The following is a 115,343-nucleotide window of genomic DNA, read 5'->3' as shown; positions in this document are numbered from 1 at the left end:
GAGTTCCATGACGGGCGCTACTACGACCACGACACCGTGCCCCGTCGGGGCCTGATGCTGGCACGGATGGTCGGGCACATCACATACCTGTCCGACGCTTCGATGGGCGAGAAATTCGGCCGGGAGCTTCGGGACCAGGCCTACAAGTTCGGCTATGACGCGGAATTTCAGGTTGAGAGCTATCTCAGGTATCAGGGCGAGCGATTCTCGGAATCCTTCGATGCCAACACCTATCTGTTGATGACCCGGGCACTGGACTATTTCGACCCCGCCTACGAATTTGGCGGCGACCTTTCAAAGGCGCTGGCATCAGCCCGATGCGAATACCTGGTGCTGTCGTTCAGCACCGACTGGCGCTTCACCCCCGCCCGCTCGGAGGAAATGGTCAACGCCATGATTGCGGCCCGCAGAAAAGTCAGCTATGCCGAAGTCGATGCCCCCTGGGGCCATGATGCCTTCTTGATTCCGACTCCACGGTACACCGATATCTTTACCGCCTACATGGATCGGGTGGCCAGGGAGGTGGGCGCATGAGACCCGACCTTGAAATAATCCAGCAGTGGGTGCAGCCCGGCGAGCACGTGCTCGACCTCGGGTGCGGCGATGGCACCCTGCTCGACTTCCTGCAGCGGGAAAGGGGCGCCAGTGGCTTTGGCCTTGAAATCAATCCGGACCACATCACCACCTGCATGGGCCGGGGCGTTGCCGTGATCGAACAGAACCTGGACACACAGGGCCTTGGCAACTTTGACGATGGCAGCTTCGATATTGTCCTGATGACCCAGGCGCTCCAGGCGGTCCGGCGGCCCGACAAGGTCCTGGACGAAATGCTGCGGGTGGGCCGCGAGGGCATTGTCACTTTCCCCAACTTTGCCCACTGGCGTCTACGCTGGGGGTTGACCCTGAGCGGTCGCATGCCCGAATCCGAGGCACTGCCGTATAAATGGTACAACACACCCAACATCCGGCTGTGTACCTTCAAGGACTTCGAGGCGCTGTGCCGCCAGAAAGGCATCCGGATCAAGAGCCGGCGGGTAGTAGACGGCCAGCACCAGAACAGTTGGCTGGCGCGACTCTGGCCAAACCTGCTGGGTGAGATTGCCATTTACCGCATAACACGGGAGAACAAGCAATGACGGCAAAACGCTTTACAACCGTATGCACGCTTCTGGCGACCCTGATTCTGGCGTCTGTGAGCCTTCATGCCCGGGCAGGCTCCAAGGATTTTGGCGACTACACCGTGCTCTGGAGCGTGCTGCCAAGCACCTTTCTGGCTCCCGAAGTGGCCAGGGCCAACAATCTGCAGCGCAGCAAGGGCATCGGCATCGTCAATATCTCCATTATGAAGGAGAACGGCAACGGCGGCATGACACCGGTGACCGGCCAGGTTGAAGGCCGGGTTTCCAACGATGTACAGCAGGTGAATTTCCTGGCATTCCGCCGCATCCAGGAGGGCGAATCGGTGTACTTCATTGCCGAGTACCAGTACAGCTCGGGCGAGCTGATGACCTTCAACATCACCGCGCGACCGACCGGCTATCAGGAAGACCTGGCCGTTCGCTTTGCCCACACCCTGTTCAGCGACTGAGCCAATATGACGGAAAAACTGGTCATTGCCAGCAACAACAAGGGCAAGATTGCGGAGCTTTCAGAGTTACTGGCACCCCTGGGCATGACCCCGGTGGCTCAGGGCGAGCTGGGCGTCGACGAGGCCGATGAGCCCGCGGTGACCTTTGTCGAGAACGCCATCCTGAAAGCGCGGCATGCGGCACGCGCTACCGGTCTGCCAGCCCTGGCCGACGACAGCGGTCTGGCGGTGGATGCCCTCGGCGGGCGGCCGGGCGTCCGCTCGGCCCGTTTCGCCGGGGATGATGCCTCCGACGAGGACAACGTGCAGGCCCTGCTCGAGGCCCTGGCCGACGTGGAGGACGCACGCCGGGGCGCACAGTTCCACTGTGTCCTGGTGTACCTGCGCCACGCCGACGACCCGACCCCGATCATCTGTCACGGCCGCTGGCCCGGCACCATTCTCCGGGCGCCCCGGGGCGACGGTGGGTTTGGCTACGATCCGGTGTTCCTGGCGCCGGAACATAATTGCAGCGCTGCCGAACTGTCCCGGGCGGAAAAAGGACGTATCAGCCATCGTGGTCGTGCCCTGAGCTTGCTGCTGGAACAGCTCCGTGCGGGATTCCCTGCCGGTGGCTGACATGCCGGTGCAGGCCGTGCGGCCACCTTTGAGTCTTTACATCCACGTTCCCTGGTGCGTTCGCAAGTGTCCCTACTGCGACTTCAATTCTCACGCCCTGCAGGGGGAGCTTCCGGAATCTGCCTACCTCGACGCGCTGCTGGAAGACCTGGACCAGGACCTGGCGCTGGTTTCCGGACGGAAGATCTCCACGGTGTTTATCGGCGGCGGCACGCCGTCGCTGTTGAGTGGCGCCTTTTACCAGGCGCTGTTTGGCCGCCTGCGCGAGAAACTGGCTCTGGCCGTGGACGCCGAAATTACCCTGGAAGCCAACCCCGGCACGCTGGAGGCAGGGCGTTTCGAGGCCTTTCGCAAGGCCGGCATCAACCGGCTCTCGATTGGCGTCCAGAGCTTCGACCCGGACCACCTGACCGTGCTGGGGCGAATCCATGACAGCGACTCCGCCCATCGGGCGATCCAGACCGCCCGGCAGGCCGGATTCGATAACTTCAACATTGACCTGATGCACGGTTTGCCAGGCCAGACGCCGGAGCAGGCGGTCCGCGATCTTGAGGCCGCCCTGGCCTACGAGCCGCCTCATCTGTCCTGGTACCAGCTGACGCTCGAGCCGAACACCGAGTTCTACAGCCGACCTCCAAGTCTGCCCGACGACGATCGCCTTTGGGATATCTACCAGCAGGGTGCCCGTTTCCTCCGGGCGCATGGCTATCGCGACTACGAAGTTTCCGCCTGGTGCCGTAACAATCGCGCCTCACGTCACAATCTTAATTACTGGACCTTCGGCGACTACCTGGCGCTCGGTGCCGGCGCCCACGGCAAGGTCAGTTTTGCGGACGGTCGCATCCAGCGCTACTGGAAAACCCGGCAACCCGAGGCTTACCTGAACCGCATTGGCAGCCGCACCGCTGGCACTGCCGAGATTGAGCCCGACGAGCGACCGCTGGAGTTTCTGATGAACGCCCTGCGGCTGAGTGAAGGTGTGGATGAGACGCTTTTTTTACAGCGCACGGGTTTACCCCTGGCAACAGTTGGGGTAAAACTTGATCAATTGAGAAAGGAAGGATTGCTGGAAAAAGGTCGGCTGCAGGCCACCGACCTTGGCCAGAGATATCTGAACAGCCTGTTGGAGCGTTTTCTGTAATGGACCCCGCACACGCCGCGCCAGCCCTGCCTACAGGCCTGAAAGCCAGCCTGTGCGTTTCCGCTGTACTCCTGCTGGCACTGCTGCTGATCAACCAGCCCCTGCAAACGCCTTCAGCACCCCAGGGCATCGTCAGCTTTCAGCTCGCTGGCAGTGCCGATCACGCCGAGGCCATTCTTACCAGTTGGCAAACCGACGGGATCGGCTGGGCGAGGATCTCCCTGTGGGTGGATTTCCTCTTTATTCCCGTCTACATGCTGGCGCTGATTCACCTCACCCGGCACTTTACCCGGGACCGCCCGGGTATTCGCGAGCGGATGAGTGCCCGTTGGGTGCGGGCGCTGTTCACCACCGCTGGCCTGAGTGATGTAACGGAAAACATCCTGCTTCTGAACAACCTGAACCCGCCCACGGATGCCATGACCCTGTCGGCGACGCTCTGCGCCCTGATCAAGTTTACCGCCCTGACCCTGGGTATCGCCGGCCTGGTGATCATCCGGGCGTCCCGGCGACACCCCCTCGCCCACCACTGACCAGCACACCAATGGGGACCAGCACACCAATGGGGCGTACTCCCGCCAGGGCGTGCTGCCAAAACAAGAATCAGTTGGTGCGATAGAACAGCAGATCCCAGACCCCGTGGCCCAGGTTTTCACCACGCTTCTCGAACTTGGTCATGGGGCGGTCGTCCGGGCGAGGTGAATAGCCACCAGATTCCTGGGTGTTGGCGAATCCCTCCGACTCGTTCATCACCTCCATCATGTGTTCGGCATAGTTCTCCCAGTCCGTTGCCAGGTGCAGTATGCCCCCAACCCGAAGCTTGTGACGGACGCGCTGTACGAACTCATGCTGGATCAGCCGGCGCTTGTGATGACGCTTCTTGTGCCAGGGGTCCGGGAAGAACACCATCACCCTGTCGAGGCAGGCGTCGGGCAGGCACAGGTCAATAACGTCGTTGGCGTCGATGCTGTAGATCCGGACATTCTCCAGGCCCCGGTCCTCGATCTCCTTGAGCAGTGCCCCGACGCCGGGCTGGTGTACCTCAACGCCGATAAAGTCCTGCTCGGGGGAGGCTTCGGCCATGTCCGCCAGTGATTTCCCCATGCCAAACCCGATTTCGAGGTTCAGCATGTTATCGCGGCCGAATACCTCGCGAGGGTCGATCATGCCGTGCTCACGGGTCAGGCCATATTTGGGCCAGCTACGCTCAAAAGCCTTTTTCTGACCTTCAGTCATCCGGCCCTGGCGCAACACAAAGCTGCGCACACCGCGACGCGTGGTAACCGGCGATTCCGCGGCCGTGTCTTTCGGATCTTGCGGGTTGTTCTGGTCAGTCATCTGCAATCCTTAACCGCAGGCAGCGGGAGTTGTTCATCGAGATTTGCCACCAGTTTACCAGAGTGGTGCGCGTCAGGCGGAGACCAAGGACTGCCCGCCCTGTTGCCGATCCAGATTGCGATAGCCAAGGGCCTCGACCAGGTGGCTGTGCGCCAACTGGTCACAGCCCTCCAGATCGGCGAGCGTTCTGGCTACCCGGAGGATGCGGTGCAGGGCCCTGGCCGAGAGCCCCAACCGCTCCATGGCACCTGACAACAGCTGCTCCCCTCTGGTATCAAGCCGACAGGCTGCCTGGAGATCGCGGCCTGCGAGATTTGCGTTCAGGCAACGCCGCTGCCCCTGGCGCTGTCGCGCCGCAATCACGCGCTCGCGCACGGAGGCACTGCTCTCTCCGTCGCATCCCTCCGCCATCAGCACACTGCCACCCTGCACTGGTACTTCGATATGCAGGTCGAAGCGATCCAGGAGCGGGCCGGAAATCTTCGAGCGATAGCGCATCACCTGCTGAGGCGTACACTGACACTCGATGCTGGGGTGGCCGCTGTAGCCACAGGGGCAGGGATTCATGGCGCCCACCACCTGGAACCGGGCGGGGAACCGGACCTGCCGCGCCGCGCGACTGATGGCAATCTCGCCGGTCTCCATCGGCTCCCGAAGCACCTCCAGCACCCGGCGCTCAAACTCAGGCAGCTCGTCGAGGAACAATACGCCCTGATGGGCCAGTGAGATTTCTCCCGGTCGCGGGCTGCTGCCACCTCCCACCAGGGCAACGGCAGACGCGGTGTGATGGGGCGCCCGGAAGGGTGGCTCGCGCCAACGTCCCTCACGCACCGGCAAGCCGGCTACAGAGTGAACGCTGGCCACTTCCATGGCCGCGGCGTCTTCCAGCGCCGGCAGTATGCCCGGCAGTCGACTGGCAAGCATGCTCTTACCGGTGCCCGGTGGCCCGAAAAACAGCAGGTTGTGGCCTCCGGCTGCCGCCACTTCCAGTGCACGCCGGGGTACCCGCTGGCCCCGGACTTCCGACAGGTCCGGACCGTCCGACGGCGCGTCCCGGGCCAGCGAGCAACGAGCCACCGGCACCAGCCGGGCCCGACTACTGAGATGTTCACACACCGCCAGCAGATGTCCGGCGGCCAGCACATCATCCCGGCTTGCAAGGGACGCTTCACCGGCGTTGGCTTTCGGCACCAGCAGCGCCCGCTCATCATCCCGTGCCGCCAACACCGCAGGCAGCACCCCCTTGACCGGTCGCAGGGCACCATCCAGGGACAGTTCACCAAGAAACTCGCAGCCGGTCAGGCTGTCGGCCGGTATCTGGCCGGAGGCCGCCAGAATGCCCAGGGCGATAGGCAGGTCGAAACGGCCGCCCTCCTTGGGCAGATCAGCGGGAGCCAGGTTGATGGTGATGCGTCGCGCCGGAAACTCAAAGCCGGCGTTGAGCAGGGCGCTTCGCACCCGCTCCTTGCTTTCCCGGACGCCGGTTTCCGGCAGTCCGACTATAGACAGTGCAGGAAGTCCTCCGGAGAGGTGGACTTCTACGGTAACCGCAGGCGCGGACACGCCGATGATGGCGCGCGCATGGACAATCGCTAGCATGACAACCTTCCCTGGTCGGTAATTCAATAACTGACCCGGCGTCCTGCCGGGCCCTGTAACTCAGTTCGCGGCCCGGGACTTCTCCAGCTCCGCCACCCGCTTCTCAAGAGCTTCGACCTTTTCGCGGGTTTTCATCAGCACCGCCTGCTGGGCATCGAATTCTTCGCGGGTTACCAGCTCCAGACGGGAAAGCACGGCCATAACCGCCGCCCGGGCCTGGGTTTCAAAATCTTCCCGGGCGGCGCGGGCCATGTCGGGAACAAACTGGCCGAACTGGCCCTGCAGCTGGGCAAAAATATCTTGTGGACCTTTCACTTGTCACCTCCCTTGATTCCCGTAGTGCCGTTCCAATAAAGCCCGGATATCACCAGACGGGACGACTATTGACCGAACGGTGGGAGTGTATCACACCGCAGCTACTGCCATACTGTAGCCGGTCAGCGGTATACTGCGCACCGACCGGGCGAGCCCTGCTCTAATTTGGCTCACACTCGGGAGGCGCGCTTCATTTTGGTGCACATCTTTGCTCCATTCTGGGACGGCCGCAAACCATATTGTTGTTTTTAATGAATTTTTTTGCGTTGGCATACCCGATGCTAAAGCTCTCGTACGCAATCCGCACAATTGGTGTGCGAGGTGGCAGCATCCCGAACTCAACAAACGGCCGACGGGCCCTCAATGTTGGGACGGCTTTACCAAGGAGAAAGCAATGAAACTTGTGACAGCGATCATCAAGCCTTTCAAATTGGATGATGTCCGTGAGGCACTATCCGAGATTGGCGTGCAAGGCGTAACCGTCACTGAAGTCAAAGGCTTCGGTCGGCAGAAAGGCCACACAGAACTCTATCGTGGCGCGGAATACGTGGTGGACTTCCTGCCCAAGGTCAAGGTGGAGGTTGCCATCGGCGACAACCTGCTCGACCAGGTCATCGAATCCATTACCAAGGCAGCCAACACCGGCAAGATCGGTGACGGCAAGATCTTTGTAACCGAACTGGAACAGGCCATCCGGATCCGGACGGGCGAAACCGGCGAAGAAGCGGTGTGAACCAGTTCTGACGCAGAACAGCCAACGCAAAAAATTCTAAACCTGAAAAGCCTCGTGCGGAGGGCTTCAAATGGAAAGCAACATCTTTCACCTGCAGTACGCTATAGATACCTTTTATTTTCTGGTGTGCGGCGCATTAGTCATGTGGATGGCAGCTGGCTTTGCCATGCTCGAATCCGGCCTGGTGCGTGCCAAGAACACCACGGAAATCCTGACCAAGAACGTGGCCCTGTTTGCCATTTCCTGCATCATGTACCTGGTGTGCGGCTACGCCATCATGTACGGCGGCAACATCTTCCTGTCCGGCATTGCCGACGTAGATACCGCTGCGGTGCTCGGCGATTTTGCCGGCCGTGAAGACGGCTTCGAGGGTGGTTCCATCTACTCCGGCGCTTCTGACTTCTTCTTCCAGGTCGTGTTCGTTGCCACCGCCATGTCCATCGTGTCCGGTGCCGTGGCCGAGCGTATGAAGCTGTGGGCCTTCCTGGTATTCGCCGTGTTCATGACCGGCTTTATCTACCCGCTGGAAGGTGCCTGGACCTGGGGCGGTGCCTCCGTGTTTGGCATGTACACCCTGGGCGACCTTGGCTTCAGTGACTTTGCCGGTTCCGGTATCGTGCACATGGCCGGTGCGGCTGCCGCTCTTGCCGGTGTACTCCTGCTCGGCGCCCGTAAGGGCAAGTACGGCCCCAACGGCGAAATCCGCGCCTTCCCGGGCGCCAACCTGCCGCTGGCTACCCTGGGTACCTTCATCCTGTGGATGGGCTGGTTTGGCTTCAACGGCGGTTCCGTCCTGAAACTGGGCGACATCGCCAGCGCCAACTCCGTGGCCATGGTGTTCCTGAACACCAACACGGCAGCTGCCGGTGGCGCCGTCGCGGCCCTGATCACCGCTCGCCTGATGTTCGGTAAGGCCGACCTGACCATGCTGCTGAACGGTGCCCTGGCCGGTCTGGTGACCATCACCGCCGAGCCGTCCACCCCGAGCGCGCTGACTGCCACTCTGTTCGGCGCCATCGGCGGCGTACTCGTAGTCCTGAGCATCGTGACCATGGACAAGCTGCGGATCGACGACCCGGTCGGTGCCATCTCGGTACACGGTGTCTGTGGTCTGCTGGGCCTGCTGCTGGTGCCGCTCACCAACGGCGACGTCACCTTCACCGGCCAGATTGTTGGCGCCATTACCATCTTCGTCTGGGTGTTCGTTGCCAGCCTCGTGGTCTGGGGCATCCTGAAGGCTGTCATGGGCCTGCGGGTCAGCGAAGAAGACGAGTACGAAGGTGTGGATCTGTCCGAGTGTGGTATGGAAGCCTATCCGGAGTTTGTCAGCGGCAAGCAGTAAGCGCTGACTCCATAACGAAGAAGGGGCGCCATCCGGCGCCCCTTTTTTTGCCTTCACGGAACTGGCTGGCCAGTTCCGGTTGGTCATTCTCTGCGCGTTTGATCAGCCCTCTTCCGGGCGAACCTCGTCTTCCAGTGCATCCACCATGAACTGCGGCATGGCCAGTGCGCCCCGATGTACACCTGCGTTGTAGTAACGGGTCACGAAAGGTCGGTTGTTGGCGTCCTCCTCCCGGAAATAGCGCAGCGGATTCTCCTTGCTGGCCATGGTGCAGCTCCACCAGCCGGTGGGATAGACCGGCTGCGGGAACGGCAGGGTCTGTACGTGTTCGAACCCGGCCTTGCGCATGTCCTTGTGGATATCCCTGATGATGCTGTCGGTGTGCAGCAGCGGCGATTCGCTCTGCTGCACAATAATGCCGCCCTCGCGCAGGGCCAGCATGGCATCCCGATAGAAATCCAGGGCGAACAGGCCTTCGGCCGGCCCTACCGGATCGGTGCTGTCGATGATGATCAGGTCGACACTGTTCGGCTCGATATCCCGCATCCACTGGATGCCGTCACCGAAGAAGAAATTGGCCCGGGGATCGCCGTTGGCCTCGCAAAGCTCGGGAAAGTACTTCTCCGACATGCGGGTGACCCTTTCGTCGATTTCCACCTGCCAGGCTTCCTCAACACCGGGATGTTTGAGTACCTCTTTCAGGGTGCCGCAATCACCGCCGCCGACAATCACCACCTTTTTCGGGTTCCGATGGGTGAACAGCGCCGGATGGGTCATCATCTCGTGGTAGAGGAAATTGTCACGGGTGGTGAGCATCACACAGCCGTCGAGCACCATCAGGTTGCCAAACGTCTCGGTTTCGTAGATCTCCAGTTTCTGGAACGGGGTCTGCTCCTCGTGCAGTTTCCGTTTCACCTGCAGGGAAAATGCCGTGCCCTGGTCCTGGAATACCTCGGTAAACCAGCCATCGTTCAATGCTGCCATGTTTTGCCTCCCGCTGTCGGCCTTGGGCTGAGTCAAAAGGGCGTATTGTAGGGCCGGCCCGAGCTGAGCTAAAGCGCAAATCGTCGGAGCGTCCGGATATTTTCCGGGCCCGGTTCTTTTAGCCCGGGGCCGGAATCCATACAATGACCGCCAAAGGCCGCCGGCTGCAACGCCCCGCCGGCCAGTGTTTCCAGACAGGATAGCAAGCATGAGCAAAGCCAGCGCTACCCCGGCCCACCAGGTCTACAACATTGCCCACTGGAGCGACGGCTACATCGACGTCAACGCCCGTGGGGAAGTCCTGATCCGCCCCGACCGGGGCCAGACCCCCGCGGGCATCAACCTTCCAGAGCTGACCCGCACACTCACAGGCTCCGGCGTCCAGTTACCGGTACTGGTGCGCTTTGTCGATATCCTGCACGACCGGGTCAACAAGCTCTGCAACGCCTTCAACCGCGTTGCCAGTGAACAGGCCTACCAGGGCCGATATACCGCGGTTTACCCCATCAAGGTCAACCAACAGCGACGGGTCGTGGAGGAACTGCTGGCAACCGAGCCGGCGGCATCCAATGGCCAGATCGGCCTTGAGGCCGGCAGCAAGCCGGAGTTGATGGCGGTACTGGCGATGTCGCAGCAAAAGGGCTCGGTGATTGTCTGCAACGGTTACAAGGACCGGGAGTACGTTCGCCTGGCGCTGATCGGCCAGGCCCTGGGCCACCAGGTGTTCATTGTGGTCGAAAAGAAATCCGAGCTGCCGCTGATCCTGGAGGAATCCCGGGCCCTGGGCGTAACACCACTGATTGGCGTGCGCGCGCGCCTGGCAACCATTGGCAAGGGCAACTGGCAGAACACCGGCGGCGAAAAATCCAAGTTCGGTCTCTCGGCCAGCCAGGTGCTGGACGTAGTGGATACCCTCAAAGAGGCCGGAGCCCTGGACACGCTGCAACTGCTGCATTTCCACCTGGGCTCCCAGATTGCCAATATCCGCGATATCCAGACCGGCCTGCGCGAATGCGCCCGGTTCTACAGCGAGCTTCGCCAGATGGGCGCGCCCATCGGCACGGTCGACATTGGTGGGGGGCTTGGTGTCGATTACGAGGGCACCCGCTCCCGCAGCAGTTGCTCCATGAATTACAGCGTCTATGAATACGCCTACAATGTGATCCACGTTCTGCAGGCCGAATGCGACCGGCAGGGTATCCCGCATCCGGACCTGATCAGCGAATCCGGCCGGGCCCTCACCGCCCACCATTCCGTACTGGTGACCAATGTCATCGACCGCGAAGCGCCCGAGAACCGCCAAGCGCTGCAGCCCAATGATAACGCGCCGGCACCCCTGCATGATCTTTGGCGCGACCTGGAAAGCCTGCAGGACGCTCACACACCACGCTCCCTGGCGGAGATCTACCACGACGTCCTGCACGCCATGGCCGATGTCCACGCCCAGTTTGCCCACGGGGTTCTGAGCCTTCGGGAGCGGGCCGACGCCGAAATCCTGTATACCGGTTGCTGCCGGCTGCTGCGCGAGCAGTTGAACGGCAGCAATCGCGCCCATCGGGAAATCATCGACGAGCTCAATGAAAAGCTGGCGGAGAAGCTGTTCGTGAACTTCTCGCTGTTTCAGTCGCTCCCCGACGTCTGGGGCATTGACCAGATCTTCCCGGTCATGCCCGTCAACGGCCTGGACCGACCCCTCAACCGCCGCGCGGTGATTCAGGACATCACCTGCGACTCCGATGGCCGGATTGACCGGTATGTGGATGGCCAGGGCACAGAAACCACGCTGCCCCTGCCCGAGGAGAAAGCCGGCGAACCGCTGCTCATGGGCTTTTTCATGACCGGCGCCTACCAGGAAATCCTGGGCGACATGCATAACCTGTTCGGCGACACCCATTCGGTTGATGTCCGCCTGACCACGGACGGCGGCTATCAGATCAGCGAGCCGATAACCGGCGACACTGTGGCCAAGGTACTCCGGTACGTGAACTTTGAACCCCAGACCCTTCTGGAGGCTTACCGTCGCAAGTTTTCGGCTTCCGGACTGCCGGCCGACACCCAGTCGGCGCTGCTCGGGGAACTGGCGGCAGGGCTGGATGGCTACACCTACCTGGAAGAGTAGCCAGCCTCAGGGCTTGCCGTGCGTCCGGCGCCAGGCGCTGGGCGCAACCCGCTCCCACTTGCGGAACGCCCGTCCGAAATTGGAGGGATCACTGTAGCCGAGCAGGTCGGCGATCTCGTCGATGGACAGCTCCGGGCGACGTAGCAGCTCCATTGCCCGCCGGTGACGCAGTGCCTCCTGGAGCTGCTGAAAGCGCACCCCCTCAGCCGCCAGTTGCCTGCGCAGGGTTCGAGCCGATACCTGCAGACGCCCGGCGACCTCTTCCAGGGTAGGCAATTGCGGGCTGCGCCCGGCCTCAAGCAAGCGGGTCACCCGATCCGCCACCGATGTGGCCCCCTCAATGAAACGCATCTCCTCCCGACACTGGGCTTCGGCAATGCGGCGCGTTACCGGATTGGACAGCGACATGGGCGACGTGAGGAAATCCCGCCGGAACCGCAGCTGGTTGGCACCTCCGCCGAACCGGATCTGATCGCCGAACAGCTGGCGGTAGGGTGCGACATCCTCGGGTTCGGGCAGATCGAGCCGGCAGTGGCCACCCTCAAACAGGCGGCGGCCAAACAGCAGCAGGTTGACGTCCATCAGCGACGCCATCACCACATCCACATTGAAGCGGTAAAGCGCCTCCACCGAGTGATTGAGATCCAACTGGATCACCGCCTCGGCGTCTTCCACAAAGAACGACAGACGCATGTAGACGAACCGGATCTGGAAATACTTGATCAGCACTGACAGCGCCTGCTCCAGTGTGTCGCAGCTGATGGCGGCCTGGGCCAGGGAGCCGTGGGTGGTGAATTTCAGGCGTTTGCCGTATTCCAGCCCCAGCGCGGGATCGTCACTGCGTTGAAGCACCTCAAGACAGAGCTGGCTGAACTGATCCACGGTAATGAAGTTGTCCGGGTGGCCGAGCATGGAGGGACGAATGCCCGCCGCCGCCAGCAGCCCCGGGCGCGGCAGCCCGCGATCCTCGGCCAGCTGGCAGAGAATATCCGCATAATGCGCCCGGATAACGGGCAGGTGTCCGGTAAAGCCGGGAGCATTCATGGGTCAGGCGTTCTTCCGGTCTGGTTGGTCTTCCGGTCTTGTTATTACGCTCAGACTAGACCGCCGTGAGGCTTCCGGCAATTACCCTGGGGCCGCGTTGCGGGCGGCTCTGCTGCCAGACCAGAATTTTTTCCCGAGAGACTGATCCGCCCATCCGGGCAAACCGTAAACCATAACACTGACAAACCCGGGACGAGTGCATAGAATGATGACCAGAACAAGCTCAAATCATGCGACTGTCAAGGAGCGTCCGGTGACCACACTGGATCAGAAGCCAGCAAGTTCCGAGGGCCGGAAAGACCCCTGGAGCCAGATGCTGCAGAAAGTGGGCAAAAATCAGGATCGCGAAGCGTATCGCGCGCTGTTCGAGCATTTTGGCCCACAGATCAAGTATTACGCCATGGCGAACGGCCTGGCCAGCCATGCAGAGGAGCTGGTTCAGGAAGTGTTTGTCTCCATCTGGCGTCGCTCCTGTTTGTACGATTGGCGGAAAGCGGCCGCTTCCACCTGGATCTTCACCATTGCCCGGAATCAGCGCATCGATATGCTGCGGAAAATGCAGCGCACCAGCGCCGAGATGCCGGTTGAAACCGAGGATCTCTGGCAGATTCCGGGCGAGAATGAAAACGAGCCGGTGACGTCACTGCATCGTCTCATGTCAGAAAGAAGGATTCGCGATTCCCTGAGTCATCTTCCAGAGGAGCAGATCACGGTCATCGCGAAGGTTTACATGGAGAATAAGTCCCACCAGATGGTGGCAGATGAACTCGATATTCCCCTTGGAACCGTGAAGAGTCGGGTTCGCCTGGCATTGAACAAACTGAAAGTGATCTTGCAGGACCAGAACGTATGACACGGCACCATCCCGACAGCCTGAGCTTGATGGAATACAGCGCAGGCAACCTGAGTGAGCCCCATGCCCTGTGCATCCGGCTCCACCTGGACAAGTGTCCGCACTGCCGTAGCCGTGTGGATACCCTGGACAGTCTGGGCGCTGTCATGATGGAACAGCAGCCCAAGGTGAGTGTCTCGGAAAACATGTTCGACAGCATCATGGCCCAGATTGAGGTTGGCAGCGCTTCGGATAACGATACGGCACCTGAATACCGTGCTCCCCGGGTGGGCGCACTTCAGAAACTGCTGGGTGACGATCTGAACAGCCTGCCCTGGAAACGTCAACTGGGAGACGTGAGCGTTCTCGATATCACGGACCGCTTCCCCGGCCAGAAAGAGCAGGTGGTGCTGCAGAAACTGGCGGCCGGAGGCAAGGCGCCGGCACACACCCACCGGGGTGAAGAGACTACGATTGTGTTGCAGGGCGCGTTCGCCGACCAGAAAGGCGTGTTCAACCAGTGGGATTTCGTGGTCCTGAACGACGAGGATGAGCACAAGCCGGTAGCAGTGGGGTGCGAGGATTGCATCACGCTGTCGGTGCTGAGCGCGCCGGTCAAGCTGACCGGTACCTTCACCAGGATGCTCAACCCGTTCATCCGGTAAATTCAGTGATCAGGTAGTCGGGAAACCGGGGGTCAATGGCCCCCGGTTTTTTTTGGCTAACCGAAACACCCGGCCCCGGCAATGCCTTGATGGTTGAATTGACCTCTGTGCCTGCGCCCCTACACTTGAAAACAACACCGGCTTATTCCTGACCATCAAAAAAGCGTGCCGACCGACCCATGCCCGACATTATCGTGATGTTCTTCCTGCTGGGCCTCGTGGCGGGAACCGTTAAATCCGACCTGTCGATTCCCCGCGAAGCCTACGACATCCTCAGCCTGCTGCTGATGCTGACGATCGGCCTGAAAGGCGGCATGGCACTCTACGGCAACCTGTCGCCGGACTTGCTGCTGGAAATGGTGGCGGTTGCCGGTCTGGGCTTTACCCTGCCCCTGCTGATGATTCCGATCCTGCGTTATGGCGTCGGCCTGTCGATCGCCGACACCGCCAGTTTCGCCGCCCACTACGGGTCTGTCAGCGCCGGCACCTTTGCCGTGGCGCTGGCCTGGGTTGAAACCCGCGGCCTCAGCGCCGGTGGACAGGTCACGCTTTATCTCGTGTTGCTGGAGCTGCCCGCCATCATGGTCGGGCTCTGGTTCTACCGCCGTTTCGGCCAACGCACCGGCAACGCCCAGGGAGCGCCGCTTTGGCAGGAAACCCTGACCAATCGGAGCGTTATCCTGCTGGTCGGTGGGGTGGTGATTGGCGCCCTTTATGGCCCGGGCCAGGGCACCGGTGTGACTGCGCCGCTTACCAGCGCCTTTTCCGTGATCCTGTCGTTGTTCCTGCTGGAAATGGGGCTGGTGGCGGCCGAAACCCTGCGTAATCTGAAGTTGCGACATTGGCGGGTGGTGCTGTTCGGGCTGGCCATGCCGCCGGTGCTTTCGGTCGCGGGCCTTACGGTGGGCACCCTGCTGGGGCTTGGCACCGGCTCCACCGTGATTCTCGCCACCCTGACCGCCAGCGCGTCCTACATCGCCGCTCCGGTAGCCGTGCGCCATGCCGTGCCCGACGCCGACATTGGCCTGGCCATGCTGGCCTCTCTGGGCGTGACCTTCCCGTTCAACGTGCTGGTCGGGATCGGCCTCTACTACAACCTGCTCAGCTGGGCGGTACCGGTCTAGTGTCCCCTACCACGGCAGTTCCGAGCCATCCCAACTGAAGAACCGGCCGTTGCTTTCGTCCCCCAGCCCCTCCAGCACCCTGACCAGGTTATCCGCGGTTTGTGCCGGTGTGTGCACCTTCAGTTTGGCCAGCGACTGGCTGAACGGCTCACTGAGGGCCGATTCCGTTGTGCCCGGATGCAGGGCCACGCAGGCAATCGGTTTGCATCGACGCGGCAGCTCGATGGACAGATTGCGCACCAGCATATTCAGCGCCGCCTTCGAGCTGCGATAGGCATACCAGCCGCCAAACCCGTTGTCGGTAATTGACCCGACCTTGGCCGAGATGGCCGCTATCCGCTTGAACTCCCGATGTCGCAGCCAGGGCAGCAACGCCCGGGCAAGCAGACCAAATCCGGTGGCGTTAACAGCAAACGCCCGCGCCAGATTGGCCGGTTCCAGATCCTCCAGCCGCTTCTCCGGAAACATGCCCTGGCCGTGCAGCAGACCGGCCGCGTAGATGAAGGTGTCAATGCCGTCATCCCGTCCCAGGACTGGTTCCAGGGCCTCGGCAACCGCCCGGGGCGACGCTGGGTCCTCGGCGTCCCAGGGCAACAGGGTACAGCGTTCTTCCGTGCGCAAAGGCTCGGGCGCGGCGTCCGGGTTCCGGCAAAGGCCAATCACCCGGGTATCCGGCTCCCGCTGCAGCAACCGCTGGGCCAGCGCCCCACCAATGGCGCCGGAGACGCCGGCAATGACAACTCGTTTCATGGCATTCCTCCTGGCTGAACCAGTACATACGCAGAATCTGGCGTCTGGACCCTGGTGGCAGTGAACCAGCAAATTAAAACGATCGTATGAAACCGGTGTTCCAATTCCTGTTTATGGTTCCTGGACGGGTTTCTTCAGAAACGATGCAAACCCATGATTACACAGCGCAACTGGGAGAGAATCCATGCAATACCAGGCTCCGGCGAATGACCTTCGCTTTCTATTGTTCGATGTTCTGGGTGTAGACCGGCTGCACGAGCTGGAAAAATACGCCGATGCGACACCGGATCTGATTTCGGCGGTGATCGACGAGGCAGGCAAGCTGGCGGCCGAGGTGATTCAGCCTACGAACACTGCCGGCGATCGTGAGGGTTGCCACTACGATCCGGAATCCCGGTCGGTGACAACACCCGAGGGCTTCAAGGAGGCCTACCGGAAGTTTGTCGAGGGTGGCTGGACCGCGCTGGACGCACCGCTGGAGTTCGGAGGCCAGGGCCTGCCCCACACCCTGAAGTTTGTAGTGGACGAGATGGTCTGCTCCACCAATCTGTCACTGGGCATGTACCCCGGCCTGACCCACGGCGCCATCAGCGCCCTTTATACGCACGGTTCGGACGAACTCAAGCAGACCTACCTGGAAAAGCTGATCTCGGGCGAATGGACCGGAACCATGTGCCTGACCGAGCCCCAGTGCGGTACCGACCTGGGCATGATCCGAACCCGGGCCACTCCCAACGACGATGGCAGCTACGCCATCGAGGGCACCAAGATCTGGATTACCGGCGGCGAACACGACCTGGTGGACAACATCGTGCACCTGGTCCTGGCCAAGCTACCGGGCGCACCGGACACCACCAAGGGTATCTCATTGTTCGTAGTGCCCAAGTTCCTGCCGGACTCCGGGGAACGCAACCCGGCGTTCTGTGGCGGCCTTGAGCACAAGATGGGCATCAAGGGCTCTGCCACCTGTGTGATGAACTTTGAGGGCGCCAAAGGCTGGCTGGTGGGCGAGCCCAACGACGGCATGCGCGCCATGTTCACCATGATGAACGAGGCCCGCCTGATGGTGGGCATGCAGGGCCTGGGGCTGGCCGAAATGGCCTATCAGGAAAGCCTGGGCTTCGCCCGCGAGCGCCTGCAGAGCCGTTCACTGAGCGGCCCCAAGAACCCCGACGGCCCCGCAGACCCGATCATCGTGCACCCGGATGTGCGCCGCATGCTGATGCGCCAGAAAGTGCTGAACGAGGGGATGCGGGCCCTGGCCCTGTTTACCGGCCACCAGCTGGATCTGTCTGCTGCCCACCCGGACGAAGCCGTGCGTGAATCGGCTGACGATCTGGTGCAGCTGCTGACTCCGGTGGTGAAAGCCTTCCTCACCGACGAAGGCTTCAACAACGCCAACACCGGTTTGCAGGTTCTGGGCGGTTCCGGCTTCACCACCGACTGGCCGCTGGAGCAACTGGTCCGGGACGGCCGGATTGCCCGGATCTACGAGGGCACCAACGGCATCCAGGCAATGGATCTGGTGGGCCGAAAGCTGAGCCTGAAAGGCGGGCAACTGGTCCGTGGACTGTTCGGTGTGCTTGGTGGCTATCTCAAGGACAACCCCGATGCGCCGCACGGCGAGGAGCTGAAGGGCGCCATCAAGGCTCTGGAAAGCGCCACCCTGTGGCTCGCCTCCAACGCGCCCAAAGATCCGGAGCAGGCCGGCGCGGCGGCCACGCCTTATCTACGCCTGATGGCCCTGACCGTGATCGGCTACCTGTGGTCCCGGATGGCCAACGTGGCCAACCGGCAACTGGCCGCTGGCGAGGGCAACAAGCCGTTGCTGGAGAGCAAAGTGGTTTCGGCCCGCTTCTACTTCCAGAAGCTGCTGCCCGAGGTGCACTGGCTGCTGGAGGACATCCAGAGCGGCAAGGATAGCCTGATGGCGTTTGAGGACGATCACTGGGCGGCGTAAGCGGTCATCGGCCAGGGCGCGACTGCCCTGGCCGGAAATGACCGGCATCTGGCAGCTTCTGACCTTCAGCGCGCCAGTACTCCAACCGATAATAGGCACGTTGATTAGTGTCTCTGAACTAGTCCTGCCCAGTTCTCCGTCGGACTGGGCAATTTTAAAGCCACGCCCCGCGTGGCTTTTTTTATGGGCATTTTTTGTCGATGCAATCGCTGGGTTACAATGGCGCCCTTTGGTTCTGGCGGATATTTCGCCTCGCTCACGAGGACACCATGAAAGCCAACGACTACGCGTTCCGCTTTGGCGGCATTGAACGACTCTACGGTCGCAGGGCCCTGACTGCGTTCCGGGACGCCCACATAGCCATCGTCGGCCTGGGCGGTGTTGGCTCCTGGGCCGCCGAATCCCTGGCACGCAGCGGCATTGGCACCCTGACCCTGATCGATATGGACGACGTTTGCGTGTCCAACACCAACCGCCAGCTCCATGCCCTTGAGGGCCAGTACGGGCGCACCAAGACCGACGCCATGGCAGACCGGCTCAGGGCGATCAACCCGGTCGCCGATATCCGCGTGCACTTCGGATTCCTGACCACCAAAAATGTGGCCGACCTGATTACCGAACAGATGACCGGCGTGGTGGATGCCATCGACAGCGTCAAGGCCAAGGCGGCCCTCATTGCCCACTGCCAGCGCCGCAAGATCCCGCTGGTGTGCGCCGGTGGTGCCGGCGGACAGATGGACCCGACCCAGATCCAGGTGGCGGATCTCAGCAAGACCACCCAGGACCCACTGCTGGCCAAGGTCCGTAACCTGCTCAGACGGGAATACGGTTTTTCCCGCAACCCCAAGCGCCGCTTCGGCATCGAGGCCGTATACTCCCTCGAGCAGCTGACGTATCCTGCCGGAGACGGCGAAGTCTGCCTGCAGAAGCCGGCCACCGATGGCCCGGTTCGCCTCGACTGCGCCTCCGGCTTTGGCGCCGCCAGCCCGGTGACCGCCAGTTTCGGTTTTTTCGCGGCGTCCCGGATTCTGAACCGGATTGCCCGACGCGCCAGCTCGTAACTCCATCATTCACCGATCAAGGGACCTGAATTCATTATGCCTGTCAGTACTGTCCTGCTTCTTGCCAGCATTGGCGTCCTATCCCTGTTCTGCCAGTGGCTTGCCTGGCGGGTCCGGATGCCGGCCATCCTGTTCCTGTTGGCGGGGGGCATCGCGGCAGGCCCGGTTCTGGGCTTCCTGGCACCGGAGGTAGTGTTCGGAGACCTGCTATTCCCGGTCATTTCCCTGGCGGTTGCCATTATCCTGTTCGAGGGCAGCCTGACCCTGCGCTATGAGGAAATCCGCGGCCACGGCAAGATGGTCCGCAATCTGATTCCGGTGGGGTCCATTGTTACCTGCATCATAGGCACCCTGGCCGCCCGCTGGATTCTCGATGTGTCCTGGGCGGTGGCCCTGCTGTTCGGCGCCATTTCCATTGTTACCGGCCCGACGGTGATTGCACCACTGCTGCGGTCGGTGCGTCCAGATGCCAAACTGGCCAACATACTACGCTGGGAAGGCATCATCATTGATCCGGTGGGTGCCCTGCTGGCCGTTCTGGTGTTCGAGGGCATCGTGTCCTGGGGCCAGGGCAACGTGTTCGGCCACTCTCTCTACATCTTTGGCAAAACCCTGCTCGTGGGTTTCGCCATCGGCGCCATTGCCGGTTACCTGAACGGCATTGTGCTTCGCAAGCACTGGATTCCCCAGTACCTGCACAACGCAGGCACCCTGACCTTCATGCTCGGTGTCTACGCCATTTCCAATGAACTGGCCCATGAGTCCGGCCTGTTGACCGTAACGGTCATGGGCATCTGGATGGCCAACATGAAGCAGGTACCGATCGAAAGCATCCTGGAGTTCAAGGAATCCCTGAGCGTACTGCTGATCTCCGCCCTGTTCATTATTCTGGCAGCGCGGGTGGAATTCTCTGCCATTGCCGAGCTCGGCTGGGGCCTGGTGGCGGTGCTGGCACTCCTGATACTGGTGGCTCGTCCTCTGAGTATCTTCCTGTCCGCCATTGGCACCAGCCTGAACTGGCGGGAGAAACTGTTCCTCAGCTGGATAGCGCCCCGGGGCATTGTGGCCGCGGCGGTGTCAGCGTTGTTCGCATTCCAGCTTCAGAAGCTCGGCTATGAGAGTGCCGCCGCCCTGGTGCCCCTGGTATTCATGCTGATCATCGCCACGGTCACCATACAGAGCCTGACAGCCCGACCGGTGGCGAGACTGCTGAAAGTCGCCGAGCCTGCGGAGTACGGCTTCCTGATTCTGGGCGCCAACCCCGTGGCGCGGATGATCGGAAAGGCCCTGAAGAAGTACGAGGTGCCGGTCACCCTTGCGGACACCAACTGGGAGAATGTGCGCCAGGCGCGCATGGATAATCTGCAGGTGTATTTCGGTAACCCGGTGTCGGAGCACGCCTCCACGCACCTGGACCTGACCGGCATCGGCAACCTGCTGGTGATCTCACCCTACAAACACATGAACTCCCTGGCCACCTACCACTTCCTGGACTGGTTCGGGAACAAGTGCGTGTTCAGCCTGGCCGAGGGTGACCAGGACCAGAAGGCCCGGCACCAGACCGCCGAGAAAATCCAGATGACCCGGGGACTGTTCGATGGCGTAAGCTATGCCAAGCTCGCCAGCCTGGTGAGTCAGGGCTACACGGTGAAAACCACCCAGCTCAGCGAAGAGTTCGGGTACGAGGACTTCCGGAAAAAATACCAGAACCAGGCTCTGGTCCTGTTCACCTTCGACAGCAAGGAACGTGTGGCCCCGGTAAGGAGCATGGACGAACTTAAACCCGAGGACGACTGGGTGCTGATCAGCCTGGTGCCGCCCCAGGCCCGAAAGGAACGCAAGGACAAGGACGGCGGGGAGGAGCCTTCAGCCAGTAAGGAGCCTTCAGCGGGTAAAGAGCCTTCAGCCAGCAAGGAGCCTTCAGCGAGTAAAGAGCCCTCAGCCGGCACAGACCCCTCAGCGGCAGTCTAGCACCAGCTTGCCGCGCACGTGCCCGCCCTCAAGCATCTCGTGGGCCTGGGCCACGTCCTCGAGGGGGAAGGCTTTCTCGATGTGGACCCGGACATCGCCGTCCTCGATCAGCTCGGCGATCTCGTCCAGATGGAAAACGTCGGGGCGCACGGTCATACCATGGGCGCGCAACCCCATGGCTTCCGCCTCGCTGATGATCTCGTCGGCGGTAACGGTGGGTATGGTCACCAGCACGCCCTGCTCGCCCAGGGTGTGCAGGGAGCGCTTGCCGGTGTCGCCACCGATCAGGTCCAGCACCACATCCAGACCGTAGCACTCCTCGACAATATCGGTAGTGCGGTAGTCAATCACCTCATGCACGCCCAGCTCGGCCAGGAAATCGCGATTACCGGCTGAGGCTGTGGCAATCACGTGGGCGCCGCGCTCCCGGGCAAACTGCACGGCAAAATGGCCGACACCACCGGCGCCGGCGTGGATCAGGATCTTCTGGCCCGCTTCCAGTTTGGCCACCTCAAACAGGCCCTGCCAGGCAGTCAGGGCCGCCAGCGGTAACCCGCCCGCGGTTACCAGGTCCAGCTCCTCCGGCACAATGGCAAGCTCATCAGCCTCTGCCACCGCGTATTCCGAATAGCCGCCACCCGTGGCGGGAAAGCCGACCATGCCCATGACACGATCACCGGGGGTCAGGGTTGTGACCTGTTCGCCAACCGCCACCACTTCACCGGCGATGTCATAACCCGGTGTCCAGGGCAGCGAATTTTCGATCTGCCGGGCCGCGAATCCCAGCCCCTTTCGGGTTTTCCAGTCGATGGGATTCAATCCTGCGCCGTGTACCCGCACCAGCACCTGCCCCTCGGCGGGTGTCAGTACGTCCGACCGGACCACCTGCAGGACATCACGCTCGCCAAAGCGATCGTAAATCACGTGGCGCATGCTGGATTCGCTATTCTGGTCAGCAGTCGTTGGCATCGGGATCTCCGGACAGCGGGTTTACGGGATTGGTCAGCGGAAAGCTAGTTGAAGTAAAGCACAAACGGGCACGAAAGCCTAAAGCCCATGCCCACCGGGCACCACGGCGCCACCCAGAATGGCGGCAAACTCTGCCGGCGCGCGGGACGGTCTCTGTGTCTTCAGGTCGACGCAAGCGTGCGTGGAAACGGCCCGCACCAGCACCCGGCCATCGGCCGGCCGCACCAGCTGGAACTGGCGGGAGGAGCGGAACCGGCCGTCAAAGTCGGTCAGCCAGGTACCCAGCACCAGTTCGTCGCCGGCGTTGGCCGCCGACAGATAATCAATCTCGGTACGGGTAATCGCCATGGCCTTGCCGGTTTCCTCGTGCAGCGCCCAGGTCATGCCCAGACTCTCGATATGAGCCCAGCTGACCTCCTCCAGCCAACGCACGTACACCACGTTGTTGGCATGGCCCAGACGATCGGTGTCCTCCGCCCGTACGGTAATGTCCATGGTGAAAGGACCCGGCAGGTCCCAGGCAATGTCGGATGCAGGCATTACGGTTGGTCTCCAAGGCCACTGATGGCTGAAAAAGGTATCCGGCCAATCCGGTCGTTGTGAAGTGAACCAAAGTATAGGTAGTCACCGTGAGGGTTAACCGAGGTGATCTCCTGAAGATGTTGGCCACTGGGGTCATGGAGACTCGTCAGCACCTGCCCGTCCCGGTCAAACGCCAGCACCAGTCCGTATTCCTGGGGTACGGGCTTGAGGCTGTCGGGGAGCTTGGCCACCAGTTCTTTCAGCCATGGCAGAGGGTGTAGTGTATCAATGGTGGCGTTGCGGAGAGTCGGGAAAGCCACCCAGTAACGGCCGCGCGCGTCCAGGGCCAGGTTGTCTGGAAAGCCCGGCAGGTTGTCGGCAAACACTTCCGTCTGCCCCGCCCTGGGCCCTTTGATCCAGTGCCTCAGAATACGATATTTCCAGGTCTCGTTAACCAATACGGCGTCGGAATCCGGTGACAGCGCCACACCGTTGGCAAAGTAAAGATTGCGCAGTACCACTTCGGTCTTGCCGGTTTTCGGCGAGTAGCGCAGCAGGCGCCCGTGGGGTCGCGTTTCCAATAGATCAAGCCGGTAGTCCGGTTGCCGGAACCTGGAACTGGCATCGGTGAAATAGATGGTGCCGTCGTCCGCGATGTCGACGTCATCGGTAAACCGGAAGGGCGTTCCCTCCGCCTCACGGCTCAGGATGGTGACGTTTCCCTGGGGACTCACCGACAGCAAGCCCAGCCAGGCATCAGCAACAATCAGATTGCCGGCACGATCGAACACCATCCCCAGTGGTCGACCGCCGGTGTCTATCCACTTCTCCACCCGGCCGTCGGGAAACACGCGCACGATGTAGCCGTCCTGGGTGCCGGTGTAAAGCACTCCGTCTTCACTGACAGTGGTATCTTCCGGCCCATAGACCTTGCCGAGCGCCAGCAGGTCGGCCTGTTGCAGGAGAGTGTTGGGCGCCAGGGCCCCGTCAAGCCCGGGAGGCGGCGGTGGGTTCCAGGCCTTACTGTCGACCGGTGACGGCGTCAGGAGAAACCCACCCAACAGCAGGAAAATGACCAGCACTCCCAGCATCAGCCATTTCATACGCTATTTCCGCCCTCTTTTGCCCGTTTTTCTGGTTATTCGCGACAAAACAACCTTAACAGACAGTCTGTGCGACAGGGAAACCGGTCGGCGAAACCGGTCACTGCCCGGAACTCAGAAAACGGCGGCACAGCGCGGCAAAGGTATCGGCTTTCTCGGCGTGCAGCCAGTGGCCGGTATCCTGAATGATTCTGAGTGTGGCGGCGGGAAACAGCTGCTCAATACGCTCCCGATGTTTCTCCTGGATGTAGGCGGAATCGGCCCCTTTGAGAAACAGGACTGGCCCCTCGAACGAGCCCTCTCCTTCCGGCGCCCGGGTCAGCTTGCCATAGCAGGCATCAATCACTGACAGGTTCAGGCGCCAACGGAAAACCGGACCGCCCGCTTTCTGCTCATCCGCCGGGATGCGCTCCAGATTTTTCAGGAGAAACTGCCGCACGCCGGGCGTCTCCACGAAGTCAGAGAGCAGGCGGTCGGCGTCCTGGCGGGAACGGACATCCGCCAGGTGAATCCCGGTCAACCCCTCGATGATGGCGTCGTGCCGAGCGTGGTAGTCCACCGGGGCAATGTCCGCGACAATCAGTTTTTCCACTCTCTGTGGCGCCATCAGGGCCACTTGCATAGCCACCTTTCCGCCCATGGAGTGGCCAAGAAAACTGGCCTTTTGAAGCCCCTGCGCATCCATATAGGCAATCACATCGTCTGCCATGGCCGGGTAATCCATGGTGTCGGTGTGGGGTGATGCGCCGTGATTCCGCTCATCCAGGGCATGGATCTGCCACTGGTCTTCAAGACGGCGGGCAATACCTCCGAGGTTGTCCAACGACCCGAACAGACCGTGCAGCAGGATCAGGGGTGGGCCTTCGCCGGTGATGCGATGATTGAGAGCAACGCTCATGGGGGAGAGTCTCCGGTATTGGTCTGGAATAAGAGACTGGATACATTACCACCTCTGTGCTTGCGGGCAAGATCGGTGGGGAACGGAACGGGGGTGAAGATAAGACCGCTTGAGACAAAAAAGCCGGGCATAGCCCGGCATGAAGGTCATAGACGTTTCGTCTGAGGATCAGCAGTAGAAGATGCTGTTCAGATACTCTGCAAGTTCAAGCACGTTTCTGCGCTCAAGCTCGGTATGCGGTACAAAGATTTCCTGTTCCATTTCCATAAAACAAACACCTCCTGAATGCCTGTCCATTGCTTCAACCTGTTACCCTAATGCTATCGTTAGAGCAGGTGGAGACCGTTGACAGACCGTTGCAGCGGCTTGACATTTTGTATCAGCCTCCATGACAGGTCGTTAATCATAGGACCCGACAAGGTGATAACAGCACAAGTGGACACTCCTGACTCTCCCATGGTGGCGGCCTCCAGCACGCTCGCGCTGGTGCACTATCTGGAACAGCAGGGTGTGTTACATCCATCCAGGGTAGAACAGGTCACCGGCCTCGGCCTCTCCGATCTTTCAGATCCCGATCGCCGGGTTCCGGCCGAAGCCCATTACCGACTCTGGACCCATGCCGAGCAGGTGACCGGCGATCCGGGTGTCGGTCTTCATGCCGGGCAGGTGGTGGACCCGGAGAGGATGGGGCTGGTGGGGCACGTATTTTTCAACTGCGATACCCTGGGCGAAGCGGTTACCCAGTACGTCCGCCTGCATCGACTGATTAACGAGTCGGTGTTCCTGAGTTTCGAACAGACTGCAGACCAGGCCATCCTGTGCTGGCAGCCGGATTCCCCGAACCACTACTGCCGTCAGGACATGGACCGCACGCTGGCGGCCGCCATCACGCGCACCCGGCACTTTATTCATCCCGGCATCCGTGCCGAATGGGTGGAAATTGCCCATGCCAGACCATCCTACGCCGCCGAATACGAAAAACTCCTGGGCGGGCCGGTAACCTTCAACAACGGCCTTACCCGGCTTGCCTTCAGCAGTCGGCACCTGGGACACCCGATTCCACGACGCAACCCCTACGTCTATTCCGCCGTGCTCAAACAGGTCAATTCGCTGCTGGCACGGCTGCAGACCCGACGTTCCTTCGGGCGCAAGATCCGACGACTGATTTCACGGCAAATGGCCACCGAACGCATCGATGCCGACAGCCTCGCCCGGCAGTGCCACATGAGCCGCCAGACCCTGTACCGGAAACTGAAAAAGGAGGGCCTGAGTTTCCAGGGGCTGGTAGAGCAGGTGCGTCAGGACAAGGCACTCCGCTATGTAGCCGCCGACCACTATTCCCTCGGTGAGATTGCCTTCCTGCTCGGCTTTTCGGAACTGAGTGCCTTCAGCCGCGCCTTCAAACGATGGACGGGGGTCGCTCCTGCCGAATACCGGGCTCGCAGCCTGGGCAATACCGGTAACGAGCCGCAGACCGTCGTCGGGGACCGCTGATGCCCGATTCGTTCCTGCTCGCCGTTGCCGTTGGTCTGATCTACCTGGGGGCATTGGCCTGCATTTATCGCATCCTGCTGAGCTACCGGACCACCCAGGGTGCCATCGCCTGGATCATCGCCCTGGTGGGCCTTCCCTATGTGGCGGTCCCCATGTTCGTGCTATTCGGGCGCCACCGCTTTGGCGGTTATGTCCGCGCCCGGCGGCTGGGCGACGAGTCGCTCACCAGCCTGCTGAACCGGTTCGAGCAGCAAACCACATCAATTGCTCCGCCGGCTGCCGACCGTTTCACCGATGAGCTCCAGGTTCTCTGCCGGCTGGGCCGCCAGCCCTTTACCGATGGCAATCGCTGCACCCTGTTGCGCGATGGCGAGGCCACCTTTGAAGCTCTGTTCGAGGCCATGGAGGACGCCACCCGCTACATCCTGCTGGAGTTTTACATCGTGCGCTCGGACCGGGTTGGGCGCCGGATCAAGTCGATCCTTGAGCGCAAGCTTGCCCAGGGCGTGGAGGTCTGGTTTCTGTACGACGACATCGGGAGCGTCTTCCTTCCGAGAAAGTACCTGAAACAGCTGGCGGCGGCCGGCGCACGGGTGGCGTCGTTCGGCGATGGCAATGTGCGCCGGCGGCGCTTCCAGATCAACTTTCGCAACCACCGGAAGCTGCTGGTGTGTGACGGCCAGATCGGCTTTGTGGGTGGCATCAACCTTGGGGACGAATACCTGGGCACCGCCATGGACCAGGAACCCTGGCGCGACACCCACTGCCGGATTGAAGGGCCGGCGGTCACGGGGCTGCAACTGGCCTGGCTGGAGGACTGGAACTGGGCCAGCAACGAATTCCCCAGGCTCGACTGGGCACCGCGGGACAACCAGCCCGGGAACGACGAGGTGCTGATTTTGCCGACGGGGCCGGCGGACACCTGGGAAACCTGCACCCTGTTCTTCCTGAACTGCATCAATAACGCCCGCCAGCGACTGTGGATTGCCTCGCCCTATTTTGTGCCCGATTTCCAGATCATGAACGCGCTGCAGCTGGCGGCTCTCCGGGGTGTGGATGTGCGCATACTGATCCCGGAAAAGTCCGACAGTCGCCTGATCGGCCTGGCCGCCTATTCCTATCTGGTCCAGGCCTGCCAGACCGGCATCGGCATCTACCGCTACCAGCCAGGATTCATGCATCAGAAGGTCATTCTGGTGGACGACCGGTACGCGGCGGTAGGCACCGCGAATCTGGATAACCGGTCCATGCGGCTGAATTTCGAGATCAGCGCCATCACCACCGCCCGGCACTTTATCGACAGCGTGGAGTCCATGCTCGAACTGGACCTGGAAAGCTCGCGACGAATGACTGAGAGTGACTACCGCGAGCGCTCGATCCTGTTCCGCCTGGGCATCCGGGCCGTTCGACTGCTGGCACCATTGCTCTGACTGGCCCCGGCATGGCCGATGTGCGACTATGCCCTCTCCGAATTGTCAGTATCCGGTAGCGACAGATCATTACATGAACGCGTTCAAGCCCAGAGAAACCCTGACCGAACAGGTCGCCCGTCATATCGAGAACCTCATCGCCTTTGGCCAGCTCAGATCCGGTGAACGGATCTATGAAGGTGCCATGGCCAAGCAGATGGACGTCAGCCACGGCTCCATACGGGAAGGTTTGCTGTTGCTTGAGAAACGGCACCTCGTGCGGAACGTGCCCCGCAAGGGCGCATTCGTAACGCCGCTGGATGAGTTCTTCGTTCGCAGCCTGTACGAAACACTCGAACTCTACCTTACCCACACCGGCCGCAAGCTGGTGCGTAACCAGCAGCCCGAGGACATTGAGCGCCTGGAGAGCCTGTACGACCGGATGCAGGCCTGCTTCCAGAGAAACGACCTGATGGCATTTCTGGAACTGGGCATCGAATACACCCAGGCGTCACTGGCCTACGCCGACAACTACTTCATCGTCGCGGCCATTGATGACCTCTGGCCATCCGCCAAGCGCTGTGCGTTTGTTGCCTTTCAGGAAGGCGGCAACCGTGTGCTGGAGGACAACCTGCTGCACATGAGCCAGTCCATCAGTGCCATCCGCGACCGGGACGAGGAGCGCCTCGCCGGGATCCTTCACCGGTTTGCCCTGCAGCAATGCCAGCAGGTGCTGGACGCCATCAATAAAAGAGCTGGGTAAAGGAAAAGCCGATATTGAGGTAGGCCGTCCAGTTGTCCTTGTTGTTGTAGGCAGCGGCCAGCTGGACCGGCCCCAGAAACGTATCGACGCCGGTGTACACGCTGGTGGATTTCACCGAGCTGTCCCAACTGGCGTCGCCCAGCGAAGGCCAGGCGTTACCCGCCTCCAGGCCGACACCGACGAACCAGGGCACCAGTGGACCGCCAAAGGACTGACTGGCGTAAACCGCCGCCATCAGGGCATGATCGCCCGTGATTTCCCCCGGTGCATAGGCGGACAGTCGCCGGAATCCACCCAGGCGCACTGCATTCTCGATACCCGGCGTACCACGGGTTATTGCCCGGCCATAGGCCAACCCGGTGAGGGTCAGGCCCCGCCAGCTGTGGGTGCCCAGCAAAAGACTTGTCAGCGAATCAAACTCCCGCTCGGATCCCAGCCCTTCGCGCTCCAGATGGCCACGGATGCCGGCAAAGGCCCCGGCGCGGGGGTAGAAGGTATCATCAAGGGAGTCGTGCACCAGCTGCAATGAAACACCGCCCTGGTGAATGGCGCCCTCCGGTGCCACCGCCTGGCCGATCTGCTCATCCACCGTCGCGTAACCGCGGGCGTAGGACAGGCGAACCTCGGCGTTACCGCCAAGCTCCATGCCCAGGGCCAGATCCGCCTGGCGGAAGGTCACATCTACCTCGGCCACCCGTACGCCGGCGGCATCGAACTGGCTGAAGGTGTCCCGGGAATAGGTGCCGCCCACAACCATGAAGCGTTCATACCCGTAGTCCAGGGGCTGGTACCACTGACTGCGAACCCAGGGATCGGTGCCCAGTTGCACACCGGTCTGCCATTCGCCCCCCAGCCGGTTCAACTCGGTCATTCGCAGGGCAGAGGCAATATTGAAGCGCGTCTCACCATCGAAGTTGTCTTCGTAATTGAGCCCGAACGAGAGGTAGTTGGGACCCCAGCTTTTCTCCTGTACGCGGATGACCAGTACAGCTCCCTCCGATGCCGTGGAGCACGCCACGGAGTAGGACACGATCTCGTAGTAGCCCAGCCCGTAGATTCGCTTCAGGTCGGCCTCCAGCTGGGAACGGTCCAGCGGCTCTCCGGTCTTCTGGCGAATGCGTTCACGCAGGAAATCCCGGGCCAGGCGGCTACTGCCCTCTATATCGATACGCGCGATGGGTTCGGCCACCGGGTCGGCGCCTCGAATGGCTGCACGCCAGGCTTGCCAGCGCGACCTGGATACCGCCAGCGGACGCAGCTCGACGCCGTGCTCGCGCGCTGCGGAGGCGCCCAGCTCGAACAGGATCGGTGCATCGTAGAAATCGGCGGAAGTATACCCCTCCAGATCCGGGCGGATCAGCACGTCCCGTTCTGAGAGCAATGCCAACTGCTGTTCGGTGTTTCGGCGGGTCATGATGGTGGTCAGTTGGCCCACCACCGAGAACGCCTCCCGCAGCTGCTCGGTCTCCATCAGGCTGTCAGTGATATCGACGGCGATGATCACGTCTGCACCCAGCTCACGGGCCACACTGACCGGCAGGTTATTGGCAACGCCCCCGTCAACCAGCAACCTGCCGTTTCGCTGTGCCGGGGCGTAGACTCCGGGAATACTCATGCTGGCACGGATGGCCTCGGACAGATTGCCGTCGCCAATGACCACCTGCTCGCCGGTCTCGAGGTCCGTGGCAACGGCCCGGAAGGGAATGGGCAGGCGATCAAAATCCTCAACCAGGGCGGCGCTGCGGGTCAGTTCATTGAGGATAAAACCGAGGTTCTGGCCGGCAATCAGCCCCCCGCCCACGTGCAAACCGTCGGCCCGCACACCAATGCCCGGGACCACCGGGAAGCGCCAGTCATCCTGCTTGCGACGGACCGGCTTGTAGACCCGTCCGGGATCGTCGCGGAAGCTCGACAGCCAGTCGAGCTCGATCAACCGGTTTTCGATGTCGCTGATCGGCATACCACTGGCATACAGAGCCCCGACGGCTGACCCGGCACTGGTACCAACAATCAGGTCCACCGGAATGCGCATCTCCTCCAGTACCCGGAGTACGCCGACATGGGCCATACCCTTGGCGCCACCACCGCTGAGAACAAGGCCAACCTTCGGACGTTCCGGTGCCTGCACGGATTCCTGGGCCAGCAACAGCGAGTGCCACAGGCCCGGCAATAGCAACAACAGCGCGAACCAACGCCGACATCGGTATCGGATCACAACCGCCTCATTTCCGGTCCAAAGCGTCGTCGTCCGCCAGTGACAGATGGGACACGTCGGGCACCATGGGCGGAGGCGCATCGCGCTTGACGCCAAGATCGCTGCCTGCCGGCGCCAGACTCCACTCGTCCAGGTGCTGGAACATGGGCGCTTCCACCTCGGTCTGCTCAGCCAGGGTGACGCCCACCGGATCAAGACTGAGCCCCGACCCCGAAAGGATGTCATCCACTTTCTCGCCGGCAACCGGGAGTCGATCCCCCGGTTCACGTTCCGGTACCTGGCGGGTCGCCGCCGGCGTCGGCTCAGGCCTGGCCGCGGGCGCCGGTTGAGATGGTTGAGATGGTTGAGATGGTTCCGGTGACGGCCGCGAGCCAGCGGCAGCGGGCGATGGCGCCTCGGCCATGGGCTGCACGTAGGCCACCATGCCGTGCTTTCTCAACACCGCCCGGTACTTTTCCGCCTGCACCTCTTCCAGCTTGTTGCGGATAACCACGGGCTGCCCGCTGAACATGCGATCCACCTGTTCAAGCGAAGCCTTGAACAGGTTTCGGGCGTTACTCCGGGCGGTGTCCAGGTCCGTTCCGGGAACGCATTCGCCTTTGAAAACAAGCTGAAACATGGGGTCTTCCTCCTGGCGTTCGTCTGAATTCCATCATAGTTGATACGGCAGCCCACCGGGAGGTCTGACCGGCGCTTTGGCCGTCCACCAACAACCTCAAGATTGCCCGAGTGCAAAACCAGAGTGCAAAACATTGAAAAATTAATGTCGCATATCACGCAAAATGCGACAGACTCTGCAATAATGCATCGTAACCAACTGTAACATTTGGTTACAGAGCAATCGGATTGTCACCAGGGAGTGGCCTCCAATGACCATTACATCCACACTCCGGATCGCTACTGCCGCGCTGCTGCTGTCTGCCTCACAGGCCCAGGCCGAAAACATCGACGTTCTGATGAGTCAGGTCTTCCCCGCCGGCCAGGCCACCTACATCGGTTATGAAAGCGTTGAACGCCAGGATATCCCCGTCTCCGCGGCTGTGGAACGCAAATATCTGATTGTCGACTTCCGGCTTGCCTCCGGCCAGATGGCGTCCGAACAGCTCCAGGCGAGCGTACATAAAGTCTGTATGGCGCTGCTGAAAGACCGCGACTTGATACGCCAGCTGTCCGATTCCGGTTACGACATGGTCTCGGTGGCCTTCGACCGCCAGTCCCAGTTCGACTGTCTGTAATTCCGGCTAAAGCACCGACTGGCCCTCACTCTTCCCGGCCAAGCAATTTCGGAAACGCCTCCAGGGCAGCGTTTACCGCATCCAGGTTGAACGCTTCCACGTCTGCCAGCAGTTTTTCGCCGTACCGGGTCACCGACCGGGACCGGAATCGGTGTCCCCAGGCCAGCAGGCGACGGGCAAAATCCTTCATCTGTTCAGGGTCGCCACTTTCCCGGACCGTTTGCCATTCGTCCCCGAAGTCTGCCGCCAGTTGCTCCCGCAGCCAGCCTCGTTCCTGCATGCTGAGCGTCTGGGCGAGGAGACGGTCGGATTCCTTCGGCGCGCCTTCATCTTCCACCTGCTGCACCGTGGCTTCGACCCGGGGCAGGGTCACGGTGAACACCGACCCTGCACCCGGCTCACTCTCCACATCGAGCTCCCCGCCCATCATGCGGGCGAGCTTTCGGCTGATGGCCAGGCCCAGACCGGTGCCGCCATAGCGGCGGGTATTCTGCCCTTCCTGTTGTTCGAAGGCATCGAAGATACGTTCCACCTGGTCACGGGGAATGCCGATTCCGGTGTCACTGACGGTCACCACCAGCTTGTAATACTGGCGCTCGACAGGCTCGGGATCCGCCTCGGTCTTGCGGGGCTTCAGGGGCCTGGCGGTGGCACGTACCGTCACGCCACCGTCATGGGTAAACTTGATGGCGTTGCCCACCAGGTTGAACAACACCTGCCGCAGACGGGTCTCGTCGAGCATCATCGCGGCCGGCATGCCGGAGTCGACGCTCACTTCCAGGGTAATGCCCTGCTCCCGGGCCCGCAGGTCGAAGATATGACGCACGTCGTCCAGCAACCGACGCACAGAGACCGCCGAATAGTCCAGGCGCATCTTGCCAGCCTCAATACGTGAGAGATCCAGAATGTCGTTGATCAGCATCAGCAGGCTCCGGCTGCCGGCCCGAATCGAGTCCAGATAGTTGCGCTGCTGGGGATCCGTCACGCTGTTGCTCAACAGATCGCTGTACCCGATGACAGCGTTCATGGGCGTACGGATCTCGTGGGACATGTTGGCCAGGAACTCGCTTTTCGCCAGGCTCGCCGCCTCCGCCTCACGGGCAAGCCGCTCGGCTTCCAGCTTGGCCGCCCGCAGCTCATCTTCACTCCGGCGCAGGGCGTTCTCGGAACGGATGCGCTCATCCACTTCCCGCGACAGCTTGCGGTTCCAGTACAGGAAAATCAGCACCACCAGAATGGCGATCATCACCACCCGCCGGACCACGGTATAGTCCGCCTCCTGCTCGATATCCAGGTGAATCCAGCGGTTGTAGATGGCCTCGGTTTCACTGGCCTCGAGACTGCCCAGTGCCTTGTTCAGGATACGATGCAGCTCGACATCGTCCTTGCGCACCGCCAGCCGCAGGTCGTACTGGTAAGGCGTAATGCTGGTGATGCGCAGATTCGAGAGTCCCAGACGCGCCACCGTGTAACTCACCGCGGGTATGTGGGTGACCATGACATCCAGGTCGCCATTGGACAGGGCCAACAAGCCGTCCTCCACGGTTTTCACCGGGTAAAGATCCAGATTGGGGTGATTGATCAGAAGATAGTCGTGGGCGGCCTGCCGGTTCACCACCCCAACCCGCTCGCTGCGCAGTTCGCGGAGGTCGCCGATGAATCGTCCGTCGTCCCGGATGGCGAGGGCAATAGGCACCGTCAGGTAAGCCCGGGTAAACAGAAACTCACCCTCGGTGCGCGGTGTCCTGGACAGGCCCGGCAGAATATCCACCTCACCTGAGCGGAGCTGCTCCTCCACCGCCATGCGCCCTCCCGCCAGGGTACGGGTAAAACTCACGTTGAGCTGGCTTTCCAGCCGACCGATCAGATCCGGCACCAGACCGGTTGGCCGGTTATCCTGGGCAAATTCGAAGGGCGGCCAGTCCGAGCGGAAGGCCACCTTCAGATTCGGATGGCGCTCAAGCCAGTCGATATCCGATGCTGACAGTTCAACCCCGTTTCGCTGGACGACCGGCTGGTCCGACTGCAACCAGGACTGACGGATTACACGATGCTCGCTGTGACTGATGGCTGCCACTGCTTTGTTGAGCACCTGGTACAGGCGTTCATTATCGGTGTCCACCTGCAACACCACATCCACCGGCCGGGTATCGAGCAGCACAGCAAGGCCGATACCGTTGACCATGGCGGATTGCAGGTAATCCGAAACCACCGGCACGGGCGCCAGAAAGGCATCTGCCTTCCCCGAGAGCACCCGCCCAACCGCTTCGCTCACCCCGGCAACCGGCACGGGGGTGAATTCCTCAACCGGGTCAAGCAACGGATACTGGTTTGGATCCCCGGTGTTCACCGCGATGCGAGCCCCCTCCAGATCGGCGATGGAGCGGATTGCGGCGTCTCCGGAGCTGACGAACAGCCCGTAGGTGAGCGACATCAGTGGATCGGTGAATCGCTTGCCCGGCACCACCGGCATTCCCGGCATGCGCGTTGTGAGCACCGCATCTGTGGCTGGCTCAGTCGGTACCGGTCCCGCGTCCTGCCCCAGAAGAACAGGCTCGATGGCGACACCCAGCTTCTCTGAGAGACGGGCCAGATAGTCGATGTAGGTGCCTGCCAGGACGCCGCTGCCGGTGTCGAATACCAGCGGCACCTGATCGCCCCGGATACCCACGCGGAACTGCTCCTGCCCCGCCAGCCATACCAGCTCTTCCTTACCCAGAACCGGCGCCGGCGACAGTTGCGGGGGCTCTGCCCGCAGGGGGGCTTGAAACAGCACAAGCAGGCAGCACAGTAAGACGGTAAGGGTAACCTTCACTGGATATCCTCGGGGGTTCCACTACATTTCAGGGAACAATACCTGCAAACGTCGTTGATTTCATTCAGGCGAACAGCTAACCGGAGATGAACGCTCATGGACACCAGCAAACACAACCTCAGCACGCTGTTTGAACAGTTGGGCCTGGCTTCCGACGCGAAAAGCATTGAGACCTTTGTGGCACGCCATTCACCGCTGCCACCCGACATAGCGCTGCAGGATGCGCCTTTCTGGTCAGAAGCCCAGTCCCATTTCCTTGAGGAGGGACTGGAGGACGATAGCGACTGGGCCGAGGTCATTGACGAGCTGGATGCCCTGATGCGCCACTAGTCCCCGGCGCCCGTACCCTCGTCACTGCTGACGGCTACCCGGTTTCGACCGTCGTCCTTGGCCTGGTAAAGGGCGCGGTCGGCGCGGTCGAACACCGACTCCTCGGTGTCTCCCGACACCAGCCCGGCCAGACCGGCGGAGAACGTTACAGTAACCGGCTCACCCCGGAAATGGAACGGCAGGCGGCCTACGTGCTCCCTGAGTTCATCCAATACCTGCCGGGCGTCGTCGGGCCCGGTCTCAGGGAACAACAGCACAAACTCCTCTCCCCCGAAACGGGCGACAAAATCGGTGTTACGCAGGCGCTCCCGGAATTCCCGGGCGACCAGCTGTAATACCCGGTCGCCCGCCTTGTGGCCATAGCTGTCGTTCACCCGCTTGAACAGATCGATATCCAGCACCCCCACCGTCAGCGGGTGGCCGTAGCGCTGCCAGCGATTGTATTCGAACGCCAGCCGCTCTTGCCAGGCCTCCCGGTTGGGCAGTTCGGTGAGCAGATCGGTCATCGCCCGCAGACGTTCCCGGCGAACCTCTTCCTGCATCTGCTCGGAATTAGCTTCCATGGCGGCAACCCGCTGCTGCATGGTCTCCAGCTGTTCCGAAAGCATGCGCTCACGCTCCGTTTCCTGGCTACGGAAACGACTGACGGCCTCGCCAATGGATTCCAGATGACGGGTAACGGAGTGCTTGAGATCGGCCAGATCATCGCTTTCAGACAGTTTCTGGCCCACTCTCTCGATCTCTTCGCGGATCTCTCTGTCGAGATGTTCAGAGGCCTGGAGTCTGCCGGTCTGGGCCGAGGACTGGGTGGCGAAATGCTCCCGCAGCACATTGAGCCGCTCATCCAGTCGCTTGAGGAAGGCCTCGAACTCACGCTTGCTCCGGGTGACAGCGGCGATCACCAGCTCGGCGACATGGTTCAGTCCCTCCCGCAACTCGTCCCAGTCGTTACTGACCAGAAGGGACTGCTGCAATGACCGCGCCCGGGCCTCAGCCGCCGGCTCCAGAGCCACCTGCGTCAGCATCTGACCGAGCAGCTGACCCACTCGCCGGGCAATGCGCAAGCGCTGGATGTTGTCCTCGATGTCCTGGCTGTCGCCGGGCGCTGTGGCTGGCGGTGCTTCCTGTAATGTCGGAGCCGCCGGTTCTGGAGCCGGTGACCGGCGTGAAAACAACGAACGTCGTTCCTGACCGGCCGACTGTCGCTCATCCAGCAGAGCCACCTGCCGGTCAATCTGGTCCTGCAGTTCCTTCCAGGCGTCCACATCCACCCGCCCTTTCCGGAGATCCTGGCGCACCCGGGCCAGCAATTTGTCCAGCTCCGGCGTCTGGCCTTCGGAGGCCAGGCTGGTTCTGACCAGCATGCGCTCCAGGGTATTGCGCTCCGCTTTCCATTGTTTTTCCCGATGGTCTGCCGCGTCGAGTTCCTGGAGGTATTTTTCCTTCCAGGACGGATCCGTTGTCATGGAGCGCTCCCGTCAATCCCTGTAGTTCAAATCTCTGTATTGAAGCCTCACAGCGACCGGCTAGCGGCTCGGGCTGTCATCTTCGGTGGTGTTGCCATGATACCCGCCTCGCCGGGCCCTGGGGTGACTCTGGTCATAAACCCGTGCCAAATGCTGAAAATCCAGGTGGGTATACACCTGGGTCGTGGCGATATCGGCATGACCCAACAACTCTTGTACGGCTCGAAGGTCACCACTGGATTCCAACATGTGGCTGGCAAAAGAATGTCGAAGCAGGTGTGGGTGCAGTCTCTGATCTGCACCGTGAATGATGCCCCAGCGGTTCAACCGCGCCTGAATACTGCGGTGGCTGAGTCTCTGGCCGCGCTGACTGACAAACAGTGCCGGCTCGCCATCACTGGCCAACGATGCCCGGTGCGGCAGCCAGGCGCGCAAAGCGGCCAGCGCTTTGGAGCCCACGGGCAACAGCCGCTCTTTGCTGCCCTTACCCAGCACCCGGACTTCACCGCCCTTGAGATCGATACGATGCAGATCAAGTCCGGCCAGTTCCGCCAGTCGCAGCCCCGAAGAGTACATCAGCTCAAACATGCACAGATCACGGATTTCGAGGGGATCATCCGGTTGGCTATCAAGCAGATGGTTGAGCTGATCCACGTCGGCCACCTTTGGCAGGGGGCGGCCACTTTTGGGCGCACGGATATCCAGAGCCGGATTGTCAGAGGCGAGCTTCTCGCGTAGCAGAAACTGGTAGAAGCGGCGCGTGGCGGACAGGTGCCGTGCGATGCTTCGACCGGCGAGCCCGTCCCGGCTCAGGGTGGCCACATAGCGACGGAGCTCGTGGTTGGTCAGGCCCTGCCAACGGCCGAGATTCCGCTCAAACATCCAACCGGCCAGGCGCAGCAGGTCCCGCTGGTAACTGTCGCAGGTTCTCGGAGAATGACGCTTTTCCGACGCCAGATGCCGGATAAACGCGGCAATCGGTTGTGACAGCGCATCGGGCAGAGGGGCTGCCGGGCTGTCGGACACCTCAGCGAGACTCCGTCACCATCTCGGTGACCGGAACCGCCGCGGTGTGGCGCTGGACCATCGGCGGCAGCAGTCGACTGAGGGTATCGCTGATGTAACTCAGGAACAGAGACCCCATGCTCTGGTCGAAATAACCCTGCTGGCAACTGCCAACGGCAAACACGCCCACCAGGCTGTCGTGACGCAGAGGCACCAGGGCAACGGACGCGATTGGCTCCTCACGATCCGGAAACAGGAACTGTCGCTCGCTTTCCCGGAACTGGCCACATACTGCACGCTCGCCGTCCAGCAGGCTGCCCAGGCGCTCCCGGGCAACCGCCGGGCTGACCACGTGCAGCGCCCCCTGGGAGGCTTCCGGCAGCTCGTTGTCGGTGAACAGCAGTACCGAGGCTGCGTCCAGGCCGAAATCCCCGCGAATGCTGTCATCAATGGCCGCGGCCATGTCATTCAGGGTTCGGGCCTCGATCACCTGCATCAGCAGGCGCTTGCTCTTTTCGAACAACCGGTCGTTGTGGCGGGCGATAGAGACCAGCTCCACCAGCTCCCTCCGCAGGGTATCCCGCTGTTCCCGGAACAGGTGCACCTGCCGCTCCACCAGTGAAATCGCGCGCCCGCTGTCATGGGGCAGGGTCAGGCTGCGCAGAAGCTCGTCCTGGTCAACAAAGAAATCGGGGTTGGCGCGCAGGTAGTCAGCCACTTCTTCCCGGCTGAGCTCACCGGCCTTCTTGCGGGCCGTTTGTTCTGTCATCGTGTACTCCTGGCTGTCAGGACCGTTGTTTATGGGGGCGGCCGCTCTTCCGGCGGCGACCACCAGAGTCGCCCGGCAGCCTTAACTGCCCTTCAAAGACGCTGGTTGCAGGCCCTTCCATCATAACAGGGGACCCCTCGCCCTGCCATTCGATCACCAGCTTGCCGCCACGCAGCTCCACCTCTACGCGGGCATCCAGCAACCCCCTTACGCAGCCGACAACGACCGCCGCACAGGCGCCACTGCCACAGGCCAGGGTCTCGCCGGAACCGCGCTCAAACACCCGGAGCCGGGCATGGGAGCGATCCAGGATCTGCAGAAAGCCGATGTTCGCACGGGCCGGAAAGCGCGGGTGCCTTTCCAGGAGAGGCCCCAGGGTTTCCACCGGAGCGGTATCCACGTTATCAACCAGCAGAACGCCGTGGGGATTGCCCATGGACACAGCGCTGAGCTCCACGGTCTGGCCATCCACATCCACCGTGTAGACGTCCTTGCGGCGATCGGCGGCAAACGGAATGGCCGGCGGATTGAACTCGGGGATCCCCATGTTCACGGTGACCATGCCTTCCCGGCCCGCCCGCAGTTCGATCACGCCCTTGGCGGTCTGGACCCGGATAACCTTCTTGTTGGTCAGGCGCTGGTCGCGGACAAAGCGGGCGAAACAGCGGGCCCCGTTGCCGCACTGTTCCACTTCCGAGCCGTCAGCGTTGAAGATCCGGTAGCGGAAATCCACATCGGGCAGACCCGGAGGCTCTACCACCAGCAACTGGTCGAAACCAATGCCGAAATTCCGGTTGGCCAGTTCGCGAATCATCTCCGGGCGCAGACGGAACGGCTGGCTGATGGCATCCACCACCATGAAATCATTGCCCAGACCGTGCATCTTGGTGAAACGCAGTGTCGGGCCCTGGCTGCGGCGCTGCTGACTCATGTCCTGGTTCCCGCTCATTCCGGCAGACAGCTCTCGGGGCCGAGCTGATCCTCGAGGGTTTCACGCCGACGCACCACGTGCACCTGATCACCATCCACCATCAGTTCCGGGGGCCGGTTCCGGGTGTTGTAGTTGGAACTCATCACAAAGCCATAGGCGCCGGCCGACCGCACCGCAAGAAGATCCCCGGCCTTCAGGCGCAGACGCCGGTCCTTGCCCAGAAAGTCGCCCGTTTCGCAGACAGGGCCCACCAGGTCCCAGGCTCTCTCGTCACCGTCCTGGTGCGGCCGGACGGGAATGATCGCCTGCCAGGCGCTGTAAAGGGCCGGGCGGATCAGGTCGTTCATGGCGGCATCAATGATGGCGAAGTTACGGTGGTCAGTACACTTGAGGAACTCGACCCGGGTCACCAGGATGCCGGCATTGGCGGCAATGGAGCGACCAGGCTCGAGAATCAGCTCAAGCGACCGTTCACCCAGGCGCTCGGACAGTGCCCGGACATAATCGGAGGGTTGCGGTGGCTGCTCCTGGTTGTAGGTAACGCCGAGCCCGCCCCCCATGTCCAGGTGGCGGATCTGGATGCCCCGGTCGGCAAGATCGTCAATCAGGGCCAGCACCCGGTCCAGGGCATCCAGGAACGGGGACACACTGGTGAGCTGGGAACCGATATGACAATCCACACCCTTGACCTCCAGGTTGGGCAAGCCGGCTGCTCGGGCATACACCTCCGGCGCCTCCGCGATGTCGATGCCGAACTTGTTCTCTTTCAAACCGGTGGAAATATAGGGGTGGGTGCCCGCGTCCACGTCCGGATTCACCCGCAAGGACACAGGGGCCTTCACGCCAAGCTCGCCGGCCACGGCATTCAGACGATCCAGTTCGGTGTCGGATTCCACGTTGAAGCAACGCACCCCGACCTCAAGGGCCCGCCGCATTTCCCATTCCTGCTTGCCAACGCCGGAGAACACCACCTTGCCGGGGTCGCCACCCGCCCGGAGGACCCGCTCCAGCTCGCCGGCCGAGACAATATCGAACCCGGATCCCAGCCGGGCCAGCACGTTGAGCACCGCCAGGTTGCTGTTGGCCTTGACCGCATAACACACCAGATGGGGACGATCCTTCAGAGCCTCGTCGTAGGCCCGATAGTGGCGCTCGAGGGTGGCACGGGAATAGACATAGGCCGGCGTGCCAAACTGTCGGGCAATGTCGGCGACAGGGACGTCTTCGGCGAACAGCTCACCGTCACGGTAATTGAAATGATCCATGGGTTTCCTGGTTGGTCTTGCGGAGTAGCAGATCGGTACCACTAATCGCGGGCATTCGCGCCGTCGTCTTGCTGCCGATCATCAACGGTTTCGGCCCGGGTTGGCGCCTCAACACCGGGGGATTCCCGGTACAGCGGCCCCTTCTGGCCACACCCGCTGAGCAAAACCGCCAGCACCAGCAGTGCGATCGGCAGAGTCGACATACGCATTCCTGCTACCCCTGAGTTCGTTATGGCGGCAGTATACCTGACACCGACCCTGCCCGGCGAGGTCAGAGGCGCTCCAGGTGACGGTTGAGGGCGTCCTCGAGAAACGACCGGTAATACAGATACTGGCTGGTCTGGATGTCCTGTTGGTACACCCGAGGGTCCAGATCGTGGGGCAGGTGCACATCGGTGAGATACACCGGGTAGTGCTCGTCGCTTCGCCGCAGCGATCGGATGTAATGGGCGACGGCGGGAATCAGCTGGTCACCGTATTCCTGTACCGTAAACTCCTGGGCACCACAGAAGATGTCGAATCTGAGCCGGCTGTCACCTTCCTGGATGCCCACCGCCTGAACCTCCAGGCCCGGCAGGGGCGCACCGGAATCGGACTCATTGCGGCGCTCCGCGCGCCAGCCGTCCTCGCGCCGCACCACCTCATAGCACTGGACGCCGGCAATCACGCCGGTGGAATCGGTTTGCCGCAGCATCCGACGCTCGATCAGGTTGTCCAGGAACCTGAGCACCGGCACCAGCAGGTGGCGTCGGCTGTTCATCGGCTGTTCCCAGCTGAACACCGAGCCCAGTTCATCCACCACCCAGAACCGGGTCCGTTCACCGGACACACGGAAAAAGACCTGGATGCTGTCCGGCTCGCTGGCCTGGCACACTGCCCGCAAGGCCGGCTCCTCAAGCAGGGCATGGCGATCAAACACCACGGGCAGGTATCGCTCCTGGGGCAGCGCGAGGTGCGTCATTAAAGCGGCGAGGCTGTCCAATACAATGAACCCCGGCTCCAGCCCGTTGAACTGCAACACAAAAAAGCGTCGGTCCATTTCAATCACGTAACGCAGAGAGTGCGGACCGGCGCCACCGGCAAAAAACGGCCGGAGCACGTCGGCAAACAGTTCCTGAACCCGCCGGGCAATGGCCGGGCCGTGGCCCCGGTTGTGACAGTGCACCTGAACCTCCGGTAGCTCGGCCGGGTTTGCAGCCGCTGACGCCAGTACATTCTTCAGGCACTGGATCAGAGTATCGCCCGCTGCATAGTGTTGCAGACTCACCTCATGCCAGCTGTTGAAGGTAATCTGGTCGATGCTGACCACCAGGTTTTCACGGCCGCCGCTAAAACCCAGGGAATCGTGGCGAGCGCTGAGCTTGTGCAAGCCTTTTTCAGTAAGGTGCGCCTGCGGATCGATGCCGACATTAACCAGCAACAGGTGACGGATCGGACGCACACCCCGCGACAGAGCGTCCCGATCGGCCGGAGCAATGGGAAACGACAGGAAGCTGGCAAGGGCGTCCAGCATTTCCCGCAGCTCACTCACCGAAGCCACGGTAGGGCCGGCGCGAACGTTCAGCCGGGTTGCCCGGTTCAGCAAACCATTGCAGTAGCACCACACCATCAGTTCGGCCAGGTTGCCGGAGCGGCGAATCACCGGTTTCCAGAAGGCATCGGCCGGATCCTCCAGATCCCGGTAGAGCAGCCAACCCTCGCCGGCGCCACCCTGCTCCGACTGGTGATGAAAGGCCAGATTCTCTTCCGCCAGGGAAGGCGCCAGCCCGGGATTGATCTGCTCGATCTTGCCGGCCTTGCGCTGGAAGGCGGCATACAGCTTGCGACCCAACAGATTGATATCACTGTCACTGATCGCGGCACGCTGACCGTGGTTTCGGGCCATCTTCGACAACAACCGGTAGCTGTGGGTCAATTCGGCAACCACAGTGCGGCGAAGGGCGGTGACCTGCTCGGCACGCCAGCGCTGACGCTCGTCCAGCTCCAGCAGCTGATCTTCGGCCCAGCCCCACTCGGCCACCAGGCGCCTCAGCAGGCCGGCCCGCCACTGGTCCGGCGATCCCTCCGCCCGGGTCAGTGGCAGACCGGCTTTCAGGTACAGGCTCCGGCGAACCAGATCGATGCGCGCGCCTGATTCCGGGCCCGACAGCCAGCCCGCCAGCCTTTCGTAGAGCATGACGTAGGGATCCAGGCGGTCGGCATGGGTTTCCCCCCGGTAAATGGCCCGCTTGAATTCAGCCGACAACAGCGGCTGATCAACGGTGCGGGCATAGCACTCGATCAGCAGCAGCTTCAGAATCGACTTCCAGGGCGCATCGATGCCCTTGTACAGCTGCCAGACCCCGGCGCCGAGGAACTCGGCTTCAGGGATCGACGGTACAGGCCCGAAATCGATGTACTCGGAGGCCTTCACAAACCGGTAATCCACCAGGGTGCGCAGACACTGCTGGTAGTTGGCCTCCTGCTCCGCCGGCACCAGCCACCACATGGGCCAGGCACCGGCCAGGTGAATGCCGGTACGATAGAACTCGTCCAGCAAGAGGTAGTGCTGGGCGCTTCCGCAATTTTCGCCCGTCACTTCCACCCGCTCCCGACCGGCCCGCCAGTCGGCGGCGCAGAAGACGAACACGTGCAGCTCCACACCCAGCGACTCCGCCCATCGGGACAGCCGTTCGGCCTTACGCTCAAGACAACGGATGCCCCGCTCCGGCAGATCGCTGCGGTGACACAGCCACACATCGAGGTCACTGGCCACCGAGTGGCCGAGGGTGCCGGGGCTCCCCATCAGGAACATGGCGTCGAGGTCGGGGCGACGCTTGCCCTCATCTTTCAGACTGAACGTCCGGGCCAGCCGGCGTGCGGCATGGAGTGTGGCCGCCGTCGGCGTGTAGTTCACCAGACCGTAGGGGCAATCGCCGTCCAGGTAGCCAGGCAGCGCCGGGTGATTGAGGTGAAACACCAGAGGCAGGATTTCCAGGACACTCTGCTGGCGATAGGACAGCGCCGAATGGGCGCGATTCCAGCGCTGCTGATTGACCAGAAGGAACCGGTCCCTCAGACGACGCAGGGTCTTGCGATCTATTCCCTCCTCAAAGTCGAGGGAAATCGGGGCGGCGTGGGCGGTCAAGATGGCTCCGGCGAGAGGTTCCTTTCGCAATCAGTATGCGTATGATGTGGGCATCGTTGCAAAACCCGAAGAAAAATAAAAGTTACTGAACCCCCGAGGCTCGCCGCTCGTGAAAGAGTTCATCATTCGCCGGTATCGGCCGGATACTTCTCCGACTGTTGAACGCAGCACCGTTCTTCGCATTGACGACGAAGGCAGGATCCTGTTCGCAGACCACCACGCCGAGGCGATCCTCGGTTACGACAGCGGCGACCTGGAAGGCCAGTCAGTGCACCGGATCCTGGCGTCCCGCGAGGATGACCCGTTCGCGCCCGCCAATCGCCACCGGATCGAGCGTGGCCAGACCGTACTGGTCACCTTCCGTCACAAAGAGGGTTTTTTCTACACCGCCAGCCTCAATCTCCGACTGGAAATGCGTGATGCCGACAACGCGGCCAGCGCGACGATCGCCCTCAGTGACACCCCCGGCCGGGACGCGCGCTTGCTCCGGTCGGCGGAATCCGCCGCCGGTTTCGGGCTCTGGGAGCTCGACACCGAGACCAATCAGATGACCTGGTCCGAAGGGATGTTCCATCTTCTGGAACTGCGCCCGGGCACTGGAATCACTCCGGAGCAGGCGTTGTTCTACTGCCAGACCGGACAGGCAAGAGTGCGCGCCCTGTTTCGTCGATGCATCCGGACCGGCCAGGGATTTTCCCTCGATCTCGACATTCTGACATCCCGCCAGAACCCGCGCCGTGTCAGTCTGAGCTGCCGAGCCCTCAAAGCCAGCGGCCGCACGACCCGGTTGGGGGGCACTCTGGTGGACAAGACCGCCCGGATGCAGCTGGACCGCGTCCGCCGGCAGGCAGACCGGATACTGTCGGCCATCAGCAGCGCAAGCCGGGACCTGGTGGTTGCGGTGGATGCGGCGTTCAACCTGACTCATTTCAATTCCGCCTGGGCCACGCAGTTCCAGGAAACCTTTGGCGTGGAGCCCGCCCTCGGCGCCAATCTCAGCCGTCTGCTGGCGTCTTTTCCGAACGAACGCAGAATGATGGAGCGGCTCTGGCATCGGGCCTTCGAACGGGACAGCTTTGTGCTGGAGATGCCCATGGCCCAGCAAGCCAGGCCATTGCCGGTGTACGAATTTCACTACCAGCGACTGCTTGGTGACCTCGGGGAGATCACCGGCGCGGTTCACGTGGCCCGGCCGGTGGAGCCGCGCGCCAACCAGGGGGCCAGCGACGACTATCGACTCCGTCATGATCCGGTAACCGGTCTGATGAACCGGCGGGAACTGGTGGCGCGGTTGCTCAGAACCCTCGAACAGAAAGCGCACCGGGCATCGTGTGACAGCCTTCTGTACCTGGATCTCGATAATTTTGAGCGTTTCAACGAGCAGGCCGGAAGCGGCACCTGTGACCGGTATCTGCGTGAGTTGGCGGGCAACCTGGGTATTCGGGTCCGGCAACGTGATGCCCTGGCGCGCCTCGCCGGCGACACCTTTGCGTTGCTGATCGAGAACTGCCCCGAACCCCGGGCGCGGGCGATCGCCGAGGAGACCCTCGAGCTGATTGGCGACTTCGTTTTCGACTGGCAGGGCCACAAGCTCAGCACGACTGCCTCGGGGGGCCTGCTGATCATGGATCAGGATGTACCCACGGACCCGGAACAGCTGCTCGCCCAGGCGGCAGATCTGTGCCATACCGCCAAGACCTCTGGCCGAAACCGGGTGCACACCGCCAGGGCCCTGGCCCGCCATACCAACGACGCCGTTGCCAATGAGCGGGTGGCGCAGATGCGAGAGGCTCTGGACAGCCACAACCTGATTCTGGAATACCAGGCCATGCGCCCCGTGGCCAGCCCGACCTGGGGTGACCACATCGAGATCCTGTGCCGGATACCGGCCACCAGCGACACCGATGAGGTACTCATGCCCCAGGATTTCCTACCTATTGCCGAGCGTTTCGATCTCGCCAAACGCCTCGACCGGCAGGTCATCCGCCAGACCCTGGAGTGGCTTGGCCGCCAGCCGCTGCTGGAGCCGAGGCTCAAATACTGTGGCTTCAACCTGTCGCTGGCCAGCGTACTGGATGACACCTTTGCAGAGTTCATGGCCAGTGCCCTGAGCGGGTCGCCGTTCGCACCCGACTGTTTCTGCCTGGAAATCCGCGAGGCCCACGCCACCCAGTATCCCGATGACGTGGCGGTACTGTGCGATGCCTTGCACAAGGCGGGATTCCGGGTAGCCCTGGACGGCGCGGGTGCGTCGGTCGAGAGCTATAGCCTGGCCGCCCGGTTGCCTGTGGACATCATCAAACTGGACCGGCGCATGGTTCAGCACCTGGAGGACGACCCGGTGCAGCAGGTGATGCTCGAAGCCCTGCACCGGATTGCCGAGGCCGCCGGCAAGGTGACGGTGGCCACCTTTATCGAGAGCGACGACGCCCTGCGCAAGGTACGGACCCTGGGCATCCACTACGGCCAGGGGTACCGGCTGTGTCGCCCGCAGCCCCTGGCAGAACTGACCCCGGCGGCGGTAGACCTCGCCACCGGGCGGATCGGCGGGTAGATTCCGGGCTGGTCAGCCCAGTAGGCTGCGCGCCCGGGCAACGGCAGCCCTCACCTGTTCCGGTGCCGTGCCGCCAAGGTGGTTCCGGGCCTGGACCGACCCTTCAAGGGTCAGCACATCGAAGACGTCTTCGCCGATATGATCGGAGAACTGCTGCAGCTCTTCCAGGGTCATGTCGGACAGATCCCGGCCCTCGGCCACGCCGAACGCTACGGACTTGCCAACAATTTCGTGGGCATCCCGGAACGGCACGCCTTTCTTGACCAGGTAATCCGCCAGGTCGGTGGCGGTGGAGAAGCCCCTCTTCGCGGCCACCCGCATGTTGTCAGCCTTGGAACGGATGGCCGGGATCATGTCGGCGTAGGCCTTGAGGCAGCCCTTGACGGTATCCACAGTATCGAACAGCGGTTCCTTGTCTTCCTGGTTGTCCTTGTTATAAGCCAGCGGCTGGCTCTTCATCAGGGTCAGCAGGCTGATCAGGTGACCGTTCACGCGGCCGGTCTTGCCGCGCACCAGCTCCGGCACGTCCGGGTTCTTTTTCTGGGGCATGATCGACGAGCCGGTGCAGAAGCGGTCCGGCAGATCGATGAAATCAAACTGGGCGGAAGTCCAGAGCACCAGCTCCTCACTGAACCGGGAGAGGTGTGTCATCAGCAGCGCGGCAAAGCTGCAGAATTCGATGGCGAAGTCCCGATCACTGACCGAATCCAGGCTGTTTTCGGTCGGCCGATCAAAACCCAGCAGTTTCGCGGTCATTTCGCGATCGATCGGATAGGTGGTGCCGGCCAGGGCAGCGGCGCCCAGGGGCATCACATTGACCCGCTTGCGGCAGTCCTGCAGGCGCTCGGCGTCGCGCACCAGCATTTCGTACCAGGCCAGCAGGTGGTGCCCGAAGGTCACCGGCTGGGCGGTCTGAAGGTGGGTAAAACCGGGCATGATGGTGTCCGCTTCGCGCTCGGCCAGATCCAGCAGACCGGCCTTGAGACGGCGGAGCTCCTCGGCAATCACGTCGATCTCGTCGCGCAGGTACAGGCGGATGTCGGTGGCCACCTGGTCGTTGCGGCTGCGGCCGGTGTGCAGCTTCTTGCCGGTGATGCCGATACGGTCCGTGAGGCGCGCCTCGATGTTCATGTGCACGTCTTCCAGGCTCACCGACCACTGGAAGTTACCTGACTCGATGTCCGCCTTGACGCCCTTCAGGCCCTCAATAATCTGGTCCCGCTCCCCGTTGGTGAGTACCCCGACCTCGGCCAGCATGGTGGCGTGGGCGATGGATCCGGTGATGTCGTGGTGGTACAGACGCTGATCAAAACCGACCGATGCGGTAAATTTCTCAACAAACGCATCGGTGGGCTCGCTGAAGCGTCCGCCCCAGGGTTTTTCAGAGCTTGTGGTCTGGTCAGACTTTTTCTGATCCGTCATGGTCTATCTTTCCTGCTGACAGCCCGGCATCATCTGGCGGGAACTGGGTACATTGAACGTGGCGGGAGTATACCATTCTGACCCCGGTTAAGGAGACATCCCGTAACAGGGACAACAGCGTGACCACGAACGACTTCTTCGTACCGGATCTGTGCCGGGTGCGGGCCGTCTTCCTGTTGCTGGTCACCAGCGAACTGCTGGTGCTGGTGCTGTCGATCGTGCAGGCCGAGCGCGGCTGGATCGACTGGAACTACTTCGGGCTACTGTCCCTGTTCGTGCAATGGACCACGCTGACCAGCGCCGCGCTGATCTGCCTGCTCCGGGCACGCCTGGCGCGTATGCGGGTGTCCTGGGCCACCTTTACCATCGTGGCGATCGTGCTGCTGGATGTGCTGGCCTTCAGCCTGTTTGCCGACAGCGTGCTGCATCCGGTGGGCGGTGTGGCCGCCTGGCAGGGTGTGGCCAAGAAACTCCTGCTGGCGCTGCTGATCGTGCTGATGGTGTTGCGTTACTTCTACCTGCAGCACCAGTGGCAACAACAGCGTGAGGCCGAGATGCAGGCCAACCTGGCCGCCCTCCAGGCCCGGATACAGCCGCACTTCCTGTTCAACAGCATGAACACCATCGCCAGCCTGATCGCCGTCAACCCGGAACGGGCGGAAGACGCCGTTCTGGACCTCTCGGAACTGTTCCGCGCCAGCCTCCAAAGCGTTGATCAACTGATCCCCCTGTCACGGGAGCTGGAACTTTGCCATCGTTACCTGGACATCGAAAGCCTGCGACTGGGTGACCGGCTCCGGCTGGAATGGCAGATCGAAGCTGGCCTGGAGCAGCAGGCCATTCCGCCCCTGACCCTGCAGCCGCTGGTGGAAAACGCCATCTACCATGGCATCCAGCCGCGGCCGGAAGGCGGTACCGTCCGCATTGAGGTCCAGAGCAAGGGCAAGTTTATCTACCTTCTGGTACAGAACCCCAAGCCGGACCACGGCTACCGACAGCACCAGGGCAACCGAATGGCTCTGACCAACATTCAGGCCCGTCTCCAGGCCCTGTTCGGTGAACCCGCGGTGCTGAAACACAGCCACCATGACGGCATTTACACCGTTACCCTGCGGCTGCCGCGCCAGAAGGTCAGCGCACCGCCGCCAGCAAGGGCGGACTGGCGCACCCAGCGCAGCACCGATACAACGAAGAGCGAGCCCTGCGATGACTGAGACCCGCAGCGTCCTGATCGCCGATGACGAACCCCTCGCCCGGGAGCGGATCCGCCGGCTGGTGGACGCCATCCCCGGGTACCGTGTGTGCGGCGAGGCCGTCGATGGCGATAGCACCCTCCGGCAGGTCGCCGAGCTGGAGCCCGACATCCTGTTGCTGGACATCCGCATGCCCGGCATGGACGGCATGGAAGCGGCCAGCCGTCTGAGCCAACTGCCCAACCCCCCGGCCCTGATCTTCTGCACCGCCTACGACCATTACGCCATCCAGGCGTTCGATGTGCAGGCCATCGCCTACCTGCTGAAGCCGGTTCGCCGGGAGGCCCTGGCCGACGCCCTGGCACGGGCCGGCAGGGTCAACCGGGTCCAGTTGCAGATGCTGAATGGCCAGTCGGGCCACCAGGTGGAGCAACTGGCCGTGCGAACCCATCGTGGCACTGTTCTGATCGACCTGTCGGAAATTCTCTACTGCGAGGCCGACCAGAAGTACGTCACCATCCACCACACCCGTGGCGACACTGTGTGTGATTACACGCTGAAGGAACTGGAAAACAGTTACCCCGAATTCCTGCTGCGGACCCACAGGCACACCCTGGTGGGCGTGCGCTTTATCGAGGGACTGCGACGGACGCCAGACGGCCACAACCTGATCCACCTCAAGGAAAACCGGGGCGAACTGCCGGTCAGCCGCAGGCACGCCAGCAGCGTGCGCCAGTGGCTTCAGGAACACCAGCCCGGCTGATTCCATGGAGTGGGCCGGTTAGCCGCCGGGCATGGCTTCACCACGGGACATTTGGACCGCCACAAGGTAACCTTGGCGGACATTTTCCGAACCGACTGTGAGTGTGATGTCCAAACGTACCCTACGCATTGCAACCCGCAGCAGCGCGCTGGCGCTGTGGCAGGCGGAGTTCATCAAGGCAGAACTGGAAAGACTGCACGACAACGTCAGCGTGGAGCTGGTCAAGATCAAGACCCAGGGCGACAAGATCCTGGACGTTCCCCTGGCCAAGATCGGCGGCAAGGGCCTGTTCGTGAAAGAGCTGGAAGAAGCCATGCTCGATGGTCGGGCCGACCTGGCGGTGCACTCGATGAAGGATGTGCCCATGGAGTTTCCGGAGGGGCTCGGCCTGGTCGCCATCTGCGAGCGCGAGGATCCCACCGACGCGTTTGTCAGCAACCGGTTCGATAACGTCGATGCCCTGCCCGAGGGTGCCGTGGTTGGCACCGCCAGCCTGCGCCGGGAGGCACAGCTACGGGCCTATCGACCAGACCTTCAGATTCGCGTGCTGCGTGGCAACGTCAATACCCGCCTCGCCAAGCTGGACGCCGGCGAATACGACGCCATCGTACTGGCCAGTTCGGGCCTGAAACGCCTGGGCTTTCACGACCGCATCCGCTACTGCCTGCCGGATACCGTATCTCTACCGGCCGTGGGCCAGGGCGCCCTGGGCATTGAATGCCGGGTGAGCGACCACGAGCTGCTGGCCATGCTCGAGCCGTTGAACCACAAGGACACCTCCGATCGGGTCAGGGCTGAACGGGCCCTGAACCGGCGACTGGAAGGCGGCTGCCAGGTGCCCATTGCCGCCTATGCCTTGCTTGAGGATAACGACACAATCTGGCTGCGGGGGCTGGTCGGGGCCGTGGACGGAAGCCAGATTTTCCGGGTTGAAGGCCGCGCACCGCGAGCCGAGGGCGAGCGCCTGGGCCGGGAGCTGGCAGAGGACCTGCTGGCACTGGGCGCCGACAGGGTGCTGGCAGAAATCTATGGCCACACGCCCACCTGAGCCGGACCTGAGCGGCCGGCGAATCCTGGTTTGCCGGCCCGAACCGGAGGCGTCACGTCTGGCGCGCCGGTTCCGCAATGTCGGCGCCGAGGTTCGGGTACTGCCGATGATCGACCGGCAGCCGCTGCCGGAAACACCCGAGCGCCGCACTCTCATCCTGAGTCTTGATGAGTTCTCCCACGTCATCGCCGTCAGCCCGTATGCCGCTCGCCTGTTGCTGGACGCCATCGACACCTGGTGGCCCCAGATTCCCGTTGGCATCCGCTGGTACGGTGTGGGTGCAGGAACCGCCGCGGTGCTTGCCGAGCACGGCCTGAGCCCGCGCCGGCCTCTCAAAGGCTGGACCAGCGAGGCCCTGCTTGCCCTGCCCTCCCTGAACCACCTGGAAGGCGAAAAGGTCCTGCTGGCCCGGGGCGACACCGGCCGCGAACTGATCCGCGAGACACTGGAGGCGCGAGGCGCCCGGGTGACCGCGCTTCCGCTGTATCGACGCCTGCCGGCGGGGCACTCGCCCGAGCTTCTGCGCGCAACCCTGAACGACTTTGCCCCGGAGGCCATCGTCGCCCTGTCGGGCGAAACCTTGAACAATCTCATCGCACTGTGTGCGAATTACGGCCATAATCTATACGATAGGTTATTGATTGTTCCCGCAGATCGGGTCGCCGAACAGGCTCGCACGGCGGGATTCGAAAATCCGTGTATACCAGGAAGCCTTGCCGATAACGACATCGTGGCCACAGTTGCAGCGCAACTTGCCGGCCGGGACGGTGGCTCCGGAAAAGCCAAGTAAGGACGCCCGTGACAGAGACAACGAATCAACTGCCCGTACCCGTTTCCAAGGAAACGCCGGCCCGTCAGAAACTCTGGCCCCTATGGCTGGTCGCCCTACTCTCCCTGATCATCGCTGTCGCCCTGGCATTGTGGAGCTGGCAGCAGTGGAACAATCACCAGGCGGTGATGCAGACGCTGCAGGACCTGCGGCAGGACACGGCCCAGCTGGAGGATCTGTACGGTGATCGTGGCAGCCAGCAGAACCAGCGCCTGCAGGCGCTGGAAGAGAAGCTGGCCAGCCAGCGCGAACTGATTGCTACCCAGCAGCGCCAGATCGATCACAACGCCCGCGAACTGCTGGAGGCCGGTAACCGCACCCGCACCGACTGGCTGCTGGCCGAGGCCGAGTATTTGCTGCGCATTGCCAACCAGCGCCTGATGATCGAAAAGGATATCCGCGGCGCGCTGTCGGCCCTGCAAGCTGCCGACGAGGTACTGGCAGAGTCTGACGATATCGGTGTGTACCCGGTACGTCAGCAGCTGGCAAAGGAAATTCTTGCGCTCAAGGGTATTGCCGGTGTTGACCGGACCGGCCTGTACCTGCAATTGGAAGCCGCTATCGACAGCATTCACCAACTGACTGACCAGGCCCTGATCAGTGAGAACGCCCCAGGGTTCATGGCCGGCGACCAGAGCAGTGACGCCGGCAACACCGGTGCCGGTAACGCACTGACCGAAGCCTGGAGCGAGGTAAAATCCACGCTCAAGCAGGTGGTGGTGGTCCGCAGGCTGGATGAGAAGGTCAAGCCACTGCTGTCGCCCGACCAGAGCGCCTACGCCCGCCTCAACCTCCAACTGATGCTGGAGGAAGCCGAACTGGCGGTACTTCGCGGCAACCAGGCGCTTTATGAACGGGCTCTGGCGAAGGCACGCTCGGCGATCGACGAATGGTACGATGTCAGTCATCCGCGGGTATCGGCACTCTCCGACTCCCTGGCCGAACTGGCTGCCAAGAACGTCGACCCGGAGCTGCCGGACATCAGCCAGTCCCTGGACTTGCTCAAGGAACGACTGGCCGGACGCCTGAATGCCACGTCCGATGGCAGCACCAGCAACGCCAGTGGCCAGGGGGGCGATGAGTCATGATCCGCCTTCTGCTGATCGTCCTGCTGGCACTGCTGATCGGCACCGGCCTCTCGCTCGGTCTGCAGTACGATCTTGGCTACATCCGCATCAGCCTGGGCCACTACCTCATCGAAACCAATTTCTGGATCGGCCTGGGACTGCTGATCGCCCTGGTGGTGCTGTCCGTTCTACTGATCAACCTGATTCGACGGCTAAGGGCCAGCACCGGGCTGGTGGCGGGCTGGATCGCCCGGAGCAATGAACGCCGGGCGCGCCGCCGCACCACCCAGGGCCTGCTGGCGCTGGCCGAGGGCAACTGGCCACGGGCACGAAAGCTGCTGACATCCTCCGCGAGTCACGCCGATACGCCGCTGATCAATTACCTGGCCGCCGCCCAGGCGGCGTTCGAGTCCGGCGATCACGACGCGGTGGATGAGTTGCTGCGCAAGGCATTCGACAGCACACCCGGCTCCGATCTTGCCGTGGGTATCACCCAGGCCCAGCTTCAGTTGGCCGGCAACCGCCTGGAACAGGCCCTGGCCACGCTGGTTCGCCTGCGCAAACAGTCCCCCCATCACCCGTTCGTGCTGAAGCTGCTGAAAAACACCTATCTGCGCCTTGAGGACTGGCGGGAACTGTCGAAGCTGCTGCCGGAACTGCGCAAGCGCAACGTCCTGCCGGAAGCCGAACTGAACACTCTGGAGCGGCAGGTGTGGCACAACCTGCTGGAGTGGGCCGCCGAAGATTGCCGGCGCAGACAGCAGCAGGATCCCGACGCCTCCCTGGAGCCCCTGACCCGCCTGTGGGACGAGCTCCCGGGTTTCCTGCGCCGTGACGAATACACCATCCGGGATTACGCTCGCCTGCTGGCCAGCCTGGGGGATGAAGTGCAAACCGAAACCCTGCTGCGCAAAGTGCTGCGTAATCACTGGAGCGACGAGCTGATCAACCTCTACGGACGGGTCCAGGGCCAGAAGCCTGATGAACAGCTGCTGCTGGCCGAGCAGTGGCTGAAGGACCGTCCCAACAATCCGGAACTGTTGCTGGCGCTTGGCCGCCTGAGCCTGCGTAATGAGCTCTGGGGCAAGGCGAAGGAATACTTCGAAACCAGCCTCCGGCTGAAGCGCAGCCGGGAGGCATTGGCCGAGCTGAGTCGGCTGAACGCCCACATGGGCGAAGAGGAAACCAGCATCAAGCTGATGATGCAGGGCCTTGCCAGGGACAATGGCCTGCCCGAACTGCCGATGCCCCGGGCCTGATCCCCGGGGCGTTTAGCCCGGGCCGGACTCAGACCCGGGGCGCGTATTCCAGAACGTCCGAGAAGAAGGCCTGCTCGGGCAGGCCGGCCTCCACCAGCGCATCCAGCAGGGTGTAGACCATGGTGGGGGAACCGCTGGCGTGCACCTCAACGTTGTTCCAGTCCATTCCTGAGGCCAGTACGGCACGCACCAGCTGGTCGTGGTGTCCGCCCCAGTCGTTGTCCTCGTCGTCGCCTACCACCGGCAGGAAGCTGAATGGAGGCCACTCGTCCTGCCACTGCTGGGCCAGCGCGCGCAGATACATGTCCTCATGCCGGCGCACACCCCAGTAAAGCTTGACCGGCTGGTTGAACGAGGTCTCCCGCAGGTAGTCCACCAGACTCTTCATCTGGGCAAAGCCCGTCCCCGCGGCCACCAACAGCAGGGGCTTGGCCGGCACCGACGCCAGACAGGCCTTGCCGTGGGGCAGCTCCACCGTCACTTCGCCACCGGAGGTGAGGGCATCGATGACTTTCTGGGCCGAGATCCACTCCGGCGTGGCCTGAATGTGCAGTTCAATGTTCTGGGCCGACGGGCTGCTGGCGATGGAAAAATAGCAGGGGTCAGCATCCGGCAGGTTCACTGAGAGGTACTGCCCGGCATGAAACGACAACTCCCGGCGTCGCGGAAGCTGCAGCTCAACCCGATAAACATCGTGACTGATGGACCGTACATCCACCACCTTTGCCTGATACTTGCCAGGCTTGTTGTTTCCAGCTGCCATAACGGCGGATATCTCCAGTTCCAGATCCGTGAGCGCGACGGTTCGGCACATCATCAAACGCTCACCAATCGCAAGGGTCTTTTGGTTTCGGGTATTGTGCGCCCGGCCGGCCAGCAGGCGGGCCTCACAAATTTCACACACCCCGTTTCGACAGGCCGCAGGCACCTTGATGCCGGCCCTGGCGGCGGCGCTGAGCAGATCAATCTCTGCATCGGCCGTAAAGCACAGCCCTGATGGCAGGAGACGGACGCGCCGGCTTGTTCTGGTCATATCACTCGGGGCGGCGAGGCGGAGTTTCAATACCCAGCGAATCCCAGAGGCTGTCCACCCGCTGTTTGACCTCCTCGGTCATGGTAATCGGCTCGCCCCATTCCCGGCTGGTCTCCCCCGGCCATTTGTTGGTGGCGTCCATACCCATCTTGGAGCCAAGGCCGGACACCGGCGAGGCAAAATCCAGGTAATCGATGGGCGTATTCTCCACCATCGTGGTGTCGCGCACCGGGTCCATGCGGGTGGTGATCGCCCAGATCACGTCTTCCCAGTTGCGGGCATTCACGTCGTCATCGGTAACAATCACGAACTTGGTGTACATGAACTGCCGCAGGAAAGACCATACCCCCATCATCACCCGCTTGGCATGGCCCGGGTACTGTTTCTTCATGGTCACCACTGCAAGGCGATAGGAACAGCCTTCCGGCGGCAGGTAGAAGTCGACAATTTCCGGGAACTGCTTCTGCAGGATGGGAATGAACACCTCGTTCAGGGCCACCCCGAGAATCGCCGGCTCATCGGGTGGTCGACCTGTGTAGGTGCTGTGGTAAATGGGGTCCTTGCGGTGGGTAATCCGCTCCACGGTAAACACCGGGAAATGATCCACCTCGTTGTAATAACCGGTGTGATCCCCAAAGGGCCCCTCGGGCGCGACGTCGTCCGGGTAGATAAAGCCCTCCAGGACAATCTCGGCGCTGGCCGGCACCTGCAGATCACTGAGGCCACACTGCACCAGCTCGGTACGGCCACCCCGCAGCAAACCGGCGAACGCATACTCCGACAGGGTGTCCGGTACCGGTGTCACCGCCCCCAGGATCGTAGCCGGATCGGCCCCCAGGGCCACCGCCACCGGGTACGGCTTGCCGGGATTGGCCTTCTGGAATTCCTGGAAATCCAGCGCCCCACCCCGGTGACTGAGCCAGCGCATGATCAGGCGATTGCGCCCGATTACCTGTTGCCGGTAGATGCCCAGGTTCTGACGCTCCTTGTTCGGCCCCCGGGTAATCACCAGCGGCCAGGTCACCAATGGCCCGGCATCCCCCGGCCAGCAGTGCTGGACGGGAATCTGGTACAGATCTACCTGGTCTTTTTCGATCACCACGTCCTGGCAGGGCGCGGAACGCAGTACCTTCGGGCTCATGCGCATCACCTGCCGGAACAGAGGCAGCTTCTCGATGGCATCGCGGAACCCCTTGGGCGGATCCGGCTCCTTCAGAAAGGCCAGCAACTTGCCAATGTCCCGCAGCGCCGTGACATTCTCCTGCCCCATGCCCAGCGCCACTCGCTTGGGCGTACCAAACAGGTTGGCCAACACCGGCATGTCGTAGCCCTTGGGATTCTCAAACAACAACGCGGGGCCGCCTGCGCGCAGGGTGCGGTCGCAGATTTCGGTCATTTCCAGATGGGGGTCGACTTCAACGCGGATGCGTTTGAGCTCACCAAGCTTTTCCAGCTGGTTGATGAAGTCCCGCAGGTCGTTGTATTTCATCGGTTACTCCGTTCAGATATGCCAGTACTACGGAGATCGCTGTTCGCTGGACCGCTTTCAGTCGCTCAGAACAAGGTGCACGCACAGGGTATGAAGGCAGAGCCGGAGGTCGCCTCCCCGGACCGTGCATTGCCAGGGATGGCAATGCCGAGCCCCCGGGGATGGGTTTACGGCGTGTCCGGGGAGGCGACCCCCGGTTCTGCCCACCCCCAAACCCGGAGGCGCTGTTGCTAAAGCAGCATCAACGACGCTTCATCGACTGGAAGAACTCGTCGTTGGTCTTGGTGTCCTTGAGCTTGTCGAGCAGGAACTCCAGCGCCGCGGTGTCGTCTTCCATGGAGTGCAGAAGCTTGCGCAGGATCCAGACGCGCTGGATATCCGCCTCGGACATCAGCAGGTCCTCACGGCGGGTGCCGGAGCTGCGAATGTTGATGGCCGGGTACACCCGCTTTTCCGCAATCTTGCGGTCCAGGTGCACTTCCATGTTACCGGTACCCTTGAACTCCTCGTAAATCACCTCGTCCATCTTAGAGCCAGTGTTCACCAGAGCCGTGGCCAGAATGGTCAGGCTACCGCCCTCTTCCACGTTACGGGCCGCACCGAAGAAGCGCTTGGGCTTTTCCAGGGCGTGGGCATCGACACCGCCAGTGAGCACCTTACCAGAGGACGGTATCACCGTATTGTAGGCCCGGGCCAGACGGGTGATGGAGTCCAGCAGAATGACAACGTCCTTCTTGTGCTCCACCAAGCGCTTGGCCTTCTCGATCACCATTTCCGCCACCTGGACGTGACGGGCCGGCGGCTCGTCGAAGGTGGAGGCGATGACTTCGCCGCGCACCGTGCGCTGCATCTCGGTCACTTCCTCCGGCCGCTCGTCAATCAGCAGCACCATCACATGGCACTCCGGATTGTTGCGGGTGATGGACTGGGCAATGCCCTGCATCAACAACGTTTTACCGGCCTTGGGCGGGGATACGATCAGGCCACGCTGACCCTTGCCGATGGGAGCCACCAGATCCAGCACGCGGGATGAGAGATCCTCGGTGCTGCCGTTACCGGCTTCCAGGGAGAGCCGCTCCTGAGGGAACAGCGGCGTCAGGTTCTCAAAGAGGATCTTGCTTTTCGCATTGTCCGGCTTGTCAAAATTGATTTCATTGACTTTCAGCAGCGCGAAGTAGCGTTCGCCGTCTTTCGGCGGACGGATCTTGCCGGCGACCGTGTCACCGGTACGCAGGTTGAATCGCCGGATCTGGCTGGGCGAAACGTAAATGTCGTCCGGACCGGCCAGGTAGGAGGCATCGGCGGAACGGAGGAAGCCGAAACCATCCTGCAGAATTTCCAGTACGCCGTCACCGTAGATGTCTTCGCCGCTTTTCGCATGCTTCTTCAGAATGGTGAAGATCACATCCTGCTTGCGCGAACGAGCCAGGTTATCGAGGCCCATTTCTTGCGCAATATCGAGCAATTCGGGCACGGATTTCTGCTTGAGTTCAGTAAGATTCATAGTTTGTTGGATTTTCAGGAATGGAAGTAAACGAATATTGGAATGACAGGGGCGCCCCTGAACGAATTGATCAAATAAACGCTGAACTTGATGCTGGCCAGTGGGAGCAACCGGTGAAGATGGAGTCCGGATTTAGGGTACTGGAGCCAGAGAGTGGGAACAACCGTTCGCCGGGCATGACGGATCATCGACCACCTGACTGGCGAATGTCAAGTGCACTGTCCAAATTAACGCCAATTTTGTCCCGACCTGCGCGCGGCGGCCCCGGCCTCCCCCTGATGGGTTACTCCCTTCCATTGAAAGCCCGGGATGGCGATACTGGCGTATAACCGTGTTTCTTACAGACCCTTGTTCTGAACAAACCAGAGTGCCATTCAGGAGTGCCATTCATGAGCAGTGAACCGAGCAACCAGCTGACCCCTCTTAATATTGCCCTGTTGACCGTGTCCGACACCCGTGGCCCGGAGCAGGATACCTCCGGCCAGTTTCTCGAGAACAGCGTGATCGAGGCGGGCCATCGGCTGGTGGCGCGTCGTATCCTGCCAGACGACGTCTACCTGATGCGAGCGCTGATCGCCGGCTGGATTGCGGACCCCGGGGTGCAGGTGGTGGTGATCACCGGCGGTACCGGCCTGATGGAACGGGACAGTACCCCCGAAGCCCTTATGCCCCTGTTTGATAAAGCTGTCGAGGGCTTTGGCGAGGAGTTTCGCCGGCTCTCAGCCCAGGAAATCGGCTCCTCCACGGTCCAGTCCCGGGCATTCGCGGGCATGGCCAATAACACCGTGATTTTCTGCCTGCCCGGCTCTACCGGCGCCTGCCGCACCGGCTGGAACGGCATTCTCAGCAGCCAGCTGGACAGCCGCCACACCCCCTGTAACTTTGCCGGGTTGGTGTTGCGCAAGCCCGACAAGCCGATGCACCGGCTTGACGAGGTTATTGGCCAGCGTGCCGAACGCTGATTCCAGGCAAACAGGACGGAGCGCAGAATTGATGTCGAACCCTCAGTTAGCCTCGCTGGACGACGCTCTCACGCAGATATTGGCGCAGGCCAGGGCACCAACTCGCGTGGAAACGGTTGCCCTCGCCGACACCCTTGGCCGGGTACTGGCCGAAGACCAGACCGTACCGTGCGATGTCCCTCCCTCGGATAACAGCGCAGTCGACGGCTACGCGGTGCGACAGGCAGACGTGCGCGGAGAGCAGCCTATTCCGGTATCGGCCCGGTATCCGGCGGGTGAAGCAACCCGGCCTCTGGCGCCGGGGACCGCTGCCCGCATTTTCACCGGCTCCGAAATCCCCGCCGGAGCCGATTCTGTGGTCATGCAGGAGCGGGTTGAGGTAACAGAGTCGGGAATCGTCGTTCACGCCGAGGTCACTGAAGGCCAGAACATTCGTCGGCGCGGCCAGGACCTTGCCGTTGGCGATCGCGCCCTGGCAGCGGGCACCCGGATCCGGCCCCAGGAAATGGGCCTGCTCGCCTCCATGGGCATTGCCCGGGTTCCGGTGTTCGAGCGCCTGAAGGTTGCCGTGCTGTCCACAGGAGATGAGCTGGTCGATCCCGGCACCGCGCTGGCTCCGGGGCAGATCTACAACAGCAACCGCTACACCCTGATCGGAATGCTGACCCAGGCCGGCTGCCAGGTTGTGCTCACAGAGACACTCCGTGACCAGCGAGAGACCACCCGGGAGACCTTGCTGCGGGCAGCCCGGTCGTCTGATCTGGTCATCACCAGCGGCGGGGTGTCCGTGGGCGAAGAAGATCATGTGAGGGCCGTGCTGGAAGAGTCCGGCACGCTGTCGCTCTGGCGGATGGTGATCAAGCCGGGCAAACCCCTGGCTTTTGGCAGCATTGGCGGCACGCCGGTACTGGGTCTTCCCGGTAATCCCGTTTCCGTGCTGGTCACCTTCCTGATGGTGGGCATGCCCTATATTCGTAAATGCCAGGGCCGACAACAGACCCATCCGGTCGGAGAGCAAGTGGCCGCTGGCTTCTCCGTAGATACACCGTCCTTCCGGCGGGAGTTCGTGAGAGCCAGGAAAGAGGCCGGGGTTGCCGGCTTGTCAGTCGCAGCGTTCGGTAACCAGAGTTCCGGCGTGATGAGTTCGGCCTGCTGGGCAGATGGGCTGGCTGTGGTACCGGAAGACACCACGGTATCGCCGGGTGATCTGTTAACCTATTATTCGTTCTCGGAACTTTTGAACTGACCAGTTAACGAGCTGAGTATGAGTGACAACACAATTCACGTTCGCTTTTTTGCCCGCCTGCGGGAGGAGCTGAACACGGACACCCTGACTGTAGAAGCCGAGCCCGGGCTGACCGCCGGCGACATACTCTCCAGACTGTCTGCCAAAGGCGGCCCCTGGGCTCAGCTGAAGGGCGATCAGCCGGTGATGATTGCGATCAATCAGGCCATGGCGAAGCGGGGTTCCGCGGTCCAGGCCGGCGATGAGCTGGCCTTCTTTCCACCGGTCACCGGAGGTTGAGATGATTTCGGTACAGCGTGAGGACTTCGACCCGGCCGCGGAATACCGTGCCCTTCGCGACAGCGGCGCCGGTACCGGAGCCATTGCCACGTTCACCGGCCTGGTTCGGGACAGCGGCGACCTGCAAGGCGTAACGGGACTGTTTCTCGAGCACTACCCGGGCATGACCGAGCAGGTGATTCAGGGCCTGATTGACCAGGCCTCCGAACGCTGGGATGTACGCAAGGCCCGGGTGATCCATCGGGTGGGCCGCCTGGCCCTGGCCGATCAGATCGTCTTCGTTGGTGTGTGCAGCGCGCACCGGGGCGATGCCTTTGCCGCCTGCGAATTCATCATGGACGCCCTGAAGACCTCCGCGCCCTTCTGGAAGAAGGAAATCACCGGCGATTCCGAGCACTGGGTCGAGCAGAAGGAGTCCGATCTCGACCGGTCCCGGGGCTGGCAGTAACCCCACCGCCCCGCAAACCCGCCAGCAGGCCGGAAACAGGCACAAAAAAACCGTCCGTGAACTCGGTTCAGGGACGGTTTTTTCAGCCTGACGACAATTCAGAGGTTGCTGTCGAGGAAGGCTGCCAGCTGGGACTTGGAGAGCGCGCCGACCTTGGTGGCGTCCACATTGCCGTTCTTGAACAGCATCAGGGTCGGAATGCCACGGATGTTGAACTTCGGCGGAGTCTGCTCGTTTTCGTCAATGTTGAGCTTGCACACCTTCAGCTTGCCGTCGTATTCATCGGCAATCTCTTCAAGCACCGGCGCAATCATTTTGCAGGGGCCACACCACTCGGCCCAATAGTCCACCAGTACCGGAACATCAGACTGGAGTACGTCCTGCTCAAAAGACGCATCGGTTACATTTACGATATTTCCGCTCATTACCTTTTCCTGATTCGTGCACCCCTGGGAATTCACCGGACCGCTCCAATGGAGCTGAAACCGGCGCAGGTGCTGTTGACTGTCGCTGAAAACCGTTCCGGACGTCCGGGCGGCTTTCACCCAAATCACGGTAGCCATTACTTTACGCGATTGATCAGCCGGATGTGAAGCAGTAGATCTTTCTCAGTCGGGGTAACACCGTCCCGGAGTAGCCAAATCGCTCAACCACCGGTTGCTGACAGGCCTGAGGGATTTCGCTTATAGTACCGGGCAAGTTCACCTCAAAAGGATTTCGACCACGTGACGGCCGCATCCACCGCCGACAATGCCGTTTCCCCGCCGGAGGTGCTCGCGGCCATCGATATGGGCTCGAACAGCTTCCACATGGTGGTTGCCCGGCTGGTGCATGGTGAAATCCGCACGCTCGAGAAAATGGGGGAGAAGGTCCAGCTCGGCGCCGGTCTCGACCCGAACAACCGCCTGACTGAAGACGCCCAGGAGCGGGCACTGGCCTGCCTCGGCCGGTTCGCCCAGCGGCTCAAAGGCATGCCGCCGGAGGCGGTGCAGATCGTCGGCACCAATGCCCTGAGAGTGGCCCGTAACGCCCACCAGTTCATGAACCGCGCGGAAGAAGTACTGGGTTACCCGGTGGAGATCATTGCCGGTCGCGAAGAGGCTCGACTGATTTACCTGGGCGTGGCTCACACCCTCTCGGACGACTCCGGTCGCCGGCTGGTCATCGATATTGGTGGCGGGAGCACGGAATTCATTATCGGCCAGCGCTTTGAACCCCTGGAGCTGGAAAGCCTCCACATGGGCTGCGTGTCGTTCCGCAACCGCTATTTTGCCGATGGCAAGATTACCCGCCGGCAGATGGACCGTGCCGTGACCCACGCCGAGCAGGAAATGCTCAACATCCGGCAGCACTACCGGAACGTTGGCTGGCAAAGCACCGTGGGCTCCTCCGGCTCCATCAAGGCCATTGCCAACGTGCTGGCCAATCTCAAGATTACCGACGGAACCATCACCCTCACCGCCATGCAGGAACTTCGCAAACGGCTGGTGGACATGGGCAAGACCGAGCGTCTGGGGGATCTGGGCGTGCGAGCTGATCGCCAGAGCATTTTCCCCGCCGGTTTCGCCATCCTGATGGGCGCCTTCCAGTCCCTGGGCATCTCCGAGATGGCCTTTGCTGACGGCGCACTGCGAGAAGGCCTGCTGTACGACATTGCCGGGCGGATTCAGCACGAGGACGTTCGGGAGCGCACGATCTCGGCCTTGCAGGAGCGCTACCATGTGGATCAGGAACACGGTGCCGCGGTGGAACAGACCGCCATCGCGGCCTGGAGGCAGGTGGCCCGCGACTGGGGATTGAACACCCCGGCGGACGAGGAAGTGCTGCGCTGGGCCTGCCGGCTGCACGAGATCGGGCTGACCATTTCCCATAGCCAGTACCACAAACACGGCGCCTACCTGCTGCGTTACTCGGACCTGCCCGGCTTTACCCAGCAGTTCCAGAAAGATCTGGCGACCCTGGTACGCGGCCACCGGCGCAAATTCAGCCCGGCCATTTTCGAGGGTGTCGAACCCGAGGACATTCCCAGACTCCGCTACCTGTGCGTTCTGGTGCGCCTGGCGGTGCTGTTGCAGCACCCCCGGAACCTGGAGGCACCGCCGGAATTCACGCTGACGGCCAAGCAGGACGCCCTGGCCCTGACCTTCCCCGATGGCTGGCTGGACGACCGCCCCCTGACCCTGGCCGATCTGGAAAACGAACGCGACTACCTCGCCAAACAGGACTTTACCCTGGAGCTGAACGGGGGCTGACCCAGCCCCCTCTCCCGGCCAGCCTCAGCTGGCCAGCTCGGCCTCCATGGATTCCACCGTTTCACTGACCTCAAGCCACTGCATTTCCACTTCTTCCAGGCGGGTATTGGCGGCCGCCTGCTCTGCCAGCAACTCCTTCAGGCGCCCTTTGCCGCTGTCTTCATAAAGAGACGTGTCGGCCAGGGCTTCCTCCAGTCCGGCGAGGGTTTTCTGCAGCTTGTCCATTTCCGCCTCCAGGGCGGTCTGCTGCTTGCGATAAGGGCTCAGCTTCTGGCGCAGGGCCGCCTCGGCACGCTTTCTGGCCTTGCGGTCTTCGGCGCTCTCAGCCGTATTTTCGCCGGCGGCCTGGCCGGAACTCGCCACGGCATTGGAGCCGGTACCATCCGCAGGCGTCCGTCTGGGCGCCTCGGTCTCATCCTTTCGCCGGTCGGCCAGCCAGCGCTCATAGTCTTCGAGGTCGCCCTGGTATTCTGTCACCCGGCCCTCGTTCACCAGCCAGAATTCGTCGACAGTATTGCGCAACAGGTGGCGGTCGTGGGAGACCACAACAATGGCACCTTCGAAATTCTGCAACGCCATGGTCAGGGCCTGGCGCATTTCCAGGTCGAGATGGTTGGTAGGCTCGTCCAGCAGCAACAGGTTGGGACGCTGCCAGGCAATGGTCGCCAGGGCCACCCGGGCCTTCTCGCCACCGGAAAACGACCGGATCGGGCTCAGGGCTTCATCGCCGTGGAAATCAAACCCGCCCAGGAAGTTGCGGATGCTCTGTTCCGAGGCTTTTGGGGTCAGACGCTGCAGGTGCAAGAAAGGACTGGCGTCCAGATCCAGGGATTCCAGCTGGTGCTGGGCGAAATAGCCGATGGCGAGGTGCTCACCACAGGTCCGCTCTCCAGCCAGCAGGGTAGCCTGCCCCCGAAGGGCGTCCATCAGGGTGGACTTGCCGGCGCCATTGGGTCCGAGCAGACCAATGCGACTGCCGGGCAACAGCGTCAGGTTGATGCCATCAAGCACGGTGGTCTGACCATGACCGGCCCGGCCGTTACGAATCGACAGCAACGGATTGGAGACCTTTTCGGCCACCGGAAACTCGAAACTGAACGGCGAATCGATATGGGCCGGCGCAATCCGCTCCATTCGCTCGAGTGCCTTGACCCGGCTCTGGGCCTGGCGGGCCTTGGTGGCCTTGGCCTTGAACCGGTCGATAAAACGCTGGATTTCCGCAATCCGGGCCTGCTGGCGCTCGTAGCCCGCCTGTTGCTGGGCCAGCCGTTCACTTCGCTGCCCTTCAAACGCGGAGTAGTTACCGGTGTACAGCTCGAGTTTTCGGCGATCGAAATGCACCACATGAGTTGCCACCCGGTCCATGAAATCCCGGTCGTGGGATATGAACAGCAGTGTTCCCGTGTAGCGACGCAGCCAGTTCTCCAGCCAGAGACAGGCATCCAGGTCCAGATGGTTGGTCGGCTCATCCAGCAGCAACAGATCCGAAGGACGCATCAGCGCCTGCGCCAGATTCAGCCGAATCCGCCAACCACCGGAAAACGCCGATACCGGTCGATCAGCGTCAGTATCCGAGAATCCCAGACCGCGCAACAAGGCCTCGGCACGCCGGCCTGCCGACCAGGCTTCGTGGACATCGAGCTCGCCATGGATTCGAGCAATGGCATGGTCGTCACCGGCGGACTCGGCCGCAGCCAGCGCCCGCTCCAGCCTGCGCAGGTCGATGTCCCCATCCAGCACGAAATCGCGAGCGCTACGGCCCGACGCTTCGACCTCCTGCGCCATGTGGGCAATCCGGCAGCCGCCAGGCAGCGAGGCACTGCCCTGCTCGGCGCTGAGCTGGCCCAACAAGAGCTGGAACAGGCTGGATTTTCCGGCACCATTGGCACCCACAATGGCAACGCGCTGGCCCGGCTGGATGGTCAGGTTGACGGATTCTAGCAACCAGACGCCACCACGTTGTAAACTGAGATCGGTTATCGTTAACATGGTTTAACTTTTTCAACGTATGTAATCAGGTAAGGCTCAGCGCTTATGTCGAGCAGCTCGGCGACAGCCCCGGATCCATCGACTATGCCGCTGGAAGTACCGGTTGACCTGGAGGCCGACAATCCGCTCTGGCAGTTTGCCCTCATGCTCTGGCAGCAACCAAAGGTGGAAGCCAGTTGCCTGGCCTTGCAGGCCCAGGGGTGGAGTGTTACCCGACTTCTGTGCGCCGCCTGGCTGTCGGTTCGAGGCAGAGCCTTCACCGGCGCCGAGGACGCTACGGTAACAGAGTGGCGTCGCCGTGTAACCGGCGCTCTGCGCTCTGCCCGGAAAACGTTGCCGAACGACCTGGTGCCGTATCATAAGCTTCGCTCCGGCCTTGCCGCGCTGGAGCTGGAAGCTGAACAGATTGAACTGGCTCTGGCGTGGAAAACGCTCATGAGCGACAACCCGGACCATGCTGATATGCAGGGAAGCGACACACTGATCCGAACCAATCTCGCTGCGGCGGCGCCTGCCTCACACGTTGAACAACGCGCGCTTCCGCTGATCCATACACTGGCCGGTGCTCTGGCCCAACTTTCCATGGGAGACCACAAGCCATGATGATGAGATGGCTCATACGGCTCTCGTTTCCGGCCCTCGGTTTACTGCTGTTACTGATTTTCTTCGGCCTCAGCGATCCCGGGCAACTGTCAGAACCGGTGGCAAGCGAGGAACAACCGGAGATCCCCGCCTTCGAGGGGCTGGTCCCGTCTCCCGTCCCGACCGATGGCCCGGAAATCGTGTTCAAGTGGCAGGATACGGACGGCAACTGGCACTATGCCGATCAGCCACCGGCGCAGGGTCCCTGGAACACCCTGGCAATCGAGAGGCGCGACAAGGTCTTCCCGCCCAGTCGCTCTCCCGAGCCCGAGACTGACTGGCGGTCCCCCTACAATGCTCCGTTCTCGCTGGGACCACCATCCGCAGGTAGTAACGGCAGCTAGACCGACACGTCGGTTTGGTTAACACATGTTCAGTGGCATCTCGGCACAGAACCCGTTACCTTCTCCGTTCTGATCAACACTTCACGGGGCGCCGCCCCGTATACCGACGTTAGATAAGGAAGATGCAATGAAGAAGATTCTCCTTGCAGTGGCGGTGACCGGCCTGATGGCAGGCTGCTCCACGCCTCCGGAAGCTCCCGAGCAACCCAAGCTGGACACCACCGACCAGAAGGTGAGTTACGGCATGGGCCTGGTACTGGGCGAGCGCATGAGCAATGACCTTCCGGAACTGCAGATGGACCAGTTCCTCCAGGGTATCCAGCATGGCCATTCCGACGACGACAAGGTCCGGCGGATGAGCCGTGAGGAAATTCAGCAGGCGCTGATGGCCTACCAGCAGGAGATGCAGCAGGAACAGGCCAAGCAGATGGAAGAACTCGCCCAGAAAAACAAGGAAGCCGGCGAGGCATTCCTGGCGGAGAACGCAGAGCGCGAAGGCGTGAAGACCACTGAGTCCGGCCTCCAGTACGAGGTTCTGGAAGCAGGCGAAGGCGAGAAGCCCTCCGAGACCGATACCGTTGAGGTGCACTACACCGGCGAATTGCTGTCTGGAGAAGTCTTCGACAGCTCCCGAGAGCGGGGCGAACCGGTCACCTTTGCACTGAACCAGGTGATTCCGGGCTGGACCGAAGGCCTTCAGCTGATGAGCGAAGGCGCCCGCTACAAGCTCTACATTCCCGCAGAGCTGGCCTATGGCCCGGGCGGCAACCGCTCCATCGGGCCGAACGAAACCCTGGTCTTCGACGTGGAGCTGCTGGATATCAATCCGGGCGCCGAAGAGTAAGCACCCTTCAGGGCCAGGCGGCAACCGCCCGGCCATGAAAAAACCCCGGTCAGCCAGGCTGTACCGGGGTTTTTTATGTCAGCGGCCAGTCAGGCGGATGCCACCTTGCCAGCATGGGCGTTGTGGAGGTGCTCAATCAGGAAATCTTCCATCTCGAAACGGCTTTCAAGAGTCTCACCCAGCTTCGACAGCTCGCTGAACAGTTCGCGGACCTCCGCCTCAGTGAGTTCCCGACCGTCCAGTCGGTCATTGAAGTTGAGCGCCACTTCGGTGGTCTCCTGAATCCGTGGGTACAGTTTACCCGCCAGCTCCAGCCCCCCGTCGTTGAACTCACGGGCTTCACGAACCAGTTGTTCGTAGATCTCGAAGTGTCCAGTGGAGACATAATCCACCAGCACCTCACACAGGCGCACGAACTTCTCTTTCAGCGCTTCTGTCTGTGAGAAGTCATTCTCGCCGGACAGTTCACAATACTGGACCAGCAGCTCCTGGCGTTCCTTGAGCCAGCGATCAATCAGATCGCTGACGCCACCCCAACGCTCCCTGGCATTCCGGCAATTCTCCAACATGACGCCTGTTCTCCACTCACTGTTCCGATGCTTTTCGCGGTTTCGATTTGCTTCAGGTTTTGATCAAGTTACCCCATGGTCGCTGTCAACCGCAACCGTTTCAGCCGCGGATCCATTCCCGGGGTTTTTGCCGACGAAACAGCAGAACCAGCCCGGTAATTACCAGCAGGCTGAAGAACACTGCCGTCCATCCGGGAATGCTCAGCCCCAGGAAACGCCAGACCACTTCCGCGCAGTCGCCGGTCCCCCGCAGCGCCGTCGAGAGCACTTCAAACCAGGGCAGAACCTCCAGCATGTAGTCCACAGAAGGTCCACAGGCGGGCACCTGATCGGCCGGCAGGCTCTGCAGCCACAGCTGCCGACCGGCGACGCCCAGCCCGGCGCCGGCAGTGATCGCCAGCAGCAGTCCGTAGATCCGGACACCGAACCCGGTGGGACCCTGAAGCAACGCGAGAAAACTGACCAATCCGGCTCCCATGAAGCCGAAACGCTGAAGCCAGCACAGCGGACAGGGCTCAAGACCCATGACATGCTCCATGTAGAAGGCCACACCCAGCAACGCCGCACACAGGAGGAAGATGAAACCGAAAACCCATCTGCTGGTCAAAAGAATACCCCTGATCTTTAATGGAAACTGCAACCCCGCGCCGGTCCTGTTATGCTCCGGATTACCGGCGATGTTTGTATCTGGTCTGCCACTTAACCCTAAACCACGAACAACTTCAAGCTTATGACACACCAGCCAAAATCCGTTCTGATGATCCTGTTCATGCTGTTTGCCATGGCGTCCTCACCGGCTTTTTCCCAGGAGGAAGAAGCTGCGGAAGAGGAAGCGGTCGAAGAGGGGGGCGTCACCGATTACATTGGAATGGAACCGGCCTTCGTGACCCACGTGGGCACGCCGGGCAATAAGCCTACCTACCTGAAAGCAGCCGTGAGTCTGAGAGCAGGCAGCACCTCAACCCGACCCGCAGTTGAGGCCCACATGCCACGCCTGCGGCATGAACTGGTGATGCTTTTCGGCGAGCAGACCGATGTTGATCGGCTGACTTCTCTGGAAGGGCAACAGGCCCTGCGGGAGGAGGCAACACGCCGGATCAACGCGGTTCTGGAAGAACAGCAGACCGGAGAGCAGATTGTCGGCGTTCTGTTTACAGAATTCGTGGTGCAGAAATAGGTCAATACCGGAAACCGGCTCAGGCAATCCGGGAGAACAGATCGTCGCCGGGGTCGCTCTGGGCCCTGGTCGCCTGTTCGGCATCGTCCCAACCCGCTTCCCACGCGGCAATCACCACTTCTCCCCGGTAGGGGCAACGGCTTTTGTCCATACCCATGGAGGCGGCCATGTATCCCTGCCGGTAGGCCTTGTTCAGTGCCTCCACGTCCCAGCCCAGTCTGATATCCCGTGCCATGGTACTCTCCCCCGATCCTTGTGTTACAGAAATTAACAGTCTGCTCAGGGGGTGACAAATCTTTGTTCTTGTTCTGTGCGGCAGGTCCACACCGGACCGAGACCCGGTTACGGAGAGCGCATCAGGAACGAAGATACTTCGCCAGGAAATCACCAAACGGCAGGGTGTCTGACTGCTCCATCTCGCGCTGCTCCTCCAGGGACGACGATGTCATCGCCTCGAAAGCCCGCAGGGTTTCGGGATCCAGGCCCTCCTGCTTCAGCTGCCTCTGGTGCTGGAGTGCCATCTCCATGACCCAGTCCCGGTGCCCCAGCCCCGATGAACGCATGGTCTCCAGGACCCGGGCCGAAGTCACGTTCGCATCGCCATCAAGCACCCCGCGCTGAGCGGCCAGGGCCTCGCGGTAGGTGCTGGCACCCTGCCAGCTGTCGAGCAGCTCCGCCAGCGGCTCCAGCTGCCCGAGGAGCTCGGTGGCGGCGTCAGTAACCCGGGTTCGCTGCCCGCCGCGGCACAGTGTCAACTCCCGATAGCGACCGTTGGCCACCACATCCTTGTAATTGTCATCCAGGCGCTCGCATTCGGCATCGCCAATGCGAGGCGAATCCGACAGCAGGCAATCGAGCAGGAACAGGTCGAGGAAATCGATCTGGGCCTGGTTCACGCCCACCGGCGAGAATGGGTCCAGATCCAGGCATCGGACTTCGATGTACTCCACGCCGCGGGCCTCCAGCGCCTGGATCGGCTTTTCTTCCCGCTGCGTGGTGCGCTTGGGGCGAACCGCACTGTAGTACTCGTTCTCGATCTGCAGCACGCTGGTGTTGATCTGGATGAACTCATCGCCACGGCGGGTACCGATGGCCTCATAGGCGGGCCAGGTGGTGTGGATAGCTCGGTCCAGGGTCTGCGTGTAGGTGCTCAGTTCGTTGAAGCAAATGTTCAGGGAGGCCTGGGCGTTGTTGTGGTAGCCCAGATCGCCCATGCGCAGGGAGGTGGCGTATTCGCCATACCAGGTGCGCTCATCAAACCGCGCCAGCTCGTGGCTGACGCCTTCCACAAAACTGGCGTCCAGAGCCGGCGAGGCACCGAACAGTAGCATCAGCAGCCAGCTGCGCCGGCGGAAGTTGCGAATCAGCCAGAAATACTGGTCGGATTTGAAGTCCTTGAGACTCTGCTCGTTACCGAGCAGGGCCTGCCATTTCTGCCAGAAGCTGTCAGGGAAGGAGACATTGTAGTGGGCGCCGGCAATGCTCTGCATCATGCGCCCGTAACGAACCGCGAGCCCCTGCCGGTACACATGCTTGAGCCGACCGATGTTGGAGCTGCCGTATTCGGCAATGGGAATGCTTGGGTCTCCGTTGAGCTCACAGGGCATGCTCGCAGGCCAGAACACCTCGTCGCCAAGGTTCTGCTGCACAAACACATGGATATCCTTAAGGGATTTCAGCATGGCCTGGGTGTTGTCGAACACCGGAGTGATCAGCTCGAGCAGGGCTTCCGAGTAGTCAGTGGTGATACGTGGGTGGGTCAGTGCCGAACCCAGCGCCTCCGGGTGGGGCGTTTGGGCGATAAAGCCATTGCGGTCCACCCGCAGCCCCTCTTTTTCCACACCCTTGAGAAACCCGTCCCAGTCGCTGGCCGCGAACTGGCGGAAAACGGAATGGCGGGATTCAGCCATGGTTGACTCCTGCTGCGGCCGGTGGCGGATTGTTCAGCCACCGGCCCGTGAAAATAGTGTAAACCCGTTAACGGCGGTCCTTGCGTGCCGAGGCCAGCGCCTGAGCCAGAGCACCGGCCATGGCGCCCTGGGGCGATTTCTGCCCCGAACTCGCCGTGCCCGTGTTCCTGCTTCCACCCTTGCGACCGGCCCCGGCTCGGTTGGCGGACATCGGCTTGCCTTCGTTCTTTTCGCCGGGCTGGTCATCCATACGCATGCTCAGGGCAATCCGCTTGCGGGGAATGTCCACGTCCATGACCTTTACCTTGACGATATCCCCCGCCTTGACCACTTCCCTCGGATCTTTCACAAAAGTGTGGGACAGAGCCGAGATATGCACCAGCCCATCCTGGTGAACGCCAATATCCACAAAGGCACCGAAGTTGGTCACGTTCGTGACCGAGCCTTCCAGCACCATGCCTGGCTTCAGGTCGCTCAGGGTTTCCACGCCTTCCTCGAAACTGGCAAAGCGGAACTCCGGGCGCGGATCCCTGCCAGGTTTCTCCAGTTCCGAGATAATGTCCTTGATCGTTGGCAAACCGAACTGTTCTGTTACGTAATCCTGAGGATTCAGACCACGCAGGAACGCAGAATCACCAATAATGTCGTCCACCTTGCGATTGTTGCGCTTGGCGATGGCTTCCACCACACCGTAGGCCTCGGGGTGCACGGAGGAGCGGTCCAGCGGGTTCTCGCCGCCGGCAATGCGCAGAAAGCCCGCCGCCTGTTCGAAGGTGCGGTCGCCCAGGCGGGTAACCTTGAGCAACTGCTTGCGGTTGCGGAACAGCCCGTTCTGGTTGCGGTACTCGATGATGTTCTGGGCGATGGTCTGGTTCAGACCGGACACCCGCGCCAGCAGAGGGGCAGAGGCGGTGTTCAGGTCGACGCCCACGCCGTTTACACAGTCTTCCACCACCGCGTCCAGGCTGCGGGACAACTGCACCTGGGAGACATCGTGCTGGTACTGCCCCACCCCGATGGACTTGGGCTCGATTTTCACCAGCTCTGCCAATGGATCCTGCAGACGCCGGGCAATCGAGACGGCGCCGCGGATGGTCACATCCAGATCCGGCAGTTCCCGGGAGGCAAATTCTGAGGCGGAGTACACCGACGCGCCGGATTCGCTGACCACGATCCGCGCCAGCTTGAGCTCCGGGTAGCGCTTGCACAGGTCGGCCACCAGCTTTTCGGTTTCCCGTGAGGCCGTGCCGTTGCCAATGGCCACCAGTTCGATCTTGTATTCCCGGCACCAGACCGCCAGTTGCTCGATGGAGCGGTCCCACTGATTCTGGGGCGCGTGCGGGAAGATGGCGCCGTGGCCCTGAACCTGGCCGGTGCCGTCTATCACCGCGACCTTGACGCCGGTGCGCAACCCCGGGTCCAGGCCCAGGGTGGGGCGCGGGCCAGCCGGTGCCAGCAGCAGGAGATCTTTGAGGTTGGCGGCAAACACGTTGATGGCCTCGGTTTCCGCGGCCTCGCGCACCTGCGCCATCAAATCGGTCTCGATCTGGGTGGAGAGTTTCACGCGCCAGGTCCAGCGCACCACCTCTGACAGCCATTTGTCAGCGGCGCGACCGTTGTCCCGGATATTCCAACGCGCGGCGATACGCTGTTCGGCAGGGTGTGGCGCACGGCGGTCGTCCTCACCATCGCCGACCACAATCGAGTAGGCCAGGATGCCCTCATTACGCCCCCGCAGGATGGCCAGGGCCCGGTGCGAAGGCACTTTTTTCAGGGGTTCGATGTGGTCAAAGTAATCCCGGAACTTGGCGCCCTCGTTCTCCTTGCCTTCCACCACCGTCACCTTGAGCTGTCCGTCCTGCCAGATGAAATCCCGCAAGCTGCCCAGCAGTTCGGCATCCTCCGCAAAACGCTCCATCAGGATATAGCGGGCGCCATCGAGGGCGGCCTTGGTGTCGTCCACGCCGGCCTCCTTGTTGACATAGGCTTCGGCAGTGGCTTCGGGATCCAGGGTCGGGTCGTCGTAGAGCGCGTCCGCCAGGGGCTCCAGGCCGGCTTCCCGGGCAATCTGGGCCTTGGTGCGCCGCTTGGGCTTGTAGGGCAGGTACAGATCTTCCAGGCGGTTCTTGGTGTCGGCCTCGTTGATGCTGGCCTTGAGCTCATCGGTCAGTTTGCCCTGTTCCTCAATGCTCTTGAGGATGGTGGCCCGGCGATCGTCCAGCTCCCGCAGGTAGCGCAGGCGCTCTTCCAGGTTCCGCAACTGGCTGTCATCCAGTGAGCCGGTGATCTCTTTCCGGTACCGGGCGATGAACGGAACGGTGGCGCCTTCATCCAGCAGCGCGACAGTGGCGTTGACCTGCTGTTCGCGAATTCCGAGTTCGTCGGCGATGCGCCTGGAGATACTGTTCATGAAACCTCTGTTCTTGATGCTTTGCCAATAAAGCAGCAAAGGTACAGCGGCTTACTGTTGCAGGCAAGCGGCCTCGCCCCGCTTGTTCAGGAATTGCACAAGGTCGGTCCATGGCATGGGGCGGGCGTAGTAATAGCCCTGAATTTCATCGCAGTGCTGCTGCCGGAGAAACTCGAGCTGGCCCTCGGTTTCCACGCCCTCGGCCACCACGCTGATCTGCAGGCTATGAGCCAGGCTGATGATGGCCCGGATGATGTGTTCGGCGTCGGCGGTCTGGCCCAGGGCCTGGACAAAGGACTTGTCGATCTTCACCAGCGAAATCGGCAGGTGTTGCAGATTGCTCAGGGAGGAGAAACCGGTGCCGAAGTCGTCCAGCGCAAAGCTGATGCCCAGTTGGTTGAGTTCCCGGAGGCATCGCTGGGCGTACTCCGGATCGTGCATCATGGCGCTTTCGGTCAACTCCAGCTCGAGCAGACTGGTATCGACGTTGGCATTGAAGATGATCCGGAAAATGGTCTCGGTCATCTTCCGGTCATGGAACTGGCGAAATGACAGGTTGACCGCAAACACCAGGCCGGGAAAGCCAAGCTCGGCGGATTCCTGCAGCCGCTTGCAGGCCTGTTCGATAACCCAGTAACCAATCGGCACAATCAGTCCGCTGCGCTCTGCGACCGGAATGAATTCATCCGGGCCCACCAGCCCACGCTCGGGATGATTCCAGCGCAGCAAACACTCCACGCCCCGGACCTCCTCGGTGGCCAGGTCAATCCGCGGCTGATAGTACACTTCCAGCTCCTTGCCCCGGAGCGCGTTTCGCAGATCGGCCTCGAGCCTGAGCTGATAGCCGGCGGAAATGTGCAGCTGCCTGTCGTAGAAGCGGTAACTGGTGCCCGGGTCCCGCTTGGCCTCAAACATCGCGCGGTTGGCTCGCCGCATGAGGTTTTCGGCGTTGTCGCCCGCCTCGGGGTAGGTTGCGACACCAAGGCTGGCACTTACCATCACCGTGTGCCCATCGACGGTCATCGGTTCATCCAGTGCGGAAACCACCTTGCGGATGATCTGGGTAATGTCGAGCGAGTCCTCCACCTTCTCAACGATGATGGCCAGTTCGTCACCGCCGATGCGCATCAGCGAATCCACGCGGCGCAACGCCTGCCTGAGCCGCTCGGCCAGTTTCATCATCAACTGGTCGCTTTTCTGATAGCCAAAGGATTCGTTGATACTGCGGAAGTCGTCGATGTTCAGGTGCAGCAACGCCAGCCGGTGCCCTGCCCGCTCGGCCCGTAACAGCGCCTGCTGGAGCCGGTCAAAGAAAAGATCCCGGTTGATAAAACCGGTAGCCACCTCCCGGCCCAACTGGCCGTGGGCCGATTCAGCAAGCTGCTCCCGATACCAGAGGCATTTTACGGCTCGACGGTAGGTCCAGTGGTCGAGGGTCTGGCGGCTCAGGTAGTCGGCGGCGCCGGAGGCCAAAAGCTCCGGCGCCCGACCGCCGGGAAGCTCGGCGCTCATGGCCAGCACAGGCTTTTCATTGCTGGCCACGGCAAGGTACTGCAGGAAGGCAGCCTCGGAGCCGCCGTGGAAAGTACAATCCCAGACAATGACATCAAAGCTGGCGTTGCGGATCAGATCGTCACAGTCCACGAGGTCGGGACACCAGGTTGCGTCCGCGTTGACTTCGACGTCACCCGCCAGAAGCGCATTCAGCCAGAGAAAATCAGCGTAGTCCGGAGTCAGAACCAGAAGGCGCAACTGTCCTGGCCTCATGGTTTCCAGTGGCAATGTCATCAAGCAGGATCCATTTGTGCATGAACAACCGAGTCCGTTTCTCCAATCATAGTCGATAGTTCCGCAAGGTACAGAAACGCCGGCTCGTGTAGAATAAGCCGACGCTCGTGATCTTCATTTCGTTCCACCCTGGCCGACTATTTGTGAACAAGCTCAACCCCAGACAAAGTGAAGCAGTTCGCTACGCCGACGGCCCGCTACTGGTGCTGGCCGGTGCCGGTAGCGGCAAAACCAGCGTGATCACCCGCAAGATTGCCTACCTGATCGAGCAGTTGGGCATACCCGGGCGCCACATTGCCGCGGTGACCTTTACCAACAAGGCCGCCCGGGAAATGAAAGAGCGCGTGGGCCGGATTGTCGACCGCAAACTGACGCGCGGCCTGATTGTCTCCACCTTTCACAACCTCGGCCTGAACATGATCCGGGAGGAACATGCCCACCTCGGCTATCACCCGGGCTTTTCGATCTTTGACGCCGAAGACGCCAAGGCCCTGCTGCAGGACCTGATGCTCCGGGAAGCGAGCGCCGAGGCCGGCGACGAACTCAACGACATCCAGATGACCATCTCCTCCTGGAAGAACGCCATGCGCGGGCCGGCCGAGGCCCTGAGCAAGGCCTCCGATGAGCGCGAACAGCGCATCGCCATCATCTACAAGAAGTACAACGAGTACCTGAAGGCTTACAACGCGGTGGATTTCGACGATCTGATCCTGCTGCCGGTGATGCTGTTCCGCTCGAACCCGGACGTGCTGACCAAGTGGCGCCGGAAAATCCGCTACATGCTCGTGGACGAGTACCAGGACACGAACGTGTGCCAGTACGAGCTGGTGAAACAGCTGGTGGCGGAGCGGGCGGCGTTTACCGTGGTGGGCGATGATGACCAGTCCATCTACGCCTGGCGCGGTGCAAGGCCAGAGAACCTGGCCCAGCTCAAGGAGGACTTCCCCAGCCTGAAGATTGTGAAGCTGGAGCAGAACTACCGGTCGACGGCCAGAATCCTGCGCAGTGCCAACACCGTGATCGCCAACAACCCCCACGTGTTCGAGAAGGCGCTGTGGAGTGACCACACCATCGGCGAGGAAATCCGCATTGTGCGCTGCCGCAACGAAGACGCCGAAACCGAGCGCGTGGCCACCGAAATCCTCGACCAGAAGCTGAAGAAGGGCCTGGATTTCCGGGATTTCGCGGTGCTGTACCGGGGCAACCACCAGGCCCGTCTCCTGGAGATGAAGCTGCAGGCCTACCAGATTCCTTACCGCATCTCTGGCGGCCAGTCGTTTTTCTCCAAGAACGAGATCAAGGATGCGATGTCTTACCTGCGGCTGCTCATCAACCCGGACGACGACGCCGCCTTCTTGCGGGTGGTCAATGTGCCGCGCCGGGAAATCGGCCCGCGCACGCTCGAGCAGCTGAGCCACTACGCCCGCGCCCGCAATGTCAGCCTGTTCAAGGCCCTGGGCGACATGGGGGCGGAAACCCATGTGGCGGAGAAAGGCCTGGACCGGCTGCGCCGCTTTGCCCACTGGGTGGATGCCACCTGCGAGCGCCTGCATACAGAAGACCCGGTACCGGTGATCAAGCAGCTGTTCACCGACATTGAATACGAGGAGTGGCTACACCAGCACTCGGGCACGCCCAAGCAGGCGGAGCGCCGGATGGAGAACATCTGGTACCTGGTGGAATCGATCCAGCGCATGCTGGATGACGGCAAAGGCACCGCCGATGAGCTGGGCATCGAGGATGCCATCACCAAGCTCATCCTGCGGGACATGATGGAGCAGCGCGAAGAAGAGGACGACAGTGACAAGGTGCAGTTGCTTACCCTGCACGCCTCCAAGGGCCTGGAATTTCCCCATGTGTTCATCATGGGCCTGGAAGAGGAAATCCTGCCCCACCGAAGCAGCATCGAGGAAGGCAACATCGAGGAAGAGCGGCGACTGATGTACGTGGGCATCACCCGGGCACGGGAGACCCTCACGCTCACCTATGCCGCCACCCGCAAACAGTACGGCGAGAAGCTGGAAACCATCCCCAGCCGGTTTCTGGACGAACTGCCGGAAGAAGACCTGAAGTGGGAAGGCCTGGGCGATCTGGACGCCGAAGCCAACCAGAAAAAGGGCAAGGCCACACTGAGCGCATTGCTGGGTGACCTCGGGCTCTGATTTCACTTTTTTTCACAAAGCCTGAAACTTTCAGGCCCCCTGATCCGTTCCTGCTGGAGGGATGCTTCATCCCTCTTCAACAACAACAAGATCAGGAGGACTCCATGTCCAGTTTTTCCCATCGATTTTGTCAGTTCACCGGTTCACTCCTGCTGCTTTCCGCCGGGGTCTCGCCAGCCAGCGCAGATCTTCTGGGAGGGCTTGTCGGAAGCTCAACCGACGAAGCAACCACTCAGGCCGATCAGACCAGCGACCGGCCCCTCGGCTTCTTCAGCGAGCCGTTCGCCGAACCCACCATCATTGTTGACGGACAGACCGTGGAAACGGATGAAAAGTGCCTTACCCGCGCAGACGGCTCGGTTGAGTGCAAGCCGGCGGCCGGCACCATGGCCCTGCTCAGGGACGGCCGGCTGCTCTACCTGAACGCCCTCGAAGGCACCGAAAACGTGGAGCTTTCCATCGTCGCCGAGTTCGGTGAAGTCTCGGTAAACGACCAGACCCGGGTGCTGGCGCTGGATGCCAACGACAGCCCGTCCTGGCTCAAACCATCACCGCTGGATGCCGGCGCCAACCCGGACGGCAATGACAGCGAAACCCTTCTCGGCGGAACCGAACTGGACGGACTGCTGGATACCGCTGACAACACCAGCAAGAACGACGGCGCCCTGTTCTGCTCCGACGTGGTTGGTCTCGCCAACGGCGATGTGATGGCGGTGGGCGGCACCGATTACTATTCCGAGCCGGGGATCGACGGCCTGCCGCTTGGCGTTGCCGAGCTGGAGGGCATCAAGAATTCCCGGATTTTTGACGAGGCAACCAACACCTGGCGCCAGAGTGGCGACATGACCTACGGTCGCTGGTATCCCTCCCTGGTTACCCTCGGCAACGGCGATGTCTTCGTTGCCAGCGGCGTTACCAAACTGCTGAAACCGGTCTACCCTGAAGAGCCCGTGAACAGCGGCCGAAATGTGGTACAGACCGAAACCTACGACCCCTGTGCTGGCACCTGGACGGAGAACCCGGCCACCGCCGACCGGTCTCTGCCGCTCTACCCGCGCATGCACCTGTTGCCGAACGGCCACGTGCTCTACAACGCCGGTGGTCAGGCCTTCAACCCGTTTGGCCAGGGCTACGACCAGGCCCTGTGGAATATTGTGGCCAGTTACAACCCCCGCACCCAGAGCTGGACAGACATCGGTTACGCCGGACTGCCGCTGCGGCTGGATGAAGCCGGCCTCGGTCACCTGAGCAGTACCCTGAACCTCACCAACCTTTCGCTTGACCAGCTGGGCTCCCTGCTTGGAGACGTTCTGGAATCACCCACGGACCTGCTCCAGAGCGGCGCCGAGCTCGGCGTGTCGGAGGACGAGCTGAGAAAAGCCATTGCCGGCGGTATGCGGGGCTCCACCTCGTCCACCATGCTGCCACTGAAGCCCGACGCCAACGGCGAATACCATGAAGTGGAGCTGTTGACCGCCGGAGGCGTGCCCAGCTATGCCCTGCTGACCAACCCGGGCGGTTACCTGCCCACCGACCAGAGCCGGATCGACCGCATTACCACCAACGGTGACGAGATTGGCTACGAATCGCGCCTGACCGGCCCCCTGAACCAGCCACGCTGGTATGGCACCAACGTACTCATGCCGGACGGCAGTGTGATGGTGTTCAGCGGCGGAAACCGCGATGGCGTGGTGGCACCGGGTCTGGAAGGCCCGATACGCACCGCCGAACGCTTCGATCCGGAAACCGGTACCTGGACGGAAATGGCCATGGCCAATCGTCCCCGCACCTACCACAACACGGCGGTGCTCATGGAGGATGGCCGGGTGATGATTGCCGGGCATTCGCCCATCAACACAGCCTACCTGACCTTTGTTGATCTGCAGGACTTCGGCCTGGCTCCCTACGACGGCCGGGACCCGAGCTTCGAGATCTACACGCCGCCCTACGCCTTGCGCGATGACCGGCCGGCAATCAAGCGTGCACCGCGCAACCTGACCGTTGGCGATCGTTTCAACATCACCGTTGACCAGGCTGACCAGATCGACCAGGTCCTGTTGATCCGCAGAACCGTGATGACCCATGTAATCGACGGCGACCAGCGTGCCATTGAGCTGGTTCTGGAAAAGAACGCCGGTAATACCTTGACCCTGCAGATGCCGGACAACCACAACGTAGTGCCAGCCGGGGAATACATGCTGTTCGTCAGCAAAAACACCCCCGACGGCAGGGTGCCGTCGGTTTCGGCTCCCATAACGGTGGTCAACCAGGACCTGGAGTGCATGGCGCCGACCCAGGTTGCCGGCGATACCACCACCGAAGACGGCATTATTGAATCCGCCATCGAGATTCTCTGATACAGGAGCAGACCCATGACACCACAACCTGGCCATACCGGCAGGATGCGACGGGTTCTGTTCGGGCTGGTCTCTCTGTCAGTCGCAGGACTGGTAGAGGGCCACGGCGCGCCCACCGTTGACGGCGCGCCGCCGGACATCATCGAGGCGCGCATTACCCATCAGCCGGACCTGCCCGGATTCCGGGCGATGATCCTTGAGGGTCCGCGACCCGGAATTCTGATGCATTACCAGGGCAGCGAGACTCTGACAGTCCTGGGCACGGACGGCGAGCCCTTCCTGCGGTTCACCGGCACATCGGTGATGGCCAACCCGGAGAGTCCCGGCTGGCAATCGTTGCCAAACAGGCCCGCACTAAAATCAGTCAGAGAGGCGGGTGATCGCCGCGGTAAGGACTGGGTGGCGATGTCCCGATCCGGCAGTTTTGGCTGGCTCGACCCGCGCCTCTACCCTTCGCACCGGTCTTTCAACAGCACTGAAGGGCCGCTGAACTGGTCGATCACCCTGCGAACGGCCAGCGGAGACATCGAGACCATTGCCGGAGAGCTGACGCGACGGCCACTGCCCTAGGCAGAAACCGGACGAAACATTTCCGGAAGCCATTCCTCGAACCCTGAAAACAAAAAGCCCCCGAAAATCGGGGGCTTTTACGTGCGAGTGCAGCCGGTTACTGGCTTTCTTCGACCATGTACTCAACGGCCGCCTGAATTTCTTCATCCGGGCAGTTTGCGCAACCGCCCTTGGCCGGCATGGCGTTGAAGCCGTTGATGGCATGGCTGACCAGGGTTTCCAGGCCTTTGTCGACGCGCGGAGCCCAGGCGGCGGTGTCACCAATCTTGGGCGCACCGGCCGCTCCCGTGGAGTGGCACGCCATGCAGACCGCATCGTAGACTTCGCTGCCTGAACGGGGACCCGCACTGGCGGTTTCGGTGGGCGCCGCGGCACTGCCACACTCCTCGCCCTGCAGACACACTTCCCCAACCGGCGCGATACGGGCACGGATTTCGTCTTCGACACTTGCCATTACGGCGCCGGCTGTCAGGCCCGACAGGACCAGCACAGCAGCCAGGACTCTCTTCATCATCGCAATGCACCTCGCATTTGAGCGTTATAATCGTCGGTCGCCGCATTATAGCGATTGAAACCTGGCAAAAAAACCAAACCGCAAAATCATCGGTCGGTTTTCAGCCGATTTGATTGCGATTTCGTAAGTGAAGGAGTGTTTCCAGGGCAATCCGGTTACCATGGGGTTTGCCGATTTCACACCATTCAGGAACCGTGTCATGAACCATTCGGACCCCGCGTCGCCCCATCCTTTGCGAAAGCCCCTGTTGATTGCTGAATTCTCGGCGTTGGCAATTCTGCTGGCCTCCATGGGCTGGTTCTCGAGCCAGACAAGCGACGGCCAGACCATCAGTGCCGCCTGGTTGCTGGTGCCCGCACTGGCCAGCCTGGGGGTGTTTCTCAGTTTCATCGGGCTGATGTACCTGCGCTGGGTAGCTGCTGCGGACAGCGCCAACCGCTTCAAACACAAACTGATTTTTTCTCTTCTGGCCGTGACCCTGATTGGGGTCTGGATCTACGGCGTTGCCAATACCTGGTTCAGCCTCACCGACGCCTAGGAGACCCCGACCATGAAGCGACCACCCGTGCGGGCCGGATCCGTGGGACTCCTCGCGATGGCAGTGGCTATGGCCGCCCCAGTAGTCGGCCTGGCCCAGGAAACTCCGGGCACGGCGATACACACCCCCGAGCAGTGCGCCCTGATTGAAGACGGCATTCAGCGACTCGCCTGTTTCGACAGCCTTTACCCGCCAGAGGATCGCCAGGCCGAGGCGCCCGAGCAGGTTCGTGAGGCCGTAGAACGTCGGGCCGAGCAATTGGCACCCAACGGGCGCGACCTTGAAAACACCACGAACGGGACGCCATCGGACGATCCCGACGCTGGCGTAATGGCGGCACTGATGGAACAGTACGTGGCTGCCGAAAAGGCGGTATTCTCGTTTTCCGGCAGTTTTGTGGGGCACCGGCCCACTTATATTCTGCCGGCTACCTGGGTGAAGGAGCCCAACCCCACGCCGTCCAGCCCGCGGCTCGGTACGACTGCCTACGACTACGACCTGGAGCGCGAGGAAGCGAAATACCAGATCAGTTTCAAGGTGCCTTTGCTGACCGGCCTGCTGGATGACCGGACAACCCTCTGGTTTGGCTATACCCAGACCTCGTTCTGGCAGGTCTACAACCAGGACGATTCGGCGCCTTTCCGGGAAACCAACTACGAGCCGGAAGTGTTCCTGCGCTACCAGGCCGACTGGGACGTGGGCCCCGGGCGGCTTAACGGGGTGACCATCGGTTTCAATCACCAGTCCAACGGCCAGTCCGAACCTCGCTCGCGCAGCTGGAACCGGATTGTCGGCACCGCGGCCTATAGCTATGACCGGTGGCTTTTCATGGTACAGCCCTGGTACCGGATTCCGGAAAACAGCAGTGACGATAACTCGGATATTGATCGGTACCTGGGCTACGCCAACTACCACGCGGTTTACAAGCTCACCGAAGACCGGACCTTTTCCCTGCGGCTGATGAACAACCTGCGGTCCGACAACAACAAGACGTCGGTTGAGTTCGGGTACAGCTTCCCCATGGGGGATACCGTCAAGGGATACTTCCAGTATTACAACGGCTATGGGGAGAGTCTGATTGACTATAACCACCGGATTCAGCGGTTCGGTATCGGGATTATGCTGAACGACTGGCTCTGACATGGCGCCTCGGTGCAAGACCGCTCGGCACGGTTCCCCTTCCTGAAACACGCGCCTTACGGCACATGCCTGTGACGCTTGGGCTCCGCCATCCATGGCTCCGCACAGTTTCAGGAAGGGGAACCGCGCCGACCGGCCCCGGGCTTCAGTGCTAGCCCTCTTCGTTCAGCCTCTGCATTTCAGCCAACAGTTCTTCCGTCTTCTCTTCCATCAACGGAATATTCGCCCTTGATTCAACATTCAGCCGCACAACCGGTTCGGTGTTGGACATCCGGAGGTTGAAGCGCCAGTCGTCAAATTCGATGCTCACGCCGTCCACGTGGCTGACGCTCTTGGCGCCGACGCTGTATTTGGCCTCGATCGCCGCGATAACCTTGGGCGGATTGTCGATGGTGCGGTTGATTTCACCGCTGGCCGGGTAGGCATCAATTCTTGCGTCGATCAGTGACGACAGGGTCTGGCCGGACTGGCACAGGCGTTCGGCAACCAGCAGCCAGGGAATCATGCCGCTGTCGCAGTAGGCGAAATCCCGGAAGTAATGGTGGGCACTCATTTCGCCACCGTAAACGGCGTCTTCGTCGCGCATGCGCTGCTTGATGAAGGCGTGGCCGGTTTTGCTTTCGATGGCTTGGCCACCGGCGGCCCGGACCAGGTCTATCGTGTTCCAGGTCAGCCTGGGGTCGTGGATAACCTTGCCACCACCGGTCTTGCGCAGGAACTGGTCCGCCAGCAGGCCGACAATGTAGTAGCCCTCGATGAAGCGACCGTTTTCGTCGAAGAAGAAGCAGCGGTCGTAATCGCCATCCCAGGCGATACCCATGGCGGCGCCCTGTTCGATCACCGCATCGGCCGTGGCGGTGCGGTTTTCCGAAAGGATGGGATTGGGCACACCATTGGGAAAATGACCGTCTGGCTGATGGTGCACTTTCACGAATTCAAAGGGCAGGTGCTGCTCAAGCTCGTCGATCACCAGGCCGGCACCGCCGTTACCGGCGTTGCAGACGATGGTCATGGGGCTGAGAGAGGCAGCATCAATGTAGCCCAGGAGATGATCCACGTAGGCGCTCATCACCTCCAGCGGCTCATACCGGCCCTGCTCCGGTGCATCGGCGAAGGGTTCCAATACCCGATCCCGGATATCGTTCAGGCCGTTGTCGGAACTGATGGGCCGGGATTGGGGGCCGACCATTTTCATGCCGTTGTGGTCTTTCGGGTTGTGGCTGGCCGTGACCATGATGCCACCGTCCATCTGATAGTGGCTGGTGGCGAAGTACACCTGCTCGGTACCGCACAGGCCAATGTCAAAGACATCGGCCCCGGCGGCCATCAGGCCCGAGCTCAGCGCCTCGGCAATGTCGGGGCTGGAGAGGCGGATGTCGTAACCGACAATGACTTTTCTGGCGCCGGTGATTTCGACGTAGGCGCGGCCGATTTTCTCGGCAAGAACGGGGTTGAGCTGGTCAGGCACACGACCACGCAGGTCGTATGCCTTGAAGCAGGACAGGTCCATTGTCTGGGCTTACTCCGCGGCGGACTGGAGCTGGATGTAGTTCTGGATACCCATCTGGGAAATCATTTCGAGCTGGGTTTCCAGCCAGTCGATGTGCTCTTCCTCGCTTTCGAGGATGCGGCGGAACAGCTCCCGGGACGCGTAGTCCTTCACTTCGTCGCAGTAGGCCACCGCTTCCACGTAATCGGCGTGGCCGGCCAGTTCCAGTTTCAGATCGCACTGGAGCATCTCTTCCACGTTCTCACCGATCAGCAGCTTGTTCAGATCCTGCAGGTTGGGCAGACCCTCGAGGAACAGGATGCGCTCGATCAGCTCGTCGGCGTGCTTCATCTCATCAATGGATTCTTCGTACTCTTTGTCGGCGAGCTTGGTGATACCCCAGTCCTTGTACATTCGGGAATGCAGGAAATACTGGTTGATGGCAGTCAGCTCGTTGGCAAGAGCCCGATTGAGGTACTGGATGACTTTTTTATCGCCTTTCATAACCGTTTTCCTTGTGTGTTAGCTACCTGAAATTACAAGGATAGACGGTTACGGGCAGATAAAAAACCGCGCCTGTAAAAAGGTCGCAATTGGCAATGGGGATGACTATCAGGCGGGCTGGGCCAGCAGGTTGGCGAGAGCCAGATAATCCGTGGAACGGCTCTCGCGAAGGATCTCCCGCGCGGTGCAGGCGCAGCGCCCGCATTGAGTGCCCACACCCAGCTCCTTACCCAGCTGGCGCATGGAGGACACGCCGTTTTCAGCCGCTTCGCGAATTTCCCGGTCGGTAACCCCGTGGCAAAGGCAGACGTACATAAAATTGACTCACCAACGCTGTAATAGTTAGTAAGAATTATTGTTATTCACATCTGGAATTGCAAGCCCTTTGTATCAAATTTGTGCAACGGAGTGTTTCAGTCCGTTGTCTCGTCCCTCGTCAGATTGCGTCGTCCGGCCTCCGTCACAACCACATTATCCTCGATTCGAATACCGCCACAGCCCCTGAGCTGCGCGATCAGCTCCTTATTCAGGAACCGGCCTGGCTCGCCGTCCATCAGGGGATCAAGCAGTGAGGGAATGAAGTAAAGCCCCGGTTCTATGGTCACCACCATCCCCGGCTCCAGTCTGCGGGTCAGGCGTAAAAACGGTGCGTCCGCCGGAGCGGGCGTTGGCTTGCCGGCCACATCGTGTACCTGAACACCCAGCAAATGCCCGACACCGTGGGGAAAGAAGGCCCGGGTGATACCCCGGTCAACGATGTCTTGATCGGCCATCCCGGTTACCAGCCCGGCTGACGAAAGCAGGGCTGCAATTCCCTGGTGGGCCTTGCGATGGATATCGATGTAATCGACCCCGGGGGCCACCATGTCGCAAAGCCGGGTCTGCAGTCGCTCCAGACCCTGAACCAGAGCCGCAAAGTGCGGCTCGCCGGGCCCGGCAGTGGTGCGCGTGATGTCGGAGCAATAGCCCCGGAAACGGACCCCGGCATCGATCAGCAGACTGCGGGGTTGGGCAGGTGGCCGGGTATCGTAGTACTGGTAATGCAGGGTACCGGCATGTTCATTCAGGCCAATGATACTGTGGTAGGGTGCGTCGACCTCCCGCTGGAGGGTGGCGCGCTGGTAAGCCAGACTGATACCAAACTCGCTTTCGCCTGCCAGGAAAGCCTCCCGAGTGGCGGCGTGACCCACGAGCGCCCGCCTGTTCGCCTCTGCCAGACATTCGATTTCGTAACGGGTCTTGCGCACGCGGGTTTCGTCCAGCTCCCGCAAAAGCCCTTCCGGGTTGGCATCGCCGGGCAGACCGACGACCAGGGCCGGGTCGCCAATCACCGCCAGGCTGCCGGGATCATCCAGCACCGGTGCCTCGGGCGAGGCGCTGCTACGCACCTCAATGAACTCCTGCCAGGGTTCTTCCGAAAGCGTTGGGTTTGCGTGCCAGAAGTCGACCGGCTCAAACAGCCAGAGTATCGGTTTGTGACCGACCCGAACCCAAAGCCAGCAGTGCTCGCGCCCGGCCAGTCCCGTCCAGTGCAGAAACGGCCCGAAGCCCTGAAAATGCCAGGCCTGATCATCGCCATAGCGGTAGGGCGCGGCACCGGAAGCAATCAGCAGGCTGTCGTAGCCGTGGTCTGCCAATGCCGACTCGTACCGGCTCTGCAATTCGCGCAGGTGATCGTTTTGCAGTGACAACAGCGCTTCATGAGACATAGACATCTTCCAGTGTTTTCCAGAGCGCCCGCAGATCCTCGGAGCGGGGTTCCTGCAGACGGATCAGACGGATTTCCAGGGGCACGTCCCAGCGTTCATCACCGGCACGCACCAGACTGCCGAACTGCTCGCTTTTCTCGGTCATGCGACGTGGCAACCAGCCCATTCCGAATCCCTGTTTGACCAGCGCCTTGATACTGGCGGACTGGGTATTTTCGTTCAGGGGCAGCAGATTGGCGCTCAGGCCATGACGAGCAAGATGGCCCTCAATGGCCGACTGCAGGAAACCACGCCTGTGGTACGCAATCAGCGGAACCGGCTGGTCGGGAAGGCCCGGCAAGGCAAAGCGGGGCTGGCCGTGATCATCTGCCACGCTGACCGGGACCAGTGATTCGCGCGCCAGTACCAGCCATTGGTAGGTGTCTACGGTCAGCCGTCCGCCCCAGGGCAGATCCGGGTGCCAGTAACACAGCACCAGATCGCATTCGCCACCGTCGAGGGCTTCGAGGAACTGCTCGCCCACCCAGCTGGTGGCGTTCAGATTCAGTTGCAGCCGTTCCGCAATACCCGCATCTTTCGCCCAGCCCTGGTAAAAGTGCGAAAACAGGCCCTGGGTAGAGCCAACGCTGATTCTGGCGGAGACCTCTGCTTCCAGGGCTGAAATACGATCGTGGGTGTCGCGAACATCCCGGGTAATCCGCTCGCACAGCTCACGGAATATCTCTCCCGCTGGCGTCAGCGAGAGCGGCAGTGTCTGACGGTTGACCAGCGTACTGCCCATGGACTCTTCCAGCAGCTTTATCCGGCGACTGAACGTAGGCTGACTCACGTGCTGCAATTCGGCGGCACGTGAGAAATGGCGCGTGCGGGCCAGCGCCAGAAAATCTTCCAACCAGCGTACTTCCATGGGTTTACCTGAGGAGGTGTCGTCGTATTGATGCCAGAGCAGTTGCTGGCATCATAGCCTATCGCAGCAGCGCCTTTACAACCTGCCCTCGTCCACCGCATGGCAGGCAACCTGGGTACCGGCATCGGTGGTTATCAGTTGCGGAACCTCCTGCCGGCAGCGCTCGTTAGCGTAGGGGCAACGCCCATGAAAGACGCAGCCGGATGGCAGGTTCACCGGTGTGGGCACTTCCCCTTTCAGGCGGATGTGGTTGGGCCGGTCATCCTCCAGCTTCGGAATCGCGGACAGCAGCGCCTGGGTGTAGGGATGCCGGGGCGCGGAAAACAGCGTTTTCGTGTCCGCCAGCTCGCACACCCGCCCCAGGTACATCACCGCCACCCGTGTGCCAAAATGCTCCACCACCGCCAGATCGTGGGTAATGAACAGATACGTGAGCCCACGGCTTTCCTGGGCGTCCATCAGCAGGTTCAGCACCTGGGCCTGAATCGACACGTCCAGAGCCGAGATCGGCTCGTCAGCCACGATGAATTCGGGATCCACTGCCAGGGCGCGAGCAATGGCGATGCGCTGGCGCTGGCCACCGGAAAACTCGTGGCCAAAGCGACTGCCCCAATCCGGATCAATGCCCACCGAGTGCATCACCTCGTGGATCTTGTCGCGCACCTGGGCCGGCGACCAGTCCGGGTGGTGGAATCGGATCGGCTCCTCCAGGGTCTGCTGGATGGTCATGCGCGGGTTCAGGGAGGCGTATGGATTCTGGAAGATCATCTGCATCTTGCGCCGGTAGGGCAATGAATCCTTCCGCTCCAGGTTGTCGATGCGCTGGCCATCGTAGTGGATCTCGCCAGCGCTGGGCGACAGCAAGCCCATCACGGTGCGGGCCACGGTGGACTTGCCACAGCCGGATTCGCCCACCACACACAGGGCCTCACCCTTCTGCACATCCAGATCCACGCCGTTGATGGCATGAACCGCCTCCTGTTTGCGTCGGAAGCGACCACCCTCGAAGGTGATTTGCTCCAGCAGGCTGCCGGACAGATCAAAGCGCTTCTCAAGACCGCGAATACTTACCAGGGGGGAGGTCATGATTCGGCCTCCTGCATGCGTTTCTCCTGCTCAATCAGGTTGGCAACTTCGTAACAGGCCACATTTACATTGCCCGAACGGACATACTCCGGCATCGCCTGCTTGCACTGCTCGGTGGCGAAGTTGCAGCGGGGATGGAACGGACAGCCCGAGGGCACGTTCTTCAGGGATGGCATGGATCCGGGAATCTGGAACAGCCGCTGACCGGGCTCACCCATCTGGGGCAGCGCGTTGATCAGTCCCTGAGTGTAAGGGTGCTGGGCGTCGTTGATGATTTCCCGGGTCGGCCCCTGCTCGATGATGCGGCCGGAGTACATAACCAGCATGCGCTGGGTAACCTGGGAGACCACGCCCAGATCGTGGGTGATCAGCATCAGCGCCACATTCTCCTGCTCGCACAGGTTCAGCAGCAGGTCCATGATCTCCGCCTGAATGGTCACATCCAGGGCGGTGGTGGGCTCGTCCGCGATGATGATTTCCGGGTCCAGCAACAGCGCGATGGCAATAATCACCCGCTGGCGCATACCCCCGGACAATTCATGGGGGTACTGATCCAGCCGCTTCTCCGGCGAAGGAATCTGCACCTTCTGCAGCCGGTCCAGGGCAATGGCCCGGGCCTCTTTCTTGCTAATCTTCCGATGGGCAAGAATGGCTTCCACCATCTGGGTGCCGATGGTGAGCACCGGGTTCAGGGTCATCATCGGGTCCTGGAAGATCATGGCAATGCGGTTGCCGCGGATTTTACGTAGCTCCCGCTCGCTCATGGCAGCCAGGTCCCGGCCTTCGAACAGGATCTGGCCGCCGGCGATGTAGCCCGGTTTGGCGATCAGGTTCAGGATCGAGAACGCCGCCACCGATTTACCGGCACCGGACTCGCCTACCAGGCCCAGACGTTCGCCCTTGTCCAGAGAGAAACTGATGCCGCGAAGCGCGGTCAGGTCGCCACCACGCACCGCAAAACGCACATCCAGATCTTTTACTTCCAACAGTGCCATGGTGTTACCCCTTGTACAGCCGTGGGTTCATCACATCCCGCAACCAGTCACCCAACAAATTGATAACCAGCACGAGCACCACCAGCACCAGGCCGGGGATCAGGGTGATCCACCAGGAGCCGCTCTGGATGTAGTCAAAACCGGACTTGATCAGCGACCCAAGCGACGGCTGGGTTTCCGGCATGCCGAGGCCCAGGAACGACAGGGCCGCCTCGGAGATAATCGCATTGGCAATCTGGACGGTGGCAATCACAAAGATCGGCGACAATGTGTTGGGCAGGATGTGCCGGAACATGATCCTCCGGGTACCAAAGCCCATCACCTTGGCGGCATCCACATATTCTTTCTTTTTTTCCGCCAGCACCGAAGCCCGAACGGTTCGGGCAATCTGCGGCCATTCAGCAACGCCGATGATGAAGATCAGCATGTAGATGGCAATCTCGCCAAACATCAGGTTACCGAAGCTGGCCTTGAACACGGCGCCCACGATAATGGCCACCATCAGCGTGGAGAACGACAGCTGAACGTCCGCAATGCGCATCAGTACCGCGTCCACCTTACCACCCAGGTAACCGGCCATCAGGCCGAACAGAATGCCCAGAAACGCCTGCAGGACCACCGCACCAAAGCCGATCATCAGGGACACCCGGGTGCCGTAGAGGATGGTCGAGAGCAGGTCCCGGCCCTGGGCGTCGGTGCCCAGAGGAAAGGCAGGATCCGCTCCGCTCATACCCACCGGGGGCAGCTCAGAGTTCATGATGTTGATCTGTGCCAGATCGTAGGGGTCGGTGGGAGCCAGCAGCGGCGCAAAAATGGCGGCCAGCACCATCAGCAGCAACACGGCAAAGCTGGCAACGGCCACCTTGTCGCGCTTGAAGCTGTACCAGAAAAAGGACTCGCGGAAGCGGCCCCAGCGGGAAACCGTTGCCGTTGTCATGCTTTCTTTCCTGTCAGTTTGACGGTGGGGTTCACCAGACCGTAGATCAGATCCACCAGGGTGTTGGTGATCACGAAAATCAGGCCCACCACCATCAGATAAGCCACGATCAGCGGAATGTCACTGCGGGTGATGGCCTCCAGGAACATCAATCCCACGCCCGGCCACTGGAACACGGTCTCCGTGAGGATGGTGTAAGCCACCATGATGCCGATCTGCACGCCACCCACGGTGATCACCGGCAGCATGGTGTTTTTGAGCGCGTGCAGGAAGTTGATGCGACCGGCACTGAGCCCCTTGGCCCGGGCGTAGCGGATGTAATCGCTCTGCAGCACTTCCATCATCTCGGCCCGGATCAGGCGGATGAACAGTGGCAGCATGATTGAGGCCAGGGAGACCGACGGCAGAACCAGGTGCATCAGCCCGCCGCTTGAGAAAAACCCGGATTCCCAGGTGCCGAACAGATGGGTGAGCTCATCACCCCGCCCGTAGGACGGCAGCCCGCCCTCGGTGGAAAAGAAGTCGTTCAGCCATTGCCCCCAGCCGGTATCCGACGGAAACCAGTTCACCGTCACACCGATGGAGAACAGCTGGATCAACACAATGGCCGTCAGGAACACCGGGATGGATATCCCCACGGTGCTGACACCCATGAAGAATTTGGAGAGCCATGCCTGGGGCCGGATTGCGGCGTAGACACCGATAGGCACGGACAGAAACACGATAATGAGGCTGGCACCAATCACCAGCTCCAGGGTCGCCGGCAGATGTTCGGCGATCACCTCCAGGGTCGGCTTGCTGTAGAAATAGGAGTTGCCCAGGTCGCCCTGCAGCGCATTGCCCGCAAATCGCAGGTATTGCACCAGCATCGGGTCGTTCAGACCGAGCTCCTCACGAATGGCTTCCCGCTCCTCCTCGGAGACGGACATACCCACCATTTCCTGAAGCGGGTCCCCGAGGCCGTCCTGAATGGCAAAGGCGATCACGCTGATCACAAACATGACCAGAACCGCCTGGGAAATCCGCTGAACCAAAAACGCTAGCATGGAAAGTGTCCGGATAAGGCTTGCAAACAAACGGCCGGCGCCGGATCACTCCAGCGCCGGCCGGCCATCAAAGGCAATTACTCGATGACCAGGTCACCCAGGTAAGGGAAGTTCATGACGTTGAGCACCGGCTCAATGTTCACGTTCTTCTTGGACGCCCAGGCCAGGTCCTGCCAGTGCAGCGGAATGAAAGCCGCATCTTCGTACAGGCGCTGTTCCACTTCCTTGAGCATGGCCGCGCGCTTATCCAGATCGGTCTCGACGTTGGCCTTGTTCACCAGCGCGTCGATCTCCGGGTTGCAGTAGTTACCGGCGTTGTACTGGCCGGCTCCGGTTTCGGCATTCGGGCAGAAGGTCAGGAACTCGAAGAAGTTGGCGGAGTCCTCGGTGTCGGCGTGCCAGCCGATCATCATCATGTCCGCAGCGCGGTTGTCATACTCCGGCCAGTACTGGGCCTTCGGCAGGGTCTTCAGGTCCACCTTGATGTTGATGCGCGCCAGCATGGCCGCTACCGCCTGGGCGATCTTGTCGTCGTTCACGTAGCGGTTGTTCGGCGCCATCATGGTGATGGTGAAGCCATCCTCGTAGCCGGCTTCTTTCATCAGCTGCTGAGCCTTGGCCACATCAAAGCGTGGTGTCAGGGACGGGTTGTGGCCCTGGTAGCCTTCCGGCGACATCTGTGCAGCCGGAGTAGCAAAGCCTTTCATGATCTTGGCCGCAATACCTTCCTGATTGACGGCGTAGGCAATCGCCTGGCGAACCTTCGGGTTCTTGAAGGCTTCCACACGCTCCTGGTTCATATGGAACAGAATGATGCGGGTACCGCTCATGGTGACCAGGTTGACGTTCTTGTCCTTGCGAATCCGCTCCAGATCGTTGGGCGGCACCGGGGCGATAAAGTCCACACCGCCAGACAGCAGCGCCGATACCCGGGTGGCGTTTTCCTTGATCGGTGTCAGCGTGATCTTGCCTACGTTACCCGGGGATTCGGTATCCCAGTAACCATCAAACCGCTCGAACTCCACGCGCACGCCCTGCTGACGATCGGTGATGACGTAGGGGCCGGTACCGGAAAGGTTCTCAGAGGCGTAGGAATTGCCGTGCTTGACGATGGCACTCTTGTCCTTGCCGCCCTCGGTTTTACCGGTATAGAACTCGCTGTCCATGGGGAAGATGTAAGTGGCGGTGTTCAGCAACAGCGGGTAAGGCTCTTTGGTGACCAGCTCGAAGGTGTAGTCGTCGATCACCTTGAGCTCGCTGAACGGCTGGAAAATCGCCTTGTAATCGGGGCTCTGCTTGAGACGCTCAAAAGTGAACTTCACGTCCTTGGCGGTCAGCTCATTGCCGGAATGGAATTTCACCCCTTCTCTGAGCTTGAAACGCATGGTGTTCTCATCGATGCGTTCCCAGCTCTTGGCCAGGCGCGGCTCGAACTGCAGATCCGAAGTCCAGCGAATCAGCGGGTCGAAGGTCATGTGGCTGAGCTGCAGCATGCCGCCAGACAGCTGCTCATGAATATCGAGGGTCACGGGGTCGGCGTCGTACGCCATCTTCAGTTCCTTGGTTGCCTCGGCAGACAGGGCTACCGGCGCCGTTGCCAGGGCCATGGAACCGACAAATGCTGCTATCAGTTTTTTCATCGCGTTTTCCGTCGCTGTTTTAAGAATTTTCACGGAACATCGGCGCAGAACGGCGCCGAATGCCTGGCCAACACGCTAGTCTCGGAAACCACGTAGGGCAATCGAAATTACGACAAGGGGCTATACGCCAGGTGAATGACCCGATTTAGCGCAGGGTTATAACCTGAAAACGAGAGGCAGAATCAAAGCGGTGAACACCCCGGTGAGCCCCATACCCAGTGACGCAAATGCGCCAGCGGCAGGGCTGATTTCAAACGCGCGCGCAGTTCCTATGGCATGGCCATTGAGGCCCAGGGCGAAGCCCAGAATCCGTTCGTCGTTCACCGGCAACAGTCGGGCGAACAGGTCAACGAAGAGGGTTGCCACCACGCCGGTGATCAACAGGCCACCCATCATCAGGGGCACCGAACCACCCAGCTGTTCGGTAATGCCAATGGCAATGGGTGCCGTTACCGACTTGGGCGCCAGCGACGCCAGCACCTCCGGCGTGGCGCCCAGGGCCCAGCCGATGACCAGGGCGTAGACGGCGGCCATGGTAGCGGCGAACGGCAGAGTGACCAGAATCGGGCGCCACATGGCACGGATATGGTGCATTTGCTGGTACAGCGGAATGCCCAGGGCCACGGTGGCAGGCCCCAGCAACACGGTGAGCCACTGGGCGCCCTGCCGGTATTCCTCGTAGTCAATCGCCAGGACCGCAATCACACCCGCCAGCAGACAGGCGGCGAGCACCACAGGCGGCAGCCACACGGGCCTGCCAAAGCGGCTGAACAGCCAATTCCCGGCAAAGAACGCACCAAGCGTCAGGCCGATGGCCAGAATCGGGGTTGCCGCCAGCACATCCAGCAGCGCCTGGGCGCGCGCAAGAAGTTCACTCACGTTCTGACACTCCCCGAGCCGTTACCCACTTCATCAGCAACAGGGTGGTCAGCACGCTGAGCAGGGTCCCCAGCAACAGCGCCGCGGCCACCGCCAGCCACTGCCCGGAGAACTGACTGGCGGTAAAAAACACCCCGACCACGCCCGGCATGATCAGCAGCACCAGCACCGAAATCAGCCCCTGGCTGGCCGTTGCCAGCGCATCGCTCACGCTGCCCTTCACCATCAAAGTAAAGGTAATCAGCACCATCCCGAGCACGCCACCACTGACCGGGAGCGCCAACAGTAGGCGCACGGATTCGCCGAGTATGAAAAACAGCACCAGAACCAGAAAACCACGCAACAGCGGCATGCACTTACATCCAACGGAGAGAATTGCATTACACTAGCCAAACTCCCACCACGATACCATCGCAGGAAGCCCATGGCGCTCAAAGCAACCGTTCTGAAAGCGACCCTCAACATCGCCGACATGGACCGCCACTACTACGCCGACCACCATCTGACCCTGGCCCAGCACCCGTCGGAGACCGACCAGCGAATGATGCTGCGACTGCTGGCCTTCGCCCTGAACGCCAGCGACTCCCTGGAATTCACCCGTGGCCTGAGTACCGATGACGAACCGGAACTCTGGCAGAAGGACCTGACCGGCGAGATTGAGCTCTGGATCGAGCTGGGGTTACCCGAGGAAGACCGGGTGCGGAAAGCCTGCAACAAGGCAGCGCAGGTGATCCTCTACACCTACGGCGACCGCGCCTTTACGGTGTGGTGGGACAAACATCATGGCAAGCTGGAGCGCTTCGACAACCTCCGCATTGTTCACCTCCCTGGGGAAGGCACCGAAGCGCTTACCGCCCTGGCCGGGCGCTCCATGGCCTTTCAGGTGACCATCCAGGACGGCGAAGTGACCTTCAGCAACGACACCAGCCTGGCCTCAATCACACCCGAACCACAACTGCATGAAACCTGAGCCGGCGACTTGCCCGCGGGGGCTGGACAGCGGCGAGCTTCGCACGTAAGATTGCGCACTCGAAATCGGCGAGCCCTCGCCGTGCTCGAAGCGCCCGTAGCTCAGCTGGATAGAGCGTTGCCCTCCGGAGGCAAAGGTCATAGGTTCGAATCCTATCGGGCGCGCCATTATTTGAAAGGCCTGCGTGAGAGCGCGGGCCTTTTTTGATTGGCAGGATCCAGATTTTATCAATGGTGCATCTGACCTGCTTGCCCGTCCCAATTTTTCGCTCCTCAATAAGCCCTGTTTTCTCACCACCCGCGCCCCCTCATTTTCCACCAGTCTCGTGAACGCGCGCCCGGCCTGATATTTAGTCAACTAACCAGATTCTTCTGCGATAATATCGTCGCCATATATATCCATAAATTATAAATAAATATTTCATATATATTATGGTGATCCCTTTGAACAAACTCCCGTCTAGCGTTTTTTTTCCTGTTAGCAAACTGGCGCAAGCCATCGCGGTCGCCATGGTGGCCATGGGTGCACAAGCGACTCCCGTCGGGGATGGCGAAACCGTCACAGCCGATGATAGTAGCGGACTTCAGTACTCAACGGCGGGTGATATCACCGTAACAATAGACAGCAGTTTAGAGGGTGATGGTTTGACTTTGGGGGATGGAAGCATTTCGACCCCCTCAGTTACTAAAGACTTCTTTGATCCGATAGGAAGCTTCACCCTCAACATTGATACTTCGGGTCCCGCCAATGGGGTTATTTTTGCTGACGACATTCTTTTCGATTCAGCGGACCCGAACGACAACCTGATCATCAATGCCATAGATGACGGCGTTACTTTTCAGGGAAATGTGCTCGGTTCCTTTGGCGGTATCTCTCCTATCGACATAAATCTGGGCAACGGAGCCGGCTCAACCGTCAACATGACGGTGGATACCGCCAACAACGAAAACCTGCTGATTGATGCCGTTATTGATGCCACAGCACTCAGCGACAATACTTCGTTATCAGTTACCAATACCGATGGCGGGTTGAATGGCGTTATTTTCGGTCAGGCGATCGGTAGCTCCGCTGCCCTGGACTCCATCAGCCTTGGCAATGCCACCAATGTTACTTTCAATGACACGGTCAATGTTGGCTCCGGCAGCATCACTTTTAATGGTTCGGCTGCTGCGGGTTTTGCCAATGATGTGACGGGCAACCTCAACTTTGCGACAGGCAATACGGCCCAGGCCTTCTTCGGTCCCGATGCCGGCTTGACCGGTACTATTTCTGCGGCTGCGGACGGTGAAGGCACCGTCTTTTTTGACCCGGCCTTCTCCAACACTACGCTGGTCAGCGGCACCGTGGGCTCCTCAACACAGGAATTGTCGGCCGTTAATGTCGCGACCAGCCTTACCGGCGGAGTTGTATCCACCTTCGGCGGTCGCGTCGATGCCCAAACCATCAACATTGTTGGCGGGCCGGGCACCGTTACATTCTCAGATGTTCTCGACGCGACCACCATCAATGTGGATGGAACAGGCATTGCCAATTTTAGTGGTGCAACAACGGGCAACGTCATCTTCGCGGATGGCAACTCCTCTACCGTTAACCTGGGTTCTGATCGATTGTTGACCGGGTCTGTAACCGCCGCCACGGCCGGTGAAGGCACGCTGAATTTCGCCGCACCCACCGGTGATTTTACCCTGATTACCGGCGACATCGGCGCGACCAACGGACTTTCGACGGTGAATGTGGCAACCACCAACGGTTTCACCAGTACGTTTGGCGGTACCGTTGCGGCCAACACTATCAATCTCAGCGGCACCGGTACGACAGAGTTCTCAGGTAATGCGACCGGTACTCTCAACTTTACCGATTCGGCCACCGCCAATATCAACGCGGACCAAAGAATCATCGGTTCGGTAACCACCTCCGCCAACGGCCAGGGGACCCTCGACTTCGATCAAACCACGATCGATACCGAACTGGTCAGCGGCGATATTGGCGCTGATGCATTGCGGCTCAACGCCCTCAATGTTGACGTAGGCAGTGCCGCAACGGCGTCTTTCGGCGGCAACGTGTTCGCCAATGCCATCAATATCAATGGTAATACCGGTGGTACAGCGTCGTTCGGCGGCGATGTCATTACCACAACCATGGCATTGACCAACGCCCCAACCGTCGCGTTCTCGGGCTCGACCTTCAGCGGCGCTCTTGAAACCGATCTTGACAATACCGGTGACCTGACTTTTTCGGGCACGAATTCGGTGAATGGCACGCTGGGCGTCATAGGTGGAAATGAGTTGCAATCGATCACGATCAGTTCCGGCGAAACCACGTTTGGCAACGATCTGGCGGCCTATGGCTTCACAGTGAGCTCTGGGACCCGGTTCAGAACGTCCGGAGCGCTGACCGCAAAGGCACAGAACAGCTTTACCAACAACGGTCTTCTCAGTCTCGCCGATACCCTGACCCTGACCGGCGGAGGCACTGCGGAACTGGGCGGTAACACGCTTAGTGGTATCGACCTGCGAAGCAGCTCCTACACGGACAATACCGTCATTAATGCCGCAGCCATGGGTCAGGTGGATGCCACCAACCCCATAACGATCCTACCGAACCCGGGGTTTACCAGCGGCAGCCTCACCCTGATTGACACCAATGCTGGTACGGGTTCAGCCGACGATATTGCCAAATATAACGTGGCCGACACCATGTCAGTGGATTACGGCGTGCAGGTAGATGCAAATTCGGACGTGATACTGACCGCCGCCGCCAGATCGGGTGGGTCTGACAATACGGATTTGGTTAAGGAGCTTGAAAAGGTTTTTAATAAAACCAGCTCCAGTACCGAGGACATCGTCTCCAGCGTTAAAAAACTCATCAAGTACAAGCTGTATTCCTACTCTTTCACTACCACCTACAGAACCAGCTCTTCCGACGCAATCAGCCTGGAAGGCCCCTCTGCGACCAAGTATCTGGAGGGAACCACGTCAGCGAAGCTCTATACAACAACAGAGTCAGAAACCATTCACGACGAACGAATCATTACAGAAGACACTGAGCTCTATGACACGATGAGTGGCAAGGAGTCGCAAGCTACACGTGAAGAGATTGAAAAGCTAAGACAGGAATCAGCACAGCGCGTGCAAGAAAAAAACGCAGACGTCATGAAGGCCAGGGAAGCGCGGAAGCAAAACACCGCAGACGACAGGGAATTGATGCAAGACACCATGAACGACGTTTACGAGGGAGCAACTAAAAAGAACCAGGAAAGCAAAGAAGGTACAGATCAAACCAAGCCAGAGCCAACAGAGGGCGACCAGGGTACAGGCACGAACGGTGGCAGTTCGCTGTTCGCAGCTTCGACTCCCTCTTTCTGGGGCAAAGTGTCTCTTGGTGACACCAACAAAGACGGCAATAACGGCAGTGGTTACGATGCCACCATCGACAACATTACGATTGGATATACCAATCAAATTGATCAGAGAAGAGGCCTGCAGTCCCTCGGTGTTTCTTTCTCCTACACCAACACAGACATGGATTTTAATACTGTTAGCGGGGATAACGGTGAAACAGATCTGTTTCTCGCAGCCCTTTCCGGCTCACACAACATTGGCGATAGAATCTACCAGCTGGTTGACTGGAGCATAGGCGCCGGACGTTCGGAAACGAGCAGCCAACGCCTGTCCAGCAACGGTCGGCTGGCCATGGCAGACTACAGCTCAGACGTGCTTTTTTCCGACATTTCCTATTCGGTGCCACTGGGTTTTTATGGATGGCTGTTGCTGCCAAAATCCTCCTTGTCCTGGGTGCGGGTTGATAACGGCGGCTATACCGAAACCGGCGCTGGCAGCGATAATCTATCCATAGGCGGCAGCCGGATTGATACCTTCACGGCGTCTCAAAGTGCCGTATTTACCCGAGAATTCAGACTGAAAAAAGGCGCTCTTTCTCCCATATTTATCCTCGGTGCCAATTATGACTTGAGCACGGACAACCCGAACATCAGTGGTGGCCTGGCGAATAACACAGCAAGAATTTCCGGCAAAGGCGGAACCCCGGAACGTTTCAGTGTGGATTACGGCGCTGGTCTTGGCTACACCTCCGAGAGCGGAAGCCACTCCGTCAAATTTGATTACTCAGGTCAGTACAAAAAAGGTTACGACAATGACACCGTCGCGCTCACCTATAACTACAGATTTTAAAGCGCATTGAGTGGCACCTGACACAATGTGTTCTGTTCTTATAAGACTTATACTCTTTATCGTGATCTCCAGCCTGCTGTCTTCTTGCAGCAGGCTGACCTACATACCCGTTCGCGAACCGCTGCCCTCCTTTTCACCTCCCGATAGCGAGGCATTCCAGCCCGGCGATATTGTCCTGACCTACCCGATCGAGCCCATCTCATGGCTCATGTCGTTCATGGGCAGTTCCAATCCCGATCAGTTGGAGAATCCCTATAACCATGGCGAAGTGGTTTTCGTTGACCCCGATGGCAGGAAAATGCTGGGGGGCTTCAGTGGCAGAGTCATGGCCAAACCGTTGGAAGAGCGAATACCGCTGTTTCACAGGGTCGTCGTGCTTCGACACAAAGGCCCCGACACTGACAGTAGAAAAATCGGCAGATTAATGGCGCGGATCTCCCATGATCCACAGTATCAGAACGCGACTTTTGATTACTCATTTCGTGATGTCCCGGGAAGAAAGAGTAAATTTTATTGCCTGGGCCTGATCAATGAAGTGCACCGAGAAGCCAATGCGCCTGTACCCTTCCCGCACAAGCCTATCAAGCGCAATGCTTTGCTCGCCCACGTTGAAGAGCTTCTTGATCAAAATATTGTGGATGGTCCAGTTATCGAGGACATATTCAACAATCCAGACTATGAAGTGGTCCTGGAATGGACAAACAATCAGGACAAGTACCTCGACACGTGGTATCTCGAGCACATTACTCGCTACACGCTCGATATTTATGAGCAGGGCTGGCGACTACGGGAATCGGAAGCGCCTACAGTGAACCTTTTTCTGTGGTTGATTGATGACGGAGACGAGTCACTGGATTCGGTTAAGAGAATCATGTGGACGTTCAAAAACTTTCACACGGAAGCCGGGATCGATTGGGAAAAATTGTCAACCGCCGGCAAGCTCGACGGCTTGTCCGAGCGGCAGAAGATGGAGCTATTGGAAACGGTCGGCAACAAATATCGCGATGAATTCTTCGTGAAAGACAGCGCAAAGACGCTCGCCAGAAATGACGAAAGCTAAAAGCGAAGGCCAGGCCTGTTCTTTATTCACGATGCCAAATCTGGTTCTGTTGGGCGTCTTGTTGCTTACTGGATGCTCCACCATCCCAACTCCCGGCGAAAGAATTGCCCGTGCAGAGGGCCTGGTATCGGATCATGGTTGGCAGTCAATCATCCTGGATACAGAGCCGTTTAAAGTCCGGTCTTTTGTCGAGCTCAATCCTGAAAGGCAGAAGCCGCTAACCATTTATATTGAAGGGGATGGACTCGCCTGGAAAACCCGAACTGAAGTCTCTGATGATCCGACCCCCACGGACTTGATGTGGTTAAGAGTGGCACTTGGCCACACCTCAGGGAATACAGCTTACCTGGCTCGACCGTGCCAATTCATGAAAGATATCAACACCAACTGTAATCCGAGTGTCTGGACAGAGGCCCGCTTTTCTTCTGAGGTTGTTCGCTCCATGAATCGGGCGATCACTGAATTAAAGCGCATCTACCATGCCACCGATATCAAGCTGGTCGGGTTTTCTGGTGGCGGTGCCATCGCAGCTCTGGTTGCGGCAAATCGCGACGATGTGGTGAGATTAATCACAGTTGCGGGAACCCTCGACCACAGGGTTTGGACGGATTATCACAACGTCACTCCTTTGCATGCCTCACTCAATCCCGCAGATTACTGGCGATCCCTGCAGAGAGTCCCGCAGTTTCACTTTATTGGTGGCAGGGACGTTACGGTTCCAAAGGAAGTGGCAGAGTCCTACATATCAAGGTTCCCGGTGTATGCAAGGCCCGAGCTGGAAGTTGTCGAGGGGTTCGGGCACACCTGTTGTTGGGAGAAGGAACGCCAGAAACTGTACTCAGTCGTGGTTGATTAAAGCAACAGCGGCTCGGTGGAGTCTACTGCCCCACGAAGACCTCAGCCCGCCCCCGCGCAAAAGCATCAATATCCACCGGCCGGCCGAAATAAAACCCCTGAAACCGATCGCAGCCCAGTTCGCTCAGCAGCCGGTGCTGCTCGGCCGTTTCCACGCCCTCGGCCACCACCTTCATGCCCAGTTTGTGAGACAGCGTGATAATGGTTTCTATAATCACCCATTCGCCCCCGGAAACGTCGTGCTCGGCCTTCTGTACGAAGGCCTTGTCGATCTTGACTTCATCGAACGGCAGGCTGGACAGATAAGCCATGGAAGAATAGCCGGTGCCAAAATCGTCCATGGCGATCCGGATGCCGGTTTCCCTGAGCGCGGTCATTTTCACCAGGGCATCATCCAGATCGTCCAGAACCATGGATTCGGTCACCTCAAGGCATAGGCGGGCGGGATTGATGCCATGCCGTCCGATCGTTTCCATGACCATCACAACAAAGTCGGGTTCGTGGAACTGTTTCGAGCTGACGTTCACCGAGAGGATCAGGGAACCAAGATCGGGATCCCCAGACCAACGGGCAAGTTGGGCACAGGCCGCGTCCATCACCCACTGTCCCAGGGGCAGAATCAGGCCGTTTGCTTCGGCAATCGGGATAAATTCGGACGGCGGTATGTATCCGAGCTCCGGATGATGCCAACGCAGCAGCACTTCCACCCCCTCACACTGCCCTGCCAGCCCCACCTGTGTCTGATAAACAAGTGTCAGCTCCTGACGTTCAATGGCGCGCCGGAGCTCAATTTCCAGGCGAAAACGGGATTCCAGTATCGACTGCACGCCCGGGTCGTGGAACCGCACCCTGCTCCGGCCTACCGACTTTGCCTCGTACATGGCGGCGTCGGCCCTTTTGAGCAACTCTTCACGGGACAGATCGTCGCCCTCGAACAGGACGATGCCCATGCTCGCCTCACACCGGTAATCGTAGCCGCCGAGATTGACCGGCTCGCCGAGGATTCTGAGCAGGGTTTCCGAAAGCTTTTCCGCATTCCGGGCCGCACTTTCTTCGGTGGCACCCAACTCGTTGGCAATGATCACGAACTCATCACCGCCGAGTCGGGCGACCGTGTCGCATTCCCGGAGGTTCTCGGTCAACAGCCGCGCGAGACTGATCAACAGTCGATCGCCAAAGGAGTGACCGAGACTGTCGTTGAGCGTTTTGAAGTCGTCCAGATCAATGTAGAGCAACGCGCCAAACTGCCCGTGTCTGGCCGAGGCTGCAATGGCACGATCGATGCGATCCTCGAATAATCGGCGATTCGGTAAACCGGTAAGTTCGTCGTAGAAAGCCAGTTGGTGTATTCGCTCTTCTGATCGCTTCTGCTCCGTGATGTCGGTGATAAAACCGCTCCATACGGTACTGCCATCATGTTGTCGATCGGGGATCGAGTTACCCAGAAGCCAACGCTCCTCACCCTGCAGTCGAACCCGGAACTCGTGCCGCCAGACGGTCAGGTTCTCTGCAGACTGGCGAATGGAAGCCCGCAAGCCCTCAATATCATCAGGGTGAACACGCCTGAAAACCACATTCACATCCAGTTGAACATCGGTGGCTCTGACACCCAACACCGATTCAATGGCTTCGCTGGCGTAGGGGAAGTGGGCGTGGCCGTCCGCGTCCATCTGGAACTCGTAAACCATGCCCGGCAATCGGCTAACCAGCTTCCGGAACCGGTCATCCATACGTTGCGCCTCCCTTTCCGAGCGCGCGGCCAACGCCTCCGAGGCCAGAATTCGATGACGCAGAATGACCGTAATGGTGGATACCACGAGGATAAAAACACTGGCGATAACCGCAAACACCGCAATTAACGTTTGGTCAATTATGTCCCCGGACGGGATACCCGAAGCGATGCCATCGGCGGGGATGAAGTCGGTGGCAGCCATCGCCACGTAATGCAGGCTCGAAATGGCCAAGCCCATAAAAATCGCCGTTACGATTTTGAAAGCGACGCCGGACGCCTGGACCGGCAACCGTTTCCTGAGCTTACGGATCATCCTGGGTACACTGAGCGCGAGGCTGGCCATCACAACAGCAGCCAGAACAGAGGCAAAAAATAGCGTTGGCCGGTACACCATCTGGGCTTCAACAAGCATTCCGCCCATGCCGATGTAGTGCATCACACCAATGCCCGCCCCCATCAGGGCACCACCCAGAAGAATGGAACCCAGCTTCGGTTCTGCGCGCTGTAACACACTCAACCCGATGTAACCGGAAAATACGACAGGCACAATGGAAGCCAGCGTCAACAGGGGATCGAAGTAAACGTTCATGGGCAGACGAAACGCAACCATGCCGACAAAGTGCATGGTCCACACCCCCAGCCCCATGGCGAACGCGCCGATCAAGTGCCAAAGACGCCTTGCACTACGCGAACCAGAGGCCCTGATAAGATCCACATGGCTGACACTGGCAAAGGCAGCAAGCACAGCTACCAGAACAGAAACTACTACCAGCGGCGCCGAATACTGACCGACGACGGCGTACTCGAAAGACGTACTGGTATCAGCGAACTGGAACTGCATGGAAAGCCGCGTTATTTCGGTGCATTGGCGCCTACTATAGCTGGAAGTGAGCCTGCCTGCTGCAGGCCATCGGGAAAATTCTCCCGCCATTGCTCGGCCCAATGCCGAACATGGTCGCCGGGCATCGGTTTGGCAATACCGTAACCCTGGCCGTAGAGACACCCAATATCCATCAATCTGGCGCTGTGGTCCGGCGTCTCGACACCTTCCGCGATGACGTCAAGGCCGAACGAGTCGGCAAGTCCAAGTATGCCCTGCACAATGGCAAAATCGTTAGGATCGCGCAGCATGTCGCGTACGAAACTCATGTCAATCTTCAGTTTCTCTACGGGCAGCCGCCGGAGGTAGGAAAGTGAAGAGTATCCTGTGCCGAAGTCATCCAGTGAAAACACCACACCCAGCGCCCGGCATTCGTGGATCAGTTCAGAAACCGTCTCCAAGTCTTCCAGTGCAGACGTCTCGACAATCTCCAGTTCCAGCTCGCCGGCCGGCACCGAGGGGTATCGCTCGAGGATGTCTTTCAGGCGACAGGCAAAGTGTTTCTGTCGCAAGTGGAAGGAGTTGATGTTCACGCTCACTGGAACCTCAAGGCCCTGGTCCCGCCACGCAGCCATCTGTCGCATTGCTGCATCGAGCACCCATTCGCCCACGCTGACACTCAGCGCATGATGTTCAATCAGTGGCAGGAACTCGCCCGGCGCCACCAGCCCGAGTTCAGGATGCTGCCAGCGGATCAGGGCTTCCAGTCCAATCACAGCGCCGGTTCTCATGTTGACCTTGGGCTGGTAGTAGAGCACAAACTCGTTGTTCTGCAGGGCCAAGCTCACCTGGCTTACCGACTCGTGGAACTCCCGAACCGCCTTGTCGTTCTCGGTGTCGAAATACTGGTAGCCGTTACGACCCTGCTGTTTGGCGGCGTACATAGCCTGATCGGCCTGGCGCAGTAGCTGATCAGCATCCAGTTCGTCTTTCTGGGGATAGAACGTCAGGCCTATGCTTGCTGTGATATCTACCCTCCGCCCGGATAAAAGCACGTCCTTCGACACCGCTGAGAGAATCCTCCGGACCACATCATCCGCGGTTTCCTGTTTCTCAAGCTCTGGCAACACAATCACAAACTCATCGCCACCGAAGCGTGAGAAGGTGTCGCTGTCCCGTAACTCCGCGGAGATCCGGTGGGTGACAATCTGGAGCAACTGGTCACCGCTTTCATGGCCCAGGGTGTCGTTCACCTGCTTGAACCCGTCCAGATCAAGAAACAGCACGGCCAGCCGCTTGCGATTGCGTTCGGCCTGACGCATGGCCTGGTCGAGCCGATCGCCGAGGAGCACCCTGTTGGGCAATCCGGTCAGCGCGTCGTACCTCGCCATGCTCTCTAGCTGGCGCTGGTAGGTTTTCAGCTCGGTGATGTCACTGATCAGAAAAATGTATCGGCGAACCGCGCCACGCTCGCCCCTGATTGCGCTGATTTTCAGGACCAGTTCGACGACATCGCCCCGTTTGTTGGTCAGCGCGGTTTCTCCCTGCCACTGGCCAAACTGGTCCAGCGCAACGAGCACCGCCGGGCTCAGAAAGGCCGTGTCCTGATCGGGAAACAGCGACTCAACTTTGCAGCCCGCCGCCTCGTCAATCGGGCAGCCCGTTATCTGGCTGAAGGCGGCGTTCACATCCACGATCACAAAGTCGGAATCGGTCAGGAAAATACCTTCGTCCACGTGTCGAAAAACGCTGGCAGTCTCCTGAAGTTTCCGGTCAGACATGAAGCGCTCGGTGGCAATCGAGATCACCTGGCAGGCACGATTGATAACATCCACCTCCCACGGCGTTTGCGGGCCACCAACCAGCCGCAGGATCCGAAGACTCCCCAGTCGAAGCCCCTGGGAATCGCGAACAGGCACCACCTGCCAGGGTCTGCTCGCCAGCGCTGCAATACTCCCTTTACCCACCAGAAGGTACGAAGCAGGCGGAAAGTAAGTGTTTGCTTCGCAGTCGGGCCCGCCCAGTTCAATCACACAGCGTACCCGGATCATGGATTCAAGGTTGGCCAGGACCGTACGATAGACCTCTTCCAGCGCCCCCCGCCTGGCCAGCTTTTCCAGTGCCTCTCGCCCAAACAGCTCGAGCTCGGACATCCTTCTCTGTTCTGTCACCTCGGTTTCCACCGCAATAAAGCCGGTGATGCCGCCGTTCTCCGCACGCAAGGGCTCACAGTTGATGCGAACCCAGTAGGGCAACCCATCCTTTCCGCGATTGGTTACTTCTTCTTCAAAACTGCGCCTGTCTGCCAGCGCCCGGCGAATTCTTGTTACCGCCTCCTCGTCCGCACCCGCGTTCGCCAGAACGGGGGCGAGTTTGCGGCCCTTCATATCCTCAATGCCGTATCCGGAAATGCGGGTAAACCCCTCGTTAAGCCACTCCACCCGGCCTTCCAGATCGGTTATCACGATGCCGTTGGTTGAACTGTTCAAAGCCGTCGAGAGCCGCCAGATCGGCGCCGTGAGCACCCGACTGAGGATCTGGGAGGCGAGGATACCCAGAAGCAGCAGCACGCCGAGCAGTACCACCAGTTTGAAGGCTGCACCCGCCAGTTGGGCGGCAACAGGGCCCGAGGGTGCCTGAACCACCACCGTGAGTGGCTCACCGTTGTTTACCGACTGAACCATCTGATAGCGACCCTGCCGTAACGCCTGAACGAACGAGAGATTGCCCGGTGGTTCCAGAAAGCGCAGCTCGCCGTCTTTCATGGGCGCAGAGGTTGGCCGAAGCTGGTCTGTCCAGGGCCCACCGTTGCTTGCGACGACCGTTCCGAAGGGATCGAGTATCGCGAAGGCCAGGGAGGAATCGATTCTTGGCCGGGCCACAAAATCTGAAAGAACCTCGTCTGCCGGTCGCTCGGACAGCTCCACATCGGTGGCCAGGTGGTTCAGCAGGCCCGACAGGCGAGCGACCAGAAGGTTCTCCGTGTTTCGCTCATCGTGCTTGCTCGACTGGATGATAGGCACAGTGCCCGCACCGAGGATGAGCGCCACCAGCGAGTGAAACAGGATGTTCTTGATCTGCTGGCGCCCCAGATAAAACCGGGAAAAGCGTCCGAGCCCTATATTGATCAGCAGGACGGCAAGGCTGGCCACCAGCACATTGAAAACGGCGTTGATGAACTGCTTCAGGGTAATCAGCCAGGAAGACTCGAACGGCAGGGCAATGATCTGCGTTAGGTACAGCAGGGTAATGGGCATACCCGCCAGGATCCAGAACAGGATATCCGCGCTGAGCAGCGACTTGCCTCTGCGGCGGCTCAATCCAAAAACAATCGCCGCTTCCAGAGCAAAGACCAGGGCTGCGTAGGGATGCCCCCACATAAACCAGGTGGCCGCTCCACATGCTCCCGCCACCGCCAGTGCCGCGGGCAGGCTCAGGAAAGCAACGGCAATAAAGACAAAGATCGGCCCGAAAATGAGATCAACGCCGAAGGCGAGGCTTACCGAAAAGATATTGCCCAAACCGGCCAGAAGCGCCAGCACAGGGGCAGCGGCAAAGGTGGCAAGCCGGGCAGAAAACAAACGATTCGCACCGTTCATTGTCCATTACCTCGGTGGGCGGGCATCATCGGCGGGAAGGCTGGAGCAATCGGTTTTCCCGGCTTCTCAATTCATTGTAGTTGACTGGTCCGGAATTGACGGATTATGCGCCTCAGCCCGTGGAATCCCCGGATTCCCGGGCCTCTGAACCAAGCCCCCGCAGCCACGCCGCGCGGAACGTCTCGGCGGCCACACCGGCAATCAAGCCAAAAAACGGATCCGCCCAGAAAGTGACCAGAGCCGTTACGCCAATGACCGGCCAGCAGGACGGTTTGGCAACCCTGAGCCTGCGGGAAAAACCTAGTTCCACCGCCGCAACCAGCAGCAGGGCACCAAGCCCGGCCGCCGGAACCGCAGCAATGAACGACAGTCCGCCGGGCACCAGCGCTACCAATAACAGACAAGAACCGAGGACCACCGGTGCCAGACCGGTGCGGGCACCAAAACGGTAATGGGCCGCGACCCCGCCGGCGCCGTGGCACATGGGCAAGGCGCCGAAAGGCGCCAGGCACAGGTTGGCCAGGCCGGTGGTCACGGACAGCCGTGCCGGTGTGGCCCGGTGGCCCTGCTCACCAAAGTAGTCGCCGACCACCAGCGCCGTCAGCACAATGGCATTGGTGACGGTCAGCGCCAGTTGGGGCAGTACGAGCATGGAGAAGCCCTGCTGCCACTCATCTACGGACGGCAGTTGGGGCAGCGGGAGGGGCTGCGAAGACGCCTCAGGCAGCGCCAATCCCGGGGCACCGATCAAAACCCCGATTCCCAGGGCCACGGCGAGCCCTACAAGCGCTGCGGGCCAGGCTGGCAAGAGCCTGAGCATAAGGATCAGGACCGCCAGGGTCACCAGACCCGCCATCGGGGAGGTAACGATCAATCCGACGCTCATCCAGGCCAGCAGCAGCCCGAGCCCCAGTTGCAGCCCGCTGAGGACCGAGCCGGGCACCAGCCGTGCGGCCCGGTTGATCCAGCCGGTCGAACCCAGAACCAGCAGAATCGCACCAATGAGCATGCCGCCTGCAATCAGGCTGCCGGCACTCATCTGGGTGGTAAGAAGAAGCGCCGCCACGGCTTTCATGGGCTGTACCGGCACGGGCAAGCGGTAATACAGCCCTGTGGCAATGTAGAACAGGGCAAAACCCAGCAGTACGGGCACTGGCGCCAGCCCGGCAACGCCAATGGCCCCGAGCGTCAGCGGCAGCAGCGTACCTATATCCCCCAGCGCGCCGCTGATCTCGGTGATCAGATTCTTTTTGGTCAACCCCATCAGAGGGCTCCTGCCTTAACGGTCTTTTTATTGTTGTCGTTCAAGCGTTGTACACAACTTTGCCAAGCTCACTTATATCATACCCCCCTAACGCCTCGGCGCGCTGAACAAATCGTTCGCTGCCTACAAACCCCAGCAGGCGTTGCATGGCCGGCTCAAAGTAATGGCGCCGGCGCATGGCCACATCAAAATGCTCCTGTTGCAGGGGAATGAACGCCAATCCCTGGCGCCGGGCCGCCGCTTCAATACCCACGCCCACATCGGCTTCGCCCTGGCGGATGGCCAAGGCAAGGTCGTCCTCGCTGAGCGATGGATGCACTGCCCAATCCAGTTGCCGGGCATCAATCCGGTGGCGCGCAAGCAGCCCCTGCAGCAAATGGCTCACGCCGGCGTCGGGCTGGCGGTGAGCCAGCCGGATACCGGGGCGGGCAAGGTCTTCAATCCGGGCCAGCCCGAGGGGGTTGTCCGCCGCCAGCAACAGCCCCTGCTGGCGCCTGGCCCAACGAATCAGCACCAGGTCCCGCATACCACTCAGGCCGAGGGTGGCAGGATCGTTGTAGCTCTGGCTGTCCGCGTGCCAGATATGCACGCCCGCCAGCATCGCCCGGCCATCCACCAGCCGCTGGACACCGTCGCCACTGCCCTGGCACAGCAGCGCCAGCTCGGCGCCGCTCTCTTTCACCGCCCACTCCAGCAGCGGATCCTGGCTGCCCGCCAGCACCTGCGGGGTTGGCGAGCTCACGGCGTCGTCGCCCTCCAGGTGGTTCATCAGCCACAGGTCTATACGCTGGCGAGGGAACAACAGCTTACCGGTTACCCGCACGCACGGAATCACGCCCTGGCTGACCAGATCGTACACCTTGCGCTCCTTCAGACGGAGGTACTCGGCGGCTTCGGCCGTGGTGAGGTAGGCGGGAAGGGGCATGGGCTTCTCCTGGGGTCTGCGATAGGCGTATGACTGTTTTTGACTGCATTAATTTCACAACGCTGTGCAAAGCGTAGTGAAAAGCGCCAGGATGCTCAACGGTGAGGAGACGCGGTTGTGGACAATAATAATGCGTTTTATGTAGCACTCTCGCTACTGTTGAATCTAGATTCGTCACTGCTCCAGATTGTGGGACTGTCTTTGCAGGTCTCGCTGATGGCCGTCGTGATTGCAGCTGTGCTGGGGTTTCCCCTCGGCGCGGCCGTGGCGCTATGGCGATTTCCGGGGCGCGGCGGCGTCGTGGTGGTGCTCAACGCCCTGATGGGGTTGCCGCCAGTCGTTGCCGGCCTGATGGTGTACCTGCTGCTGTCCCGGGCCGGGCCACTGGGCGAGTTCGGGCTGCTGTTCACACCCGGCGCCATGGTCATCGCCCAGGTCGTGCTGGTCCTGCCCATTCTGGCCGCTCTCTCCAGGCAGAAAGTGGAGGAGCTTCTGGGCGAGTATCGGGAGCAACTGGTGTCTCTCGGCATGTCTCGCCTGCGCATGATGCCAACGCTGCTCTGGGACGCCCGTTTTGCCTTGCTGACGATACTGCTCGCCGGGTTCGGGCGCGCCAGTGCCGAGGTGGGCGCCGTCATGATGGTCGGTGGCAACATCGACGGCATTACCCGGGTGATGACCACCGCCATCGTACTGGAGACCGGCAAGGGCAACCTGCCCCTGGCCCTGGGGCTCGGCATTGTCCTGCTGACACTGGTTATGCTGATTAACGCCACCGTCTATCTGGTGGGCGAGACAGCGAGGAGGCGCGCAGGATGACCTCCCTCAACGGGCTTTTCACCGCGGCCACGCTACTATCCCCTGCGCCCGCCCTGCACTTTGACAAGGTGACCTTCAGCCACCAGGAAAAAACGCTTCTGGGCCCCTGCTCGTTTGTGCTCGACGGCGCCGGCCCCACCCTGGTCATGGGCCCCAACGGCGCCGGAAAAAGCCTCCTGCTCCGATTGGCTCACGGCCTGCTCACCCCCACCTTGGGCCAGGTATCCTGGTCTACCGGCATTCGCCCGAGGCAGGCCATGGTGTTCCAGCAGCCGGTGCTGCTGCGCCGTTCGGCCATGGCCAATCTGGTCCATGCCCTGGCGGTAAACAACGCGGCGCGCAGAACTCGCACCAAGCTGGTGGCGGAGGCGCTCGAACGGTTCGGTCTCACCGCCCGCGCCCACACCCCCGCACGAGTACTGTCCGGCGGTGAGCAGCAGCGGCTTGCCCTGGCCCGCGCCTGGGTACTCCGCCCGCAAGTCCTGTTCCTGGACGAGCCCACCTCCGCGCTCGACCCCGCCGCCATTAAGGCCGTTGAAGCTTCGGTACTGGAATTCCACAACCAGGGCACCCGCATCGTGATGACCACCCACGACCTTCACCAGGCACGACGACTGGCCAGCGATGTGCTGTTCCTCTCCGGCGGGCAGGTCCGCGAGCACACACCCGCACAGACGTTTTTCCAATCGCCCGCGTCCCGCGAGGGTCGGGCCTACCTTTCCGGAGAACTGGTTGACTAGTCCAGCTTGAACCCACGACAGGAGAAAACAGGATGAAGAGAGCATTGAATCTGATACTGGCCTGCGTAGCGACCCTGAGCCTGGGCCAGCCCCTGAGCGCCCAGGTGGAGGAGTATATTACCCTGGCTTCGACGACCTCGACCCAGAATTCCGGACTGTTTGACGCCATCATTCCGAAGTTCAAAGAGGCCACCGGCATTGATGTCCGCGTCGTTGCCGTCGGTACCGGGCAGGCCTTTGAAATCGCGCGTCGGGGCGATGCTGACAGCCTTCTGGTCCACGACACCGCCGGCGAGAAACGCTTTGTCGAGAACGGTTTTGCCACTGAGCGCGCCGATGTCATGTACAACGATTTTGTACTGATTGGACCGTCTGAGGATCCCGCCGGCATCAGCGACGCACAGAGTGCCGCCGAGGCCTTCGCAGCCATCGCCGAGGCGGAAGCGCCCTTTGCGTCCCGCGGTGATGACAGCGGCACCAACCGGGCCGAACTGCGTCTGTGGGAGAATGCCGGAGTGGTACCGAGCGGCGACTGGCACCGCGAATTGGGCAGCGGCATGGGCGCCACCCTTAACACGGCCGCTGCCATGGATGCCTACGTGATGTCTGACAGAGCCACCTGGGTGGCCTTCAAGAATCCGCAGAATCTCCAGCTGCTCTATGCCGGCGATCCCGCCATGTTCAACCAGTATGGCAGCCTCCTTCTGACAAAGGAAAAGCACCCGGGGCCCAAGCATGACCTCGCGGAACAATGGCACAACTGGCTGATTTCGGAGGCAGGCCAGCAGGCCATTGCCGACTTCAAGGTGAACGGACAGCAGTTGTTCTTCCCGAACGCGAAGTAACCATCCCGTCTCGACGAGAGCCCGGCCCCGGCCGGGTTTTTTTATGCTTGATCAACCGCTGTTTTTCCCAAACGCCAAATAGGCTAATCTCTGGCAATCTCCGTAGATAACCCACTCTGAAACATTCCGGAACGGCCACAACAAAAATGACGATGGATCCCATACTCCCAGACCCGAAAGATCCCCGCCTGTCCCGCGCCGTAGAGGGTGTTGACGAAACCGGCCAACCGAAATCGATCAGCGTGATCGAAGAACGCCCCTTGACCATCTACCTGAACAGCCAGGAAATCGTGACCGCCATGACCATCGGCGACCACCCGGAATACCTGGCGCTGGGGTTTCTCCTGAACCAGGGCATGCTGACATCTCGGGATGAGGTCACCGGCATCGACTACGACGAAGAATTGGAAGTGGCGGTAGTCAGAACCGCCGGCATGACCAATGTCGAGGACAAGCTGGAGAAGAAAACACGCACCTCAGGTTGTGCCGTGGGCACGGTGTTTGGTGACATGATGGCGGGCCTGGAGGGGCTGGAACTGCCGGATACTCCGGTACACACCAGCACCTTTTACGATCTGTCGTTCCAGATCAACCACACCCCCAGCCTGTACATGGAGACCGGCGCCATCCACGGCACCGCACTCTGCCAGGGCCGTAAGATCCTGGCCTACATGGAGGATGTCGGGCGCCACAATGCGGTGGACAAGATCGCCGGCTGGATGCACCAGAACAACATTTCGCCCGAAGACAAGGTGCTTTACACCACCGGCCGCCTGACCTCGGAAATGGTGATCAAGACCTCCCTGATGGGCATCCCCACCTTGATCAGCCGCTCGGGGTTCACCGCCTGGGGCGTGGACATTGCCCGCCAGGTGGGGCTGACCCTGATCGGGCGCATGCGCGGCCGGAAGTTCACCTGCCTCAGTGGTCAGCATCGGCTGGTGTACGACCAGGACCTGTCACAGGTGCCCGAAGAGGACAAGAAAATGCGCCGCAAGGGCGCTCGGGACGACTGACGGAGGCAACCAATGAAGCAATGCGCGGTGATTCTGGCCGGCGGGCAGGCGACCCGCATGGGCGGTGGCGACAAGGGCCGTCTGATGCTGGGCGACCAGTCGCTGATCCAACGGGTGATAGACCGGATCACGCCCCAGGTGGACGCCGTTGTGCTGAACGCAAACGGCGATTTGAGCCGGTTCAGTGACCTGGGATTGCCGGTCGTGCCTGACTCGATCGGGGATTTCCCCGGCCCCCTGGCCGGCGTGCTGGCCGGCATGGACTGGGCAGCCGAGCAGGGCTATGAGTGGCTGATCAGCGTGGCCGCCGATACACCCTCGTTTCCACTGGACCTGGTTGAACGCCTCGGCCAGGCCGATACACCCATCGCGCTGGCCGCAACGCCCGATCCGGACCGTGGCCGTTTGCCCCAGCCTACGTTTGGCCGCTGGCCGGTGGCGCTACGCCACGACCTGCGGGCGGCCCTGAATGACGGCGTGCGAAAGATCCGCCAATGGACTCAGGCAAAGGGCGAAACCCTGGTCATTTTCGACGACAACGACTTTTTCAACATCAACACCCCGGACGATCTCGCCTGGGCGGAGCAGAACCTGACGTGAACATCATCGGTATTGTGGGCTGGAAAAATTCCGGCAAGACGACCCTGGCCAGCGCACTCATTCGTGAGCTGTCCCACCGTGGCCTGAAGGTCAGCTCAATCAAACATGCCCATCATCAGGTGGATATCGACCAGCCCGGCACCGACAGCTACAAGCACCGGGAAGCCGGCGCCCGCGAGGTCATCCTCGCCGGTGGTCAGCGCTTTGCCATCATGCACGAGTTGCGGGAGGCCGCCGAACCCGCTCTGGAAGAACTACTGGCCAGGCTTTCACCCTGCGACTGGGTGGTGGTGGAAGGCTACAAAACCCACGACCACCCGAAGATCGAAGTACACAGAAAGGATACCGCGCGCGCCCCGCTGTACCGGGAAGATGCCAACATTATCGCCGTGGCCTCAGATTACGATGCGGATTTCCAGGGACCGTTGTTCGATGTCAATGACATCACCGGCATGGCCGACTTTATTATTGAGAACGTTCCGCCATCAGCGAGAGAGTCATGAAACCCCTTCGCAACGACTGCTTTGCCTTGCCCCCCGGGGTGAACTGGACACCGGTTGAAGAAGCGCTGGAGCGCTTGCACTCACGTCTGCATCCGGTGGTGGATGTCGACCGCGCTGTGCCCCTTTCCGAGGTGAATGGCCGCATTCTGGCGAGCGACGTGCTGGCGCCTCGGGCTCACCCCCCCAGCACCAACTCCGCCGTCGATGGCTACGCCCTGGCCGGACCACTGACCGACGTACCCTGCACACTGCCGCTGGTGGATGGCCGCAGTGCTGCCGGCGAGCCCTACCAGGGTACGGTTCCGCAGGGCCATGCCATCCGGATTCTCACCGGAGCGGTAATGCCGGCGGGTACCGATACCGTGGTTCTGGAAGAAGACTGCGAGGTGGTCGATGGCCAGTTGCACCTGAACGGCACCCTGAAACAGGGGGCCAATGCCCGTAAGGCCGGCGAGGATATCCGGGCAGAGGATCACATCCTGACTGCCGGCACCCGGCTGACACCCACACAGATTTCAGTGCTGGCCAGCGTTGGCGTGGCCTCGGTGGATGTATTCCAGCGCCTGCGCGTGGGCGTCCTGTCCACCGGTGATGAAGTCAAACCGGTCGGCGCTGAGGTAACCGACTGGCAAATCTACGACGCCAACCGGCCGATGCTGAGCGCCCTCGTTACCCGGCTGGGCTATGAGCTGGTCGACCTGGGCCACGTGCTGGACCGGGCTGAAGACGTCAGAGCGGCGCTGGAGCGTGGCGCCGAGCAATGCGACCTGATCCTGACCAGCGGCGGTGTCTCCGCTGGCGACGAAGACCACGTCTCGAAAACCCTCAAAGCCCATGGCGAGATCAGCAACTGGCGCATCGCCATCAAGCCGGGGCGGCCGCTGGCACTGGCGATGTTCCGGGGCACCCCGGTGGTTGGCCTTCCCGGAAACCCGGTAGCCGCCTGGGTCTGTGCGCTGCGATTTGCAGCGCCGGCCATGGCGCTGTTGGCCGGAGGCGAATGGTTTGAACCCCAGGCCTACGTACTGCCGGCCAACTTCTCCAAGAACAAGAAACCCGGGCGCAGTGAAATGCTGCGAGCCCGGGTTCGGGATGGCCAGGTGGAGGTGTTTGGCTCGGAGGGCTCCGGTCGGGTGACCGGTCTTGCCTGGTCTGAAGGTCTGGTTGAACTGGACGAAAGCGCCCGGCAGATCGAGCCAGGCACTCCCGTGCGCTTCATTCCCTACGGCAGCTTTGGCCTTTAATCAGTCCACGCTGCCGTGCACCGCAAAGGCTTCCAGTGAAGCATCCTGCGGCGCCCTTGAGCGATAGGTCTCCTCAACCCCCAGGTCGGTCAGGGTACGACTGACCATGAGCAGGGTATTGTCCTCGAAGTCCTCGCACATGCTGCGCATCTGGTCGATTTCTTCACAGGCCACCGGGTATGCAGACTCGATGTCCGGGGCGCCGTAGATCTCCACGAAGGTCTGCGCCAGGGTGTGGCGCAGCCGCTCCAGCTCCGGCTCGGTGATATCGCAAACGCCAACAAAGCTGGCTCGGCCACCGGATTCAATGCTGTACCAGCCGTTGGTAAACGCCTGGCGGGCTTTCCCTTTCAGGTCGGCTTCGGTCCAGTTGGAAAATTCGAAGCCACCGGAAATGGCCCACTCGCCGCTGGGGGCCGGCCGCTCGAAGACGTTCTCATCGGAAATATCCAGTCGAAGGGTTCGGGCCAGTTTCATACGCTTTCTCTCAAAAGGTGTTTTTGCCAATAGCTGTTCGTTACAGGTGCTCGGCAAATTCAATCAAACTCACGGTTTCGGTCATCACATCCTGACGCACCAGCATACGTCCCTTCTCATCCAACCCCACAAACAGGCCTGTTCTGGGCTGTTCGATGCGCTTGCCGATGGCGTCACAACGCGGGCGCCATTCGTTGTGCACCCGCTCAAACCCGCTGTCCAGGAAATAGGTGAGCCACAAAAGTGTATGCTTGGACCAGCTCTCCAGCAGCGCCATCGGCGTTATCTCGACGCAGCCCTCCTCGTACAGGCAGGTCTGGTCGGGTGTTTCGCCAGGCTCCCCGCCCGGGTGGGTGAAGGGCACGGCAATGCCGATCACCAGCCAGTTGGGCATGGCCTTGGGGTCGGACACGTCGGCGGCAAACCGGACACTGCCGCACAGCGCCCCGTTCACCTTGATGCGATCCGGCCACTCGAACTGCACCGGCACTTCGGGCGGTGCCAGGGCACCGAGGCTTTCCGCCAAACCAATCTGTGCCACATACACGGCCTGAATGGCCTCTTCCAGAGGGGTCTCTGGCGCCAGCACCAGGGCGGCGCGCAGGGTATCCACCGCCTCGGAGTAAAACACCGTACCGGAATCCACGCCGGCAACGGCGCGGCTGACAGCCTTGTCGAACGGATCCGTGT

The 115,343-nt window shown here is 61.0% G+C and carries 103 protein-coding genes and 1 tRNA gene (2 of these 104 running past the window's edge); 53 read left to right on the top strand and 51 right to left on the bottom strand.

Features of this window, described 5'->3' with window-relative positions; translation table 11 throughout:
- The 6 genes in view from metX to BM344_RS12610 are tightly spaced (at most 6 nt apart) and all read left to right on the top strand, a layout consistent with a single transcriptional unit that may run on beyond the window.
- A protein-coding gene (gene metX / locus BM344_RS12635) for a homoserine O-succinyltransferase MetX (protein WP_091990427.1) crosses the window boundary here: on the top strand, nucleotides 1-534 show its 3' portion. Its footprint begins 615 nt before the window's first position; only the last 534 of its 1,149 coding nucleotides appear in the window; the start codon falls outside the window, past its left edge; the stop codon is at nucleotides 532-534.
- Nucleotides 531-1,136 (top strand): methionine biosynthesis protein MetW, encoded by a 606-nt coding sequence (gene metW / locus BM344_RS12630; protein WP_091990424.1) that lies wholly within the window; start codon nucleotides 531-533, stop codon nucleotides 1,134-1,136. Before metX ends, metW begins: the two co-directional genes overlap by 4 nt.
- Nucleotides 1,133-1,588 carry a DUF4426 domain-containing protein gene (locus BM344_RS12625; protein WP_091990421.1) on the top strand — a complete coding sequence of 152 codons (456 nt, stop codon included), beginning with the start codon at nucleotides 1,133-1,135 and terminating at the stop codon, nucleotides 1,586-1,588. Before metW ends, BM344_RS12625 begins: the two co-directional genes overlap by 4 nt.
- Before the next feature lie 6 nt (nucleotides 1,589-1,594).
- Entirely contained in the window at nucleotides 1,595-2,206 is a 612-nt protein-coding gene (gene rdgB, locus BM344_RS12620) for an RdgB/HAM1 family non-canonical purine NTP pyrophosphatase (protein WP_091990419.1), read from the top strand.
- A 1-nt stretch (nucleotide 2,207) separates the two neighbouring features.
- A complete protein-coding gene (hemW, locus tag BM344_RS12615) occupies nucleotides 2,208-3,347 on the top strand; it encodes a radical SAM family heme chaperone HemW (RefSeq protein WP_091991101.1) in 1,140 nt (379 codons plus the stop codon).
- On the top strand, nucleotides 3,347-3,880 hold the full coding sequence (locus BM344_RS12610) for a hypothetical protein (protein WP_091990416.1): 534 nt from the start codon (nucleotides 3,347-3,349) through the stop codon (nucleotides 3,878-3,880). Before hemW ends, BM344_RS12610 begins: the two co-directional genes overlap by 1 nt.
- A 70-nt stretch (nucleotides 3,881-3,950) precedes the next feature.
- On the opposite strand, the gene trmB is transcribed toward BM344_RS12610, so the two are convergent.
- From trmB to BM344_RS12595, 3 genes are all read right to left on the bottom strand, one after another.
- Entirely contained in the window at nucleotides 3,951-4,685 is a 735-nt protein-coding gene (gene trmB / locus BM344_RS12605; RefSeq protein WP_091990413.1) for a tRNA (guanosine(46)-N7)-methyltransferase TrmB, read from the bottom strand.
- Between the two features lie 72 nt (nucleotides 4,686-4,757).
- On the bottom strand, nucleotides 4,758-6,284 hold the full coding sequence (locus tag BM344_RS12600; RefSeq protein ID WP_091990411.1) for a YifB family Mg chelatase-like AAA ATPase: 1,527 nt from the start codon (nucleotides 6,282-6,284) through the stop codon (nucleotides 4,758-4,760).
- Between the two features lie 60 nt (nucleotides 6,285-6,344).
- Entirely contained in the window at nucleotides 6,345-6,599 is a 255-nt protein-coding gene (locus BM344_RS12595; protein ID WP_091990407.1) for an accessory factor UbiK family protein, read from the bottom strand.
- A 394-nt stretch (nucleotides 6,600-6,993) separates the two neighbouring features.
- Between BM344_RS12595 and glnK the strand changes: the two genes are divergently transcribed.
- Both glnK and BM344_RS12585 read left to right on the top strand, forming a co-directional pair.
- The gene (glnK, locus tag BM344_RS12590) at nucleotides 6,994-7,332 is read left to right on the top strand and encodes a P-II family nitrogen regulator (protein ID WP_004578958.1); all 339 of its coding nucleotides are present in this window, start codon (nucleotides 6,994-6,996) and stop codon (nucleotides 7,330-7,332) included.
- Nucleotides 7,333-7,402: 70 nt separating this feature from the next.
- On the top strand, nucleotides 7,403-8,674 hold the full coding sequence (locus tag BM344_RS12585; protein ID WP_091990403.1) for an ammonium transporter: 1,272 nt from the start codon (nucleotides 7,403-7,405) through the stop codon (nucleotides 8,672-8,674).
- Between the two features lie 102 nt (nucleotides 8,675-8,776).
- Here BM344_RS12585 and speE read toward each other — a convergent pair whose 3' ends face one another.
- Nucleotides 8,777-9,658, bottom strand: a complete 882-nt coding sequence (speE, locus tag BM344_RS12580; protein WP_091990399.1) for a polyamine aminopropyltransferase — start codon at nucleotides 9,656-9,658, stop codon at nucleotides 8,777-8,779.
- Nucleotides 9,659-9,866: 208 nt separating this feature from the next.
- On the opposite strand from speE, the gene speA reads away from it, so the two are divergent.
- Nucleotides 9,867-11,777 (top strand): biosynthetic arginine decarboxylase, encoded by a 1,911-nt coding sequence (speA, locus tag BM344_RS12575; protein WP_091990396.1) that lies wholly within the window; start codon nucleotides 9,867-9,869, stop codon nucleotides 11,775-11,777.
- A gap of 6 nt (nucleotides 11,778-11,783) precedes the next feature.
- Here the strand turns inward: speA and BM344_RS12570 are convergent, their stop codons facing one another.
- The gene (locus tag BM344_RS12570) at nucleotides 11,784-12,821 is read right to left on the bottom strand and encodes an AraC family transcriptional regulator (protein WP_091990393.1); all 1,038 of its coding nucleotides are present in this window, start codon (nucleotides 12,819-12,821) and stop codon (nucleotides 11,784-11,786) included.
- A gap of 253 nt (nucleotides 12,822-13,074) precedes the next feature.
- On the opposite strand from BM344_RS12570, the gene BM344_RS12565 reads away from it, so the two are divergent.
- The 3 genes from BM344_RS12565 to BM344_RS12555 all read left to right on the top strand — a co-directional run bounded on the left by BM344_RS12565 (nucleotide 13,075) and on the right by BM344_RS12555 (nucleotide 15,442).
- Nucleotides 13,075-13,674 (top strand): sigma-70 family RNA polymerase sigma factor, encoded by a 600-nt coding sequence (locus BM344_RS12565; protein WP_091990388.1) that lies wholly within the window; start codon nucleotides 13,075-13,077, stop codon nucleotides 13,672-13,674.
- The gene (locus tag BM344_RS12560) at nucleotides 13,671-14,318 is read left to right on the top strand and encodes a ChrR family anti-sigma-E factor (protein ID WP_091990385.1); all 648 of its coding nucleotides are present in this window, start codon (nucleotides 13,671-13,673) and stop codon (nucleotides 14,316-14,318) included. The genes BM344_RS12565 and BM344_RS12560 overlap by 4 nt, the downstream gene beginning before the upstream one ends.
- 179 nt (nucleotides 14,319-14,497) lie before the next feature.
- On the top strand, nucleotides 14,498-15,442 hold the full coding sequence (locus tag BM344_RS12555) for a sodium-dependent bicarbonate transport family permease (RefSeq protein ID WP_091990382.1): 945 nt from the start codon (nucleotides 14,498-14,500) through the stop codon (nucleotides 15,440-15,442).
- A 6-nt stretch (nucleotides 15,443-15,448) separates the two neighbouring features.
- On the opposite strand, the gene BM344_RS12550 is transcribed toward BM344_RS12555, so the two are convergent.
- The gene (locus tag BM344_RS12550) at nucleotides 15,449-16,192 is read right to left on the bottom strand and encodes an SDR family oxidoreductase (protein ID WP_091990379.1); all 744 of its coding nucleotides are present in this window, start codon (nucleotides 16,190-16,192) and stop codon (nucleotides 15,449-15,451) included.
- A gap of 184 nt (nucleotides 16,193-16,376) precedes the next feature.
- Here BM344_RS12550 and BM344_RS12545 point away from each other — a divergent pair, with 184 nt between their 5' ends.
- The 3 genes from BM344_RS12545 (at nucleotide 16,377) to BM344_RS12535 (ending at nucleotide 21,184) form a co-directional block, all read left to right on the top strand.
- Nucleotides 16,377-18,152, top strand: a complete 1,776-nt coding sequence (locus BM344_RS12545; RefSeq protein WP_091990376.1) for an acyl-CoA dehydrogenase C-terminal domain-containing protein — start codon at nucleotides 16,377-16,379, stop codon at nucleotides 18,150-18,152.
- 269 nt (nucleotides 18,153-18,421) lie between these two features.
- Nucleotides 18,422-19,213 (top strand): tRNA cyclic N6-threonylcarbamoyladenosine(37) synthase TcdA, encoded by a 792-nt coding sequence (gene tcdA / locus BM344_RS12540; RefSeq protein WP_091990373.1) that lies wholly within the window; start codon nucleotides 18,422-18,424, stop codon nucleotides 19,211-19,213.
- 36 nt (nucleotides 19,214-19,249) lie between these two features.
- Nucleotides 19,250-21,184 carry a cation:proton antiporter gene (locus BM344_RS12535; protein ID WP_091990370.1) on the top strand — a complete coding sequence of 645 codons (1,935 nt, stop codon included), beginning with the start codon at nucleotides 19,250-19,252 and terminating at the stop codon, nucleotides 21,182-21,184.
- Here the strand turns inward: BM344_RS12535 and BM344_RS12530 are convergent.
- The 4 genes from BM344_RS12530 to BM344_RS12515 all read right to left on the bottom strand — a co-directional run bounded on the left by BM344_RS12530 (nucleotide 21,170) and on the right by BM344_RS12515 (nucleotide 24,676).
- The gene (locus BM344_RS12530) at nucleotides 21,170-22,153 is read right to left on the bottom strand and encodes an NADP-dependent oxidoreductase (protein WP_091990367.1); all 984 of its coding nucleotides are present in this window, start codon (nucleotides 22,151-22,153) and stop codon (nucleotides 21,170-21,172) included. The two genes, BM344_RS12535 and BM344_RS12530, sit on opposite strands and share 15 nt — an antisense overlap.
- A gap of 78 nt (nucleotides 22,154-22,231) precedes the next feature.
- Nucleotides 22,232-22,693 carry an acyl-CoA thioesterase gene (locus BM344_RS12525; protein WP_091990365.1) on the bottom strand — a complete coding sequence of 154 codons (462 nt, stop codon included), beginning with the start codon at nucleotides 22,691-22,693 and terminating at the stop codon, nucleotides 22,232-22,234.
- Nucleotides 22,693-23,778: an SMP-30/gluconolactonase/LRE family protein gene (locus tag BM344_RS12520; RefSeq protein ID WP_091990361.1), complete on the bottom strand. Its 1,086-nt coding sequence runs from the start codon at nucleotides 23,776-23,778 to the stop codon at nucleotides 22,693-22,695. The genes BM344_RS12525 and BM344_RS12520 overlap by 1 nt, the downstream gene beginning before the upstream one ends.
- Nucleotides 23,779-23,878: 100 nt before the next feature.
- Nucleotides 23,879-24,676, bottom strand: a complete 798-nt coding sequence (locus BM344_RS12515) for an alpha/beta fold hydrolase (protein WP_091990358.1) — start codon at nucleotides 24,674-24,676, stop codon at nucleotides 23,879-23,881.
- Nucleotides 24,677-25,096: 420 nt separating this feature from the next.
- On the opposite strand from BM344_RS12515, the gene BM344_RS12510 reads away from it, so the two are divergent.
- From BM344_RS12510 to BM344_RS12500, 3 genes are all read left to right on the top strand, one after another.
- Nucleotides 25,097-26,170: an AraC family transcriptional regulator gene (locus BM344_RS12510; RefSeq protein WP_407656822.1), complete on the top strand. Its 1,074-nt coding sequence runs from the start codon at nucleotides 25,097-25,099 to the stop codon at nucleotides 26,168-26,170.
- Nucleotides 26,170-27,600, top strand: coding sequence for a cardiolipin synthase (cls, locus tag BM344_RS12505; protein ID WP_091990352.1), 1,431 nt, complete (start codon nucleotides 26,170-26,172; stop codon nucleotides 27,598-27,600). The genes BM344_RS12510 and cls overlap by 1 nt, the downstream gene beginning before the upstream one ends.
- 73 nt (nucleotides 27,601-27,673) lie before the next feature.
- Nucleotides 27,674-28,342 (top strand): GntR family transcriptional regulator, encoded by a 669-nt coding sequence (locus BM344_RS12500; protein WP_091990349.1) that lies wholly within the window; start codon nucleotides 27,674-27,676, stop codon nucleotides 28,340-28,342.
- Here the strand turns inward: BM344_RS12500 and BM344_RS12495 are convergent.
- Both BM344_RS12495 and BM344_RS12490 read right to left on the bottom strand, forming a co-directional pair.
- Entirely contained in the window at nucleotides 28,323-30,410 is a 2,088-nt protein-coding gene (locus tag BM344_RS12495) for a patatin-like phospholipase family protein (RefSeq protein WP_407656859.1), read from the bottom strand. The two genes, BM344_RS12500 and BM344_RS12495, sit on opposite strands and share 20 nt — an antisense overlap.
- A 154-nt stretch (nucleotides 30,411-30,564) precedes the next feature.
- Nucleotides 30,565-31,176: a hypothetical protein gene (locus tag BM344_RS12490; protein ID WP_091990343.1), complete on the bottom strand. Its 612-nt coding sequence runs from the start codon at nucleotides 31,174-31,176 to the stop codon at nucleotides 30,565-30,567.
- Between the two features lie 250 nt (nucleotides 31,177-31,426).
- On the opposite strand from BM344_RS12490, the gene BM344_RS12485 reads away from it, so the two are divergent.
- Nucleotides 31,427-31,792, top strand: a complete 366-nt coding sequence (locus tag BM344_RS12485; RefSeq protein WP_091990340.1) for a hypothetical protein — start codon at nucleotides 31,427-31,429, stop codon at nucleotides 31,790-31,792.
- A 25-nt stretch (nucleotides 31,793-31,817) separates the two neighbouring features.
- Here BM344_RS12485 and BM344_RS12480 read toward each other — a convergent pair whose 3' ends face one another.
- Complete coding sequence (locus BM344_RS12480) at nucleotides 31,818-34,607, bottom strand: ATP-binding protein (protein ID WP_091990337.1); 2,790 nt, start codon at nucleotides 34,605-34,607, stop codon at nucleotides 31,818-31,820.
- Nucleotides 34,608-34,703: 96 nt separating this feature from the next.
- Here BM344_RS12480 and BM344_RS12475 point away from each other — a divergent pair, with 96 nt between their 5' ends.
- Entirely contained in the window at nucleotides 34,704-34,937 is a 234-nt protein-coding gene (locus BM344_RS12475) for a DUF2789 domain-containing protein (protein WP_091990334.1), read from the top strand.
- Here BM344_RS12475 and BM344_RS12470 read toward each other — a convergent pair.
- The 7 genes from BM344_RS12470 to BM344_RS12440 form a co-directional block, all read right to left on the bottom strand.
- Complete coding sequence (locus BM344_RS12470; RefSeq protein ID WP_091990331.1) at nucleotides 34,934-36,403, bottom strand: GGDEF domain-containing protein; 1,470 nt, start codon at nucleotides 36,401-36,403, stop codon at nucleotides 34,934-34,936. The genes BM344_RS12475 and BM344_RS12470 overlap by 4 nt on opposite strands.
- Nucleotides 36,404-36,463: 60 nt before the next feature.
- A complete protein-coding gene (gene xerC, locus BM344_RS12465) occupies nucleotides 36,464-37,429 on the bottom strand; it encodes a tyrosine recombinase XerC (RefSeq protein ID WP_407656819.1) in 966 nt (321 codons plus the stop codon).
- Nucleotide 37,430: 1 nt separating this feature from the next.
- Nucleotides 37,431-38,177: a DUF484 family protein gene (locus BM344_RS12460; protein ID WP_091990328.1), complete on the bottom strand. Its 747-nt coding sequence runs from the start codon at nucleotides 38,175-38,177 to the stop codon at nucleotides 37,431-37,433.
- Nucleotides 38,178-38,193: 16 nt separating this feature from the next.
- A complete protein-coding gene (gene dapF, locus BM344_RS12455) occupies nucleotides 38,194-39,108 on the bottom strand; it encodes a diaminopimelate epimerase (protein ID WP_091991095.1) in 915 nt (304 codons plus the stop codon).
- 14 nt (nucleotides 39,109-39,122) lie between these two features.
- Nucleotides 39,123-40,373: a diaminopimelate decarboxylase gene (gene lysA / locus BM344_RS12450; RefSeq protein ID WP_091990325.1), complete on the bottom strand. Its 1,251-nt coding sequence runs from the start codon at nucleotides 40,371-40,373 to the stop codon at nucleotides 39,123-39,125.
- A gap of 41 nt (nucleotides 40,374-40,414) precedes the next feature.
- The gene (gene lptM, locus BM344_RS12445; protein WP_091990322.1) at nucleotides 40,415-40,582 is read right to left on the bottom strand and encodes an LPS translocon maturation chaperone LptM; all 168 of its coding nucleotides are present in this window, start codon (nucleotides 40,580-40,582) and stop codon (nucleotides 40,415-40,417) included.
- 62 nt (nucleotides 40,583-40,644) lie between these two features.
- Nucleotides 40,645-43,500, bottom strand: a complete 2,856-nt coding sequence (locus BM344_RS12440; RefSeq protein ID WP_091990320.1) for a class I adenylate cyclase — start codon at nucleotides 43,498-43,500, stop codon at nucleotides 40,645-40,647.
- Nucleotides 43,501-43,609: 109 nt separating this feature from the next.
- Here BM344_RS12440 and BM344_RS12435 point away from each other — a divergent pair, with 109 nt between their 5' ends.
- Nucleotides 43,610-46,054: an EAL domain-containing protein gene (locus tag BM344_RS12435; RefSeq protein WP_091990317.1), complete on the top strand. Its 2,445-nt coding sequence runs from the start codon at nucleotides 43,610-43,612 to the stop codon at nucleotides 46,052-46,054.
- Nucleotides 46,055-46,066: 12 nt separating this feature from the next.
- Here BM344_RS12435 and argH read toward each other — a convergent pair whose 3' ends face one another.
- Nucleotides 46,067-47,476: an argininosuccinate lyase gene (gene argH / locus BM344_RS12430; protein ID WP_091990315.1), complete on the bottom strand. Its 1,410-nt coding sequence runs from the start codon at nucleotides 47,474-47,476 to the stop codon at nucleotides 46,067-46,069.
- Between the two features lie 119 nt (nucleotides 47,477-47,595).
- Between argH and BM344_RS12425 the strand changes: the two genes are divergently transcribed.
- The 6 genes from BM344_RS12425 to BM344_RS12400 all read left to right on the top strand — a co-directional run bounded on the left by BM344_RS12425 (nucleotide 47,596) and on the right by BM344_RS12400 (nucleotide 53,635).
- Nucleotides 47,596-48,690 carry a sensor histidine kinase gene (locus BM344_RS12425; protein WP_091990312.1) on the top strand — a complete coding sequence of 365 codons (1,095 nt, stop codon included), beginning with the start codon at nucleotides 47,596-47,598 and terminating at the stop codon, nucleotides 48,688-48,690.
- Complete coding sequence (locus tag BM344_RS12420; protein WP_091990310.1) at nucleotides 48,683-49,432, top strand: LytR/AlgR family response regulator transcription factor; 750 nt, start codon at nucleotides 48,683-48,685, stop codon at nucleotides 49,430-49,432. Before BM344_RS12425 ends, BM344_RS12420 begins: the two co-directional genes overlap by 8 nt.
- A 106-nt stretch (nucleotides 49,433-49,538) precedes the next feature.
- Nucleotides 49,539-50,480, top strand: a complete 942-nt coding sequence (gene hemC / locus BM344_RS12415; protein ID WP_091990307.1) for a hydroxymethylbilane synthase — start codon at nucleotides 49,539-49,541, stop codon at nucleotides 50,478-50,480.
- On the top strand, nucleotides 50,461-51,270 hold the full coding sequence (locus BM344_RS12410; protein ID WP_091990305.1) for a uroporphyrinogen-III synthase: 810 nt from the start codon (nucleotides 50,461-50,463) through the stop codon (nucleotides 51,268-51,270). Before hemC ends, BM344_RS12410 begins: the two co-directional genes overlap by 20 nt.
- Nucleotides 51,271-51,278: 8 nt before the next feature.
- Nucleotides 51,279-52,397 carry a uroporphyrinogen-III C-methyltransferase gene (locus BM344_RS12405; RefSeq protein ID WP_091990302.1) on the top strand — a complete coding sequence of 373 codons (1,119 nt, stop codon included), beginning with the start codon at nucleotides 51,279-51,281 and terminating at the stop codon, nucleotides 52,395-52,397.
- Nucleotides 52,394-53,635 carry a heme biosynthesis HemY N-terminal domain-containing protein gene (locus tag BM344_RS12400; protein WP_091990300.1) on the top strand — a complete coding sequence of 414 codons (1,242 nt, stop codon included), beginning with the start codon at nucleotides 52,394-52,396 and terminating at the stop codon, nucleotides 53,633-53,635. The genes BM344_RS12405 and BM344_RS12400 overlap by 4 nt, the downstream gene beginning before the upstream one ends.
- Nucleotides 53,636-53,663: 28 nt before the next feature.
- On the opposite strand, the gene BM344_RS12395 is transcribed toward BM344_RS12400, so the two are convergent.
- The 3 genes from BM344_RS12395 to rho all read right to left on the bottom strand — a co-directional run bounded on the left by BM344_RS12395 (nucleotide 53,664) and on the right by rho (nucleotide 57,661).
- Complete coding sequence (locus BM344_RS12395; RefSeq protein WP_091990297.1) at nucleotides 53,664-54,668, bottom strand: 2Fe-2S iron-sulfur cluster-binding protein; 1,005 nt, start codon at nucleotides 54,666-54,668, stop codon at nucleotides 53,664-53,666.
- 1 nt (nucleotide 54,669) lies between these two features.
- Complete coding sequence (gene ubiD, locus BM344_RS12390) at nucleotides 54,670-56,157, bottom strand: 4-hydroxy-3-polyprenylbenzoate decarboxylase (RefSeq protein WP_091990293.1); 1,488 nt, start codon at nucleotides 56,155-56,157, stop codon at nucleotides 54,670-54,672.
- Between the two features lie 241 nt (nucleotides 56,158-56,398).
- Complete coding sequence (gene rho / locus BM344_RS12385; RefSeq protein ID WP_091990291.1) at nucleotides 56,399-57,661, bottom strand: transcription termination factor Rho; 1,263 nt, start codon at nucleotides 57,659-57,661, stop codon at nucleotides 56,399-56,401.
- 389 nt (nucleotides 57,662-58,050) lie between these two features.
- Between rho and moaB the strand changes: the two genes are divergently transcribed.
- Genes moaB through BM344_RS12365 form a run of 4 tightly spaced genes read left to right on the top strand, consistent with a single transcriptional unit; the run spans nucleotide 58,051 to nucleotide 60,596 of the window.
- Complete coding sequence (gene moaB / locus BM344_RS12380; protein ID WP_091990288.1) at nucleotides 58,051-58,623, top strand: molybdenum cofactor biosynthesis protein B; 573 nt, start codon at nucleotides 58,051-58,053, stop codon at nucleotides 58,621-58,623.
- 31 nt (nucleotides 58,624-58,654) lie between these two features.
- Entirely contained in the window at nucleotides 58,655-59,869 is a 1,215-nt protein-coding gene (locus tag BM344_RS12375; RefSeq protein ID WP_091990285.1) for a molybdopterin molybdotransferase MoeA, read from the top strand.
- 18 nt (nucleotides 59,870-59,887) lie between these two features.
- Entirely contained in the window at nucleotides 59,888-60,148 is a 261-nt protein-coding gene (moaD, locus tag BM344_RS12370; RefSeq protein ID WP_091990282.1) for a molybdopterin converting factor subunit 1, read from the top strand.
- A gap of 1 nt (nucleotide 60,149) precedes the next feature.
- Nucleotides 60,150-60,596, top strand: coding sequence for a molybdenum cofactor biosynthesis protein MoaE (locus BM344_RS12365; protein ID WP_091990279.1), 447 nt, complete (start codon nucleotides 60,150-60,152; stop codon nucleotides 60,594-60,596).
- A gap of 98 nt (nucleotides 60,597-60,694) precedes the next feature.
- Here BM344_RS12365 and trxA read toward each other — a convergent pair whose 3' ends face one another.
- A complete protein-coding gene (gene trxA, locus BM344_RS12360; RefSeq protein WP_008169901.1) occupies nucleotides 60,695-61,021 on the bottom strand; it encodes a thioredoxin TrxA in 327 nt (108 codons plus the stop codon).
- 300 nt (nucleotides 61,022-61,321) lie between these two features.
- On the opposite strand from trxA, the gene ppx reads away from it, so the two are divergent.
- Complete coding sequence (ppx, locus tag BM344_RS12355) at nucleotides 61,322-62,848, top strand: exopolyphosphatase (protein ID WP_091990276.1); 1,527 nt, start codon at nucleotides 61,322-61,324, stop codon at nucleotides 62,846-62,848.
- A gap of 24 nt (nucleotides 62,849-62,872) precedes the next feature.
- On the opposite strand, the gene BM344_RS12350 is transcribed toward ppx, so the two are convergent.
- Nucleotides 62,873-64,837: an ATP-binding cassette domain-containing protein gene (locus tag BM344_RS12350; RefSeq protein WP_091990273.1), complete on the bottom strand. Its 1,965-nt coding sequence runs from the start codon at nucleotides 64,835-64,837 to the stop codon at nucleotides 62,873-62,875.
- An 84-nt stretch (nucleotides 64,838-64,921) separates the two neighbouring features.
- Here BM344_RS12350 and BM344_RS12345 point away from each other — a divergent pair, with 84 nt between their 5' ends.
- The 3 genes from BM344_RS12345 to BM344_RS12335 all read left to right on the top strand — a co-directional run bounded on the left by BM344_RS12345 (nucleotide 64,922) and on the right by BM344_RS12335 (nucleotide 66,667).
- Nucleotides 64,922-65,440: a TIGR02444 family protein gene (locus tag BM344_RS12345; RefSeq protein WP_228143615.1), complete on the top strand. Its 519-nt coding sequence runs from the start codon at nucleotides 64,922-64,924 to the stop codon at nucleotides 65,438-65,440.
- On the top strand, nucleotides 65,437-65,823 hold the full coding sequence (locus tag BM344_RS12340) for a DUF4124 domain-containing protein (RefSeq protein ID WP_091990268.1): 387 nt from the start codon (nucleotides 65,437-65,439) through the stop codon (nucleotides 65,821-65,823). The genes BM344_RS12345 and BM344_RS12340 overlap by 4 nt, the downstream gene beginning before the upstream one ends.
- 127 nt (nucleotides 65,824-65,950) lie before the next feature.
- Nucleotides 65,951-66,667: an FKBP-type peptidyl-prolyl cis-trans isomerase gene (locus tag BM344_RS12335; protein WP_091990265.1), complete on the top strand. Its 717-nt coding sequence runs from the start codon at nucleotides 65,951-65,953 to the stop codon at nucleotides 66,665-66,667.
- Between the two features lie 89 nt (nucleotides 66,668-66,756).
- On the opposite strand, the gene rsd is transcribed toward BM344_RS12335, so the two are convergent.
- On the bottom strand, nucleotides 66,757-67,236 hold the full coding sequence (gene rsd / locus BM344_RS12330; RefSeq protein WP_091990262.1) for a sigma D regulator: 480 nt from the start codon (nucleotides 67,234-67,236) through the stop codon (nucleotides 66,757-66,759).
- 100 nt (nucleotides 67,237-67,336) lie between these two features.
- The gene (locus tag BM344_RS12325; protein ID WP_208603397.1) at nucleotides 67,337-67,843 is read right to left on the bottom strand and encodes a disulfide bond formation protein B; all 507 of its coding nucleotides are present in this window, start codon (nucleotides 67,841-67,843) and stop codon (nucleotides 67,337-67,339) included.
- A gap of 123 nt (nucleotides 67,844-67,966) precedes the next feature.
- On the opposite strand from BM344_RS12325, the gene BM344_RS12320 reads away from it, so the two are divergent.
- Complete coding sequence (locus BM344_RS12320) at nucleotides 67,967-68,413, top strand: flagellar basal body-associated FliL family protein (protein ID WP_091990255.1); 447 nt, start codon at nucleotides 67,967-67,969, stop codon at nucleotides 68,411-68,413.
- A 19-nt stretch (nucleotides 68,414-68,432) separates the two neighbouring features.
- On the opposite strand, the gene rmf is transcribed toward BM344_RS12320, so the two are convergent.
- From rmf to BM344_RS12300, 4 genes are all read right to left on the bottom strand, one after another.
- Nucleotides 68,433-68,648, bottom strand: coding sequence for a ribosome modulation factor (rmf, locus tag BM344_RS12315; RefSeq protein ID WP_091990252.1), 216 nt, complete (start codon nucleotides 68,646-68,648; stop codon nucleotides 68,433-68,435).
- A 121-nt stretch (nucleotides 68,649-68,769) separates the two neighbouring features.
- Entirely contained in the window at nucleotides 68,770-70,323 is a 1,554-nt protein-coding gene (gshA, locus tag BM344_RS12310) for a glutamate--cysteine ligase (protein ID WP_091990249.1), read from the bottom strand.
- A 67-nt stretch (nucleotides 70,324-70,390) separates the two neighbouring features.
- A complete protein-coding gene (locus BM344_RS12305) occupies nucleotides 70,391-72,733 on the bottom strand; it encodes a Tex family protein (RefSeq protein WP_091990246.1) in 2,343 nt (780 codons plus the stop codon).
- A 51-nt stretch (nucleotides 72,734-72,784) separates the two neighbouring features.
- The gene (locus BM344_RS12300; RefSeq protein WP_091990243.1) at nucleotides 72,785-74,521 is read right to left on the bottom strand and encodes a putative bifunctional diguanylate cyclase/phosphodiesterase; all 1,737 of its coding nucleotides are present in this window, start codon (nucleotides 74,519-74,521) and stop codon (nucleotides 72,785-72,787) included.
- A gap of 143 nt (nucleotides 74,522-74,664) precedes the next feature.
- Here BM344_RS12300 and rep point away from each other — a divergent pair, with 143 nt between their 5' ends.
- The 3 genes from rep (at nucleotide 74,665) to BM344_RS12285 (ending at nucleotide 79,610) form a co-directional block, all read left to right on the top strand.
- Nucleotides 74,665-76,683 (top strand): DNA helicase Rep, encoded by a 2,019-nt coding sequence (rep, locus tag BM344_RS12295; RefSeq protein WP_091991092.1) that lies wholly within the window; start codon nucleotides 74,665-74,667, stop codon nucleotides 76,681-76,683.
- A gap of 104 nt (nucleotides 76,684-76,787) precedes the next feature.
- Entirely contained in the window at nucleotides 76,788-79,040 is a 2,253-nt protein-coding gene (locus BM344_RS12290) for a galactose oxidase-like domain-containing protein (protein ID WP_091990240.1), read from the top strand.
- Nucleotides 79,041-79,055: 15 nt separating this feature from the next.
- On the top strand, nucleotides 79,056-79,610 hold the full coding sequence (locus tag BM344_RS12285; protein ID WP_091990238.1) for a hypothetical protein: 555 nt from the start codon (nucleotides 79,056-79,058) through the stop codon (nucleotides 79,608-79,610).
- 97 nt (nucleotides 79,611-79,707) lie between these two features.
- On the opposite strand, the gene BM344_RS12280 is transcribed toward BM344_RS12285, so the two are convergent.
- A complete protein-coding gene (locus tag BM344_RS12280) occupies nucleotides 79,708-80,121 on the bottom strand; it encodes a c-type cytochrome (RefSeq protein WP_091991089.1) in 414 nt (137 codons plus the stop codon).
- A gap of 202 nt (nucleotides 80,122-80,323) precedes the next feature.
- On the opposite strand from BM344_RS12280, the gene BM344_RS12275 reads away from it, so the two are divergent.
- Nucleotides 80,324-80,662 (top strand): hypothetical protein, encoded by a 339-nt coding sequence (locus BM344_RS12275; protein ID WP_091990235.1) that lies wholly within the window; start codon nucleotides 80,324-80,326, stop codon nucleotides 80,660-80,662.
- Nucleotides 80,663-80,719: 57 nt separating this feature from the next.
- Complete coding sequence (locus tag BM344_RS12270; RefSeq protein ID WP_407656857.1) at nucleotides 80,720-81,802, top strand: phospholipase A; 1,083 nt, start codon at nucleotides 80,720-80,722, stop codon at nucleotides 81,800-81,802.
- A 151-nt stretch (nucleotides 81,803-81,953) separates the two neighbouring features.
- Here the strand turns inward: BM344_RS12270 and BM344_RS12265 are convergent, their stop codons facing one another.
- From BM344_RS12265 to BM344_RS12210, 12 genes are all read right to left on the bottom strand, one after another.
- On the bottom strand, nucleotides 81,954-83,312 hold the full coding sequence (locus tag BM344_RS12265) for a phosphohexomutase domain-containing protein (RefSeq protein WP_091990229.1): 1,359 nt from the start codon (nucleotides 83,310-83,312) through the stop codon (nucleotides 81,954-81,956).
- A gap of 9 nt (nucleotides 83,313-83,321) precedes the next feature.
- A complete protein-coding gene (bfr, locus tag BM344_RS12260) occupies nucleotides 83,322-83,795 on the bottom strand; it encodes a bacterioferritin (protein WP_091990226.1) in 474 nt (157 codons plus the stop codon).
- A 108-nt stretch (nucleotides 83,796-83,903) separates the two neighbouring features.
- The gene (locus tag BM344_RS12255) at nucleotides 83,904-84,110 is read right to left on the bottom strand and encodes a bacterioferritin-associated ferredoxin (protein WP_091990224.1); all 207 of its coding nucleotides are present in this window, start codon (nucleotides 84,108-84,110) and stop codon (nucleotides 83,904-83,906) included.
- Nucleotides 84,111-84,208: 98 nt separating this feature from the next.
- The gene (pepQ, locus tag BM344_RS12250; protein ID WP_091990221.1) at nucleotides 84,209-85,504 is read right to left on the bottom strand and encodes a Xaa-Pro dipeptidase; all 1,296 of its coding nucleotides are present in this window, start codon (nucleotides 85,502-85,504) and stop codon (nucleotides 84,209-84,211) included.
- Nucleotides 85,494-86,411, bottom strand: a complete 918-nt coding sequence (locus BM344_RS12245) for a LysR family transcriptional regulator (RefSeq protein ID WP_091990218.1) — start codon at nucleotides 86,409-86,411, stop codon at nucleotides 85,494-85,496. The genes pepQ and BM344_RS12245 overlap by 11 nt, the downstream gene beginning before the upstream one ends.
- A gap of 75 nt (nucleotides 86,412-86,486) precedes the next feature.
- On the bottom strand, nucleotides 86,487-87,497 hold the full coding sequence (locus BM344_RS12240; protein ID WP_091990215.1) for an ABC transporter ATP-binding protein: 1,011 nt from the start codon (nucleotides 87,495-87,497) through the stop codon (nucleotides 86,487-86,489).
- Complete coding sequence (locus BM344_RS12235; RefSeq protein WP_091990212.1) at nucleotides 87,494-88,492, bottom strand: ABC transporter ATP-binding protein; 999 nt, start codon at nucleotides 88,490-88,492, stop codon at nucleotides 87,494-87,496. The genes BM344_RS12240 and BM344_RS12235 overlap by 4 nt, the downstream gene beginning before the upstream one ends.
- 4 nt (nucleotides 88,493-88,496) lie before the next feature.
- Nucleotides 88,497-89,429 carry an ABC transporter permease gene (locus BM344_RS12230; RefSeq protein WP_091990209.1) on the bottom strand — a complete coding sequence of 311 codons (933 nt, stop codon included), beginning with the start codon at nucleotides 89,427-89,429 and terminating at the stop codon, nucleotides 88,497-88,499.
- A complete protein-coding gene (locus BM344_RS12225; protein ID WP_091990207.1) occupies nucleotides 89,426-90,475 on the bottom strand; it encodes an ABC transporter permease in 1,050 nt (349 codons plus the stop codon). Before BM344_RS12225 ends, BM344_RS12230 begins: the two co-directional genes overlap by 4 nt.
- 77 nt (nucleotides 90,476-90,552) lie before the next feature.
- Nucleotides 90,553-92,115, bottom strand: a complete 1,563-nt coding sequence (locus tag BM344_RS12220) for an ABC transporter substrate-binding protein (RefSeq protein WP_091990204.1) — start codon at nucleotides 92,113-92,115, stop codon at nucleotides 90,553-90,555.
- Between the two features lie 156 nt (nucleotides 92,116-92,271).
- A complete protein-coding gene (locus BM344_RS12215; protein ID WP_091990202.1) occupies nucleotides 92,272-92,994 on the bottom strand; it encodes an LrgB family protein in 723 nt (240 codons plus the stop codon).
- On the bottom strand, nucleotides 92,987-93,346 hold the full coding sequence (locus tag BM344_RS12210; RefSeq protein WP_091990199.1) for a CidA/LrgA family protein: 360 nt from the start codon (nucleotides 93,344-93,346) through the stop codon (nucleotides 92,987-92,989). Before BM344_RS12210 ends, BM344_RS12215 begins: the two co-directional genes overlap by 8 nt.
- Before the next feature lie 72 nt (nucleotides 93,347-93,418).
- On the opposite strand from BM344_RS12210, the gene BM344_RS12205 reads away from it, so the two are divergent.
- The 5 genes from BM344_RS12205 (at nucleotide 93,419) to BM344_RS12185 (ending at nucleotide 100,070) form a co-directional block, all read left to right on the top strand.
- Nucleotides 93,419-93,964 carry a YaeQ family protein gene (locus BM344_RS12205; RefSeq protein ID WP_091990196.1) on the top strand — a complete coding sequence of 182 codons (546 nt, stop codon included), beginning with the start codon at nucleotides 93,419-93,421 and terminating at the stop codon, nucleotides 93,962-93,964.
- A 90-nt stretch (nucleotides 93,965-94,054) separates the two neighbouring features.
- Nucleotides 94,055-94,131 (top strand) — tRNA-Arg (locus BM344_RS12200).
- A gap of 276 nt (nucleotides 94,132-94,407) precedes the next feature.
- Nucleotides 94,408-98,154, top strand: a complete 3,747-nt coding sequence (locus BM344_RS12195) for an autotransporter domain-containing protein (RefSeq protein WP_139229640.1) — start codon at nucleotides 94,408-94,410, stop codon at nucleotides 98,152-98,154.
- 61 nt (nucleotides 98,155-98,215) lie between these two features.
- Nucleotides 98,216-99,214 (top strand): hypothetical protein, encoded by a 999-nt coding sequence (locus BM344_RS12190; protein ID WP_139229639.1) that lies wholly within the window; start codon nucleotides 98,216-98,218, stop codon nucleotides 99,212-99,214.
- Nucleotides 99,201-100,070, top strand: a complete 870-nt coding sequence (locus tag BM344_RS12185) for an alpha/beta hydrolase (RefSeq protein ID WP_091990179.1) — start codon at nucleotides 99,201-99,203, stop codon at nucleotides 100,068-100,070. The genes BM344_RS12190 and BM344_RS12185 overlap by 14 nt, the downstream gene beginning before the upstream one ends.
- 22 nt (nucleotides 100,071-100,092) lie before the next feature.
- Here BM344_RS12185 and BM344_RS12180 read toward each other — a convergent pair whose 3' ends face one another.
- The 4 genes from BM344_RS12180 to BM344_RS12165 all read right to left on the bottom strand — a co-directional run bounded on the left by BM344_RS12180 (nucleotide 100,093) and on the right by BM344_RS12165 (nucleotide 108,409).
- Nucleotides 100,093-102,642 (bottom strand): bifunctional diguanylate cyclase/phosphodiesterase, encoded by a 2,550-nt coding sequence (locus BM344_RS12180; protein WP_091990176.1) that lies wholly within the window; start codon nucleotides 102,640-102,642, stop codon nucleotides 100,093-100,095.
- Nucleotides 102,643-102,653: 11 nt separating this feature from the next.
- Nucleotides 102,654-106,220 carry an EAL domain-containing protein gene (locus BM344_RS12175; RefSeq protein ID WP_091990174.1) on the bottom strand — a complete coding sequence of 1,189 codons (3,567 nt, stop codon included), beginning with the start codon at nucleotides 106,218-106,220 and terminating at the stop codon, nucleotides 102,654-102,656.
- A gap of 112 nt (nucleotides 106,221-106,332) precedes the next feature.
- Nucleotides 106,333-107,484, bottom strand: a complete 1,152-nt coding sequence (locus BM344_RS12170) for a putative sulfate/molybdate transporter (protein WP_091990172.1) — start codon at nucleotides 107,482-107,484, stop codon at nucleotides 106,333-106,335.
- A gap of 40 nt (nucleotides 107,485-107,524) precedes the next feature.
- A complete protein-coding gene (locus BM344_RS12165; protein WP_091990168.1) occupies nucleotides 107,525-108,409 on the bottom strand; it encodes a helix-turn-helix transcriptional regulator in 885 nt (294 codons plus the stop codon).
- Between the two features lie 117 nt (nucleotides 108,410-108,526).
- On the opposite strand from BM344_RS12165, the gene BM344_RS12160 reads away from it, so the two are divergent.
- The 7 genes from BM344_RS12160 (at nucleotide 108,527) to BM344_RS12130 (ending at nucleotide 114,176) form a co-directional block, all read left to right on the top strand.
- Nucleotides 108,527-109,228 carry an ABC transporter permease gene (locus tag BM344_RS12160; protein WP_091990166.1) on the top strand — a complete coding sequence of 234 codons (702 nt, stop codon included), beginning with the start codon at nucleotides 108,527-108,529 and terminating at the stop codon, nucleotides 109,226-109,228.
- Entirely contained in the window at nucleotides 109,225-109,968 is a 744-nt protein-coding gene (locus BM344_RS12155) for an ATP-binding cassette domain-containing protein (RefSeq protein ID WP_091990163.1), read from the top strand. Before BM344_RS12160 ends, BM344_RS12155 begins: the two co-directional genes overlap by 4 nt.
- A gap of 32 nt (nucleotides 109,969-110,000) precedes the next feature.
- Nucleotides 110,001-110,813 carry a substrate-binding domain-containing protein gene (locus tag BM344_RS12150; RefSeq protein WP_091990159.1) on the top strand — a complete coding sequence of 271 codons (813 nt, stop codon included), beginning with the start codon at nucleotides 110,001-110,003 and terminating at the stop codon, nucleotides 110,811-110,813.
- 152 nt (nucleotides 110,814-110,965) lie between these two features.
- Nucleotides 110,966-111,829: a formate dehydrogenase accessory sulfurtransferase FdhD gene (locus tag BM344_RS12145; RefSeq protein ID WP_228143614.1), complete on the top strand. Its 864-nt coding sequence runs from the start codon at nucleotides 110,966-110,968 to the stop codon at nucleotides 111,827-111,829.
- 12 nt (nucleotides 111,830-111,841) lie between these two features.
- Entirely contained in the window at nucleotides 111,842-112,429 is a 588-nt protein-coding gene (gene mobA / locus BM344_RS12140) for a molybdenum cofactor guanylyltransferase MobA (protein ID WP_091990154.1), read from the top strand.
- On the top strand, nucleotides 112,426-112,932 hold the full coding sequence (mobB, locus tag BM344_RS12135; RefSeq protein ID WP_091990151.1) for a molybdopterin-guanine dinucleotide biosynthesis protein B: 507 nt from the start codon (nucleotides 112,426-112,428) through the stop codon (nucleotides 112,930-112,932). Before mobA ends, mobB begins: the two co-directional genes overlap by 4 nt.
- On the top strand, nucleotides 112,929-114,176 hold the full coding sequence (locus tag BM344_RS12130) for a molybdopterin-binding protein (RefSeq protein WP_091990149.1): 1,248 nt from the start codon (nucleotides 112,929-112,931) through the stop codon (nucleotides 114,174-114,176). The genes mobB and BM344_RS12130 overlap by 4 nt, the downstream gene beginning before the upstream one ends.
- On the opposite strand, the gene BM344_RS12125 is transcribed toward BM344_RS12130, so the two are convergent.
- A complete protein-coding gene (locus BM344_RS12125; protein WP_091990146.1) occupies nucleotides 114,177-114,653 on the bottom strand; it encodes a DUF6505 family protein in 477 nt (158 codons plus the stop codon).
- 40 nt (nucleotides 114,654-114,693) lie between these two features.
- Nucleotides 114,694-115,343, bottom strand: the 3' portion of a protein-coding gene (locus BM344_RS12120; RefSeq protein WP_091990144.1) for a biotin/lipoate--protein ligase family protein. It continues 55 nt past the right edge of the window; only the last 650 of its 705 coding nucleotides appear in the window; its start codon lies off the right edge, out of view; the stop codon is at nucleotides 114,694-114,696.

Source organism: Marinobacter gudaonensis (assembly GCF_900115175.1).
Classification (GTDB): domain Bacteria; phylum Pseudomonadota; class Gammaproteobacteria; order Pseudomonadales; family Oleiphilaceae; genus Marinobacter; species Marinobacter gudaonensis.
Note: the sequence above shows the minus strand (reverse complement) of the source record. Positions and strands in the feature narration are given on the sequence as shown.

Bases quoted from the DNA above. Each gene is read 5' to 3' on its own strand.
- rdgB (WP_091990419.1), top strand. From the start codon at position 1,595: ATGACGGAAAAACTGGTCATTGCCAGCAACAACAAGGGCAAGATTGCG.
- BM344_RS12365 (WP_091990279.1), top strand. From the start codon at position 60,150: ATGATTTCGGTACAGCGTGAGGACTTCGACCCGGCCGCGGAATACCGT.
- BM344_RS12515 (WP_091990358.1), bottom strand. From the start codon at position 24,676: ATGAGCGTTGCTCTCAATCATCGCATCACCGGCGAAGGCCCACCCCTG.
- metW (WP_091990424.1), top strand. From the start codon at position 531: ATGAGACCCGACCTTGAAATAATCCAGCAGTGGGTGCAGCCCGGCGAG.
- BM344_RS12560 (WP_091990385.1), top strand. From the start codon at position 13,671: ATGACACGGCACCATCCCGACAGCCTGAGCTTGATGGAATACAGCGCA.
- dapF (WP_091991095.1), bottom strand. From the start codon at position 39,108: ATGAGTCAGCAGCGCCGCAGCCAGGGCCCGACACTGCGTTTCACCAAG.
- BM344_RS12400 (WP_091990300.1), top strand. From the start codon at position 52,394: ATGATCCGCCTTCTGCTGATCGTCCTGCTGGCACTGCTGATCGGCACC.
- glnK (WP_004578958.1), top strand. From the start codon at position 6,994: ATGAAACTTGTGACAGCGATCATCAAGCCTTTCAAATTGGATGATGTC.
- BM344_RS12550 (WP_091990379.1), bottom strand. From the start codon at position 16,192: ATGAAACGAGTTGTCATTGCCGGCGTCTCCGGCGCCATTGGTGGGGCG.
- BM344_RS12495 (WP_407656859.1), bottom strand. From the start codon at position 30,410: ATGGCCCATGTCGGCGTACTCCGGGTACTGGAGGAGATGCGCATTCCG.
- speA (WP_091990396.1), top strand. From the start codon at position 9,867: ATGAGCAAAGCCAGCGCTACCCCGGCCCACCAGGTCTACAACATTGCC.
- bfr (WP_091990226.1), bottom strand. From the start codon at position 83,795: ATGAAAGGCGATAAAAAAGTCATCCAGTACCTCAATCGGGCTCTTGCC.
- hemC (WP_091990307.1), top strand. From the start codon at position 49,539: ATGTCCAAACGTACCCTACGCATTGCAACCCGCAGCAGCGCGCTGGCG.
- BM344_RS12395 (WP_091990297.1), bottom strand. From the start codon at position 54,668: ATGACCAGAACAAGCCGGCGCGTCCGTCTCCTGCCATCAGGGCTGTGC.
- BM344_RS12420 (WP_091990310.1), top strand. From the start codon at position 48,683: ATGACTGAGACCCGCAGCGTCCTGATCGCCGATGACGAACCCCTCGCC.
- BM344_RS12225 (WP_091990207.1), bottom strand. From the start codon at position 90,475: ATGCTAGCGTTTTTGGTTCAGCGGATTTCCCAGGCGGTTCTGGTCATG.
- BM344_RS12130 (WP_091990149.1), top strand. From the start codon at position 112,929: ATGAAACCCCTTCGCAACGACTGCTTTGCCTTGCCCCCCGGGGTGAAC.
- BM344_RS12205 (WP_091990196.1), top strand. From the start codon at position 93,419: ATGGCGCTCAAAGCAACCGTTCTGAAAGCGACCCTCAACATCGCCGAC.
- gshA (WP_091990249.1), bottom strand. From the start codon at position 70,323: ATGGCTGAATCCCGCCATTCCGTTTTCCGCCAGTTCGCGGCCAGCGAC.
- BM344_RS12300 (WP_091990243.1), bottom strand. From the start codon at position 74,521: ATGACATTGCCACTGGAAACCATGAGGCCAGGACAGTTGCGCCTTCTG.
- rho (WP_091990291.1), bottom strand. From the start codon at position 57,661: ATGAATCTTACTGAACTCAAGCAGAAATCCGTGCCCGAATTGCTCGAT.
- moaD (WP_091990282.1), top strand. From the start codon at position 59,888: ATGAGTGACAACACAATTCACGTTCGCTTTTTTGCCCGCCTGCGGGAG.
- BM344_RS12125 (WP_091990146.1), bottom strand. From the start codon at position 114,653: ATGAAACTGGCCCGAACCCTTCGACTGGATATTTCCGATGAGAACGTC.
- BM344_RS12500 (WP_091990349.1), top strand. From the start codon at position 27,674: ATGAACGCGTTCAAGCCCAGAGAAACCCTGACCGAACAGGTCGCCCGT.
- BM344_RS12475 (WP_091990334.1), top strand. From the start codon at position 34,704: ATGGACACCAGCAAACACAACCTCAGCACGCTGTTTGAACAGTTGGGC.
- BM344_RS12410 (WP_091990305.1), top strand. From the start codon at position 50,461: ATGGCCACACGCCCACCTGAGCCGGACCTGAGCGGCCGGCGAATCCTG.
- BM344_RS12490 (WP_091990343.1), bottom strand. From the start codon at position 31,176: ATGTTTCAGCTTGTTTTCAAAGGCGAATGCGTTCCCGGAACGGACCTG.
- pepQ (WP_091990221.1), bottom strand. From the start codon at position 85,504: ATGTCTCATGAAGCGCTGTTGTCACTGCAAAACGATCACCTGCGCGAA.
- BM344_RS12525 (WP_091990365.1), bottom strand. From the start codon at position 22,693: ATGCCTGCATCCGACATTGCCTGGGACCTGCCGGGTCCTTTCACCATG.
- BM344_RS12305 (WP_091990246.1), bottom strand. From the start codon at position 72,733: ATGAACAGTATCTCCAGGCGCATCGCCGACGAACTCGGAATTCGCGAA.
- rsd (WP_091990262.1), bottom strand. From the start codon at position 67,236: ATGTTGGAGAATTGCCGGAATGCCAGGGAGCGTTGGGGTGGCGTCAGC.
- BM344_RS12585 (WP_091990403.1), top strand. From the start codon at position 7,403: ATGGAAAGCAACATCTTTCACCTGCAGTACGCTATAGATACCTTTTAT.
- BM344_RS12335 (WP_091990265.1), top strand. From the start codon at position 65,951: ATGAAGAAGATTCTCCTTGCAGTGGCGGTGACCGGCCTGATGGCAGGC.
- BM344_RS12270 (WP_407656857.1), top strand. From the start codon at position 80,720: ATGGCAGTGGCTATGGCCGCCCCAGTAGTCGGCCTGGCCCAGGAAACT.
- BM344_RS12610 (WP_091990416.1), top strand. From the start codon at position 3,347: ATGGACCCCGCACACGCCGCGCCAGCCCTGCCTACAGGCCTGAAAGCC.
- trxA (WP_008169901.1), bottom strand. From the start codon at position 61,021: ATGAGCGGAAATATCGTAAATGTAACCGATGCGTCTTTTGAGCAGGAC.
- trmB (WP_091990413.1), bottom strand. From the start codon at position 4,685: ATGACTGACCAGAACAACCCGCAAGATCCGAAAGACACGGCCGCGGAA.
- BM344_RS12185 (WP_091990179.1), top strand. From the start codon at position 99,201: ATGACGAAAGCTAAAAGCGAAGGCCAGGCCTGTTCTTTATTCACGATG.
- BM344_RS12345 (WP_228143615.1), top strand. From the start codon at position 64,922: ATGCCGCTGGAAGTACCGGTTGACCTGGAGGCCGACAATCCGCTCTGG.
- BM344_RS12530 (WP_091990367.1), bottom strand. From the start codon at position 22,153: ATGCCAACGACTGCTGACCAGAATAGCGAATCCAGCATGCGCCACGTG.
- BM344_RS12485 (WP_091990340.1), top strand. From the start codon at position 31,427: ATGACCATTACATCCACACTCCGGATCGCTACTGCCGCGCTGCTGCTG.
- BM344_RS12280 (WP_091991089.1), bottom strand. From the start codon at position 80,121: ATGAAGAGAGTCCTGGCTGCTGTGCTGGTCCTGTCGGGCCTGACAGCC.
- lysA (WP_091990325.1), bottom strand. From the start codon at position 40,373: ATGGATCATTTCAATTACCGTGACGGTGAGCTGTTCGCCGAAGACGTC.
- BM344_RS12555 (WP_091990382.1), top strand. From the start codon at position 14,498: ATGCCCGACATTATCGTGATGTTCTTCCTGCTGGGCCTCGTGGCGGGA.
- BM344_RS12570 (WP_091990393.1), bottom strand. From the start codon at position 12,821: ATGAATGCTCCCGGCTTTACCGGACACCTGCCCGTTATCCGGGCGCAT.
- moaB (WP_091990288.1), top strand. From the start codon at position 58,051: ATGAGCAGTGAACCGAGCAACCAGCTGACCCCTCTTAATATTGCCCTG.
- BM344_RS12625 (WP_091990421.1), top strand. From the start codon at position 1,133: ATGACGGCAAAACGCTTTACAACCGTATGCACGCTTCTGGCGACCCTG.
- BM344_RS12235 (WP_091990212.1), bottom strand. From the start codon at position 88,492: ATGGCACTGTTGGAAGTAAAAGATCTGGATGTGCGTTTTGCGGTGCGT.
- BM344_RS12175 (WP_091990174.1), bottom strand. From the start codon at position 106,220: ATGAACGGTGCGAATCGTTTGTTTTCTGCCCGGCTTGCCACCTTTGCC.
- speE (WP_091990399.1), bottom strand. From the start codon at position 9,658: ATGGCAGCATTGAACGATGGCTGGTTTACCGAGGTATTCCAGGACCAG.
- BM344_RS12375 (WP_091990285.1), top strand. From the start codon at position 58,655: ATGTCGAACCCTCAGTTAGCCTCGCTGGACGACGCTCTCACGCAGATA.
- BM344_RS12230 (WP_091990209.1), bottom strand. From the start codon at position 89,429: ATGACAACGGCAACGGTTTCCCGCTGGGGCCGCTTCCGCGAGTCCTTT.
- BM344_RS12170 (WP_091990172.1), bottom strand. From the start codon at position 107,484: ATGGGGTTGACCAAAAAGAATCTGATCACCGAGATCAGCGGCGCGCTG.
- BM344_RS12145 (WP_228143614.1), top strand. From the start codon at position 110,966: ATGGATCCCATACTCCCAGACCCGAAAGATCCCCGCCTGTCCCGCGCC.
- BM344_RS12180 (WP_091990176.1), bottom strand. From the start codon at position 102,642: ATGCAGTTCCAGTTCGCTGATACCAGTACGTCTTTCGAGTACGCCGTC.
- BM344_RS12535 (WP_091990370.1), top strand. From the start codon at position 19,250: ATGCCTGTCAGTACTGTCCTGCTTCTTGCCAGCATTGGCGTCCTATCC.
- argH (WP_091990315.1), bottom strand. From the start codon at position 47,476: ATGACGGATCAGAAAAAGTCTGACCAGACCACAAGCTCTGAAAAACCC.
- BM344_RS12320 (WP_091990255.1), top strand. From the start codon at position 67,967: ATGACACACCAGCCAAAATCCGTTCTGATGATCCTGTTCATGCTGTTT.
- BM344_RS12545 (WP_091990376.1), top strand. From the start codon at position 16,377: ATGCAATACCAGGCTCCGGCGAATGACCTTCGCTTTCTATTGTTCGAT.
- BM344_RS12155 (WP_091990163.1), top strand. From the start codon at position 109,225: ATGACCTCCCTCAACGGGCTTTTCACCGCGGCCACGCTACTATCCCCT.
- BM344_RS12350 (WP_091990273.1), bottom strand. From the start codon at position 64,837: ATGTTAACGATAACCGATCTCAGTTTACAACGTGGTGGCGTCTGGTTG.
- BM344_RS12255 (WP_091990224.1), bottom strand. From the start codon at position 84,110: ATGTACGTCTGCCTTTGCCACGGGGTTACCGACCGGGAAATTCGCGAA.
- BM344_RS12520 (WP_091990361.1), bottom strand. From the start codon at position 23,778: ATGAAATGGCTGATGCTGGGAGTGCTGGTCATTTTCCTGCTGTTGGGT.
- lptM (WP_091990322.1), bottom strand. From the start codon at position 40,582: ATGCGTATGTCGACTCTGCCGATCGCACTGCTGGTGCTGGCGGTTTTG.
- BM344_RS12600 (WP_091990411.1), bottom strand. From the start codon at position 6,284: ATGCTAGCGATTGTCCATGCGCGCGCCATCATCGGCGTGTCCGCGCCT.
- BM344_RS12460 (WP_091990328.1), bottom strand. From the start codon at position 38,177: ATGACAGAACAAACGGCCCGCAAGAAGGCCGGTGAGCTCAGCCGGGAA.
- BM344_RS12150 (WP_091990159.1), top strand. From the start codon at position 110,001: ATGAAGAGAGCATTGAATCTGATACTGGCCTGCGTAGCGACCCTGAGC.
- BM344_RS12245 (WP_091990218.1), bottom strand. From the start codon at position 86,411: ATGGAAGTACGCTGGTTGGAAGATTTTCTGGCGCTGGCCCGCACGCGC.
- hemW (WP_091991101.1), top strand. From the start codon at position 2,208: ATGCCGGTGCAGGCCGTGCGGCCACCTTTGAGTCTTTACATCCACGTT.
- BM344_RS12470 (WP_091990331.1), bottom strand. From the start codon at position 36,403: ATGACAACGGATCCGTCCTGGAAGGAAAAATACCTCCAGGAACTCGAC.
- BM344_RS12285 (WP_091990238.1), top strand. From the start codon at position 79,056: ATGACACCACAACCTGGCCATACCGGCAGGATGCGACGGGTTCTGTTC.
- BM344_RS12290 (WP_091990240.1), top strand. From the start codon at position 76,788: ATGTCCAGTTTTTCCCATCGATTTTGTCAGTTCACCGGTTCACTCCTG.
- BM344_RS12275 (WP_091990235.1), top strand. From the start codon at position 80,324: ATGAACCATTCGGACCCCGCGTCGCCCCATCCTTTGCGAAAGCCCCTG.
- BM344_RS12220 (WP_091990204.1), bottom strand. From the start codon at position 92,115: ATGAAAAAACTGATAGCAGCATTTGTCGGTTCCATGGCCCTGGCAACG.
- rmf (WP_091990252.1), bottom strand. From the start codon at position 68,648: ATGGCACGGGATATCAGACTGGGCTGGGACGTGGAGGCACTGAACAAG.
- ubiD (WP_091990293.1), bottom strand. From the start codon at position 56,157: ATGAAATACAACGACCTGCGGGACTTCATCAACCAGCTGGAAAAGCTT.
- BM344_RS12240 (WP_091990215.1), bottom strand. From the start codon at position 87,497: ATGACCTCCCCCCTGGTAAGTATTCGCGGTCTTGAGAAGCGCTTTGAT.
- mobA (WP_091990154.1), top strand. From the start codon at position 111,842: ATGAAGCAATGCGCGGTGATTCTGGCCGGCGGGCAGGCGACCCGCATG.
- cls (WP_091990352.1), top strand. From the start codon at position 26,170: ATGCCCGATTCGTTCCTGCTCGCCGTTGCCGTTGGTCTGATCTACCTG.
- BM344_RS12165 (WP_091990168.1), bottom strand. From the start codon at position 108,409: ATGCCCCTTCCCGCCTACCTCACCACGGCCGAAGCCGCCGAGTACCTC.
- tcdA (WP_091990373.1), top strand. From the start codon at position 18,422: ATGAAAGCCAACGACTACGCGTTCCGCTTTGGCGGCATTGAACGACTC.
- BM344_RS12340 (WP_091990268.1), top strand. From the start codon at position 65,437: ATGATGATGAGATGGCTCATACGGCTCTCGTTTCCGGCCCTCGGTTTA.
- BM344_RS12265 (WP_091990229.1), bottom strand. From the start codon at position 83,312: ATGGACCTGTCCTGCTTCAAGGCATACGACCTGCGTGGTCGTGTGCCT.
- BM344_RS12210 (WP_091990199.1), bottom strand. From the start codon at position 93,346: ATGCCGCTGTTGCGTGGTTTTCTGGTTCTGGTGCTGTTTTTCATACTC.